The organism is Neorhizobium sp. T7_12, from assembly GCF_002968535.1.
Classification (GTDB): Bacteria; Pseudomonadota; Alphaproteobacteria; order Rhizobiales; family Rhizobiaceae; genus Neorhizobium; species Neorhizobium tomejilense.
In genome coordinates, this window is sequence record NZ_PVBK01000002.1 from 280292 (window position 1) to 392438 (window position 112147).

Annotated in this window: 110 protein-coding genes, 6 tRNA genes and 1 pseudogene (2 of these 117 cut by a window edge); 82 read left to right on the plus strand and 35 right to left on the minus strand. The window is 61.9% G+C overall.

What is annotated here, in order from left to right; translation table 11 throughout:
* The 3 genes from C5J26_RS07310 to exoR form a co-directional block, all read left to right on the plus strand.
* Positions 1-1250, plus strand: partial view of a valine--tRNA ligase gene (locus C5J26_RS07310; protein WP_105401172.1) — the end only. It extends 1582 nt beyond the left edge of the window; only the last 1250 of its 2832 coding nucleotides appear in the window; its start codon lies beyond the left edge, outside the window; it ends in the stop codon at positions 1248-1250.
* Positions 1251-1615: 365 nt separating this feature from the next.
* Positions 1616-2764, plus strand: coding sequence for an OmpP1/FadL family transporter (locus C5J26_RS07315; protein WP_105401173.1), 1149 nt, complete (start codon positions 1616-1618; stop codon positions 2762-2764).
* Positions 2765-3276: 512 nt separating this feature from the next.
* Positions 3277-4071 carry an exopolysaccharide production regulator ExoR gene (gene exoR, locus C5J26_RS07320; protein ID WP_046636889.1) on the plus strand — a complete coding sequence of 265 codons (795 nt, stop codon included), beginning with the start codon at positions 3277-3279 and terminating at the stop codon, positions 4069-4071.
* A 27-nt stretch (positions 4072-4098) separates the two neighbouring features.
* On the opposite strand, the gene xth is transcribed toward exoR, so the two are convergent.
* Both xth and erpA read right to left on the minus strand, forming a co-directional pair.
* Entirely contained in the window at positions 4099-4902 is an 804-nt protein-coding gene (gene xth / locus C5J26_RS07325; RefSeq protein ID WP_105401174.1) for an exodeoxyribonuclease III, read from the minus strand.
* A gap of 82 nt (positions 4903-4984) precedes the next feature.
* Positions 4985-5314 (minus strand): iron-sulfur cluster insertion protein ErpA, encoded by a 330-nt coding sequence (erpA, locus tag C5J26_RS07330; RefSeq protein ID WP_046636887.1) that lies wholly within the window; start codon positions 5312-5314, stop codon positions 4985-4987.
* 136 nt (positions 5315-5450) lie between these two features.
* Here erpA and C5J26_RS07335 point away from each other — a divergent pair, with 136 nt between their 5' ends.
* The 13 genes from C5J26_RS07335 to C5J26_RS07395 all read left to right on the plus strand — a co-directional run bounded on the left by C5J26_RS07335 (position 5451) and on the right by C5J26_RS07395 (position 21426).
* Entirely contained in the window at positions 5451-6668 is a 1218-nt protein-coding gene (locus tag C5J26_RS07335; protein ID WP_105401175.1) for a deoxyguanosinetriphosphate triphosphohydrolase, read from the plus strand.
* A gap of 62 nt (positions 6669-6730) precedes the next feature.
* Positions 6731-8488, plus strand: coding sequence for an arginine--tRNA ligase (gene argS / locus C5J26_RS07340; RefSeq protein WP_105401176.1), 1758 nt, complete (start codon positions 6731-6733; stop codon positions 8486-8488).
* 66 nt (positions 8489-8554) lie between these two features.
* Complete coding sequence (locus C5J26_RS33590) at positions 8555-11710, plus strand: SPOR domain-containing protein (protein WP_105401177.1); 3156 nt, start codon at positions 8555-8557, stop codon at positions 11708-11710.
* Between the two features lie 81 nt (positions 11711-11791).
* On the plus strand, positions 11792-12808 hold the full coding sequence (gene nagZ, locus C5J26_RS07350) for a beta-N-acetylhexosaminidase (RefSeq protein ID WP_105401178.1): 1017 nt from the start codon (positions 11792-11794) through the stop codon (positions 12806-12808).
* 60 nt (positions 12809-12868) lie between these two features.
* Complete coding sequence (locus C5J26_RS07355) at positions 12869-13702, plus strand: ScpA family protein (RefSeq protein ID WP_206051165.1); 834 nt, start codon at positions 12869-12871, stop codon at positions 13700-13702.
* A gap of 20 nt (positions 13703-13722) precedes the next feature.
* Positions 13723-14415: an SMC-Scp complex subunit ScpB gene (gene scpB / locus C5J26_RS07360; protein WP_245441127.1), complete on the plus strand. Its 693-nt coding sequence runs from the start codon at positions 13723-13725 to the stop codon at positions 14413-14415.
* A gap of 686 nt (positions 14416-15101) precedes the next feature.
* Positions 15102-15326, plus strand: coding sequence for a twin-arginine translocase TatA/TatE family subunit (locus tag C5J26_RS07365; RefSeq protein WP_037084545.1), 225 nt, complete (start codon positions 15102-15104; stop codon positions 15324-15326).
* A gap of 33 nt (positions 15327-15359) precedes the next feature.
* Complete coding sequence (gene tatB / locus C5J26_RS07370; protein ID WP_105401181.1) at positions 15360-16082, plus strand: Sec-independent protein translocase protein TatB; 723 nt, start codon at positions 15360-15362, stop codon at positions 16080-16082.
* A complete protein-coding gene (gene tatC / locus C5J26_RS07375) occupies positions 16079-16903 on the plus strand; it encodes a twin-arginine translocase subunit TatC (RefSeq protein WP_046608994.1) in 825 nt (274 codons plus the stop codon). The genes tatB and tatC overlap by 4 nt, the downstream gene beginning before the upstream one ends.
* 55 nt (positions 16904-16958) lie before the next feature.
* Positions 16959-18242 carry a serine--tRNA ligase gene (gene serS, locus C5J26_RS07380; protein ID WP_105401182.1) on the plus strand — a complete coding sequence of 428 codons (1284 nt, stop codon included), beginning with the start codon at positions 16959-16961 and terminating at the stop codon, positions 18240-18242.
* Positions 18242-19012 (plus strand): 5'/3'-nucleotidase SurE, encoded by a 771-nt coding sequence (gene surE / locus C5J26_RS07385; RefSeq protein WP_046636880.1) that lies wholly within the window; start codon positions 18242-18244, stop codon positions 19010-19012. The genes serS and surE overlap by 1 nt, the downstream gene beginning before the upstream one ends.
* 8 nt (positions 19013-19020) lie before the next feature.
* A complete protein-coding gene (locus C5J26_RS07390; RefSeq protein WP_371412553.1) occupies positions 19021-19659 on the plus strand; it encodes a protein-L-isoaspartate(D-aspartate) O-methyltransferase in 639 nt (212 codons plus the stop codon).
* Between the two features lie 147 nt (positions 19660-19806).
* Complete coding sequence (locus C5J26_RS07395; protein WP_105401183.1) at positions 19807-21426, plus strand: peptidoglycan DD-metalloendopeptidase family protein; 1620 nt, start codon at positions 19807-19809, stop codon at positions 21424-21426.
* A gap of 73 nt (positions 21427-21499) precedes the next feature.
* Here the strand turns inward: C5J26_RS07395 and C5J26_RS07400 are convergent, their stop codons facing one another.
* Positions 21500-22372, minus strand: a complete 873-nt coding sequence (locus C5J26_RS07400) for an ATP-binding protein (protein ID WP_105401184.1) — start codon at positions 22370-22372, stop codon at positions 21500-21502.
* 196 nt (positions 22373-22568) lie between these two features.
* Between C5J26_RS07400 and yajC the strand changes: the two genes are divergently transcribed.
* The 4 genes from yajC (at position 22569) to C5J26_RS07420 (ending at position 24852) form a co-directional block, all read left to right on the plus strand.
* The gene (gene yajC / locus C5J26_RS07405; protein ID WP_105401185.1) at positions 22569-22937 is read left to right on the plus strand and encodes a preprotein translocase subunit YajC; all 369 of its coding nucleotides are present in this window, start codon (positions 22569-22571) and stop codon (positions 22935-22937) included.
* A gap of 99 nt (positions 22938-23036) precedes the next feature.
* On the plus strand, positions 23037-23423 hold the full coding sequence (locus tag C5J26_RS07410) for an Mth938-like domain-containing protein (protein ID WP_105401186.1): 387 nt from the start codon (positions 23037-23039) through the stop codon (positions 23421-23423).
* Positions 23424-23426: 3 nt separating this feature from the next.
* Positions 23427-24281, plus strand: coding sequence for a phytoene/squalene synthase family protein (locus tag C5J26_RS07415; protein WP_105401187.1), 855 nt, complete (start codon positions 23427-23429; stop codon positions 24279-24281).
* 118 nt (positions 24282-24399) lie between these two features.
* Entirely contained in the window at positions 24400-24852 is a 453-nt protein-coding gene (locus tag C5J26_RS07420; protein ID WP_105401434.1) for a hypothetical protein, read from the plus strand.
* On the opposite strand, the gene trmFO is transcribed toward C5J26_RS07420, so the two are convergent.
* The 3 genes from trmFO to C5J26_RS07435 form a co-directional block, all read right to left on the minus strand.
* Positions 24830-26254 carry a methylenetetrahydrofolate--tRNA-(uracil(54)-C(5))-methyltransferase (FADH(2)-oxidizing) TrmFO gene (gene trmFO, locus C5J26_RS07425; protein WP_105401188.1) on the minus strand — a complete coding sequence of 475 codons (1425 nt, stop codon included), beginning with the start codon at positions 26252-26254 and terminating at the stop codon, positions 24830-24832. The genes C5J26_RS07420 and trmFO overlap by 23 nt on opposite strands.
* 148 nt (positions 26255-26402) lie before the next feature.
* A complete protein-coding gene (locus tag C5J26_RS07430) occupies positions 26403-26546 on the minus strand; it encodes a DUF1127 domain-containing protein (RefSeq protein WP_007762204.1) in 144 nt (47 codons plus the stop codon).
* Between the two features lie 251 nt (positions 26547-26797).
* The gene (locus tag C5J26_RS07435) at positions 26798-26944 is read right to left on the minus strand and encodes a DUF1127 domain-containing protein (RefSeq protein ID WP_080951229.1); all 147 of its coding nucleotides are present in this window, start codon (positions 26942-26944) and stop codon (positions 26798-26800) included.
* 727 nt (positions 26945-27671) lie between these two features.
* On the opposite strand from C5J26_RS07435, the gene C5J26_RS07440 reads away from it, so the two are divergent.
* The 4 genes from C5J26_RS07440 to C5J26_RS07455 all read left to right on the plus strand — a co-directional run bounded on the left by C5J26_RS07440 (position 27672) and on the right by C5J26_RS07455 (position 32338).
* Positions 27672-27756 (plus strand) — tRNA-Leu (locus C5J26_RS07440).
* Between the two features lie 162 nt (positions 27757-27918).
* Positions 27919-29415, plus strand: a complete 1497-nt coding sequence (tig, locus tag C5J26_RS07445) for a trigger factor (RefSeq protein WP_105401435.1) — start codon at positions 27919-27921, stop codon at positions 29413-29415.
* A gap of 82 nt (positions 29416-29497) precedes the next feature.
* Entirely contained in the window at positions 29498-31120 is a 1623-nt protein-coding gene (locus tag C5J26_RS07450) for an ABC-F family ATP-binding cassette domain-containing protein (RefSeq protein WP_105401189.1), read from the plus strand.
* Positions 31121-31447: 327 nt separating this feature from the next.
* The gene (locus tag C5J26_RS07455) at positions 31448-32338 is read left to right on the plus strand and encodes a cell wall hydrolase (RefSeq protein WP_245441116.1); all 891 of its coding nucleotides are present in this window, start codon (positions 31448-31450) and stop codon (positions 32336-32338) included.
* 10 nt (positions 32339-32348) lie between these two features.
* On the opposite strand, the gene C5J26_RS07460 is transcribed toward C5J26_RS07455, so the two are convergent.
* The 3 genes from C5J26_RS07460 to C5J26_RS07470 all read right to left on the minus strand — a co-directional run bounded on the left by C5J26_RS07460 (position 32349) and on the right by C5J26_RS07470 (position 34796).
* On the minus strand, positions 32349-32978 hold the full coding sequence (locus C5J26_RS07460; protein WP_105401190.1) for a glutathione S-transferase family protein: 630 nt from the start codon (positions 32976-32978) through the stop codon (positions 32349-32351).
* Between the two features lie 68 nt (positions 32979-33046).
* A complete protein-coding gene (locus C5J26_RS07465) occupies positions 33047-33493 on the minus strand; it encodes a GNAT family N-acetyltransferase (protein WP_105401437.1) in 447 nt (148 codons plus the stop codon).
* Between the two features lie 88 nt (positions 33494-33581).
* On the minus strand, positions 33582-34796 hold the full coding sequence (locus tag C5J26_RS07470) for an NADP-dependent isocitrate dehydrogenase (RefSeq protein ID WP_105401191.1): 1215 nt from the start codon (positions 34794-34796) through the stop codon (positions 33582-33584).
* Positions 34797-35023: 227 nt separating this feature from the next.
* Here C5J26_RS07470 and C5J26_RS07475 point away from each other — a divergent pair, with 227 nt between their 5' ends.
* The 9 genes from C5J26_RS07475 (at position 35024) to C5J26_RS07525 (ending at position 43895) form a co-directional block, all read left to right on the plus strand.
* Entirely contained in the window at positions 35024-35554 is a 531-nt protein-coding gene (locus tag C5J26_RS07475; protein ID WP_046667949.1) for a hypothetical protein, read from the plus strand.
* A gap of 130 nt (positions 35555-35684) precedes the next feature.
* Positions 35685-37676: an FUSC family protein gene (locus C5J26_RS07480; RefSeq protein ID WP_105401192.1), complete on the plus strand. Its 1992-nt coding sequence runs from the start codon at positions 35685-35687 to the stop codon at positions 37674-37676.
* Positions 37677-37737: 61 nt separating this feature from the next.
* Entirely contained in the window at positions 37738-38589 is an 852-nt protein-coding gene (locus C5J26_RS07485) for an RNA methyltransferase (protein ID WP_105401193.1), read from the plus strand.
* The gene (murI, locus tag C5J26_RS07490) at positions 38573-39370 is read left to right on the plus strand and encodes a glutamate racemase (protein WP_105401194.1); all 798 of its coding nucleotides are present in this window, start codon (positions 38573-38575) and stop codon (positions 39368-39370) included. The genes C5J26_RS07485 and murI overlap by 17 nt, the downstream gene beginning before the upstream one ends.
* Before the next feature lie 693 nt (positions 39371-40063).
* Complete coding sequence (locus C5J26_RS07505) at positions 40064-40516, plus strand: GNAT family N-acetyltransferase (RefSeq protein ID WP_105401197.1); 453 nt, start codon at positions 40064-40066, stop codon at positions 40514-40516.
* Positions 40517-40579: 63 nt separating this feature from the next.
* Positions 40580-41218 (plus strand): LysE family translocator, encoded by a 639-nt coding sequence (locus tag C5J26_RS07510; protein WP_105401198.1) that lies wholly within the window; start codon positions 40580-40582, stop codon positions 41216-41218.
* Positions 41219-41241: 23 nt separating this feature from the next.
* A complete protein-coding gene (locus C5J26_RS07515) occupies positions 41242-41613 on the plus strand; it encodes a GFA family protein (protein ID WP_105401199.1) in 372 nt (123 codons plus the stop codon).
* Between the two features lie 10 nt (positions 41614-41623).
* Positions 41624-42256: a LysE family translocator gene (locus C5J26_RS07520; protein ID WP_105401200.1), complete on the plus strand. Its 633-nt coding sequence runs from the start codon at positions 41624-41626 to the stop codon at positions 42254-42256.
* 124 nt (positions 42257-42380) lie between these two features.
* Positions 42381-43895 (plus strand): ATP-binding protein, encoded by a 1515-nt coding sequence (locus C5J26_RS07525; RefSeq protein WP_105401201.1) that lies wholly within the window; start codon positions 42381-42383, stop codon positions 43893-43895.
* Between the two features lie 4 nt (positions 43896-43899).
* Here C5J26_RS07525 and C5J26_RS32575 read toward each other — a convergent pair whose 3' ends face one another.
* Positions 43900-44145 carry a DUF982 domain-containing protein gene (locus C5J26_RS32575; protein ID WP_172745774.1) on the minus strand — a complete coding sequence of 82 codons (246 nt, stop codon included), beginning with the start codon at positions 44143-44145 and terminating at the stop codon, positions 43900-43902.
* A gap of 298 nt (positions 44146-44443) precedes the next feature.
* Here C5J26_RS32575 and rpsD point away from each other — a divergent pair, with 298 nt between their 5' ends.
* Positions 44444-45061, plus strand: a complete 618-nt coding sequence (gene rpsD, locus C5J26_RS07535) for a 30S ribosomal protein S4 (protein WP_046608973.1) — start codon at positions 44444-44446, stop codon at positions 45059-45061.
* Positions 45062-45167: 106 nt separating this feature from the next.
* Here the strand turns inward: rpsD and sthA are convergent, their stop codons facing one another.
* Positions 45168-46655 (minus strand): Si-specific NAD(P)(+) transhydrogenase, encoded by a 1488-nt coding sequence (gene sthA / locus C5J26_RS07540; protein ID WP_172745775.1) that lies wholly within the window; start codon positions 46653-46655, stop codon positions 45168-45170.
* 217 nt (positions 46656-46872) lie between these two features.
* On the opposite strand from sthA, the gene C5J26_RS07545 reads away from it, so the two are divergent.
* The 8 genes from C5J26_RS07545 to C5J26_RS07580 all read left to right on the plus strand — a co-directional run bounded on the left by C5J26_RS07545 (position 46873) and on the right by C5J26_RS07580 (position 58101).
* Entirely contained in the window at positions 46873-47613 is a 741-nt protein-coding gene (locus C5J26_RS07545) for a FadR/GntR family transcriptional regulator (RefSeq protein ID WP_046606239.1), read from the plus strand.
* A gap of 88 nt (positions 47614-47701) precedes the next feature.
* On the plus strand, positions 47702-49207 hold the full coding sequence (locus C5J26_RS07550; protein ID WP_105401438.1) for an ABC transporter substrate-binding protein: 1506 nt from the start codon (positions 47702-47704) through the stop codon (positions 49205-49207).
* An 84-nt stretch (positions 49208-49291) separates the two neighbouring features.
* Positions 49292-50239 (plus strand): ABC transporter permease, encoded by a 948-nt coding sequence (locus C5J26_RS07555; protein WP_105401203.1) that lies wholly within the window; start codon positions 49292-49294, stop codon positions 50237-50239.
* Positions 50236-51111, plus strand: coding sequence for an ABC transporter permease (locus tag C5J26_RS07560; RefSeq protein WP_046667935.1), 876 nt, complete (start codon positions 50236-50238; stop codon positions 51109-51111). Before C5J26_RS07555 ends, C5J26_RS07560 begins: the two co-directional genes overlap by 4 nt.
* A 37-nt stretch (positions 51112-51148) precedes the next feature.
* Positions 51149-52933, plus strand: coding sequence for a gamma-glutamyltransferase family protein (locus C5J26_RS07565; RefSeq protein ID WP_105401204.1), 1785 nt, complete (start codon positions 51149-51151; stop codon positions 52931-52933).
* Positions 52934-52936: 3 nt separating this feature from the next.
* The gene (locus C5J26_RS07570) at positions 52937-53701 is read left to right on the plus strand and encodes a DUF1028 domain-containing protein (RefSeq protein ID WP_105401205.1); all 765 of its coding nucleotides are present in this window, start codon (positions 52937-52939) and stop codon (positions 53699-53701) included.
* Positions 53702-53727: 26 nt separating this feature from the next.
* A complete protein-coding gene (locus C5J26_RS07575) occupies positions 53728-55539 on the plus strand; it encodes an ABC transporter ATP-binding protein (protein ID WP_105401439.1) in 1812 nt (603 codons plus the stop codon).
* A gap of 264 nt (positions 55540-55803) precedes the next feature.
* Complete coding sequence (locus tag C5J26_RS07580; RefSeq protein WP_105401206.1) at positions 55804-58101, plus strand: DNA/RNA non-specific endonuclease; 2298 nt, start codon at positions 55804-55806, stop codon at positions 58099-58101.
* A gap of 75 nt (positions 58102-58176) precedes the next feature.
* Here the strand turns inward: C5J26_RS07580 and radC are convergent, their stop codons facing one another.
* Both radC and map read right to left on the minus strand, forming a co-directional pair.
* Positions 58177-58980 carry a DNA repair protein RadC gene (gene radC / locus C5J26_RS07585; protein WP_105401207.1) on the minus strand — a complete coding sequence of 268 codons (804 nt, stop codon included), beginning with the start codon at positions 58978-58980 and terminating at the stop codon, positions 58177-58179.
* A 3-nt stretch (positions 58981-58983) separates the two neighbouring features.
* Positions 58984-59820, minus strand: coding sequence for a type I methionyl aminopeptidase (gene map, locus C5J26_RS07590; protein WP_105401208.1), 837 nt, complete (start codon positions 59818-59820; stop codon positions 58984-58986).
* Between the two features lie 176 nt (positions 59821-59996).
* On the opposite strand from map, the gene C5J26_RS07595 reads away from it, so the two are divergent.
* A complete protein-coding gene (locus C5J26_RS07595; protein WP_105401209.1) occupies positions 59997-60245 on the plus strand; it encodes a type II toxin-antitoxin system Phd/YefM family antitoxin in 249 nt (82 codons plus the stop codon).
* Positions 60235-60516, plus strand: a complete 282-nt coding sequence (locus C5J26_RS07600; RefSeq protein WP_105401210.1) for a type II toxin-antitoxin system RelE/ParE family toxin — start codon at positions 60235-60237, stop codon at positions 60514-60516. The genes C5J26_RS07595 and C5J26_RS07600 overlap by 11 nt, the downstream gene beginning before the upstream one ends.
* Here the strand turns inward: C5J26_RS07600 and sfsA are convergent.
* Positions 60492-61220, minus strand: a complete 729-nt coding sequence (gene sfsA, locus C5J26_RS07605) for a DNA/RNA nuclease SfsA (protein WP_105401211.1) — start codon at positions 61218-61220, stop codon at positions 60492-60494. The genes C5J26_RS07600 and sfsA overlap by 25 nt on opposite strands.
* Before the next feature lie 12 nt (positions 61221-61232).
* Positions 61233-63080 carry an alpha/beta hydrolase gene (locus C5J26_RS07610; RefSeq protein WP_105401212.1) on the minus strand — a complete coding sequence of 616 codons (1848 nt, stop codon included), beginning with the start codon at positions 63078-63080 and terminating at the stop codon, positions 61233-61235.
* Positions 63081-63202: 122 nt separating this feature from the next.
* Here C5J26_RS07610 and C5J26_RS07615 point away from each other — a divergent pair, with 122 nt between their 5' ends.
* The 5 genes from C5J26_RS07615 to recJ all read left to right on the plus strand — a co-directional run bounded on the left by C5J26_RS07615 (position 63203) and on the right by recJ (position 68682).
* Positions 63203-63604 (plus strand): hypothetical protein, encoded by a 402-nt coding sequence (locus C5J26_RS07615; protein WP_046667926.1) that lies wholly within the window; start codon positions 63203-63205, stop codon positions 63602-63604.
* Between the two features lie 146 nt (positions 63605-63750).
* Complete coding sequence (locus C5J26_RS07620; RefSeq protein ID WP_038542482.1) at positions 63751-64968, plus strand: LL-diaminopimelate aminotransferase; 1218 nt, start codon at positions 63751-63753, stop codon at positions 64966-64968.
* A 62-nt stretch (positions 64969-65030) separates the two neighbouring features.
* A complete protein-coding gene (locus C5J26_RS07625; RefSeq protein ID WP_105401213.1) occupies positions 65031-66353 on the plus strand; it encodes a homoserine dehydrogenase in 1323 nt (440 codons plus the stop codon).
* A gap of 129 nt (positions 66354-66482) precedes the next feature.
* The gene (locus tag C5J26_RS07630) at positions 66483-66761 is read left to right on the plus strand and encodes a hypothetical protein (protein ID WP_172745776.1); all 279 of its coding nucleotides are present in this window, start codon (positions 66483-66485) and stop codon (positions 66759-66761) included.
* Between the two features lie 88 nt (positions 66762-66849).
* Positions 66850-68682, plus strand: a complete 1833-nt coding sequence (gene recJ, locus C5J26_RS07635) for a single-stranded-DNA-specific exonuclease RecJ (protein ID WP_105401215.1) — start codon at positions 66850-66852, stop codon at positions 68680-68682.
* 50 nt (positions 68683-68732) lie between these two features.
* On the opposite strand, the gene C5J26_RS07640 is transcribed toward recJ, so the two are convergent.
* From C5J26_RS07640 to gloA, 4 genes are all read right to left on the minus strand, one after another.
* Positions 68733-68807, minus strand: a tRNA-Glu gene (locus C5J26_RS07640).
* Positions 68808-68967: 160 nt separating this feature from the next.
* Positions 68968-69042 (minus strand) — tRNA-Glu (locus C5J26_RS07645).
* A 121-nt stretch (positions 69043-69163) separates the two neighbouring features.
* Complete coding sequence (locus tag C5J26_RS07650) at positions 69164-69691, minus strand: hypothetical protein (protein ID WP_105401216.1); 528 nt, start codon at positions 69689-69691, stop codon at positions 69164-69166.
* Between the two features lie 220 nt (positions 69692-69911).
* Positions 69912-70352, minus strand: a complete 441-nt coding sequence (gene gloA / locus C5J26_RS07655) for a lactoylglutathione lyase (protein ID WP_105401217.1) — start codon at positions 70350-70352, stop codon at positions 69912-69914.
* 222 nt (positions 70353-70574) lie between these two features.
* Between gloA and C5J26_RS07660 the strand changes: the two genes are divergently transcribed.
* The 6 genes and pseudogenes from C5J26_RS07660 (at position 70575) to C5J26_RS07685 (ending at position 74277) form a co-directional block, all read left to right on the plus strand.
* Positions 70575-71153 (plus strand): cold-shock protein, encoded by a 579-nt coding sequence (locus C5J26_RS07660; RefSeq protein WP_037084473.1) that lies wholly within the window; start codon positions 70575-70577, stop codon positions 71151-71153.
* Entirely contained in the window at positions 71153-71632 is a 480-nt protein-coding gene (locus tag C5J26_RS07665) for a DUF192 domain-containing protein (RefSeq protein WP_105401218.1), read from the plus strand. Before C5J26_RS07660 ends, C5J26_RS07665 begins: the two co-directional genes overlap by 1 nt.
* A gap of 101 nt (positions 71633-71733) precedes the next feature.
* A tRNA-Pro gene (locus tag C5J26_RS07670) sits at positions 71734-71810 on the plus strand.
* A 181-nt stretch (positions 71811-71991) separates the two neighbouring features.
* Positions 71992-72210, plus strand: a pseudogene (locus C5J26_RS07675) (CBS domain-containing protein); the annotation flags it as partial.
* An 83-nt stretch (positions 72211-72293) separates the two neighbouring features.
* Positions 72294-73463, plus strand: coding sequence for a zinc-dependent alcohol dehydrogenase (locus C5J26_RS07680; protein ID WP_105401219.1), 1170 nt, complete (start codon positions 72294-72296; stop codon positions 73461-73463).
* A 13-nt stretch (positions 73464-73476) separates the two neighbouring features.
* Positions 73477-74277 (plus strand): SDR family oxidoreductase, encoded by an 801-nt coding sequence (locus tag C5J26_RS07685; protein WP_105401220.1) that lies wholly within the window; start codon positions 73477-73479, stop codon positions 74275-74277.
* 49 nt (positions 74278-74326) lie between these two features.
* On the opposite strand, the gene C5J26_RS07690 is transcribed toward C5J26_RS07685, so the two are convergent.
* From C5J26_RS07690 to C5J26_RS07700, 3 genes are all read right to left on the minus strand, one after another.
* Positions 74327-75385, minus strand: coding sequence for a Gfo/Idh/MocA family protein (locus C5J26_RS07690; protein WP_105401221.1), 1059 nt, complete (start codon positions 75383-75385; stop codon positions 74327-74329).
* A complete protein-coding gene (locus C5J26_RS07695) occupies positions 75378-76370 on the minus strand; it encodes a zinc-binding dehydrogenase (RefSeq protein ID WP_245441117.1) in 993 nt (330 codons plus the stop codon). The genes C5J26_RS07690 and C5J26_RS07695 overlap by 8 nt, the downstream gene beginning before the upstream one ends.
* A gap of 108 nt (positions 76371-76478) precedes the next feature.
* Positions 76479-77036 carry a DUF1003 domain-containing protein gene (locus C5J26_RS07700; RefSeq protein WP_245437386.1) on the minus strand — a complete coding sequence of 186 codons (558 nt, stop codon included), beginning with the start codon at positions 77034-77036 and terminating at the stop codon, positions 76479-76481.
* Between the two features lie 187 nt (positions 77037-77223).
* Between C5J26_RS07700 and C5J26_RS07705 the strand changes: the two genes are divergently transcribed.
* Genes C5J26_RS07705 through C5J26_RS07740 form a run of 8 tightly spaced genes read left to right on the plus strand, consistent with a single transcriptional unit; the run spans position 77224 to position 86654 of the window.
* Complete coding sequence (locus C5J26_RS07705) at positions 77224-78330, plus strand: NAD(P)-dependent oxidoreductase (protein ID WP_105401222.1); 1107 nt, start codon at positions 77224-77226, stop codon at positions 78328-78330.
* A complete protein-coding gene (locus tag C5J26_RS07710; protein ID WP_105401223.1) occupies positions 78327-80369 on the plus strand; it encodes an SDR family NAD(P)-dependent oxidoreductase in 2043 nt (680 codons plus the stop codon). The genes C5J26_RS07705 and C5J26_RS07710 overlap by 4 nt, the downstream gene beginning before the upstream one ends.
* Positions 80366-81484, plus strand: a complete 1119-nt coding sequence (locus C5J26_RS07715) for a glycosyltransferase family 4 protein (RefSeq protein WP_371681897.1) — start codon at positions 80366-80368, stop codon at positions 81482-81484. Before C5J26_RS07710 ends, C5J26_RS07715 begins: the two co-directional genes overlap by 4 nt.
* A 2-nt stretch (positions 81485-81486) precedes the next feature.
* Positions 81487-82617 (plus strand): glycosyltransferase, encoded by a 1131-nt coding sequence (locus C5J26_RS07720; RefSeq protein ID WP_105401224.1) that lies wholly within the window; start codon positions 81487-81489, stop codon positions 82615-82617.
* A complete protein-coding gene (locus C5J26_RS07725; RefSeq protein WP_105401225.1) occupies positions 82614-83705 on the plus strand; it encodes a glycosyltransferase in 1092 nt (363 codons plus the stop codon). Before C5J26_RS07720 ends, C5J26_RS07725 begins: the two co-directional genes overlap by 4 nt.
* A complete protein-coding gene (locus C5J26_RS07730) occupies positions 83702-84817 on the plus strand; it encodes a glycosyltransferase (protein WP_105401226.1) in 1116 nt (371 codons plus the stop codon). The genes C5J26_RS07725 and C5J26_RS07730 overlap by 4 nt, the downstream gene beginning before the upstream one ends.
* A gap of 11 nt (positions 84818-84828) precedes the next feature.
* On the plus strand, positions 84829-85872 hold the full coding sequence (locus tag C5J26_RS07735; protein WP_105401227.1) for a UDP-glucuronic acid decarboxylase family protein: 1044 nt from the start codon (positions 84829-84831) through the stop codon (positions 85870-85872).
* A 2-nt stretch (positions 85873-85874) separates the two neighbouring features.
* Positions 85875-86654 carry a TIGR04290 family methyltransferase gene (locus tag C5J26_RS07740; RefSeq protein ID WP_105401228.1) on the plus strand — a complete coding sequence of 260 codons (780 nt, stop codon included), beginning with the start codon at positions 85875-85877 and terminating at the stop codon, positions 86652-86654.
* 206 nt (positions 86655-86860) lie between these two features.
* Here C5J26_RS07740 and C5J26_RS07745 read toward each other — a convergent pair whose 3' ends face one another.
* Positions 86861-87268: an ester cyclase gene (locus C5J26_RS07745; protein ID WP_105401229.1), complete on the minus strand. Its 408-nt coding sequence runs from the start codon at positions 87266-87268 to the stop codon at positions 86861-86863.
* A gap of 645 nt (positions 87269-87913) precedes the next feature.
* Between C5J26_RS07745 and C5J26_RS07755 the strand changes: the two genes are divergently transcribed.
* The 3 genes from C5J26_RS07755 to C5J26_RS07765 all read left to right on the plus strand — a co-directional run bounded on the left by C5J26_RS07755 (position 87914) and on the right by C5J26_RS07765 (position 88472).
* Positions 87914-87995 (plus strand) — tRNA-Pro (locus tag C5J26_RS07755).
* A 51-nt stretch (positions 87996-88046) separates the two neighbouring features.
* Positions 88047-88352, plus strand: coding sequence for an ETC complex I subunit (locus tag C5J26_RS07760; RefSeq protein WP_037084467.1), 306 nt, complete (start codon positions 88047-88049; stop codon positions 88350-88352).
* Between the two features lie 43 nt (positions 88353-88395).
* A tRNA-Arg gene (locus C5J26_RS07765) sits at positions 88396-88472 on the plus strand.
* Between the two features lie 52 nt (positions 88473-88524).
* Here C5J26_RS07765 and C5J26_RS07770 read toward each other — a convergent pair.
* The gene (locus tag C5J26_RS07770; protein WP_105401231.1) at positions 88525-88827 is read right to left on the minus strand and encodes a hypothetical protein; all 303 of its coding nucleotides are present in this window, start codon (positions 88825-88827) and stop codon (positions 88525-88527) included.
* Between the two features lie 40 nt (positions 88828-88867).
* On the opposite strand from C5J26_RS07770, the gene C5J26_RS07775 reads away from it, so the two are divergent.
* Both C5J26_RS07775 and C5J26_RS07780 read left to right on the plus strand, forming a co-directional pair.
* On the plus strand, positions 88868-89281 hold the full coding sequence (locus tag C5J26_RS07775; RefSeq protein WP_245437403.1) for a putative quinol monooxygenase: 414 nt from the start codon (positions 88868-88870) through the stop codon (positions 89279-89281).
* Positions 89282-89542: 261 nt separating this feature from the next.
* Positions 89543-90199 carry a hypothetical protein gene (locus C5J26_RS07780; protein ID WP_172745777.1) on the plus strand — a complete coding sequence of 219 codons (657 nt, stop codon included), beginning with the start codon at positions 89543-89545 and terminating at the stop codon, positions 90197-90199.
* Positions 90200-90270: 71 nt separating this feature from the next.
* On the opposite strand, the gene C5J26_RS07785 is transcribed toward C5J26_RS07780, so the two are convergent.
* The 4 genes from C5J26_RS07785 to C5J26_RS07800 all read right to left on the minus strand — a co-directional run bounded on the left by C5J26_RS07785 (position 90271) and on the right by C5J26_RS07800 (position 94589).
* Positions 90271-91044 carry an amino acid ABC transporter ATP-binding protein gene (locus C5J26_RS07785; RefSeq protein WP_046637733.1) on the minus strand — a complete coding sequence of 258 codons (774 nt, stop codon included), beginning with the start codon at positions 91042-91044 and terminating at the stop codon, positions 90271-90273.
* Positions 91045-91092: 48 nt separating this feature from the next.
* On the minus strand, positions 91093-92214 hold the full coding sequence (locus C5J26_RS07790) for an amino acid ABC transporter permease (RefSeq protein WP_371681903.1): 1122 nt from the start codon (positions 92212-92214) through the stop codon (positions 91093-91095).
* A 40-nt stretch (positions 92215-92254) separates the two neighbouring features.
* Positions 92255-93448 (minus strand): amino acid ABC transporter permease, encoded by a 1194-nt coding sequence (locus C5J26_RS07795; protein ID WP_105401234.1) that lies wholly within the window; start codon positions 93446-93448, stop codon positions 92255-92257.
* Between the two features lie 115 nt (positions 93449-93563).
* A complete protein-coding gene (locus C5J26_RS07800) occupies positions 93564-94589 on the minus strand; it encodes an amino acid ABC transporter substrate-binding protein (protein ID WP_105401235.1) in 1026 nt (341 codons plus the stop codon).
* A gap of 365 nt (positions 94590-94954) precedes the next feature.
* On the opposite strand from C5J26_RS07800, the gene C5J26_RS07805 reads away from it, so the two are divergent.
* Positions 94955-96145 (plus strand): cystathionine beta-lyase, encoded by a 1191-nt coding sequence (locus C5J26_RS07805; protein ID WP_105401236.1) that lies wholly within the window; start codon positions 94955-94957, stop codon positions 96143-96145.
* Here the strand turns inward: C5J26_RS07805 and C5J26_RS07810 are convergent, their stop codons facing one another.
* Both C5J26_RS07810 and C5J26_RS07815 read right to left on the minus strand, forming a co-directional pair.
* A complete protein-coding gene (locus tag C5J26_RS07810) occupies positions 96146-97309 on the minus strand; it encodes an FAD-dependent monooxygenase (RefSeq protein ID WP_105401237.1) in 1164 nt (387 codons plus the stop codon).
* Positions 97310-97321: 12 nt separating this feature from the next.
* Positions 97322-97567 (minus strand): zinc-finger domain-containing protein, encoded by a 246-nt coding sequence (locus C5J26_RS07815; RefSeq protein WP_007758304.1) that lies wholly within the window; start codon positions 97565-97567, stop codon positions 97322-97324.
* A 172-nt stretch (positions 97568-97739) separates the two neighbouring features.
* On the opposite strand from C5J26_RS07815, the gene C5J26_RS07820 reads away from it, so the two are divergent.
* The 3 genes from C5J26_RS07820 (at position 97740) to C5J26_RS07830 (ending at position 99832) form a co-directional block, all read left to right on the plus strand.
* Positions 97740-98528, plus strand: coding sequence for an alpha/beta fold hydrolase (locus tag C5J26_RS07820; RefSeq protein ID WP_105401238.1), 789 nt, complete (start codon positions 97740-97742; stop codon positions 98526-98528).
* 116 nt (positions 98529-98644) lie between these two features.
* On the plus strand, positions 98645-99466 hold the full coding sequence (gene cysE / locus C5J26_RS07825) for a serine O-acetyltransferase (RefSeq protein WP_046637726.1): 822 nt from the start codon (positions 98645-98647) through the stop codon (positions 99464-99466).
* A gap of 162 nt (positions 99467-99628) precedes the next feature.
* Entirely contained in the window at positions 99629-99832 is a 204-nt protein-coding gene (locus tag C5J26_RS07830) for a DUF3126 family protein (RefSeq protein ID WP_037088580.1), read from the plus strand.
* Positions 99833-99841: 9 nt separating this feature from the next.
* On the opposite strand, the gene C5J26_RS32580 is transcribed toward C5J26_RS07830, so the two are convergent.
* Positions 99842-100093 carry a hypothetical protein gene (locus tag C5J26_RS32580; RefSeq protein ID WP_172745778.1) on the minus strand — a complete coding sequence of 84 codons (252 nt, stop codon included), beginning with the start codon at positions 100091-100093 and terminating at the stop codon, positions 99842-99844.
* A gap of 11 nt (positions 100094-100104) precedes the next feature.
* Between C5J26_RS32580 and C5J26_RS07835 the strand changes: the two genes are divergently transcribed.
* From C5J26_RS07835 to C5J26_RS07855, 5 genes are all read left to right on the plus strand, one after another.
* A complete protein-coding gene (locus C5J26_RS07835; protein WP_105401239.1) occupies positions 100105-100455 on the plus strand; it encodes a phasin family protein in 351 nt (116 codons plus the stop codon).
* A 256-nt stretch (positions 100456-100711) separates the two neighbouring features.
* Complete coding sequence (gene clpS, locus C5J26_RS07840; protein ID WP_007758328.1) at positions 100712-101065, plus strand: ATP-dependent Clp protease adapter ClpS; 354 nt, start codon at positions 100712-100714, stop codon at positions 101063-101065.
* A 10-nt stretch (positions 101066-101075) separates the two neighbouring features.
* Entirely contained in the window at positions 101076-103607 is a 2532-nt protein-coding gene (clpA, locus tag C5J26_RS07845; RefSeq protein ID WP_105401241.1) for an ATP-dependent Clp protease ATP-binding subunit ClpA, read from the plus strand.
* An 89-nt stretch (positions 103608-103696) separates the two neighbouring features.
* Positions 103697-104446 carry an AzlC family ABC transporter permease gene (locus C5J26_RS07850; RefSeq protein ID WP_105401443.1) on the plus strand — a complete coding sequence of 250 codons (750 nt, stop codon included), beginning with the start codon at positions 103697-103699 and terminating at the stop codon, positions 104444-104446.
* Entirely contained in the window at positions 104443-104781 is a 339-nt protein-coding gene (locus C5J26_RS07855; RefSeq protein ID WP_105401242.1) for an AzlD domain-containing protein, read from the plus strand. Before C5J26_RS07850 ends, C5J26_RS07855 begins: the two co-directional genes overlap by 4 nt.
* 3 nt (positions 104782-104784) lie before the next feature.
* Here the strand turns inward: C5J26_RS07855 and C5J26_RS07860 are convergent, their stop codons facing one another.
* The 4 genes from C5J26_RS07860 to C5J26_RS07875 are packed head-to-tail and all read right to left on the minus strand — an operon-like array spanning position 104785 to position 107670.
* Complete coding sequence (locus C5J26_RS07860; protein ID WP_105401243.1) at positions 104785-105216, minus strand: HIT family protein; 432 nt, start codon at positions 105214-105216, stop codon at positions 104785-104787.
* A 44-nt stretch (positions 105217-105260) separates the two neighbouring features.
* Positions 105261-106457 (minus strand): GNAT family N-acetyltransferase, encoded by a 1197-nt coding sequence (locus tag C5J26_RS07865; RefSeq protein ID WP_105401244.1) that lies wholly within the window; start codon positions 106455-106457, stop codon positions 105261-105263.
* 8 nt (positions 106458-106465) lie between these two features.
* On the minus strand, positions 106466-107203 hold the full coding sequence (locus C5J26_RS07870; RefSeq protein ID WP_172745779.1) for a glycerophosphodiester phosphodiesterase: 738 nt from the start codon (positions 107201-107203) through the stop codon (positions 106466-106468).
* The gene (locus C5J26_RS07875; RefSeq protein ID WP_105401245.1) at positions 107200-107670 is read right to left on the minus strand and encodes a RidA family protein; all 471 of its coding nucleotides are present in this window, start codon (positions 107668-107670) and stop codon (positions 107200-107202) included. Before C5J26_RS07875 ends, C5J26_RS07870 begins: the two co-directional genes overlap by 4 nt.
* 110 nt (positions 107671-107780) lie before the next feature.
* On the opposite strand from C5J26_RS07875, the gene C5J26_RS07880 reads away from it, so the two are divergent.
* From C5J26_RS07880 to frr, 5 genes are all read left to right on the plus strand, one after another.
* Positions 107781-108629, plus strand: coding sequence for a cell envelope integrity EipB family protein (locus C5J26_RS07880; RefSeq protein WP_105401246.1), 849 nt, complete (start codon positions 107781-107783; stop codon positions 108627-108629).
* Positions 108630-108842: 213 nt separating this feature from the next.
* Positions 108843-109616, plus strand: a complete 774-nt coding sequence (gene rpsB, locus C5J26_RS07885) for a 30S ribosomal protein S2 (protein ID WP_046637716.1) — start codon at positions 108843-108845, stop codon at positions 109614-109616.
* Positions 109617-109852: 236 nt separating this feature from the next.
* Positions 109853-110779, plus strand: a complete 927-nt coding sequence (gene tsf, locus C5J26_RS07890; RefSeq protein ID WP_046606277.1) for a translation elongation factor Ts — start codon at positions 109853-109855, stop codon at positions 110777-110779.
* Positions 110780-110893: 114 nt separating this feature from the next.
* Positions 110894-111616 (plus strand): UMP kinase, encoded by a 723-nt coding sequence (gene pyrH, locus C5J26_RS07895; protein ID WP_038542600.1) that lies wholly within the window; start codon positions 110894-110896, stop codon positions 111614-111616.
* A 45-nt stretch (positions 111617-111661) separates the two neighbouring features.
* On the plus strand, positions 111662-112147 hold the 5' portion of the coding sequence (gene frr, locus C5J26_RS07900) for a ribosome recycling factor (RefSeq protein WP_046606279.1). 72 nt of this gene lie beyond the right edge of the window; the window shows 486 of its 558 coding nt (coding positions 1-486); its start codon is at positions 111662-111664; the stop codon falls past the right edge of the window.

A 112147-nucleotide genomic window follows, 5' to 3' on the forward strand; every position in this document is an offset into this window, starting at 1 on the left:
AACAAACACCGGAACTCAAGCGGTACTACCCGACGAACGTTCTCGTCACCGGGTTCGATATCATCCCCTTCTGGGTGGTCCGCATGATGCAGATGGGCCTGCATTTCATGAAGGACGAGGACGGCAATCCGGTCGAACCCTTCCATACGATCTATATTCACGCGCTCGTTCGCGACAAGAACGGTCAGAAGATGTCGAAGTCGAAGGGCAACGTCATCGATCCGCTCGACCTGATCGACGAATACGGCGCCGACGCCCTGCGTTTCACGCTGGCGATCATGGCGGCGCAGGGGCGCGACGTGAAGCTCGATCCGGCCCGCATCGCCGGTTACCGCAATTTCGGTACCAAGCTCTGGAACGCCACCCGCTTTGCCGAGATGAACGGCGTCAAGCGCGATCCGGCCTTCCTGCCGGAGGCAACGGCGCTGACCGTCAACCGCTGGATATTGACGGAGCTTTCCGAGACCATCCGCGACGTCACGGAGGCCATCGAGACCCAGCGGTTCAACGAGGCGGCGGGTTCGCTCTACCGTTTCGTCTGGAACCAGGTCTGCGACTGGTATCTGGAACTCCTGAAGCCGATCTTCGCAAGCGAGGACGAAGGTGCCAAGGCAGAGGCCCAGGCCTGTGCGGCCTACGTGCTGGAAGAGACCTACAAGCTGCTGCATCCGTTCATGCCGTTCATGACGGAAGAGCTCTGGGCCCACACCGAAACGCGCGACGGCCTGCTTTGCCACGCCGATTGGCCGGCGCCGGAATTCGCCGACCAGGCGGCTGCGGAAGAGATCAACTGGCTGGTCGACCTCGTCACCGGTCTGCGCTCCGCCCGCGCCGAAATGAACGTGCCGCCATCGGCCGTTGCACCGCTGATCGTCGTCGGCGCCAACGAGCTGACCCAGGCGCGTCTGCGGCGTCACGAGGCGGCCGTCCGTCGCCTTGCGCGCGTGGAAACCATCGAACTTGCCGACGCAGCGCCGAAGGGTTCCGCCCAGATCGTCGTCGGCGAGGCGACCGCCTGCCTGCCGCTCGGCAACCTGATCGACCTCGTGGCCGAAAAGGCGCGCATCGAGAAGGCAGTCGGCAAGACCGAGGCCGAGATGGATCGCATCGGCAAGAAGCTGGCCAACGAGAAGTTCGTCGCCAATGCCGATCCCGAAGTGGTTGCCGCCGAGCGCGAACGCTTTGCCGAACTGGAAGTCCAGATGGCGAACCTGAAGACCGCTCTTCTGCGCATCAGCGAAGCAGGCTGACCGTTTTCATCGTGAATCAGTGGAAATAAGGGGTGCCGCGCCGGAAACGGACGCGGCATTTCCTTTTTCGCAACCGTTTGTTGGCCTTGGGTCGCATGTGTGCAACTGCTCACTTGCAGAAAGCCGCATTGTTGCCACATTGACACAGATAGCCGGCTTAAAATAATAAAATTCTAATTTTAACGATCACATTAAGGGAGAAAGAGCAATTTTGTGCCGAAATCGGCATCAAAGCCCCGGTTCCTGGTTTGCTTACGTAAATCTATAGAGCGTTTGCGCCGCGAAGCGCCGGACAGCCGAAAGTTGTCAATTGGAGCGAACCATCTAGAGTGATTTCGGTCACTTACCAGGGAGTGGGAGAATTTATGGTAAGCAAGTTTATTACGAGGAGCCTCCTAGCTCTTACCGCAGCTGGCGTGTGGCAGACGCAGGTTCACGCGGGCGGCTTCGCTTGGGGAGAGGCGAATACCGATATCCTGTACGAACGGGGCAACGCCACGGTTCAGGCCGGTGTAACCTACGTTAACCCGCGCCGCGACTTCGACACGATCAACGGGGCGAATTCCTCTGACGATCCGTTTTCGCAGGACTACGCCATTCCGAATGTCGCAGCGATGGGTCGCATCTCCGAGTCGTTGGCCTGCGCATTCACCTATACCAAACCCTATGGTGGCGATTCGAAATACGGTCCTCAAGCCAGGGCTGCTGATGCGGCCACCCCAGGCAGCCCGAATTACTATTTTGGCAAAAAATTCCACGCCAACGAGTACGGCGCCACCTGTGATGTTAGCTTCGAGATGGGCAAGGGGCGGCTCCATTTCCTCGGCGGCGGCTTCATGCAGGACTTCACCTACAAGGCCGAAGCCTTTTTCGGAACGCTGAGGCTCGAGGACGATTCTGCATTCGGCTACCGCTTTGGTATCGGCTACGATATCCCCGAGTATGCGTTGCGCGCGCAGCTTATGTATCGGTCGCAAATCGAACACAAGGCCGATGGCGATTTTACCCCGCTCGCGCTGGCTGGCTTGCTTGGCCCGGCTCCCGTAGCGGCCGATGGTCATGGAACCTTGCCGCAATCTTTAAAGCTCAGTTTGCAGAGCGGTGTCGCCCCCGGGTGGCTGGTCTACGGTTCAGCCGAATGGACGGACTGGAGTGTACTCAAGACTCTCGACTATAATATTGCAGGCCTGCCGCCGCAGCAGGACCAATACAACTGGAAGGACGGCTGGACACTTATTGGCGGCGTCGGCCATCAGTTTACCGATAAGATCGCCGGCACGCTCAATGTTCGCTGGGATAAGGGTGTGGGCAACGGAGCGGACATCATGACAGACACTTGGTCTGTCGGTGCTGGTGCAGCTATCGACTGCGGTCCGGGCCAGCTTCGTGTCGGTGGTGGTGTAAGCTATCTCACTTCGGGCAGCCAATCGACTGCCAAGGGTGCAAATTTCAATGCCACGGCAAATGGTGACTGGGCTTATGCATTGACGGCTAGCTACAACATCAAGTTCTAACGGCTGGGTTTGGGGATCGGCGCCGATGGATAGTGAGACTATCCATCGGCGCCGATTTCTTGTTGGCTAGGCCGGTTCCGGGCTCTTTATTAAAGATACAGCTCCGGATTAGTCGCGTTTCTCTTGTGACGATTTAGCAACACTTTTTCGAGACTATTGTCGGGTGCCTTGAGAGGGGCGTTTCTGTCCACTTCCCGCCACAAACGGGGAGCAGCGATAGAGGAAGAACAGGCGCGGAACGCGGGGGCGCGGCGCGTAATTGGAGTATCATGGGCGGGTTTCTTTATGAAAAGCCGGGCTTTTTGCGCTCAGGCAGGCGGATTCGGATGCCGTCCTGTCCTGCCGCAATCGCTGCGGTTATGGGTCCTAGTCTTGCCGAAAACGGCGGCTACAGTTTCATTCGTCTCTCGGGAGGAGCAGGCACGGGATATTCCCGGACAAATCTTGTTCCGGCAGCGAGCGACGCTCGGGCTGCGGCGGGTAGTCGCGCGCGGAGTGAAAGAAACTGAACCATGTCGAAGTCTGATTTTGGATCCATGAGAGTATTGCTTCTTGGAGCGTCGCTCGCCTCGATTTTGGCGGGATCGGCGGCGGCCTTCGACATCAAATCCGGCGTGACGAAGGAGTCTGGGCCGTTCGATCTCTTCAAGTTCGGCTTCAAGGCCTATAAGAACGGCCAGAAGGAAGACGCGGTCGAAGCCTATCGTTATGCCGCCGAAAAAGGCCATACCGGTTCGCGCTGGGCGCTCGCCAATATGTACGCCTATGGCGACGGCGTCGCGAAGGACGATTTCGAGGCCTTCAAGATCTATAACGAGATCGCGGCACAGGGCGTCGAACCCGGCTCGGAGGACACCGGCTTTTTCATCAACGCGCTTCTGTCGCTGGCCAACTACTATCGCCGCGGCATTCCCGGCAGCCCGGTCAGACCCGATCTTTCGCAGGCCCGCCAGCTCTATTTCCAGGCGGCCTCCACGTTCGGTGTGGCAGAAGCCCAGTTTCAGCTGGCCCGGATGATTCTGGCCGGCGAGGGCGGTACTGCCAATATCCAGCAGGCGAAGAAATGGCTGAACCAGGCCCGCAAGAGCGGCCATCCGGGCGCCATGTCGGTTTTCGGCAACGTCCTTTTCCAGGAAGGCCAGACGGTGCGGGGGCTCGCCTTCATGACGGCAGCGCTCGACAAGTGCACCGCCAAGGAATGTATCTGGATGCAGCAATTGCAGGAACAGGCATTTTCCGTCGTCGGCGAAGAGGATCGCCGCGGTGCGGTCGCCCTGTCTCAGGAGTTCGCCCGAGGCGTCGAATAACCGACGCCTCGCCGATCTCTCGGGCGATCAGCCGAAATCGAACATGCCGATGACGGGCACATGGTCCGACGGCTTTTCCCAGGCCCGGACATGTTTCTCGATCGCCGTGGATTTCAGCCTGTCTGCGGCTTCCGCCGAGAGCAGAAGATGGTCGATGCGGATGCCGTTGTTCTTCTGCCAGGCGCCGGCCTGATAATCCCAGAAGGAATAGAGCTTGGTCGCGTCGGTCGTGGCGCGTACTGCGTCGATAAGGCCGAGGTTTTCCAGACGCCGGAAGGCGGCGCGGGTCTGCGGCAGGAACAGTGCGTCCGTCGCCCACACCGCCGGATCGAAACAATCATGCGGCTCGGGAATGACGTTGTAGTCGCCGGCAAGGATTAGCGGCTCTTCGAGGAGAAGGCAGTTCTGCGCATGCAGGCGCAGCCGCTCCATCCAGGCCAGCTTGTAGGGGTACTTGACCGGGTCGTCGGCTGGATTGCCGTTCGGCAGATAGATAGAGGCTACACGGATCGCGCCGCCCGGCACCGAAAAGACCCCCTCGATATAACGCGACTGCTCGTCCACCAGTCCGTCCGGGCCTTCGCCACCCGGCAGACCGCGCATCACCTCGTCGGGCCTCGTCTTCGACAGCAGTGCGACGCCGTTGAACCCCTTCTGGCCGTGGGTCTCGACGTGATAACCGAGCGCCTCGATCTCGAGCCGCGGGAAGGTCTCATCGACGGATTTGATTTCCTGCAGGCAGACGATATCCGGAGAGGAATCGGTCAGCCACTGGCGCAGGCTGTCGATACGAGCCTTGACGCCGTTGATGTTCCAGGTGGCGATCTTCATCGGCCCTTGCCTCCATGTTCGCTTCCTCTTTTAGCGAAAGAGGAAGCGTTGGGAAGGGCGAACTGCGCGGAAAGAAGGGTTATCAGATCGAGAAGCTGGTGCCGCAGCCGCAGCTGGCGACCGCGTTGGGGTTCTTGATCTGGAAGGACTGGCCGAGCAGGTTGTCGACGAAGTCGATCTCCGAACCCGCCATGTAGACGAGCGAGAGGCTGTCGATCAGCACCTTGGCGTCGCCATTGGCGATCACCACGTCGTCGTCCGCGGGCGCTTCGGCAAGATCGAACTTGTAGGAGAAGCCCGAACAGCCGCCGCCTTCGACAGAGACGCGCAGCGCCTGCTTGCCTGTCTCGTTGCCGACGATTTCGGCGATGCGCTTGGCCGCCGCATTTGAAAGAGTTACATTGGTTTCCATATTATCCGCCTCCTGCCGGGTTCAAGGCCCGGAGAGATTCCTGTCACCGGCATTGCGCACAGCTTCACTATAGGTATGAAGACGTGAACGGCACGTCAATGGGCGGCAGGCGGCGGATGAACAAACAGGTGACGGCATGACGATCGATACCAGGGCGCTGGGTTTCGGCAGTGGCGAACGGGCGGTCTACGCCGCCAACCCCTGGGCGTCGCGCGGACGTCTGTTTCCCGAGGATGGCAGCCTGACGCGCTCGGAATTTCAGCGCGACCGCGATCGCATCGTCCACACCACGGCATTCCGGCGGCTGAAGCACAAGACGCAGGTGTTCATCAGCCCCGACGGCGACCACTACCGCACCCGGCTGACCCACACGATCGAGGTGGCGCAGATCGCCCGCGCGCTTGCCCGCGCCCTGAAGCTCGACGAGGATCTCGCCGAAGGCGTGGCGCTGGTCCACGACTTCGGCCACACGCCGTTCGGCCATACCGGCGAAGATGCGCTGGACGAGATGCTGAAGCCCTATGGCGGTTTCGACCACAACGCCCAGTCACTCCGCATCGTCACCAAGCTCGAACGCCGATATGCGGATTTCGACGGGCTCAACCTGACCTGGGAAAGCCTCGAAGGCCTCGTCAAGCACAACGGTCCGCTCCTGAGCGCCACCGGCGAGGGGACACGCGGTCCAGTGCCGCAGCCGATCCGCGACTATAGCGAACTGCACGACCTGGAGCTTGCCAGCTATGCCAGCCTGGAAGCCCAAGTCGCCGCGATCGCCGACGACATCGCCTATAACACCCACGATATCGACGACGGGCTGCGTTCCGGCCTACTGACCTTCGAGATGCTGGACGAGGTTCCGTTCCTCGCCAAGCTGATGACGGAGGTGAGGGCACGTTATCCGCATCTCGAACCGAGCCGTTTCGCCCACGAGATCATGCGCCGGCAGATCACCCACATGGTCGAGGACGTGATCGACGTGGCGCAGCGCAATCTCGGTAAGCTGGACCCGCAGAGCGCCGAAGACGTCCGTGCCGCGGGCCATGTCATCGCCACGTTCTCGCAGGAGATGGCTGAGACCGACCGCTGCATCAAGAAGCTCCTGTTCTCGCGCATCTATCGGCATCCGGACATCATGCGCATCCGCGCCGGCGCCTCCCAGATCGTCTCGGACCTGTTCGGCGCCTACATGAATGACCCGTCGCTGATGCGCAGCCACTATTGGGTCAATCATATCGCCGGGCTCGGCGAGACGGCGAGGGCGCGTCACGTGGGCGATTATCTCGCCGGGATGACCGACACGTTCGCAATCAAGGCGCATGGTGAGCTGTTTGACCAGACTCCGGATTTGCGCTAGGCACCGCCACCAATGACACTGGCCAGCAAGGGTCCTCGGGCAAGTCTCGGGGATGATTGAACATGAATCTTTTTGCCGACTTCGAAACAAGAATTAAGAACGCTTTGGAAGGCCTTGATATCATCAAGGAAAAGCGAAGCGAGATTGATTTTGGCCGTATCGCAGTCGAGCCGCCGCGGGACCAGAGCCACGGCGATGTGGCGACCAATGCCGCCATGGTTCTGGCAAAACCGCTCGGTACCAATCCGCGTGCGCTTGCCGATATCATCGCCGAAGCGCTGCGTTCCGATGCCGATGTCAGCGAAGTTTCGGTGGCCGGCCCCGGGTTCATCAACATCCGGCTTGGTGCGCCTTACTGGCAGCGCCTGCTCGCATCGATCATTGCCGAGGGTACGGATTACGGCCGCTCCAAGGTCGGTGCAGAGAAGAAGGCGAATGTCGAATACGTCTCGGCCAACCCCACCGGCCCGATGCATGTCGGCCATTGCCGCGGCGCGGTGGTGGGGGATGCGCTGGCGAACCTGATGGAGTTTGCCGGCTACGACGTGACCAAGGAATACTACATCAACGATGCCGGCAGCCAGATCGACGTTCTGGCCCGCTCGGTCTTCCTGCGTTACCGCGAGGCTCTCGGAGAGACGATCGGCGAAATCCCCTCGGGCCTTTATCCGGGCGACTATCTCGTGCCGGTCGGGCAGGCCCTGGCGGCGGAATACGGTCCCCGGCTGCACAACATGCCGGAAGACGCCTGGATGCCGATCGTCAAGGACACGGCGATCGACGCGATGATGGCGCTGATCCGCGACGATCTCGAAGCACTCAACGTCCATCACGACGTCTTCTATTCGGAGCGGGCATTGCACGCCAATGGCGCGCAAAGCATCCGCCAGGCGATCAACGACCTCACCTTCAAGGGGCACGTCTACAAGGGCACCCTGCCGCCGCCGAAGGGCCAGTTGCCGGAAGACTGGGAGGATCGCGAGCAGACGCTGTTCCGCTCCACCGAGGTGGGCGACGATATGGATCGGCCGCTGATCAAGTCGGACGGCAGCTATACTTACTTTGCGGCGGACGTTGCCTACTTCAAGGACAAGTTCGATCGTGGCTACGACGAGATGATCTATGTGCTCGGCGCCGACCATGGCGGCTACGTCAAACGCCTGGAAGCCGTCGCGCGCGCCGTCTCCGGCGGCAAGGCCAAGCTCACCGTGCTCCTTTGCCAGCTCGTCAAGCTGTACCGCAACGGCGAGCCGGTGAAGATGTCGAAGCGTTCCGGCAACTTCGTGACGCTTCGCGAAGTGGTCGACGAGGTCGGCCGCGACGCGGTACGTTTCATGATGCTCTACAGGAAGAGTTCTGAGCCGCTCGATTTCGACTTCGCCAAGGTGACGGAACAGTCGAAGGACAATCCGGTCTTCTACGTGCAGTACGCCCATGCGCGCTGCTCGTCGGTGTTCCGGCAGGCAAAGGAAGCGTTTCCGGGTCTCGATTTCGATTCGCTCGACCTCAAAGGTTCGACCAGCCTGATCAACGATCCGAACGAGATGCAGCTGGTCGCCAAACTTGCGGAATACCCCAGGATCGTTGAGGCTGCGGCTCAGGCGCAGGAGCCTCATCGGCTTGCTTTTTACCTCTATGATCTGGCAAGTTTCTTCCATGCGCATTGGAATAAGGGTAAAGAACAACCGGAATTACGCTTTGTTAACGATAAAAACCGAGAATTGAGTATTGCCAGGCTTGGGCTGGTGCATGCTGTCGCCTCTGTTTTGAAGTCAGGACTTGGGATCACGGGCACTGCGGCACCGGAAGAAATGCGGTAGATATCGCCACCATTTCCCCACATTGCACTGGCATATGCGTTGTAATGTAGGTGAGTGGACGAGGTAATGGCCGATAACAACCTTGCGCGTAGCCGGAATGATTTGCCGGACTTCTTTGCCGATGATGACCCGCTGGCTGAACTCGCCCGCATCGTAGGCTACGACGATCTCCCCGTCGCTGCCAGGCCCGGATCATCTTCCGCCGATACTTCATCGACTGCGCGGCGGGAGCCGGCGTTCAATCTCGAAGACGAGCTTCTTCAGGAGTTCGAACGTTATGACACGCCGCATCTCGACCCCATTCACGACATCGCGCTTGACGATGTCCCGCAGCATTTCGCCGCCCCGCCGGTAGAGCCTGAGGAGCTGGAGTTCGTTCCGGCCGAAGCTGCCGCGGTAGAAGTACCGCAGGCCGATAGCGCCATCAGTGAGCGCGCTGACATTTTCGGCGACGAGGAGCCTCCGTTGGCGGTTGATGTCGTTGACGCGAACGTTGCTGCGGAACCGGTATTCGAGCCGGCTGTCGAATCCGCGCGCATGGAGCCCGTTTTCGATCTGCCCGATTTTCCCGCTACAGGCTCGATGTCGCCCGCCGCGTCGGCAGAAGACCCGGCGGAGGAATTCGATCTCGCTGCGGAGCTGGAAAACTCGATCGCGGCCGAGTCCGAGGCGGCGTTCGACCCGGAAGGTACGTTAGAGCCCGAAGCGAGATTCGAGCCGGAAGTCCGGTTCGTACCTCGGGCGGCATTCGAACCCGAGACGGCCCCCGAGGCCCAGGCGGCGTTCGAGCCTGAAGCGAAATTGGAACCCGAAGCGAAGTTTGAGCAGGAGCCGAAGACGGAGAGGGGCAAGGGCGCCTACATTCCCGGGTTCCGGATGCCGCTCAGCAATTTCAGCGTAGCACGAGACGTCTCCGCGGCCTCCGCACAGGCGGCTGCAGCCGCTTCTCAAGTAACTGCACCCGCGCCGAACGAATATGCGGTCGAGCCTCCGGTCCTGAACGATATCCCGAGCCCGAAGATCGAGCCGGCACCGGCTGCCGAGCCGCCGGCTTCCGCAAAGGCCCCGGAGCCTGCGCCGATCGCCGCCGCACCGCAAAAGGATCGGTTCTCCGCGCTTGACGAACTGATCTACGACGTCCAGCGTTATACGCTGCCGACATCGAACAGCCAGCCGCTCGCGACGCCTGTGGCGAAGCCCGGGCCGGCCGTCACGCAGGCCGTCGCATCTGTCGCGCCGTCGGCGCCCTCTGTTGTCGATGCGCCGGCCGCCCAATCCCCGGTTACCAAGCCCCCGGTTGCCGAGGTCTCGTCTGTGGACGAGACGGATCCGTTCTCCGACGAGGAGTTCGAGTTGGCGCTTGATGGTCTCGAACTCGACCTTGCCGAGATCGTCGTCGAAGAAGCTCAGGCACATCCGGTTCAGGCACCGTCTCCGGCGCCAGCCCCTGTTAAAGCCGAACCCGCACCTGCTGCCGCTCCTTCCATGGCGCCGGTTGCGCCCGTCGCCGCTGCGGCGGCACCGGTCGTGGAGACGCAGGCTGTAGAAGAGCCGGAATCGATTGCCGACCTGCCGTTCGATCCAGCCCAGATTGCCGATTCGGAAGACCAGGTCGAGGCGATCGCCGAACTCGACGTACCGTCGCTACCGGCAGAAGAGCCGGAACAGCCGCCGGCCTATCGTCCCGATTACGAACTCGACATCGATGCCGAGCTTGCGACGCTTCTGGCCGCGCCCGGCAAGCCGGCCTCGGCTCCGGCACGCAAGCCGGAAATCGATATCGCGCCGAGGGGCCGGCAGGCCGCCGCTGAAGCCGCCCGTTCGCCGAACTATACGGATCTGGACGACTTCGAGCGGGCACTGGAAGAGGATTTCCGCCGCAGCCTGACGACGCCGCTGCCTGCCGCCGAGCACGAGGAACTGCATTATTCCGACGCCGACTATGTCGCGACCGTCGAGAACGCCCGCCGTTCCGCCCGCAGCTGGGCGGTGCCGCTGGTCCTTGCCGGGGTTGTGATCCTTGGAGGTTTCGGCGCCTACGCGTTCTTCGGCAGCAGCGTGTCGGGTGTCGTGTCGGGCGGCGAACCGGTCGTCATTGCCGCAGACAACGAGCCGATCAAGATTGCGCCGGAAAATCCGGGCGGCAAGACTGTCCCCAACCAGGACAAGGCGGTCTACGACCGTGTCGCCGGCGTTTCGCCGAAAGATCCGAAGCAGCGCACCCTGATCTCCTCCAACGAGGAGCCTATCGACGTCGTGCAGAAGACCCTGATGCCCGATACGCTGCCGCTCGAAGGCGAGAACGATATCGAGCCGACCGATGTCGGCGAGACGGAGGATCCACGCCTCCTGCCGCAGGATCGGACCGCGCAGAACAATACCGCTGCTGAGCAGCAGCCCGTGACCGTCATGCCGCGCAAGGTCAAGACGATGATCGTCCGCCCCGACGGCAAGCTGGTCGAGCAGGAAATCGCAGCCCCGGCGCTTGCCGCGCCGGAAACCGCCAAGCTGCCCGCCGCCGGCGCAAAGCCGGTTGAAACGGCCGCTGCTTTCCCCGAGAAGGTCCCGGCTTCCGTGCCGGCGACACCGGTCCGTACGCAACCCCAGCCGGCTAGCTCGAATGCCGGCGCTGGCGGTATCCTTCCGGTCTCGGCACCTGCCAATCCGGCCGCTCCGGCCGAACACGTCAACGTGGTGAGAACGAACCCAGTCACGCCGCCCGTCGCAGCCGCTCCCGCCCAGCCGGCCCCGGCCGCCACGGCGCCTGCTCCTGCGGCCGCACAGGCTCCGACACCTGTCGCTCCGGTTCAGGCCTCTGCGCCTGCGGCGAGGGCTCCGGTTCCGATCGCACGTCCGGCCGAGCAGCCGGTCAACGTGGTCGCTGCGGTTACCGATCAGGGCAATGTCCGTGCGCCGGCCCAGCCGGCGGCGGCAGCCGCTCCGGGTTCCGCCTCGAACCAGGTCGCTTCGCTGGGATCCGGTGACTATGTGATCCAGATCGCTTCTCTGCCGTCCCAGGCGGAAGCCCAAAAATCCTACCAGAGCCTGTCCGCCAAGTTCGGCAACGTCATCGGCGGCCGTGGCGTCGATATCAAGTCTGCCGAGATCGCCGGCAAGGGCACGTTCTACCGCGTCCGCATTCCGGCCGGCAGCAAGAACGATGCCGTGGCGCTCTGCGAACGCTACCGCGCCGCCGGAGGCACCTGCCTGGTCGGCCGGTAAGCGCCGAAAAAACGAAGAAATCGGACGGGGCGCCTGGGCGCCCCGTTTTTCGTTGGCCCTCCAATGATCTAAGATCGGACCATGAGCGAATCAAAAGCAATGATCCTGGGCTCCAGCGGCCCGACCCTCACCGCGGACGAAGTGGCGCTTTACCGGGATGAACGACCCTGGGGCTTCATCCTGTTTGCCCGCAATTGCGTCGAGCCGGCGCAGATCACCGATCTCGTCGCGTCCATGCGCGACGCTGTCGGCCGGCCGGATGCGCCGGTGCTGATCGACCAGGAGGGCGGCCGCGTCCAGCGCATCCGCCCGCCGATGATCGAGCGTTATCCCTCGGCCGCCGTGCTCGGCGAGCTTTACCGCCGCGATCGCGAAAAGGGCCTGCGGGCGACTTGGCTGATGTCGCGCCTGCATGCCTTCGGCCTGATGAAATTCGGCATCAATGTCGATTGCCTGCCGGTGCTCGACGTGCCGATCGAAGGGGCGAGCAACGTCATCGGCGATCGCGCCTATGGATTTGATCCGAAGACGGTTGCCGAAATGGGCCAGGCGGCTGCCGACGGCCTCAAGGCGGGCGGCATGCTGCCGGTGATGAAGCATATTCCGGGTCATGGCCGCGGCATGGCCGACAGTCATCACGAACTGCCGGTGGTCACCGTCTCGCGCGCAGATCTGGAAGCGCACGACTTCCTGCCCTTCGTCGCCATGAAGAACGAGCTGATGGCGATGAGCGCCCATATCGTCTTCACCGCCATCGACCCGGACGAGCCGGCGACCATTTCGCGCAAGGTGATCGACGAAATCATCCGCGGCCATATCGGCTTCGACGGGCTGCTGATGTCCGACGACACGTCGATGAACGCGCTCAAGGGCACGATCGGTGAGCGTGCGGCGAGAATCGTTGGGGGTGGCTGCGATATTGTCTTGCATTGCAACGGCGTGATGGACGAAATGAAGGCCGTCGTGAAGGAAGCGATACCGCTTGGCGGGAAAGCGTTGCGGCGTGCGAAGGCGGTGGAAGCGGCCTTCGGCCGGGGCGACGGCTTGAGCGAGGAGGCGGTCCGCGCCGAGTTCCAGGGTCTTCTCGCCGTCTCCTGACGGCTGTCGACAACAAGAGGTTGGGGAATGGCAACGACGACATCGCAGAACGCCATTCCGATGGACAAGTTGTGGCAGGATGCCGGCGCCGAACGTGCGACGGACGATCCGGCACTTGTCATCGATGTGAGCGGCTTCGAAGGTCCGCTCGACCTGCTGCTTCATCTGGCCCGCACCCAGAAGGTCGATCTCGCCCGCATCTCCGTTCTGGCACTGGTCGAGCAATATCTGTTGTTCATCGACAGCGCCCGGAGGGTCCGCATCGAGCTTGCCGCCGATTATCTCGTCATGGCCGCCTGGCTCGCCTATCTCAAGTCGAAGTTGCTCATTCCGCAGCAGGCCAAGGGTGACGACGGCCCGAGCGGCGAGGAACTCGCGGCGACGCTCGCTTTCCGCCTGAAGCGCCTTGAGGCGATGCGCGAGTCGGCGACCCGGCTGGTCAACCGCAATCGGCTCGGCCGCGACGTCTTTGCCCGCGGGGCGCCGGAACATATCCCGCATCGCGTCGAATCCGCCTATGACGCGACGCTCTACGACCTTCTCTCGGCCTATGCCAACCTGCGCCAGCGCACCGCCGTCACCCAGGTGACGATCGAGAGGCGCAAGGTCTGGTCGCTGGTCGATGCGCGCGAACTGCTGACCCGCATGCTCGGCGAGATCGTCGACTGGACGGCGCTGCAGCACTATCTCTTGCCCTATCTGCCGCCGGAGGATCGCGTCACGGCAACCGCCAGTGCCTTTGCGGCGTCGCTCGAACTGGTGCGCGAAGGCAAGCTCGAAATCCGCCAGGACGGCGCCTTCCAGCCGATCTTTATGCGCAAGGGGACCGGGCCACAGCAGCCCGCTCCGCCACAGCCCGCCCCACCACAGCCCGCCAAGGGAGGCGTTGATTGACGCCGCAAGAGGACGACGATCTGCCAATCGCTGCGGAAGAAGAGGCGGAGCTCCCATCCTTCTCGTCGGCGGAAGTCGAGCGCATCGCGGAAGCGCTGGTATTCGCCTCGGCCGAGCCGGTCTCTGAGGCGTTTCTGGCCGAACGCCTGCCGCGCGGCACCAATGTGAATGTCGTCATGCAGCAACTGGCGGAGGTCTATGCACCGCGCGGCGTCAATCTGATCCGGACCGGCGACCGCTGGGCCTTCCGCACTGCCGCCGATCTCTCCTTCGTCATCCGTAACGAAGACAACGAGACGAAGAAGCTGTCGCGGGCCGCACTCGAAGTGCTGGCCATCATTGCCTATCACCAGCCCGTCACCCGCGCCGAGATCGAGGAGATCCGCGGTGTACAGACATCCAGAGGCACGCTGGACGTGCTGATGGAAGCGGGCTGGGTCCGCTTCCGTGGCCGCCGCCGCACACCGGGACGGCCGGTGACGCTCGCCACGACGCCCGATTTCCTCGACCACTTTGGCCTGGAGGAACTGCGCGATCTTCCCGGTCTCGAAGAATTGAAGGGCGCCGGTCTGCTTTCCGGCCGCATCCCGCCGGGCTTTGCGATACCCGTCCCGCTCAATGTCGACGATCTTTCCGAGGACGAGGACCCGATCACGCAACTCGACCTCGAGGAACTTGGCCTCCTGACGCCGGGCGGAGAAGCGGAAGAGTGATTTCGCCGGAGTGGTCACGCCCTCGGGACGCGTCGGTCTGTCGCACCTCACGCTCCCCTAGCAAACATGGCGTCCCATGGCTCGCGCGGGCTCCTGGAGCAGGTCACTTTTTAACGGAAGAGCCCTTTTCCGGCCTCGTTTCTCGGCTACAGGAGATTATCCGAGCCGAACCGCCGGCGACCCTGATGAGAGTGTCGCGACGGTGATCGCAGTCAGCCACGATGCCGAGGGGGCGATGCGGGTGGCAGACCAATCGCACTTTTGAAGGATGTCCTTCAGGTGCAGGTCGATAGATCCGATGAGCGCTATCGTTCACCTTTTCATTTGCCGCCGCTCGTTTCTTCATGGAAGTCAGCTGGTTAGTCGACGCGGGTGAAAGATGGCGCGGTTGTTATGCCGCCCACGATCGTGACGGCCGGTGGCTTCGGCCGCGGTCCGACTGGACAGTGTGGTAGCGTGCTCGAAGGCGCGCAGATTGTGGCGGGACAATCCCCTCGGCGGCCTGGAATCCCAGACGTTCGCGGTTCGCACGGCCAGTCAGCCGGGCTGTGGCCGGGTCCGCGCCGACGAGTTGTCGTGCAGGGTTAAGGACGTCTCGATAAGGTGTCCACTGACGACATTTTGGTGTTTGAAAAAGCATCATAAAGAGCTTACATCGATGAAACAGTACTAATGGAGTTGGACTTATGGGTTCTTTCAGTGTGTGGCATTGGCTGATCGTTCTGGTCATCGTGCTCGTTCTCTTCGGACGCGGCAAGATTCCGGAACTGATGGGCGATTTCGCCAAGGGCATCAAGAGCTTCAAGAAGGGCATGAGCGACGAGGACGCCCCAGAGGCGAACGGCGCGACGACCACGACGAAGACCGTTGATCTCAAGGCTGAAGAGGCCAAGGAAACCACTCGATCGTAATGGCCGAGTGGCGGGTTCCAGGAGCCTCGTTGAATGTTAGATATCGGCTGGACCGAGCTTCTCGTCATTGCGATCGTGTTGATCGTCGTGGTTGGTCCGAAGGATTTGCCGCCCATGCTCAGGGCCTTTGGCAAGATGACGACCAATCTGCGCAAGATGGCCGGAGATTTCCGCTCGCAATTCGACGAGGCGCTGAAGGAGTCGGAACTCGACGACGTGCGCAAGACAATTTCGGATGCGCAGCGGTTGAACCCGACGAACGCGCTGAGGGATGCGATCAACCCGCTCCGGCAGATGGGTCAGGAAATTCGCGCCGACCTGCAGAAGGCGACGCAGATGCCGACGCCGGCCGTAGCCGAGACCGATATTGAGGCCCAGCAGGCTGTCGAGGGCACGTCGAGCATCGAGGCCGCTCCGGAGGTTCCCGCAAACTTCCCGTCGGCAGCGTCTGCATCCTCGACACCTGCACCAGTCCCGGCTCCGGCCCAGTCCGCGCCTGCCTCACCTGAGGCAGCGGCTGCGGCAACCGTCGTGGAAAAGCCGAAGCCGGTCCGCAAGACCGCCGCCAGGGCAAAACCCGTCGTCGAGACCGCCGCGGCTCCGGTTGCCCCGGCAGCTATTGTCGAAAAACCGAAACGCCCTCGCGCGGCGGCAAAACCGGCGCCTGTTGCCCAGGCTGTGGATGAGGCGATCGTCAAGGCTCCGGCCCGCAAGCGCACGCCGAAAAAGGCCGATACCCCGAAGGACGACGCATGAGCGGTGATATCGAAGACAAGCCGCAGCCGCTCATCGAGCATCTGATGGAACTGCGCACTCGGCTGATGTGGTCGATCGGCGCCTTTTTCGTCGCGTTCGTCGTCTGCTTCTTCTTCGCCAAGCAGCTCTTCAACCTGCTTGTCGTTCCTTACAAATGGGCTGTCCTCTGGGCCGGCCTCGATCTTGCCAAGTCCGAGCTGATTTACACCGCGCCGCAGGAATTCTTCTTTACCCAGGTGAAGGTGGCGATGTTCGGGGCGCTGGTGATTGCCTTCCCGGTGATCGCGTCGCAGATCTACAAGTTCGTGGCGCCTGGCCTCTACAAGAACGAGCGGGCTGCCTTCCTGCCGTTCCTGGTCGCTTCGCCGGTCCTCTTCCTGATGGGCGGCGCGCTGGTCTATTTCTTCTTCACTCCCATGGTCATGTGGTTCTTCCTCGCCATGCAGCAGGCGCCGACCGAAGGTGAAGTCGGCATTTCGCTTCTGCCGCGGGTCTCGGAATATCTGAGCCTGATCATGACGCTGGTCCTGTCCTTCGGGCTGGTGTTCCAGCTTCCGGTCGTCACCACGCTGCTCGCCCGCGTCGGCATCCTCTCCAGCGACTGGCTGCGGGAGAAGCGCAAATATGCGATCGTGCTGGCCTTCGTGGTCGCAGCCGTGCTGACCCCGCCCGATCCGATGTCCCAGATCGGTCTTGCACTGCCGACCATCCTTCTCTACGAGATTTCCATCTACGCCGCGCGACTCGTCGAGCGCAAACGTGCCGAGGACAAGCTTTCTGAGCAGGAACCTTCGGATGTTGCGGAGACGGACAAGGCCTGAAGCCTTCCGGCCTGCCTTGCGAGTCCGCGACGTTCCGCTCTAAAGGCAAGGCAAGATGCTCGATATCAAGTGGATCCGTGAAAACGAAGGGGCTTTGGATGCGGCGCTCAGCAAGCGCGGCGCAGAGCCCATGGCGGCAACCCTCCTGGCGCTGGACGACAAGCGCCGTTCCGTCATCCAGAAGCTTCAGGACATGCAGTCCCGCCGCAACGCCGCCTCCAAGGAGATCGGCATTGCACTCGGACAGAAGAATTCCGAGCTCGCCGAAAGGCTGAAGGCCGAAGTCGGGTCGATCAAGGACACGATGCCGCTTGCCGAGCAGGAAGAGCGCGAGGCCGTTGCAGCCCTCGAAGACGCCCTGTCGCGCATCCCGAACGTGCCCTTCGACGACGTACCGGTCGGCAAGGACGAACACGACAACGTGGTCAAGCATGTCGTCGGCGAAAAGCCGCGCTGGAACCATGCTGCCAAGGAGCACTACGAGATCGGCGAAGCGCTCGGAATGATGGATTTCGAACGCGCGACAAAGCTCTCCGGCTCGCGTTTCACCGTCCTCACCGGCCAACTCGCCAGGCTTGAGCGGGCCCTCGGCCAGTTCATGATCGACATGCACACGACGGAGCACGGCTACACGGAGGTCTCTTCGCCCCTGATGGTGAAGGGCGACGCCATGTACGGCACGGGCCAGTTGCCGAAGTTCGAGGAAGACCTCTTCAAGACGACGGATGGCCGCTACCTGATCCCGACGGCGGAAGTGACGCTCACCAACCTCGTTGCCGGGGAAATGCTGGAACAGGAAAAGCTGCCGTTGCGCTTCACCGCGCTGACGCCGTCCTTCCGTTCGGAAGCCGGTTCCGCCGGCCGCGATACCCGCGGCATGCTGCGCCAGCACCAGTTCTGGAAGTGCGAACTCGTGTCGATCACCGATCAGGAAAGCTCGGTCGCCGAGCACGAACGGATGACCGAATGCGCCGAGAACATGCTGAAGCGCCTCGGCCTGCATTTCCGCACCATGACGCTCTGCACCGGCGACATGGGTTTTGGCGCACGCAAGACCTATGACATCGAGGTCTGGCTGCCGGGCCAGGATACCTATCGTGAAATCTCGTCCTGCTCCGTCTGCGGCGATTTCCAGGGGCGTCGCATGAATGCGCGCTATCGAGCCAAGGACGACAAGGCGCTGAAGTTCGTTCACACGCTGAACGGCTCGGGCGTCGCGGTCGGCCGTTGCCTGATCGCGGTCATGGAAAATTACCTGAACGAGGACGGTTCGGTCACAATTCCGGACGCGCTTCTGCCGTATATGGGTGGCCTGACCAAGATCGAGCGGGCGGCCTGATGCGGATACTTCTGACCAATGACGACGGCATTCACGCCGAGGGCCTCGCCGTTCTCGAGCGTATAGCCCGGAAACTTTCGGACGACGTCTGGATCGTCGCGCCGGAAACCGACCAGAGCGGCCTTGCCCATTCGCTGACGCTCTCCGAGCCACTGAGGCTCCGCAAGGTTGGCGAGAAACATTTCGCCCTGCGCGGCACGCCGACCGATTGCGTCATCATGGGTATCCGCGAAATCCTGCCCGAAAAGCCGGACCTGGTGCTTTCGGGTGTCAACGACGGCGCCAACATGGCCGATGACGTCACCTATTCCGGCACTATCGCCGGTGCGATCGAAGGCACGCTCCAGGGCGTGCGCTCTTTCGCGCTGAGCCAGGCGGTGCGACGCGAGAACGGTCGTTATGCGCCGTGGGAAGTCGCCGAATCCTTTGCGCCGGACCTCATCCGCAAGCTGATTGACGTGGACTTGCCCGACGGCACCTTCCTCAACCTCAATTTCCCGAACTGCGAACCTGCCGACGTGCAGGGCGTCGAAGTGACGTCACAGGGAAAGCTCGATTTTGGCCTGACGATCGACGCCCGCAATGACGGCCGCGGTCTGCCTTATTACTGGCTGCGATTCGGCGAACGGAAAGGTCATTTCCGCGAGGGCACCGATATTCAGGCGCTCAAGGAAGACAAGATCTCCGTAACGCCGCTGAAACTGGACCTGACCGATCATTCGGTTCAGGATCGTGTGGCAAAGGCACTGGGATTCGGAGCTGCCGATTGAAATCGGGCATGGTCGAAAAAGAGGGTTTTGCGGCGCTCGTGCTGCGCCTCAGGTCGGAAGGCATTTCCGACCTCGATCTGCTGACCGCTGTTGAACAGACGCCGCGCTCGCAGTTCGTGCCGCTATCGCTTGCCGAGGACGCCTATTCCAGCCGTACCGTGCCGATCGACTGCGGCTCGTTCATGGAAGGCGCAGATCTCGCCGTGCGCTTGCTGCATCGCCTTCAGGTCAAGCCCGGCCATAGGGTGCTCGAAATCGGTACGGGCAGCGGTTTCACTGCTGCCGTCATAGCCCGCATTGCCGAGCGGGTGCTGACCGTCGAGCGGTATCGCACCCTGGTCACCGCCGCCCACGGCCGCATGGATGCGCTGGGGCTGCGCAATGTCGTCGTGCGCCAGGCGGACGGCGGCAACGGTATGCCGGGCGAGGGCACTTTCGACCGCATTTTCGTGACAGCCGCCTTTTCGTCGCTGCCGCGATTCTATGCCGAGCAGCTCACACATGGCGGTTCGATGGTCGCGCCGCTCACCGACGGCGAGTCCTGCATGATGGTACGCCTCACCAAGACCGGCAGCCGATTCGAGCGGGAGGATCTGTTCCCGGTGCCTTTTTTGCCGATCGTTCCGCATATCGCGGCGGCGCTCTAGGCCGTTTGTTCCATGCCGCGACGGCGTTTCGGCCGTCATGGTTATCAATTTCCCTAAAATTTTAGGACAATGCCTGCCCTTTAACGGTGCAGTAAGACTAACGCGCTTTAATGACTCTCACGATGGTGGCGTATCTGTAAGCGAGTCATGCGTATGAAGAGTTCTCCGAAATTCGGAAAATCCGTAATCAAATTTGCTGTCGCGGCACTGCTTGCCAGCGCTGCGACAGGGTGCAGTTCGGACGCGACCCGTTTCTCGGGGCTCTTTTCGAAATCCGACAACATAACGACGGCGTCCATTCCGCAGCGACAGGGTGGCGGGGCTTATGGCCGTGCACCGACCCCGCAGGCAGATCTCGGCTCCGGCCAGGCTCAGGCGCTGCCGCCGATCCCGCAGAACGACTACGGCTCGCGCAACGCAGCCATGGCTCAGCCCTATCCGGGCAATTCCGGCGGCTACACCTCTCCGGCGCGCACCGCATCCGCTCCCGTTGCCGTGCAGCGAACCGAACTCGCAGCTCCGACTGGCGCCACGGCGCAGCGTAGCGCCGCCCCGATGGGCCGCGACACGGCTCGCCAGGAGGCGCTCGCCCAGCCATTCCCGGGTCGTCAGCCGGCCGCCAACACGCTTGTCGCTCCGTCCGCTTCGACGCTGAAGGCCGACAATGTCGTCACCGGCACGACCCCGAAGCCGATGTCCGGCTGGTCCACGGTCAACGCTCCCAAGGTGACCCTGAAGCCCGGCGAAACGGTCTCGACGCTCTCCAAGCGTTACGGCGTTCCGGAAAAGGAAATCCTGAAGGCAAACGGCGGCGCCGTTGCTGCCGGCCAGTCCGTCCTTATCCCGACCTTCGGTACGGCGCAGAATTCGGCAAAGAATGCCGCCGGCACGATCGACCTCCAGAATAAGGGTCCGGCGCCTGCCCGGGAGCCCGATCAGAAACTCGCCGTCCTGCCGACCCCGGCGCGTGACAAGGCGATGGCCGAACCCGCCAAGCTGACGCCTCCGGGCGGCAAGCCGGTCGGCGGCACCTACGTGGTCAAGCCGGGCGACACGATCACCAAGATCGCCCGTGAAACCGGCACGCCGGTCGATCAGCTGAAGGCCGCCAACAACCTGACATCGGGCGGCGTCCGCATCGGCCAGACGCTGAAGGTGGCAAACGGCGCGGCCGCTCCGGCAGCCGATCCGGTCAAGACGGCATCCATTCCGCAGAAGCCGGTCGAAAAGGCCGCAGCCGCGGCCCCGAAGCCGGCTACCGCCGCTGCACCTGCCCAGGTTGCCCAGGTGTCTGTGGCACCGGCCGCAGCCAAGGCTGCCGTCGATAACGCATCGGTCGCCGACGTCGAAAAGAAGTCGGACACCGCTTCAGTGGCGCCCCAGTCTACCGGCATCGGCAAGTATCGCTGGCCTGTCAACGGCGCAGTCATCGCCGGCTACGGCCAGAACGTCGACGGCAACCGCAATGACGGCATCGACATCTCGGTTCCGGAAGGCACGCCGATCAAGGCGGCTGAAAACGGCGTTGTCATCTATGCGGGCAACGGCCTGAAGCAGCTCGGCAACACGGTTCTCGTCCGTCACGACGACGGCAAGGTCACCGTTTACGGCCATGCCGGCAGTATCAACGTCACGCGCGGGCAGAAGATCACCCGCGGCCAGACGGTCGCCGCCTCCGGCATGAGCGGCGACGCGAAACGCCCGCAGGTCCATTTCGAAGTCCGCAAGGACGCGACCCCGGTCAACCCGATTACCTTCCTTGAATAAGTAGTGCGTTTCAGGGGACGGAGAAAAGCCCGGCAGTGCCGGGCTTTTTGCGTTCTCAGTGCTTTTCCGGGTTTCAATCTCGGGAGAGTGGCTTCCTCAGCCGCCCGCCAAGATCCTGGATATATTGCCAGGCGACGCGGCCTGAACGCCCGCCGCGGGTGGTCGCCCATTCGAGCGCCTCGTGGTGCAGCGTCTGCTGGTCGAGGCCAAGCTCGAAATACTCGGCATATCCGTTGATCATCGTCAGGTAGTCGTCCTGGCTGCATTTGTGGAAGCCGAGCCACAGGCCGAACCGATCCGACAACGATACCTTTTCCTCGACCGCTTCGGACGGGTTGATCGCCGTCGACTGCTCGTTCTCCATCATATGGCGCGGCAGGAGGTGGCGGCGGTTGGATGTCGCGTAGAACAAAACGTTGTCGGGCCGGCCTTCGATGCCGCCGTCGAGCGCCGCCTTCAGCGACTTATAGGCGGTATCGTCATGATCGAAGGAGAGATCGTCGCAGAAGACGATGACGCGCTGGCCGGAAGTCTTGAGGATATCGAGCAGGGCAGGGAGCGAGGCAATATCCTCGCGGTGCACTTCGACGAGCTTCAGGGAAATCGCAGTCGCGGCGCGCACGTCCTCGTGCACTGCCTTGACCAGCGAGGACTTGCCCATGCCGCGGGCGCCCCACAGCAGCACGTTGTTGGCTGCAAAGCCTTCCGCAAACCGCAGGGTGTTTTCGTGCAGGATATCGCGCACATGGTCGACGCCCCGGATCAGCGTCAGGGCGACGCGGTTCGGACGCGGCACCGGCTGCAGGCGCTGGTTTGCCGGTACCCAGACGAAGCAGTCGGCGGCGTTCCAGTCGTTGATGGCGGGTGGAGGGCCGGCGAGCCGCTCCAGCGCATCCGCAAGCCTGCGGATCTCGGTCAGGATCAGGGTATTGATGTCGTTGCTCATGGTGTTTCTCCGGTCGCATCGGCGAGTTTTTGAGCCTTTTGGCTGCGGTAACATGCTCGTTAGTGCATCAAAAGCCTGAGAGCCGTGGATTCGGTACGCCGGCTGGCGTGTTTCTGTTGCATTCCGGCCTATCGCAACTATATTCCGGCGGCTTGAAACGGGGGCCCGGCGTCTCCGGTAATCTTAGGAGTTTTCGATGTTCATTACCGAAGCATTCGCCCAGGCCCCAGCCGCAGCACCGGGAGCCTCCGCGTTCGGCTCCGGCCTTGAGATGCTCTTCCTGTTCGCGCCGCTGATGGTGGTCTGGTATTTCTTCCTGATCCGTCCGCAGCGCGCCAATGCCAAGAAGCGCCAGGAGACGCTGTCCAACATCCGCCGCGGCGACCAGGTCGTTCTTGGCGGCGGCATAACCGGCAAGGTGACCAAGGTTGTCGACGACACCGAAGTGGAAGTCGAAATCGCCGAAGGCGTAAAGATCCGCGCCATGCGCGCCTATATCGCCGAAGTCCGCGTCAAGGGCGAGCCGGTCAAGACCGAACCTGCAAAGACCGGAACCGCTTCCTAAAGCGTCGCCGATACTGGGGGCCCTGCCTGTTGCAGGGCCTCGAACGCAAAGAACCGGATCATCTCCGGCTCGCAACCTCTTCGAGAAGGCATGTGACCCATGGCGAAAGGCATCGAAATCCGCGACGCCCATTTCCCCGGTCGCGCTCCGATCGATGCCTATGGCAATGGCGGTTTCCGTTTTGCCGACATGTCGCATCGCGGCTCGCTGCTCTGCCTTCCGTCCGGTGTTCACGGCTGGGAACTGCAGGAAGGTGAGCCGCTGACGGTCGCTTCCCTGATGAAGGTGCTCGCCGAATCAAACCAGATCGAGGTGTTGCTTGTCGGCACGGGCGCCAATCTCAAGCCCATCCCGGCTGAGGTGAAGGCGGCGCTGAAAGCCAAGGGCATCGCCTCCGATCCCATGAGTACCGGTGCTGCCGTGCGCACCTTCAACATCATGCTGGCCGAATCGCGCGCCGTCGCGGCAGCTTTGATTGCCGTCTGACAGATGGCCGATTCAGCCAGACAGAACGGCGATATCTGCCTCGCAACGCTCAGGGAGACCGATCGCGACCGTTATCTCGCCTGTCTTCTGTCGCCGGAGGACAAGCGCGGCGCACTTGCGGCGCTTTATGCCTTCAACGCCGAGATTGCCCGTGTCCGCGACGTGGTGCGTGAGCCGCTTCCGGGCGAAATTCGCCTGCAATGGTGGCGCGACCTCCTCGAAGGCAACGCTCACGGTGACAGCACCGGCAACCCGATCGTCGCCGGGCTACTTGACGCAGTCGAGACCTATCGCCTGCCGCGCCAAACGCTCGTCGACATGATCGAGGCGCGCATTTTCGATCTCTACGACGATCCGTTGACCGATCGCAACGCGCTCGAGGGTTATGCCGGCGAGACTGCTTCCGCACTCATCCAGCTCGCGAGCCTGATTCTCTCTCCCGCCGATGCGGCAAAATCTGCGGAGGCGGCAGGCCACGCGGGAGTCGCGCAGGCGATCGCCGGTTTCCTGCTGCTGATGCCGATCCATCGCCGTCGTCATCAGCTCTACCTGCCGCTCGATATTCTCTCGGCGACCGGGCTCGACCGTGATACATTTCTGCGCGGCGAGGACAGACCGCGCATTTCCGCCGCGATCGAGGCTTTTGCCGGGCTTGGATTGGAGCATCTGGCCAAGGCGAGAAAGTCGGGAGCTATCCCGGCAGCGGTCTTTCCGGCCTATCTGCCTGTGGCGCTTGCCGAACCGGTGCTGCGCCGGGCGGCGCGTGCAGATGCCTCGGTGCTCGACTCTGCCCTGCAACTGCCGCAGTGGCGGCGCCAATTGCGGCTCATGAAGGCTTCCGTCACCAGGCGCTTTTGACGGACGCCAAATTCGCGCAAGGCTCGCCGGCTAAGGAACGAAGCACAAATCCGGCGCCATCATAAGGAGAAGCGGTGTGAGCCCCGTTGTCGTCTGGTCGATCATCTTCGTACTCCTCATGGCGCTTGCCTATTACGTCACGCGAATGTCCGGCAAGGACAGGGACAAGGACGGCAACCTGCATGATACAGGGATGGCTATCCTCGAGTTCGGCCGTGCCTTTCCCAATGAGGCCATCCGCAGCCTGCATGTGACGGCCAAGGGCGACGCCATCTTCGTGCGCCTGCACGACAACAAGGCCGGCTTCATGCGCAGCCACCGCAATCACTACGCCTGCTTTCTGATCGAGCCTGGCCGAGTACGCGTGACCCCATTGCCGAACGCCAAGGGGTTCACCGTCGAGTTTCTGGACGCATCGACGCAGAACGGCACCTACCTCTTCTCGACGGAAAAGGAGGCAGCCGAAGTGGCCCTCTGGCTGCTCGACAACTATGTCAGCATTGCCGATCGCGATCTGGAGGAAAAGCCGGTGACGCCTTCCGGGGATGTCAGCCCCGACCGAGCCAACTAGCGCAATCCTGAAGCGCGCGGGCAGAGAGCAGCTGCCGCTTCATCACTGTCTTGTCCTTGCCGCGGAAACGCTTGACGCCCTCCGGCTTGACGATCGATCCCGGCTCCAGCTCCGGAAACAGCCCGAAATTGACGTTCATCGGTTGGAACGAACGCTTGCCTGGCTCGTCGTCCGAAACCAGATGTCCGCCCGTGATATGGCCGAGCAGCGAGCCTAGAGCGGTCGTTGCAGGCGGTGCCGGGAGCGTTTCGCCCTTGCGTTCGGCCGCCGCGAAACGGCCGGCGAGCAGCCCGATGGCCGCACTTTCCACATAACCTTCGCAACCGGTGATCTGGCCGGCGAATCGCAGGCCCGGCCGGCTTTTCAGCGTCAGCGATTTATCGAGCAGCACGGGCGAGTGGATGTAGGTGTTACGGTGCAGGCCGCCGAGCCGTGCGAACTCGGCATTCTGCAAGCCGGGAATCATCCGGAAAATGTCCGCCTGGGCGCCGTATTTCAGCTTCGTCTGGAAGCCGACCATGTTGTAGAGCGTGCCGAGCGCGTTGTCCTGTCGGAGCTGCACGACGGCATAGGCTTTCACCGTCGGATTATGAGCATTGGTGAGACCCATCGGCTTCATCGGCCCATGACGCAGCGTTTCGCGGCCGCGTTCGGCCATCACTTCGATCGGCAGGCAACCGTCGAAATAGGGCGTGCCTTCCCATTCCTTGAAACCGACCGAGTCGCCGGCGATCAGCGCGTCGACGAAGGCGTTGTATTGCGCCTCGTCCATCGGGCAATTGATATAGTCCTTACCGGTACCGCCGGGACCGACCTTGTCGTAGCGCGACTGGTACCAGCAGATATCCATGTCGATCGAATCACGGTGCACGATCGGCGCGATGGCGTCGAAGAAAGCGAGCTGGTCCTCGCCCGTCTCCGCCTGGATCGCGGCTGCAAGTGCCGGCGAGGTGAGGGGCCCGGTGGCGATGATCGCCAGATCCCATTCCTTCGGCGGCAGGCCCTGGACCTCCTCGCGCACGACGGTGATGAGCGGGTGGCTTTCGATCGCCTCGGTGACCGCGTCGGAAAACCCGTCGCGGTCGACGGCAAGCGCCCCGCCGGCCGGCACCTGGTGCCTGTCGGCACATGCCATGATCAGCGAACCGGCAAGCCGCATCTCCGCATGGATGACGCCGACGGCATTCGCCGTCGCATCGTCGGAGCGGAAGGAGTTCGAGCAGACGAGTTCGGCAAGCCCGTCCGTCTTGTGGGCATCGGTGCCGCGCACGCCGCGCATTTCGTGGAGAATCACCGGCACGCCGGCCGAGGCGATCTGCCAGGCGGCTTCTGAACCTGCGAGGCCGCCGCCGACGACATGGATGGCAGCAGGAGAGGTGGGGGAAGTGGAAATATTGCTCATGGCCGGCTCATTATCACGCCATTTGCCGGACCGGAATCAAAAAGGCACCCGAGAAGGTGCCTTTGATACGTCCTTGGATGTCCTCTCGGACCGCTTTATCCTCGCCGCAACGGCCTCGTGCCGTGCGGGTCCGCCTGCGAGCAGCGGATTAGCGGAAAGAGCGAGCCGCGATGTGGCGGATGTCGTAGCGGGTCAGACCGATGTCGCTGAGGGCCTGGCTCGAAAGATTTCCAAGCTCGTTCATCGTGCGGCGGTAGCTGATCCAGTTCTTGGCGATACGGATCGGGTTCATGGTTGTTTCCTCAAGATCTTTTCCTGATGCTCTGTCGTCATCAGCGATGAGGGTCTTATACATCCGCATAATAAGAATGTGCAGTGCAAAAAATGTGCGACTGCCATGCAAATGTGCAAGAGATCGCTGAAATTTGTGGCGCAGGTCGAAAATCAGGCAGGAATTTTAGGTCTTAAATTTCCATGAACAAAAAGAAAAAGCGCCTCCCGAAGGAAGCGCTTTTGGATAGTGCAGCAATGTCTGTGCGAGGCTTAGAAGCCGACGGCAGACCGGGCAACGCGGCGGATATCGGCGCGGCCGATGCCGAGGTCGTTGAGTTCGCGGTCGCTCATGCGGCCGAGCTCGTTGACGGTTTCGCGGTACTTGCGCCAGGTGGTGAGCTTCTGTGCGATGTTCATGATCTTGTCCCTTTCTAGGCCCTTGCCAGCGGCCCGTTCGGCGCTGACTTCAATCTCATGACCGGTAATATATGCTGCGCTGCAAAAAGTAACAGCGCCTATTCGGAATGCCACCTATGCATCCGGCGCATTACGAGATCGTTTACCATGCAGGAATGCTGAAATTTTGCGCTGGTTTTAGGCAGGTCGCATGCTGCAGGACAAAAAATAACGCCCACCGGGGGAGGAGGTCCGGTGGGCGTCATTTGTAACGACTGGCGATTTGGGAGGAGGAGGATCGCCAGTCCCATCAAGCCCGCGCTGGGAGGAGGAGTGCGCGGCTCGAATTCCTGTCACGGGAGACTTCCCGAGGGCATCTGCATCGTTCAGGCGGGCGCCAAACCGTCCAAACCAGAGAGACCGAAACCTTCAATCAATCTCTGTATTTGCATATTATGAGATTGCAGCGAAATTGTGCAGTGCAATATCCGTATGGATGGCATGCGGTTATTGCATGGCTCACATCGCCGTTGATTCCAATGTACACATTAGAATTTAATAAAAAGTTAAATATCCCGATAATCGCCGGTTCGACCGGGCGCGGCGGGCGCAAGTTCGCCTATCCACCGCGGTTTCTCGGAGCTGCCAAAAAAGCGTCATTTTCCCTTTGCGTGCGCCGAAACGGGTGATATAGAGACGCGCGCTCCGGAAGGCCTTGTGCGACGAGGATTTTCGACGCGGCTGGGGCGCGGGTATGGTGAAATTGGTAGACACGCCAGATTTAGGTTCTGGTGCCGCAAGGCGTGGGAGTTCAAGTCTCTCTACCCGCACCAGAACCGCCCCGCATCAAAACCGCCAGGAGTGCGGTCCGAGCCGGTTCTGGCTAAAGGATCGGCGCTCCTTGAAGCCGCGGCCGGTCTCTCAAAGTTCCGGCGATGTGCTCATTGAAACCAACGGCTGTCTGAGCACCGCCGCCACGATATGAAGGTATGAAAATGCAGGTTACCGAAACGCTCGCTGAAGGGCTGAAGCGCGAAATCAAGGTCGTTATCCCCAAGCGGGATATGGAAGCGCAGCTGAACGTGCGCCTCGCCGACGCCAAGGATAAGGTCCGCATCAACGGTTTCCGTCCGGGCAAGGTGCCGATCGCCCATCTGAAGAAGATGTACGGCAAGTCGATCATGGCGGATCTCGTCAACGAGATCGTTCGTGAGCGTCCGACCGAAATTCTCACCGACCGCGGCGAGAAGTCGGCGACCCAGCCGTCGGTCGCCATGACCGAGGATGAGAACGAAGCGGAAAAGATCCTCAACGCCGAGGTCGATTTCGAATTCACGCTCTCCTACGAAGTCATCCCGGAGATCGAACTGCAGCCGACCGACGGCCTTTCCGTCATTCGCGAAGTCGTCGAAGTCACCGAAGACGAAGTCAACGAGCAGATCGAGAAGATCGCCGAGAGCGCCCGCACCTTCGAGACCAAGAAGGGCAAGGCTGCCGATGGCGACCGCGTCACCATGAACTATCTCGGCAAGGTCGACGGCGTTGCCTTCGACGGCGGCACCGCCGAAGATGCCGAACTGGTTCTCGGCTCCGGCCGCTTCATCCCGGGCTTCGAAGACCAGCTCGTCGGCGTCAAGGCCGGTGAAGACAAGACCATCACCGTGACCTTCCCAGCCGAATATCCGGCCGCGAACCTTGCCGGCAAGGAAGCCACCTTCGACGTCACCGTCAAGGAAGTCGCAGCTCCGGCCGCTCTTGAGATCAACGACGAACTCGCCTCCAAGCTCGGCATCGAATCCGTCGATCGCCTGAAGGAGATCGTCCGCGGCCAGATCGAAAGCCAGTACGGCAACGTCACCCGCCAGAAGGTCAAGCGTCAGATCCTCGACCAGCTCGACGGCATGTACCAGTTCGACACCCCGCAGGGCCTCGTCGACGCCGAGTTCGACAACATCTGGCGCCAGATCAACACCGACCTGCAGCAGTCCGGCAAGACCTTCGAAGACGAAGAGACGACCGAGGAAGACGCACGCGTCGAGTATCGCAAGCTTGCCGAACGTCGCGTTCGTCTCGGTCTCGTTCTCTCCGAAATCGGCGAACAGGCCGGCGTCGAAGTGACCGAGGAAGAAATGCAGCGTGCCCTTTATGCGCAGCTCCAGCAGTTCCCGGGCCAGCAGAAGGAAATCCTTGATTTCTTCCGCAACACCCCCGGCGCCTCCGCCTCGCTCCGTGCGCCGATCTTCGAAGAGAAGGTCGTCGATAAGCTGCTCTCCGAGATCAAGGTCACCGACAAGGTCGTGACCAAGGAAGAGCTGATGGCTGAAGACGAAGAAGGCTCGGAAGGCACTGAAAAGCCGGCCAAGAAGAAGGCCGCTCCGAAGAAGGCTGCAAAGGCTGAGGCTGCTGACGAAGCCGCCGAAAGCGAAGAAGCTGCCGCTCCGAAGAAGAAGGCTGCTCCGAAGAAGAAGGCCGCTGAAGACAGCGCCGAATAACCTTCGCATTGATTGGATAGAAAAGCCGGGTCGGCGACGACCCGGCTTTTTGTTGTGATGAAACCTCCCGAGTCCGCCGCCCATGATCCGTATCGAAAACATCAGCAAATCGAACAGTCACCGCATCCTCTTCATTGAGGCTTCCGCGGCGCTGAACCGTGGCGAGAAGATCGGCCTCGTCGGCCCGAACGGCGCCGGCAAGACGACGCTCTTCCGGATGGTCACAGGTTCGGAGACGCCAGACGAGGGGCAGGTCAGCGTCGAGAAGAACGTCACGATCGGTTATTTCAACCAGGATGTCGGCGAAATGGCCGGCCGCAGCGCCGTCACCGAGGTGATGGATGGTGCCGGTCCGGTGAGCGTCGTCGCCGCCGAACTGCACGAACTCGAATCGGCGATGGTCGATCCGGACCGGCTCGACGAGATGGACCAGATCATCGAACGTTACGGCGAGGTACAGGCGCGTTACGAGGAACTCGACGGCTACGGCCTCGAAGGTCGCGCCCGCGAGGTTCTCGCGGGCTTGAGCTTCACCCAGGAGATGATGGACGGCGATGTCGGCAAGCTGTCCGGCGGTTGGAAGATGCGCGTGGCGCTCGCCCGCATCCTGCTGATGCGTCCGGACGTCATGCTGCTCGATGAACCGAGCAACCATCTGGACCTCGAAAGCTTGATCTGGCTGGAACAGTTTCTCAAAGGGTATGACGGCGCACTGCTGATGACCTCGCACGACCGCGAGTTCATGAACCGGATCGTCACCAAGATCATCGAGATCGACGGCGGGTCGCTCACCACCTATTCCGGCGACTACGGTTTCTACGAGCAGCAGCGGGCCCAGAACGAAAAGCAGCAGCAGGCCCAGTTCGAGCGCCAGCAGGCGATGCTCGCCAAGGAGATCAAGTTCATCGAGCGCTTCAAGGCCCGCGCATCCCACGCGGCCCAGGTGCAGAGCCGGGTGAAGAAGCTCGACAAGATCGAGCGCGTCGAGCCGCCAAAACGCCGGCAAGTGGTCGCCTTTGAATTCCAGCCCGCGCCGCGTTCCGGCGAAGACGTGGTCAACATCAGGAATGTCGCCAAGCGATACGGCAGCCGCTCGATCTACGAAGGTCTCGACTTCATGGTGAAGCGGCGCGAGCGCTGGTGCATCATGGGCATCAACGGCGCCGGCAAGTCGACGCTGCTGAAGCTGGTAACGGGCTCGACCGAGCCGGATGAGGGTAGCGTCTCGGTCGGCGCCAGCGTCAAGATGGGTTATTTCGCCCAGCACGCCATGGATCTCCTCGACGGCGACCTGACCGTCTTCGAATGGCTGGAAGAACAGTTTCCACGCGCGGGGCAGGGGTCGCTGCGGGCACTTTCCGGCTGCTTCGGCTTTTCAGGAGACGATGTCGAGAAGAAATGCCGGGTGTTATCCGGCGGAGAGAAGGCGCGCCTGGTGATGGCGGCCATGCTGTTCGACCCGCCGAATTTCCTCGTCCTCGACGAGCCGACCAACCACCTGGACCTCGACACCAAGGAAATGCTGATCAAGGCGTTGTCGGAATACGAAGGCACCATGCTGTTCGTCAGCCACGACCGGCATTTCCTCGCCGAACTGTCGAATCGCGTGCTCGAACTGACGCCAGATGGCATCCACCGTTATGACGGCGGTTATACGGAATATGTGGAGCGCACCGGTTACGAGGCGCCGGGGCTGCGAAGCTAAGGATCAAGGCAGGAGCGAAGCGGCGTCGGCCTCCATCGTTTCCGGCCGCCGGACGCTGTGGCTTCTTCGTAAGCTGTCCGCCGGATATCCGCCGTGAACTGCAGGGCGGGAAGTCAACTTTCCGTTAGGAAGACCGTCGTAAGACGTCGTTCCGGCACGCGCGGAAAGACCTCGGTTCGAGGGGCTTACCGTCGGGCCGACCTGCAGCCGGAACGATTTTCTGCACAGTTTTGATTGTCTCATATGCCGTTTGATCTGAATCAGTTTTTAAGGTATCCCTTTTCGCGCCGTAGCGATTTCTGGAATTATACCGCAGGGGGGATATTCATGACGGCGAGCGATAAGGCCTTTCTCCGACCGGCAATCGGTCTGGTTGGAATGATGTTCCTGTCGGCATGCACGTCGGCGCAGACGACAGCGTCGATCTCTCCCACCACCACGACGGTTAAGCCGGCGCCGGTCTCGAAGAAACAGGTCTACCATTACACGCCGGCCGATCGCGACTGCATGAAGCGGGCAATGTATTTCGAGTCCCAGCGATCGAGCCGCGAAGGGCTGATGGCAGTCGGCACCGTGATCATGAACCGGCTGACCTCCGACGCCTATCCGTCCACCATTTGCGGCATCGTCGCCCAGGAGCGGCAATTCGCACCGGGCGTGATGACCCGGGCGATGAATGAGGCGACGGTTCCGGAACTCGATGCCGCCGTCGATGCGATCATTCGCGGCGAGCGGAACCCGGAAGTCAAGGACGCCATGTTCTTCCACACGGCCGGCTTACGTTTCCCCTATCAGAACATGCATTATGTCACGGTCGCCGGCGGCAATGCGTTCTACGAAAAGCGCGGCAGGGACGGGGATCTGCAGACGCCACCGCCGAAGCCCGTCGATGAATACGTGCTCGCCCTGGTGCAGAGCAATCCCGACCCGTTCAGCCTGATCCAGGCGAAGGAATTCGACGTTGCGTCGATCCCGGCGACGGGCACGGATCCGATGGTGGCGACGAATGTCCCGGTTCCGATCGAGCGGCCGGATCCCCTGGCGGTCCGTTCCGCCAGCATCCAGCCGGCCGGCACTCAGCCTGTAAAGCCTTCAGTCGCGCCGGTTATCCTTGCCAGCTCCATGAGCAATGAGTGGATGCTGCGTTTCGACACCGGCAACGCGAAGCCGATACCGACACCGTCGCCCAAACGATCGCCGGCCGGTGTCGATCGCTGATCCCTGAAGCCTATCCTGCCTTCTGCAGCTCGGCAGCCGCGGCATTGTCCTTGTTGTTGGCCCGCTGATAAGCCTCGCGTAGCGCGAGCCGGCCGAAGTACTGTTCGAATGCGGCGCGTTTTTCGATCGTGCCGAACTGCAAGCCGTAACCGAGCTGCGAGCCGACATAGACATCCGCGGCGCTGAACGTGTCGCCGGCGATATAGGCGTTCGCCCGGACAGCCGCTTCCAGTGTATCCATGACGTCCTGATAGGTGCCGTAACCCACCATCCGCTCGCGTTCCTTCGGCACTTCGAAGCCGAGCACGCGGTTGCTGACGGCTGCTTCCAGCGGACCGGCCGCAAAGAACATCCAGCGGTAATAATCGGCGCGCTTGGCAGGGGCGGGGGCAAGACCCGCCTGCGGAAAGACATCCGCCAGATAGGCGCAGATCGCCGCGCATTCGGTGACGATGGTCTTGCCGTGCACGATGCTCGGCACCTTGCCCATCGGGTTGACGCTTTTGTAGTTGTCGCCCTTCATCGTTGTGCCGAAATGCAGGATTTCGGTACGATAGGGGACGCCGACCTCCTCCAGCATCCAGCGGGCAATCCGCCCGCGTGACATCGGGTTCGTGTAAAGCACAAGTTCATCTGACATGTGGTCCTCCCGGCAGTGATGTCTATGTTTTGGAGCAGCTTGCTTTTCAATCAAGGCGCCAGGGCGAATTAGAGCGCCTTCCGGTACTGGATGAAGCCGGAGTTTTGGGCGATGCGGTCGTAGAGCCGCCGTGCGGCGGCATTGCTCTCCTGCGTCAGCCAATAAAGCCGCCCGGCGCCGTTTGCGCGCGCCAGATCTGCCACCGCTTCAATCAGCGCTGCGCCGGTTCCGCGGCCGCGCAGGGTATTCTTGACATAGAGGTCCTGCAGATAACACGTCGATTCGGGCAGCCAGCAGGATCGGTGGAAGATGACATGCGCGATGGCGATCATCTTGCCGGTCTCGTCGAATGCGCCGAGGGCATGCATCGGCTCGGCGGGATCGTGAAATCGGCTCCAGGTGACATCGTACATCTCCTTCGGCAGCACGGTCTCGTAGAAGCGCAGATAGGCTTCCCAGAGCGGCTCCCAGGCGGTGCGGTCGGCTGGCTCGAGCGGACGGATGATCGCAGGTATCGTCTTGGCGGTCATGGCGAAACTCCCTCACAAAAGAAAACGGCGGGGATTGCTCCCCGCCGTCGAATGATTAGCCGATTTTCCGGACTTAGGAAGCCATGGCCACCTTGAGATTTTCGTCCACCTTGTCGAGGAAGGCGGTGGTCGAGAGCCACGGCTGATCCGGACCGATGAGCAGTGCCAGGTCCTTGGTCATGTAGCCGGCTTCGACGGTGTCGACGCAGACCTTTTCGAGCGTCGAAGCGAACTTGGCGAGGTCGGCATTGTCGTCGAGCTTGGCGCGATGTGCGAGGCCACGGGTCCAGGCGAAGATCGAGGCGATCGAGTTCGTCGAGGTTTCCTGGCCCTTCTGGTGCTGGCGGTAGTGACGGGTGACGGTGCCGTGGGCGGCTTCCGCTTCGACGGTGCGGCCATCGGGCGAAAGCAGAACCGAGGTCATCAGGCCGAGCGAGCCAAAGCCCTGGGCAACGATGTCGGACTGAACGTCGCCGTCGTAGTTCTTGCAGGCCCAGACGTAGCCGCCGGACCACTTGAGCGCTGCTGCGACCATGTCGTCGATCAGGCGGTGTTCGTAGGTGATCTTCAGCGCGTCGAACTGTTCCTTGAATTCGGCGTTGAAGATTTCTTCGAAGATATCCTTGAAGCGGCCGTCATAGGCCTTGAGGATGGTGTTCTTGGTCGACAGGTAGACCGGCCACTTGCGCATCAGGCCGTAGTTCAGCGAAGCGCGGGCGAAATCGCGGATCGATTCGTCGAGGTTGTACATGGCCATGGCCACGCCGGCGTCCGGTGCCTTGAACACTTCCTTCTCGATCACCTGGCCGTCTTCGCCGACGAACTTGATCGACAGCGTGCCCTTGCCCGGGAACTTGAAGTCGGTTGCCTTGTACTGGTCGCCGAAGGCGTGGCGACCGACGACGATCGGCTTGGTCCAGCCCGGAACCAGGCGCGGCACGTTCTTGCAGATGATCGGCTCGCGGAATATGACGCCGCCGAGAATGTTGCGGATCGTGCCGTTCGGGCTCTTCCACATTTCCTTGAGGTTGAATTCCTTGACGCGGGCTTCATCCGGCGTGATCGTCGCGCACTTGATGCCGACGCCGTGCTTCTTGATGGCGTTGGCGGCGTCGATGGTCACCTGGTCGTTGGTGGCGTCGCGGTTCTCGACCGAGAGGTCGTAATATTCGATGTCGAGATCGAGATAGGGAAGGACCAGCTTGTCCTTGATGAGCTGCCAGATGATGCGGGTCATCTCGTCGCCGTCGAGATCGACGACCGGGTTGGCTACCTTGATCTTTTGCATGGAATTCCTCTTGGACGTAGAAGGGACCTCAAGGTCCCGACGGGTGGACACCAGTGGGTGCGCTATAACATCGCCGGGCTGGAACGCAAAGGCATTGAGGCCATCATATGCGGCTTTTCATGCGAGAAAACGCGGCGCGTCCGGACCTGCGAACGATTGCCCTTGCCAAACCATAATGCCTGATTAATGTCCGGCCAAATCGCTCTCCAACAGCCGGATTTGATCTTATGCGGACCTTGCCGCTTGCCCTTGCCTTTTCATTGATCTCGACCCTCACTGCGGCGGCTGATGTGACCGATCCCGTGAAAGAGGTGATGAAGATCACCGAGGACAACTGGAATACCGTCGACAGCGAATGGAAATACATCTTCGATGCCGGTCCGTTGTCGCGCCTGTTCAGCAAGAAATTCCAGGGCGCCTATGCGGAAGCCGCCAAGCACCCGGCCTACGACACGGAAAATAACCAGCCGGGCGATCCGTTCGGCTACGACGTGATAACCTCGTCGCAGGACGGCTGTCCGTTGAAGGACATCAAGACGACCTCGGCACCGGGCGCCAACGGCATGACCGATGTTACCGTAACCTTCAAGATGTGGACCTGCGTCGATGAGGCGGCGGTGAAGGACAGCGTCAACGAACTGCATTTCGACATCATCCAGGAAGCCGGCAAGCCGGTCATCGACGACATCCACCGCGTCGCTGACGGCGAGCGGGATTCGGTGATCGAAGAGATGCAGTCGATCGCCAAGGGCGAGTAACACTGCGGTGATCGGGCGCGTGTCGCTCTTCGATCGTGGCCTTGAGACCCATGCACGGTCTCGCCAAACCTTGCCCAGGCGATATAGTCGGCGGCCAGGAGCGGGTATCGGCACCCGCCTGAGGTAGTGGATGAGGTTTGCCGCGAAGATCCGAGACTGGCTGCTCGCCAACGACCCGGCGCTGTCGCGCCTGCGCATGGCCGGACGCGTGACCCTGACCGTCATCGCCGCGGTGGCCTGCCTTGCGCTCATCCACATCGCCGGCCTGGCGTTGCCGACGATCGCCTACGGACTTGCGATCATCCTGTCCATCGAAGGCGGCGTTGCTGTCCGCGACCGGCTGCCGTCCGACCAGTTGAAGACGCGGCTGATCGGCGGCGTGGTCAGCCTCGTCTGCGTCGGGCTGGCTGCGGTGCTCGAAGACTATCGCTACATTTCCGATCCGATGTTCCTGGTCGTCATTGCTGGCGCTACCGTCGGGCGCGTCTACGGACCGCGCGGATTTGCAGTCGGCATGTTCGCGTTTACGTCCTATTTCATGGGCGCCTACCTCAAGCCGAGCCTTTCCGACCTTCCGCTGGGGGCCATCGGTCCGGTGATTGCGGTCGTTACCGGCCATCTGGTCCGCACCTATCTCCTGCCTGACGACTGGCGGCGCGATCTTCTGCAGTCGTTGGTGGCGATCCAGGGCAGGGTGGGCGATATCCTGATGAAGCTCGCGGTTCTGTCGAGCGGCGGGATCGTCTCGGATAGCGATCGGCGCGAATTGCGGCAGCTCGAGGAGCGGTTGAAGGACGTCGTGCTGATGGCCGAAGGTTTCCTTCCACGCACGGCAGACGGCACGATCGATCCGGAAGACGAACCGCTCACGTCCCTCACGATGAAGATTTTCGACGTGCATCTCGCTGCGGAAAGCGTGATCGTCCTCTCCTTCGAGGCGCTGCCACCCTTCATGCTCGTCCATGCGCTGATCGAGGGCGACCAGGACATGGCCGAAAAGATCGTCGCCAGCCCGGCGGTCGCGGGCGGCGACCGGGTGGCGGAAAGCGCGGCCGCCCTGATCTGGCTGCAGAAGGTCAGGATGGCCTTGACGGAAGCCATCGAGGACGGGCGACGCGACCGTTTCCGGGCCATCGAGGATGCCGCTGCCGCGCCGGGGTCGGCAAAAATCGATTTCTCGCTCAGGAACCCGGTGATGCGATCCGCGGTGCAGATCACGACCGCATCGAGCCTGGCGATGGTTTTCGGCCTGATGTTGTCGCGCGACCGCTGGTTCTGGGCGGTGCTGACTGCCTTCCTGATCTTCACGAACACCAAGTCGCGCGGCGATGCGGCGATCAGGGCCCTTCAGCGCTCGATCGGCACGCTGCTCGGCATTGCATCCGGGCTGGTGCTGGCAACGCTGATCGGCGGTTATCCGCTGGTTTCCGTGCCGATCGCGGTGCTCTGCATCTTCCTCGGCTTCTACTGCCTGCAGATTTCCTATGCGGCGATGACCTTCTTCATCTCGATCGTGCTCTGCCTGGTCTATGGCCTGACCGGGGTGCTGACCCTCGACCTCCTGCAGCTCAGGATCGAGGAAACGCTGATCGGCGCGATTGCGGGAACCATCGTCGCCTTCCTCGTTTTCCCGGCATCGACCCGCTCGACCCTCGATCTCGCGCTGGGGCGCTGGTTCGATGGCCTGCGCGAACTTCTTTCCGCGGTCAGGGAGGGCCGGAGCGGTTTCGAGATCATCGCACTCTCTCACAAGCTCGATGCCGCCTATCGCGAGGTCACGCTCGCCGCGCGCCCGCTTGGCACCAGCTGGTCGGTCGTCAGCCGTCCGGGCCAGGTTCGCCAGACGCTCGGCATCTTCCTCGGCGCTACCTACTGGGCGCGGATCTTCGCCCGCAATGCGGTCCGGGCGGGAGAGAAGCCGGAAGGTGAGGTACTGGCGGCGCTGGAGGATGTATTGAACACTATCGGAGCGCTTTCGGCCCGCGGTTCGGAATGTTTCGTGGTAAAGCGCAAGCCGAGCCGAGCCGCCAGCCGCCATCTGCCGATCTTCAAGCACGGCAGTCGGGTTGGCGTCGAAATGATAGGCACGATGCTGGGCAGGCTTTATCCCGCAACGGCATGAGGCTTGCCGATTTCCTCAGGCACCGGTATTCCGGCCGTCGGATTTGGATACGGAAACAGAAATGTCAGGCACGAACAGCGAGCGCGAACTCATAGCCGAAGGACCGGCGGTCATCCTGGTCGAGCCGCAGCTCGGCGAGAATATCGGCATGGTGGCGCGCGCAATGGCCAATTTCGGCCTCGCGGAACTGCGCCTGGTCAAGCCGCGCGACGGTTGGCCGAGCGAAAAGGCTCGCTCCGCCGCCTCCAAGGCCGACCACGTCATCGACGGCACGAAGGTGTTCGAGACGCTCGAAGAGGCGATCGCTGACCTCAATTTCGTCTACGCGACGACGGCGCGCGAGCGTTACGGCTTCAAGCCGGTACGCTCGCCTGTGACCGCGGCCGAGACCCTGCGCACCAGGTTCAAGGCGGGCGAGAAGACCGGCATTCTCTTCGGCCGCGAACGCTGGGGCCTCACCAACGAGGAAGTTGCGCTCGCCGACGAGATCGTCACCTTTCCCGTCAACCCCGCCTTCGCTTCGCTGAACATCGCCCAGGCCGTGCTTCTGATGTCCTATGAATGGATGAAATCGGGCATGGACGATCTCACCGAGACCGTCTTCCTGCCGATCGAGCAGCGTCCTTCCACCAAGGAACAGGTCATTGGCCTGTTCGAGCACCTGGAAGAGGCATTGGACGCCCGCAATTATTTCCATCCGCCCGCGAAAAAGCCAAGAATGATCGACAACCTCCGCGCTGTCATCTCGCGGCGGGGTTTTACGGAGCAGGAGATCAGCGTGTTCCGGGGCGTCATCAACTCGCTCGACCGTTTTCCCCGCGGATGGTCGAAAAAGGACGGGCCGAAGCCTGAAAAGGCCGATCTGCCCAAAGGGGCATCTGGGGGGAAGACGGGGAATGACGCAGACGAATGAATCGAAACCCGTTCTGATGTTCGATTCGGGCATCGGCGGGCTGACGGTGCTGCGCGAGGCGCGCGTGCTGATCCCGGAACGCGGCTTCATCTATGTCGCCGACGATGCCGGTTTCCCCTACGGCGATTGGGAGGAGCCAGCCTTGCGCGAGAGGGTGATCGCGCTCTTTGCAAAACTCCTCGATGAATACGATCCCGAAGTCTGCGTCATTTCCTGCAATACCGCTTTCACCCTGGTCGGTGCGGATCTGCGCGAAACCTTTCCGAAGATGACCTTCGTCGGCACCGTTCCGGCGATCAAGCCGGCTGCCGAACGCACCCGCTCCGGCCTGGTCTCCGTTCTCGCGACCCCCGGCACGGTCAAGCGCGCCTATACCCGCGACCTTATCCAGTCTTTTGCCACCCAGTGTCATGTGCGTCTCGTCGGTTCGCAGAACCTCGCCCGCATGGCGGAGGCCTATATCCGCGGCGAGACGATTTCCGACGAGGCGGTGCTGGCCGAGATCGCGCCGTGTTTCGTCGAGAAGGACGGCCGAAAAACCGATATCGTCGTACTCGCCTGCACCCATTACCCCTTCATGGCCAATGTGTTCCGCAGACTTGCCCCCTGGCCGGTGGATTGGCTCGACCCCGCCGAGGCGATCGCCAGGCAGGCACGTCGAAAAGTGCCGCTGGTCGAGGGCGCCGAACACCCCGACAATTACGATTTCGCCGTCTTCACCTCCGGCAATCCCGACTTCGCCACCCGCCGCCTGATGCAGGGTTTCGGTCTCAGGGCCTGAGCACCATCGAGCAATGTGGCTTATTTGCCACGCTTTTTTCGCGATGACTGCAATTCGCGATTGTGCGCTTGCTCATCGGGCGATCTCGTGTATTGTTTATCCATTCCGCAAATCGAACACAGGAGGCGTGAAATGAAGTCCATTACCATGTATATGCGCCTTTCTGGCGGAACGGCTATTATGGCCTCGGTGTCTCGCACATCGATGCTGGCCGGCATGTGCTTCCAGGCTGTATAAGGCTGGATTTCCGCCGTTTTGGCACTTTTCCCATTGATCTGACGTGACCGGCTGACGACGCGTTTACCGCGTTTCCTCGTCCGCATCCGCACGTCTTTCTTCATCTTAGAGGACCTGGTCGCGACATGCGCCGGGACGAAAAATCATGCGTGAATCACAATTTATGGTTGCTGACACCCTTTCGGCTGCGGTTCATGAACTCTGCCGCGAACATGGCGTCTGGAAGACGGCCGGTGCACTGCTCCTGGCAGCCTGGAGACGTCGTCAAGAAGAGAACCAAATCTCTGATCTTTCCAATCGGATGCGCCGTGATGTCGGTTTCCCCGAACTCGAGGACGACCGCGGAAATGTCCGGTTCATCCCTTGGGACCTCCGGCTGTGAAAAGACTGAGATGGGTCCCCGGCGGGCTTGCCGCCGGGGCCTCACATGAAGGTCCTATGTCTGGAGTTGAAACAATGACGGCCGTTTTCCGCAAACTTTGCCGTGACGATATGGCGGAGGCTGCGAGCGTTCACTGTACGTCCTCCAAAGAACGGCTGCCGTGGCTCGCTCAGCTTCACACGCCGGAGGAGGATCGTGGATACTGGAGAGGGCATCTCTTCGCGACCTGCGACATCTGGGGCGCCGAAAGGGACGGCACCTTGCTCGGCGTCATCGCCTTTCGCAAGGATTGGGTCGACCAGCTCTATATCCTGCCGAGCGTGCAGGGGCAGGGGATCGGTTCCCGGCTCCTGGACATCGCCAAAGGAGCCCATCCGCAGCTTTTTCTCTGGACCTTCCAGCGCAATACCGCAGCCCGCCGTTTCTATGAGACGCATGGTTTCGTCGCAACCGAGGAGACTGATGGCTCAGGCAATGAGGAGAAAGAGCCGGATGCCCTCTATCGCTGGCGCATGACGACTGAATAAACACCGCTTGCAAACTGAAAAATTCGGTGGCTTGCTCCCTCTATTCCATGGAGGAGAATCCGCATGTCGCTTGAACACTGGCTCGCTTTCGTCGCCGCATCTTCGGTTCTCCTGGCCATTCCGGGGCCGACGATCCTGCTCGTCATTTCCTATGCACTGAGCCATGGCCGCAAGGTGGCATCTGCCACCGTCGCCGGCACGGCGCTGGGTGACTTCACGGCGATGACCGCGTCCATGCTCGGGTTGGGCGCATTGCTTGCGACCTCTGCAGCCCTCTTCACTGTGTTGAAATGGGTGGGCGCCGCCTATCTCATCTATCTCGGCATCAAGCTCTGGCGCGCGCCGGTTTCCGAGCGGGCCGCCGATCTCGGCGAGGCCGAGGTGACATCCGTAAAACCCTTCAAGATTTTCCTGCACACCTATGTGGTCACCGCACTGAACCCGAAGAGCATCGTCTTCTTCGTGGCCTTCCTGCCGCAGTTCCTGGACCTCAGCCAGCCGCTGTTCTTCCAGATGGTGGTCTTCGAAGTGACCTTCCTGGTGCTCGCGACCCTGAACGCCACGCTCTACGGCCTGCTGGCCTCGATGGCGCGCAACACGATCCGCAAGCCGAAGGTCCAGCGGATCGTCAACCGCACCGGCGGTTCGTTGATGATCGGTGCCGGCCTGTTGTCGGTCGGCTTCAAGCGCGCAGCCGCCTGAGCTTCGTCAAGGAGGAACAGCTGATGATCACCGGGCGTTGCCATTGCGGCGAGACCGTTTTCGAGATCAAGGGTGAACTGCCGCAGGCACTCACCCGCTGCACCTGCACTTACTGCTCAAGGCGCGGCGCGCTCCATGCCTATTACGAGCCGACGCAGGTGAAGGTCACGGCCAATGCCGCGACCGACAAGGTCTATCGATGGAATTCCAAGATGGTGGCGCATCATTTCTGCGGTACATGCGGCTGCACCACCTATAGCGACAGCCCGGATTTCCAGATGGACGGCACCTGGGACGGCAAGACCCGGCGTATCGCCGTGAATGCACGATTGTTCGACGATTTCGATGCCGAGGAATGGCCTCACACGGTCATCGACGGCCGGCATCTCTGGTAGGAGAAGAGCGATGAGTGACGTAACCCTGCTTGCTTTCGCGATCGTCGCGTTCATCGGCATCGCCACGCCTGGGCCGACGGTGCTGCTGGCGCTCACCAACGGCTCGCGTTACGGCCTTCGCCGCGCCCTGCCGGGCATGGCGGGCGCGATGATCTCCGACTTCGTATTGATCGGCGCAGTAGCGCTCGGCCTCGGCGCATTGCTGGCGGCCTCCGAATTCTGGTTCTCGGTCGTCAAGTGGCTGGGTGCCGGTTATCTTGCATTTCTCGGCCTGATGCTCCTGCGCTCGAAAGGCTCGCTTGACGTAACGGCAGGCGATGCTGCGGCCGGTTCGGGTTCCGCAACGTCAATCTTCCTGAAGAGCTTCCTCGTCGCGGTGACCAATCCCAAGGGATACCTGTTCTTTTCGGCTTTCCTGCCGCAATTTATCGTGCCGGATGCGCCACAGTTTCAGCAATATGCGATCCTGGCACTCGTCTTCGCGCTGATCGACATGGCCGTCATGTTCGGTTATGCGCTGCTCGGCTCGCGGGCTGTGCATCTTCTGAAGAAGAAGGGCGCGCTCTGGCTCGACAGGCTCTGCGGCGGGGCGCTTCTGGCGCTTGCTGGCTCGCTGGCATTCTATCGTCGCGCGGCATCCTGAGCGGTTTCGCAAAGGCCTGTGCATTTTCGATCTTGCCCGGCGAAACGAATCCCGATCTCTGTTAGAGTTCCGGAGTCGCGGCTCTAACGGTCACCGCGAAGAGACAGCATACGAGGTAAGTGCATTGCAGGTCGGCATCGATATGGGAATTGTGTCCGGGGGAGATCCGGCCAAACTCGATATCGAGGAGCTTCTGGCGACCCGTCTGCTCGTGCAGGGAAATTCCGGCTCCGGCAAGTCGCATCTCCTGCGCCGCCTGCTGGAACAATCGGCACCCTGGGTACAGCAGGTGGTGATCGATCCGGAAGGCGATTTCGTCACGCTGTCTGAAAAATTCGGCCATGTGGTGGTCGATGGCGAGCGGAGCGAGGCCGAGCTTGCCGGCATCGCCAACCGTATCCGCAAGAATCGCGTCTCCTGCGTCCTGACGCTCGAAGGCCTCGATCTCGAAGAGCAGATGCGCGCCGCCGCCGCCTTCCTGAACGGCATGTTCGATGCCGACCGCGAATACTGGTATCCGGTCCTGGTCGTGGTCGACGAAGCGCAGATGTTCGCGCCGTCGGTCGGCGGCGACGTGTCGGAAGACGCCAGAAAGCTTTCGCTCGGCGCCATGACCAACCTGATGTGCCGTGGCCGAAAGCGCGGCCTTGCCGGCGTCATCGCGACCCAGCGGCTGGCAAAGCTCGCCAAGAACGTCGCCGCGGAAGCCTCGAACTTCCTGATGGGCCGCACCTTCCTCGATATCGACATGGCCCGCGCCGCCGACCTGCTCGGCATGGACCGCCGCCAGGCGGAAATGTTCCGTGACTTGAAGCGCGGCAATTTCGTCGCTCTCGGCCCGGCTCTGTCGCGCCGGCCGTTGCCGATCGTCATCGGTACGGTCGAGACGTCGGCGCGCTCTTCGAGCCCGAAGCTGATGCCGCTGCCGGATGCACCGCAGGATGTCGAGGACCTGATCTTCACGCCGGATCCGGAAGAATTCACCCGGCCGATGGTCCGCCGTGCCCCGCCGGCGCCGCGACCGACGACGGATATCCTAGCCGAACTGTCCCGCTCGACACCCGCCGCCGTGGCTGTGCCGCAGGAGCCGCGCGTCGCCCAGCCGGAATTGTCCGCCGAAGAGCGCGAAGAACGGCTGTCCGCCGTGCTGTCGGAAATTCTCGACGATCCGCAATCCGCCTACCGGACGGATTCCGTCCTATATCAGGATTTTCTGGTGCGCGCCCGGATGCGGCGCCTGCCGGGTCCGCCGCTCTCGCTCAGTGAATTCCGCCGCCGCACGGCGATCGCCCGCTCGGGTGTCGACGAGGAAACCGCTTCCAGCGAGGCCTGGGGAACGGCGCTGTCGCTGTCATCCGGTGTTTCGGATGACCTGCAGGGCGTTTTCCTGCTGATGGCGAAGGCGGCGATATCAGGCGAACCATGCCCGTCGGATGCGCGGATCGCCCGGGCCTACGGCACCCACTCGGCGCGGCGCGCCCGTCGCCTTCTCGGTTATTTCGAGGAGCAGGGCCTGATCGTCGTGCATGCGGACTTTTCGGGCAAGCGCATCGTCGCCTTCCCGGATCTCCAAGCTGAAACCGCGCCGGGCAGCGCCGATGCGCCGGATGAGGGCGAGGCGAGGGCCGCTGCCGAATAAGCCGTCAGTGGATGTGAAAATGCGCTTCCACCGCCGCGGCGATAAAGGCGCGCCGTGCTTCCGAAGGCCTCGACTTGCCCTTCAACGCTTCGTCGCAAACCTGTTCCGCCAGATGATGCTGACTGCCGTGATAGGTCGGCCAGAAGCGGTCGAGGACTGTTTTCGCCTCGCGTACCGTCTTGACGGTGCGGACCATACCGGTTTCGGGATTTTCGATCCTGATCGGGCTGCTCCAGAGTTTCGATTTCATGACACGACACCTCCTTCCCTTAAGATGGAACGAACCCCCTGTTCCGTCAAAAAAGCCTGCAGACAGCCTTGCCGAAAGGTTAAGAGACCGGTGCAGTTGACATTCCTGTGACATCCGCCTAAACACCGCGCCAACGCCGGGCCGAAAGACCCGGTGTTTCACTGACATGTCCCGTGGTTTTCTCCGGACGCTTTCGTGAGAGACCTGTCAGAGCTCTTAAATCAGGGCTCAGAGGAGGGCGTGTTTCCTTGATCCGGCTTGGCAACAAGTCGGTGTAACCGTTTGATAAGGAAATACGATGAGCAAGCGCGAATCGTCCAAATACAAGATCGACCGCCGTATGGGCGAAAACATCTGGGGTCGTCCGAAGTCCCCGGTGAACCGCCGTGAATACGGCCCGGGCCAGCACGGCCAGCGCCGCAAGGGCAAGCTTTCCGACTTCGGCGTGCAGCTGCGCGCCAAGCAGAAGCTCAAGGGCTACTACGGCGACCTGCGCGAAAAGCAGTTCCGCTCCATCTATGACGAAGCCAACCGCCGCAAGGGCGACACTTCGGAGAACCTGATCGGCCTGCTCGAATCGCGCCTCGACGCGATCGTCTACCGCGCCAAGTTCGTTCCCACGGTCTTTGCTGCCCGCCAGTTCGTCAACCATGGCCACGTCACCGTCAACGGCGTTCGCGTCAACATCGGTTCCTACCGTTGCAAGGCCGGCGACGTCATCGAAGTCCGCCAAAAGTCGAAGCAGCTCGTCACGGTTCTCGAAGCCGTTTCGCTCGCTGAACGCGACGTTCCGGACTATATCGAAGCCGACCACAACAAGATGGTTGCCACCTTCGCCCGCGTTCCGGGCCTGAGCGACGTTCCTTACGCCGTCATCATGGAACCGCAGCTGGTCGTCGAATTCTACTCGCGTTGATGAATTGCCCTTCGGGGCGGTTCTGCGACACAAAAGAAAAGCCGCCTTTCGGGGCGGCTTTTTTCGTTTGATCGGACAGTTTGGCGAGTTGGCGAGAATTACCGCCTCACTTGGAGGCGGCTTTTTTCTTCTCGCTGGCAGGTTCCGTGGTGGTCGCGGTCGTGTCCGTGGACTGGGAGGTTGCGACCGGCGCTTCCTTCGGGCCTTCGCCCATGCGGTTCCAGGCGTCGAGGCCGGCGATCTTGTAGGCTTCGGCAAGCGTTGGGTAGTTGAACGTGTTCTCGACGAAATATTCGACAGTGCCTTTCAGGTTCAGGACCGCCTGGCCGATGTGGACAAGTTCGGTCGCACCTTCGCCGACAATATGGACGCCGAGCAGGCGGCGGGTCTTCAGCGAGAAGATCAACTTCAGGAGGCCGGTATCGAGGCCCATGATGTGGCCGCGCGAGGTCTCGCGGAAGCGGGCGATGCCGCATTCGTAGGGAATGCCGCGCTCCTTCATTTCCTCTTCGGTGAGGCCGCAGGTGGAGATTTCCGGCACGGCATAGATGCCATAGGGGAAATATTTCTGCGGTTCCTTGGCGATCGCGCCGACGGCGACACGCGCCGCGACGCGCCCCTGTTCCATCGAGGTTGAAGCGAGGCTCGGAAACCCGACGACGTCGCCGGCGGCGTAGATGTTGGGAACGGAGGTCTCGAAGGTTTCGGGATTGACCTTGAGGCGACCGCGGCTGTCGGCTTCAAGTCCGGCTGCGGCGAGGTTCAGCGTATCGGTGGCGCCCATGCGGCCGGCGGCGAACAGCACCATGTCGGTAATGATCTGGCGGCCGCTGTCAACGTGCACCAGAACCTTGCCGTCCGGCAGGCGCTCCACCTTGTCCGCCTTCTGGCCGAGCAGCAGTTTCATGTTGCGGTCGCGCAGCTGGTAGGTGAAGTCTTCGACGATTTCCTTGTCGATGAAGTCGAGCATGGTCGGCTTTGGGTCGATAACGGTCACGGCAGCATCCAGCGCACTGAAGATCGTCGCATATTCGATGCCGATAACGCCGGCGCCGATGACCACCATCGAACGGGGGAGCTGCTCGATTTCGAGCAGCTCGTCGCTGTCGAGAACCGTCTTGCCGTCGAACGGCATGTAGTCGGGGCGGAAAGGCTTGGTGCCGACCGCGAGCAGGATCGACTTGCCCATGACGTGCATGACGTCGCCGTCGTCCTTGGCGATTGCCATCGTGTCGGGCGTGACGAAAGTCGCCTTGCCACGGATGCTCTGGACGCGGTTGCGGGCGAACTGGTGTTCCAGCACTTCGACCTCATGGTCGAGCGTGATCAGCAGGCGGCGACGCAGGTCCTCCGCGCTGATCTCCTGCTTGACCCTGTAGGCCTTGCCGTAGAAGCCGCGCTCGCGCCAGCCGGACAGGTTGAGCGCTGTTTCGCGCAGCGTCTTCGAGGGGATCGTGCCGGTATGGACCGATACGCCACCGACCCTTTTGCCCTGTTCGACGACCAGAACCTTCTTGTCGAGCTTGGCAGCCTGGATGGCCGCGCGGCGACCGGCCGGTCCGCTGCCGACGACGATGAGGTCGTATTGGTTCATGGGATGCTCCGCTCCGAATCTGACGGCCGCCGCGATGCGGCAGCACTCACGAATCCCTTTGTAGCCACCTATTCTAAAGTTTTGATTGCGGCTCGTCCAAGCCTTGATTTCAATCTGTATGCATCAATTTTGTGCACTGCAAGAATTGCTGAAAAATTAACTTGACGGAGGTCCGGAAATGCCGTCCATTCGGACCAATCAGAAATTGGTGCGATAAATGGTACAGGATAAAGCCGGCGAGGCTCATGACAATTCGAGCTATGCGCTGGATCGCCTGAGGGAGCTTTTAAGGGCGGGAGAATTCGGTTCTGAGGGCCGCCTGCCGACCGAACGCGCTTTGACCGATATGCTCGGCATCAGCCGGCGCGCGGTGCGACGTGCACTCGAGGTGCTCGAATCCGAAGGCCTCATCTGGCGTCGCCAGGGCTCAGGCACGTTTATCGGCGAAAGGCCGAGCGAGTGGAGCAACCATGTGGGCGCGATCGTCGCCGGCACGGATTTCATGGAGATCATGGAAGTCCGTCTGAGGATCGAACCGCAGCTCGCCCAGCTCGCGGCCATGCGCGCCAAGCCGGCGGATATCGCCAAGATGTACGAGATCGCCTCGAAGATCATCGAGAGCAGTGATGCCGACGCCCGCGAACTGTGGGATGGAACGCTGCACCGGCTGATCGCCCAGAGCGCCGGCAATCAGCTTTTCCTGTCGATCTTCGACGTCATCAATCGCGTCCGCCAGGACGAGGCATGGCGGGCGATCCGCGAGCGCGCCCGCTCCAGCGGCAATGCGGTCAACATCTCGTTTGCCCAGCACAAGACCATCATTGAGGCGATCGCCGCCCGTGATCCGGTGCAGGCGGGGGAGGCGATGCGCGAACATCTGCTGATGCTTCAGGAGAGGCTCATCCGCGCGACGTCCCTTGGCTCCGTGGAACAGGGATCGCTCAGCGAAGCAAGTTGAATGGCCGCCACGCGGCCCACCACAGAAGCCGGAAACCGGCCAAGACTAAAAACAGGAACCTAAAAACAAGAGAGGAATGTTCATCATGATGCGACTTACCAAGCTTACGACGGCGCTGCTGGCCGGCGCGCTTTTCGCCTTTCCGGCGCTTGCGGTCGATTTGCGCATCGGCCTGCAGGACGATGCCGACGTTCTCGATCCTGCCCAGTCTCGCACCTTCGTCGGACGTATCGTCTATACCGCCATGTGCGACAAGCTGGTCGACGTTTCGCCCGACCTGAAGATCGTCCCGCAGCTCGCCACCGAGTGGAAATGGTCCGCCGACGGCAAGGAGCTGACGATGAAGATCCGCGAGGGCGTCAAGTTCCACGACGACACCCCGCTCGATGCCGCCGCCGTGGTTGCCACGATCGAACGCAACATGACCCTGCCGGAATCGCGCCGCAAGAGCGAGTTGACCTCCGTCGCCAAGGTCGAGGCGACCGGGCCGCTGGAAGTCAAGTTCACCCTGAAGTCCCCGGACGTGACGCTGCTTGCCCAGCTCTCCGACCGCGCCGGCATGATCGTGTCGCCGACCGCGGCCAAGGCGCTCGGCGCCAATTTCGGCTCCAAGCCGGTCTGCGCCGGTCCGTTCAAGTTCGTCGAGCGCGTCCAGCAGGACCGCATCGTGCTCGAAAAGTTCAAGGATTACTGGGCCAAGGACAAGATCTTCGTCGACAAGGTCACCTACCTGCCGATCCCGGATACCACCGTACGCCTCGCCAACCTGCGTTCCGGCGACCTTGACTTCATCGAGCGCCTGGCGCCGACCGACGTCGCAGCCGTCAAGGGTGACTCGAGCCTGAAGTTCGACGCGACCGTCAACATCGGTTACATGGCTCTTTACGCCAATGTCGGCAACGGTCCGCGCGCCGACAACCCGTTCGGCAAGGACAAGCGCCTGCGCCAGGCCTTCTCGCTGGCGATCGACCGCGACGCCATGAACCAGATCGTCTACGAAGGCACCGCCGTCGGCGGCAATCAGCCGTTCCCGCCGAACAGCCCGTGGTTCAACAAGGCAATCCCGGTTCCGGCCCGCGACGTCGCCAAGGCCAAGGCTCTCATCAAGGCCGCCGGTTTCGATCGTGTCCCGGTCGAGCTGCAGATCCCGAACAACCCGGTCGCCCAGCAGATGATGCAGATCCTGCAGTCGATGGTTGCCGAAGCCGGTTTCGACGTCAGCCTGAAGTCGACCGAGTTCGCCACCCTGCTCGAAGAGCAGACCCGCGGCAACTTTCAGCTCAGCCGCTCCGACTGGTCCGGCCGGGTCGATCCTGATGGCAATATCCATCAGTTCATCAGCTGCAAAGGCGGCATCAACGACGTGAAATACTGCAACCCGGACGTCGACAAGCTGCTCAACGAAGCACGCGCCTCGACCGACGACGCGGTCCGCAAGCAGAAATATGACGCAGCTTCCGTGATCCTCAACGAAGACATGCCGGTCATCTATCTCGGCCATCAGTCTTGGATCTGGGCTTACAAGAAGAACATTACCGGCTTCGTGGCCAGTCCGGACGGCATGATCCGCCTGCAAGGCGTCAAGAAGGGCTAAGCCTCCTATGCCGCACGGGAGTAGACCCGTGCGGCACTTTTCCGCATCGCTTCGTAACAATGTTGCTCAACGGGGGACGGCGTCATGCCTGTCTACATCGGAAAGCGTCTGCTGGTCGCCATCCCGACCTTGCTGATCATCTCCATCTTTGTCTTTTCATTGCAGAAACTGCTGCCCGGCGATCCCATTCTGGCGATGGCCGGTGAGGAGCGTGACCCGGCGGTCATCGAATTCCTGCGCGACAAATACCGGCTGAACGATCCGGTCGTGGTGCAATATTTCTATTGGCTCGGCGGCGTGCTGACCGGCGACTTCGGCATCTCGCTGCGCACCAACCAGCCTGTCCTGGAACTGATCCTCCAGAAGCTGCCGGTGACGATCCAGCTCGCCGTGATGGCGATGTTCTTCGCGATGCTGATCGGCATACCGATCGGTATCCTGGCGGCGGTCAAGAAGAACACGTTCATCGATTATATCGCCAATGTGCTGGCGCTGACCGGCCTGTCGATCCCGAATTTCTGGCTTGGTATCATGCTTATCCTGCTGATCTCGGTGCAGCTCGGCTGGCTGCCGGCCTCGGGCTTTGAGTCGATCTTCGTCGATCCCGTCCGGTCCCTGCAGACCATGGTCATGCCGGCCTTCGTACTCGGAAATGCGCTGGCGGCGACGCTGATGCGCCATACCCGCTCGGCGATGATCGGCGTGCTCAGCGCCGACTATATCCGCACCGCCCGCGCCAAGGGGCTTTCTCCGCGGGAAGTCATTCTGAGCCACAGTTTCCGCAACGCGCTTCTGCCGGTCGTGACGCTGTCGGCGCTGCTGTTCGGGGAACTGCTCGCCGGTGCGGTGCTGACCGAGCAGATCTTCACCATCCCGGGCTTCGGCAAGCTCATCGTGGATGCCGTCTTCAACCGCGACTATGCGGTGGTGCAGGGCGTCGTGCTGTGCACGGCAGTCGGCTTCATCCTGATGAATCTCATCGCCGACGTTCTTTACGTCCTGCTCAATCCGCGTCTGAGGGCCACCCTATGACCACGATCGACCAAGCGCCGCCGGTTGCGGCAGCCAAGCGCGACAGGAGCCGCGCCTGGCGCAAGATGAAGAAGAACAGGAGCGCGCTCGTCGGCGCCGTCATCGTCCTGTTCTTCGCAATCCTGGCAGTCAGCGCCCCGATCCTGCCGATCATCGATCCCGTCGCAACGAGCTGGACGGCTATCCGTAAGGCACCTTCGGCCATGTACTGGCTCGGCACCGACGATCTTGGCCGGGACATTCTTTCACGGATGATCTGGGGCGCCCAGGCATCGCTGATGGCCGGGGTGTTCTCGGTCGCCATTGCGGTCGGCATCGGCGTGCCCTTCGGCCTGATCTCGGGTTATTTTGGTGGCTGGGTGGATATGGTGATCTCACGGATCACAGAGGCTCTGCTCGCCATGCCTTTCCTGATCATGGCGATCGCGCTGGCGGCATTTTTGGGTCCGAGCCTGATGAATGCGATGATCGCCATCGGTCTATCCGCCATGCCGATCTTCGTGAGGCTGACCCGCGGCCAGGTCCTGGCGGTCAAGACGGAGGACTATGTCGAAGGCGCACGCGCCGTTGGCCTGAACCACTTCGAAATCATGACCCGCTATATCCTGCCCAACGTTTTCGCCCCGATCATCGTCCAGGCGACGCTGACGATCGCAACCGCGATCATCGCCGAGGCGAGCCTTTCCTTCCTCGGCCTCGGCCAGCAGCCGCCGGCCCCCTCATGGGGCTCGATGCTGAACGTCGCCAAGAACTTCCTGAGCCAGGCGCCCTGGATGGCGATGTGGCCGGGCGCGGCGATCTTCCTCGTCGTCATCGGCTTCAATCTCCTCGGCGATGGCCTGCGCGATGCGCTGGATCCCCGCGAGGCATGACGGCCGCGCCAAGCATGATTTGAAAGGACCAACACCCATGACTGAGTTCACCACACGGCCGGAAATCCTCGGCACGTTCGGGGTCGTCACCTCAACCCACTGGATCGCCTCGGCCGTCGGCATGGCGATCCTCGAAAAGGGCGGCAATGCCTTCGATGCGGCGGTCGCGACCGGCTTCGTGCTGCAGATCGTCGAGCCGCATCTCTGCGGCCCGGGCGGCGACATGCCGGCCATCTTCTATTCGAAGAAGAAGGACAAGGTCGAAGTAATCTGCGCCCAGGGACCTGCACCGGCCGGCGCGACGATCGAGCACTACACGTCGGAAGGCCTGAAGCTGATCCCCGGCGACGGGCTGCTGGCGACCGTCATCCCCGGCGCCTTCGACGGCTGGATGCTGATGCTGCGCGACTACGGCACGATGAGCGTGCGCGACGTGCTCGAGCCGGCGATCTATTACGCAGAGCATGGCCACCCGATGCTTGCCCGCGTTTCCGCCACCATCAAGGGGCTTGCTAGCTTCTTCGAGACCGAGTGGCCGACATCCTACGCGACCTGGCTTCCGGGCGGCGTGGCTCCCGAAGCGCAGAGCAATTTCAAAAATCCGGTGCTTGCCGAGACCTGGAAGCGCCTCATCGCCGAGGCTGAAGCCAAGACCGGCCGCGAAAACCAGATCGAGGCGGCCCGCGACGCCTTTTACCGCGGCTTCGTGGCCGAGGCGATCGACCGTTATGTCTCGACGGCCGAAATCATGGATGCGAGCGGCGCCCGCCACAAGGGTGTGCTGACCGCCGACGACATGGCCAACTGGCAGGCGACCGTCGAGGCGCCGCAGACCTACGACTATCACGACTGGACCGTTGCCAAGACGCCGGCCTGGGGGCAGGGGCCGGTGCTTCTGCAGTCTCTGGCGCTGCTGAAGGGCTTTGACCTCTCGGCGATGGATCCGGCCGGTCCGGATTTCGTGCATGTCGTCATCGAGGCCATGAAGCTCGCCTTCGCCGATCGCGAGGTCTATTACGGCGATCCGGATTTCGCCCAGATCCCGACAGAATACCTGCTCTCGGAAGGCTACAATGCCGAGCGCCGCAAGCTGATCGGCAGCCAGGCCTCGCTGGAACTGCGGCCAGGCCGCGTGCCCGGTTACGACCACCAGTTCGACCTCACCATGGGCATGCTGGCGGAAGTGAGCGGCAAGGGCGCGGTTTACGAGCCGACCATGTCGCATCTCACCGAAAAGCGCGGCGATACGGTCCATATCGATGTCATCGACCGCTGGGGCAACATGGTCTCGACCACGCCCTCGGGCGGCTGGCTGCAATCCTCGCCGATCGTGCCCGGCCTCGGTTTCGCCCTGAACTCCCGCGCCCAGATGTTCTGGCTGAAGCCCGGCCTGCCGACCTCGCTGGAACCGGGAAAGCGCCCGCGCACGACGCTCACCCCGTCGCTGGCCCTGCATCAGGGCCGTCCGACCTTGGTGTTCGGCACGCCCGGCGGCGATCAGCAGGATCAATGGCAGCTGCCCTTCTTCCTGCGTTACGTCCACCACAAGCCGAACCTGCAGGCGGCGATCGACATGCCGCTGTTCCACACCACGCATTTCCCCGGCTCCTTCTATCCGCGCACCAGCCAGCCGGGGAACATCATGGTGGAAAGCAACATCGGTGCCGACGTGCTCGCCGAGCTGCGCAGTCGTGGCCACCAGATCACGGTTGCCGATCCCTGGAGCGTCGGCCGCCTGACCGCAGCCCGCCGCGACGCCGACGGTTTGCTGCGGGCCGCGGCAACGCCGCGCCTGATGCAGGCCTATGCGGTCGGGAGATAAGCCATGACCTGGTCGATCGTCGCACGCGATCCGGAGACGGGTCACTTCGGAATTTCGGTTGCCAGCCGCTTCTTCGCGGTCGGCGCCGCAGTGCCCCACATCAAGGGCAGGGTAGGCGCCGTCGCCACCCAGGCCTTCGTCAGCCCGCTCTACGGCACGGACGGATTGAAACTGCTGGAGGAGGGCAAGAGCCCGCAGGAGATCATCGAGGTGCTGACGGCGCGCGACGACGGCCGCCGCCAGCGCCAGTTCCACCTGATCGACGCCAACGGCCGCAACGCCGCCTATACCGGCGAAATCTGCGTCGACTGGGCAGGCCATCTGGTCGATGACAACGTCTCCGTTGCCGGCAACATGCTGGCCGGGCCGCAGGTGATCGCCGAGACGCTGCGGGTCTATAAGCAAAAGGCGGACGAAGGCGCGCCGCTCGCCGAGCGCCTGCTTGCGGCCATGGATGCAGGCGAGGCCGCCGGCGGTGACAAGCGCGGCAAGCAGTCTGCCGCCATGGTTCTCTATCGCGACCAGGATTACCCCTGGCTGCGCATCAATGCCGACGATCACGCCGATCCGCTCGGCGAACTGCGCCGGCTCTATGCGGTAGCGCAGGAGCGTTTCCTGCATGTGGCCGAAACCATGCCGACCCGCGAAAACCCGCACGGCATGATCGACCGACGGGTCATCGACCAGAAGATCGCCGAGCTGGAAGCCGCCCGCGAAGCGGAAGGCCGCGCCTCGGCCTCCTTTGCCACTCCCTGGAAGCCCCAATGACGGAAGCCCCCAAGACGGAAGCCCCAATGACCGAGACACCTGTTCTTTCCGTCAGGAACCTGACGACATCCTTCCTCGTCGACGGCGAATGGAAAAGCGTCGTCCGCGACGTCTCCTTCGATGTGCATCCGGGTGAGACGGTCGCGATCGTCGGCGAAAGCGGCTCCGGCAAGAGCGTCACCTCGCTGTCGATCATGCGGCTGCTTGCGGCCAACACGAGCAAGATCGAGGGCAGCATCCTGCTCTCCGGCCGGGATCTCCTGTCGATCTCCGAAAAGGAGATGCGGGGTGCGCGCGGCAACGACGCCTCGATGATCTTCCAGGAGCCGATGACCTCGCTCAACCCGATCTTCACGATCGGGCGGCAGATCTCGGAAGTGCTGACGCGCCACAAGGGACTGTCGAAATCGCAGGCGCGCGCCGAAACAGTGCGGCTGCTCGAAAAGGTCCGCATCCCGAACGCCGGCGCCCGGTTCGACGACTACCCGCACCAGTTCTCCGGCGGCATGCGCCAGCGCGTCATGATCGCCATGGCCTTGGCCTCGAAACCCAGGCTGTTGATCGCCGACGAACCGACGACCGCGCTCGATGTCACCATCCAGGGACAGATTCTCGACCTGATCAAGGTATTGCAGGAAGAGGAGGGCATGTCGGTGCTCTTCATTACCCATGACATGGGTGTCGTCGCCGAGATCGCCGACCGCACCATCGTCATGTATCGCGGCGAGGCGGTCGAAAGCGGTCCGACCGAGGAGATCTTCCATCGCGGCAAGCACCCGTATACGCGGGCGCTTCTCTCCGCCGTGCCGCGGCTCGGCTCGATGCAGGACCGCAAATGGCCGACCCGTTTCCCGGTCGTCGACATCGCTACCGGCGAGACTGCCGAGCCCAAGGAAGTCGCCGGCACGGTCGATACCCGAAAAACCCCGGTACTGGCCGTCAAGAACCTCGTCACCCGCTTCGCCGTCCGCTCCGGCCTCTTTGCGACGCAGACGGGTTCCGTCCACGCGGTCGAGAACATTTCCTTCGATCTCTTCCAGGGAGAGACCTTGTCACTGGTCGGTGAATCCGGCTGTGGCAAGTCGACGACTGGCCGCTCGATCATGCGGCTGATCGAGCCCACCAGCGGCGACGTGGCGCTCGATGGCTACGATGTCCTGCGCCTCGACCAGACGGGCCTGCGCGACATGCGCAAGACCATCCAGATGATCTTCCAGGATCCGTTCTCGTCGCTCAATCCGCGCATGACCGTCGGCGCCGCAATCTCCGAGCCCTTCGTCAAGCACAAGCTCGGCAACGCCAAGGAGGCCAAGGAAAAGACCGCCGACCTGCTCCGCAAGGTCGGCCTGTCGCCCGACATGGCAGGCCGTTATCCGCATGAATTTTCCGGCGGCCAGCGCCAGCGCATCGCCATTGCCCGCGCCCTGTCGCTCGATCCGAAGGTGATCGTCGCCGACGAAAGCGTCTCGGCGCTTGACGTGTCGATCAAGGCTCAGGTCTGCAACCTGCTCCTCGACCTGCAGCAGAGCCTCAACCTCGCCTTCCTGTTCATCAGCCACGACATGGCGGTCGTCGAGCGGGTCAGCCACCGGGTGGCGGTCATGTATCTCGGCGAGATCGTCGAGATCGGCCCGCGCGCCGCGGTCTTCGACAATCCGCAGCATCCTTATACGAAAAAGCTGATGGCAGCCGTTCCGGTGCCGGACCCGGCCCGCCGCGGCATCCGCCGGGGCATTTCCAACGACGAGTTGAAGAGCCCGGTTCGTCCGATGGGTTTCCAGCCGCCGGCGCGCCAGTACCGCGAGGTTTCCGAAGGCCATCTGGTGCAGGTGGCTTGACCAGTGGATCGGGCAAAGTCTCTGTCGTAAAACCCGTATAAACTTCTAGCGTGATTTTTTTGAAGTCGCATGTATGGGTTGATGAATTGTTCTCGACTGCCGGTTGCTTTTCTGCTTGATTACGTCACTAGGGCGCCGATTTTTCGCGCCGGGGGTGAAGGATATGTCGGTTTGAGCTCTCGCGATCGACGGGAGCGCTATCGCAAATCTGTAATGATGGAGTTTTAGGCTTAGCTGGTATTCCTGGGGGGAGATTTGGCAGCGATGTCGCTTCATTTGCAGCAGGCGGTCAGCAAAGCTGAATCGCGGGCGCGTAACCTCGGCGAAGATCTGGGAACTCTGTCCGCCCGCCTGAGGGCGAAATCACCAGATGCGGTTGCGACCGATGCCGAAAAAGCCCAACGGCAAAACTTTCTGGGTGCGCTTTACGGCTCACCTGAGGACGCCGAACGCGTCTTTGAACGCATCATCGGCGGCAATGAACTGCAGGACGCCAACTATCTTGTGCGTGGCGCGATCGCGGCGCGCGCCGTGTTGCGCATCGTGCTTCGCGGGCCGAGCGGCGCGCTGGTGGGTTATGGTACCGGCTTTCTGATCGGCGACGGCGTGCTCCTGACCAATCACCATGTCCTCGATAGTCCGCAAGCGGCGCGGTACTCTGAAGCCGAGGCTTTTTTCGAGCGTTCTGCCATGGGTTACGACCTTACGCCCTGGCGCTTTACGCTGCAGCCCGAGACCTTGTTCTATACCTCCGAAGCGCTTGATTTTAGTTTGGTCGCGGTGGCCGATCGCGACCGTACGGGCAGGTTCGAGCGTGTCGCGCTGGGCTGGTTGCCACTGCTCGGCGAAGCGGGCAAGGCTCTCGAGGGCGAATGGCTGACGATCATCCAGCATCCCGAGGGCAAACGTAAGCAGATTTGCGTTCGTGAAAACCAGCTCCTCAAACGCGACACCGATGTGCTGTGGTATTCCACAGACACGCTCGGCGGCGCATCCGGATCGCCGACGTTCAATAATGATTGGCTGGTGGTCGCGCTGCATCATTGCGGCATCCCCGAGAAGCGTAACGGCAAATGGCAGACGATCGACGGCCGTGACTATGACCCGCGCACGGACAGGGAAGACCGTATCAAATGGATCGCCAATGAAGGCATCCGTGCGTCCCGCATCATTGAAACCTTACGCGCCGACAGCAAGATCGCCGCGCACCGCCTTGTCGCTCCGATCGTGGCGACCGAGGTTCAGGATATCGACGTACGGTTGCCGGTTCGCTTTGCCGCCGGCCAGCCGCTGCCCAACCTGCTCATCTCGGAAACGCCGGGTGCTGCGGCGGTGAAGCCACCGGACGGTCCGGCCGCTTCGCCGGCGCCAGGCCGCAACTCTTCGCCTGGCGCGGTCACCGCGCTTTCCACTCGTCCGAACCAGCCGCAGCCCCGGGAGTCCCGCATGGCACAGCATATTACGCTCAATCTGCTCGTCGGTGACGACGGCAGCGTTTCCCTGCTTCAAGGCGGCGTCGCGGAATCGGCGCTGGTCGCGCTGGAACGTGCATCGACGCGGCCCAAGAAGAACGTGATCGAGGCGCCCGTCGATCCGCAACGAGACTGGGCGACGGCGACGGGTTACGATCCCGATTTCCTAGGCCCGGGCAAGTTGAGTGTCCATCTGCCGAAAGTGATGCAGGCCGACCTGATCGCGCCGCTGCAGGACGCCTATGGTCAAACATTCACGGTGGCGCAGCGTAAAGCTGGCGTGCTCAACTATGACGGCTACAGCGTGGTGATGAACAAGGAGCGGCGCTTCGCCTTCTTCTCCGCCGCCAACGTGAGCTACAATATGCGTCCGGGCATCAGCGGCCGCAGCGATAACTGGCTCTACGACGATCGTATCAGCCGCGCCCATCAGGTGGACAACAGCTTTTATCGCAACGACAAATTCGATCGTGGCCACCTCACGCGTCGCGAGGACATGGAATGGGGAAGCGACCCCGTCTCCGCCGTGCGCCGCGCCAACGGCACATGCACCTGGACCAATTGCTCTCCGCAGCACGAGATCTTCAATCAGGACAAGAGCCCCGATCCGGCCGTGCACCTGTGGCAGGGGCTGGAGCGCTATGTGCTTGAGGAACGTGTCAAACCGGGAGAGTTCAACGCGCAGGTGATCACCGGCCCGGTATTCGGAGCAGCCGATCCCGTCTATCGCGACATCCCGTATCCGCTCGAATTCTGGAAGGTCGTGGTGGCTGTCGCCGAAAGCGGCGCGCTTTTCGCTACCGGTTACTTGCTGAGCCAGAAGGCGGTGATCGATGAATTCGGACTGGAAGCGGCGCCTGCCGAGCCGTTCGGTGCATATGCGACCTATCAGCGGACGATTGCGACAATCGAGGATCTGACGGGATTGCAATTCACCTTTGGCAGCAACCAATCGCTGTGCGATGTCGATCCGCTCGCCACCCCTCGCGGCCGTACCCAGGGCGGGCGTCGGCGTGTCCGCACGACCGAAAGCTTCGGCGCGGCGGGCGATGATTCGCTGAAGGGATTTGAGGATATCGTGCTGTTCTAAAACGGTTCCGCTTGTCCTCGAAAAACGCAGCCGCTCGCTCTGTGTTTTCGTGAAATGCGGACCGGCATCGAACCGTTAGATCAGCCTCAACCCCTTCAGGCTGACATGCCCGTCCTTGCCGATGATGATGTGGTCGTGCACCGTGATGCCGAGAGGTTTTGCGGTGTCGACGATCGTTTTCGTCATGTCGATATCGGCACGGGAAGGTGTCGGATCGCCGCTCGGGTGGTTGTGGACGAGGATGATCGCGGTCGCCGACAGTTCGAGCGCCCGGCGCACGACTTCGCGCGGATAGACAGGCGTATGGTCGACGGTACCGTGGCCCTGCACCTCGTCGGCGATCAGCGCATTCCGCTTGTCGAGGAAGAGGATGCGGAACTGTTCGCGTGGCTCGTAGGCCATGATCGCATGGCAATAATCGATGACCGAAGACCAGGAGGACAGGACCTGCTTGCCGCGCAGCTCGCTTTTCAGCATCCGGTGACCGACGGTCGCGACGAGCTTCAGGTCGAGCGCCACCGCCTCGCCGACGCCCTTGACCTCCTGCAGCAATCCGAGCGGCGCCCCCATTACGCCGGCAAGCGTTCCGAACCGGGCGATCAGTGCCTTGGCAAGCGGTTTCGTATCGCGGCGCGGGATCGACCGGAACAGCAGGAGTTCGAGGATTTCATAGTCGGCAAGTCCGGTATCGCCATGTTCGCGATACTTGGTTTTGAGGCGCTCGCGGTGACCATGGTAATGCGCGCCCGGCTCGTCGTCGTCCATCGAGGCCGGTTTCTTGATGGCTTTCGGCTTGGTCAGCTGCTCGGCGAAAAAGCCGCGCTCGTCCTCGATGAAGGACCTTTGTTCGTCCGGTGGAGGAGCGGAGCGGCTGGCCATCCCTTACCTCGAAAGCGGTGGCAGGCCGGGTCGGTCGAAACCTCCAGGCGACAAGGTGAAGATCTCGCAGCCGGTGGCGGTGACGCCGATCGCATGTTCGTATTGCGCTGACAGCGACCGGTCGCGGGTCACCGCGGTCCAGCCATCGGAAAGCACCTTCACATGCGGCTTGCCGAGATTGATCATCGGCTCGATGGTAAAGATCATGCCTTCCTTCATCTCCGGACCCTCGTCGGCGCGGCCGTAATGGAGGATGTTCGGCGAGTCGTGGAAAAGCCGGCCGACCCCATGGCCGCAGAAATCGCGCACCACGGAGCAGCGTTCGGCTTCCGCATAGGTCTGGATTGCCTCGCCGATTGCGCCGGTGCGGGCGCCAGGACGCACCGCCTCGATGCCGCGCATCAGGCATTCGTAGGTGACTTCGAGCAGGCGCTCGGAGGCGCGCTTGATCCCGCCCACCGGGTACATGCGGCTCGAATCCCCGTGCCAGCCGTCGAGGATATAGGTGACGTCGATATTGACGATATCGCCTTCCCGCAAAGGCTTGTCATCCGGAATGCCGTGGCAGACGACGTGATTGATCGAGGTGCAGGAGGATTTTGTGTATCCGCGATAGTTCAGCGTCGCCGGCAGCGCCCCGTGGTCCATGCCGAACTCGAAGACGAAGCGGTCTATCGCGTTGGTGGTGACGCCGGGCTGCACGATCGTTGCAAGCTCGTCGAGGCAGCGCGCGGTCAGCAGGCAGGCCTTGCGCATGCCGGCAAAGTCCTCCGCACCATAGAGGCGGATCGCACCCGTATTCTTCAGGGGGGCGGAAACCGCCTCGATATAGTTCACCATGGTTCTTCTCTCGCAATCTCTCCGTTCATAAAGCAGCCGGGCCCGGTTCGTCCATGGCGATCGGAGATTTCAGCGCTTTTCTTCCCGACAATCCGAACGGGATGATCTGAAGAGAGCCTTTTAAAGTGCTTCTTATAGGTCTATATAAGGTGCGAATTGGAGCACCTGGAGTCACCATGGTCAGCGTCGTCCTCGCCGAAGTCACCGCCAGCGTTTCCGAGCTGAAGCGCAACCCCATGGGTACCGTCGCAGCAGGAGAGGGAGCTCCTGTCGCCATCCTCAATCGCAACGAGCCCGCCTTCTATTGCGTGCCTGCAAAGGCCTACGAAGCGATGATGGACCGGTTGGAAGACCTTGAGCTCAACGCACTGGCCGACAGCCGCGCAGGCGAGACTGTTATCAAGGTAACGCTGGATGAGCTATGAGCTCGCGTTTCTGGATGTTGCACTGAAGGAATGGCGCAAGCTCGACTCGAACATCCGTGAGCAGTTCAAGAAGAAGTTGACCGAGCGTCTCGAAAATCCGCGCGTCGCTGCCGCCCAGCTTCATGGATCCAAAAACCGTTACAAGATTAAGCTGCGCGCCATCGGCTATCGCCTCGTTTATGAGGTCAGAGATACGCAACTGGTCGTATTGGTAGTCGCCGTCGGCCGGCGAGATCGAGACGCGGTCTACAAGGCAGCCGAAAAGCGATAGCCGAGATCCTCGACCGGGATCAGCCCCGCAGGCGTTATTTCCTCCGGTGAAACGCGGCAATGCACTGCATAGGCCTCGACGCCGCGGGACTTGGCGCGCTCGAAGGCGAGCGCATAGAATGGGTCGAGATCTCCGCAGATACGGAAACGCGAGCAGTCGTGCCGCTGGATGAGGTAGATCATCACCGCCCGGTGACCGGCCTCCGCCATGTCGCCCAACTCTTCCAGATGTTTGGCGCCGCGTTTGGTGACGGTATCGGGAAATTCCGCCAGCCCCCGCTCACGGCAGAAATGGACGTTCTTGACCTCCACATACGCATTTGGAAGGCCGTCGCCGATCAGCAGGAAGTCGATGCGCGAATTGCGGCCGTAGCGCTGTTCGCGCAGGATCGTCTGGTAGCCGGCAAGGCTCGGGATCAGCCCTGTACGGATAGCCTCTTCCGTCAGCCGGTTCGGCAGGCCGGTATTGATGCCGACGCGCTCGCCGTCCACCTCGACCATCTCGAACATGTGCCGGTATTTGCGGGTGGGGCTGTCATGCAGCGACACCCAGATCTTCGAGCCCGGTGTCGTCAGCCCTCGCATCGAACCGGTGTTGGGGCAGGAGCCGGTAAACGGCGTGCCGTCCTCCAGCACGGCGTCGAACAGGAAACGCTTGTAGCGTTGCAGGAGGGTCGCAGGCACCAGCGGCGGATCGAAACGCATCTGTGATAAGGATCAGACGCGCTCGAGCACGTAGGTGCCGGGCGCATCGGCAATCGCATTGAGCGCCTTGCCGCCGGGCTTGCGGGCCGGCACGCGCTCGTCGTCCTTTGCCTCGGCCCATGCATGCCAGTGCGGCCACCAGGATCCCTTGTTTTCCTCGGCACCCGTCAGCCAGTCTTCGTACTGGCCTTCGGCCTTGCCGCCTGTCCAGTACTGGTACTTCTGCTTGTCGGGCGGGTTGACGACGCCGGCGATGTGGCCCGAACCGGTCAGCACGAAATCCACGGGACCGCCGAACAGCGAGGAGCCGAGAAAGACCGATTTTGGCGGCGCGATATGGTCCTCCCGGGTGGCGAGATTGTAGACCGGGATCTTGACGTCCTTCAGCGAGATCGTCTTTCCCGCGAGCTTCATTTCGCCCTTGCTCAGATTGTTGTCGAGATAGCAGTTGCGCAGGTAATAGGCGTGGTTGGCGGCCGCCATGCGCGTGCTGTCGGAATTCCAGTAGAGCAGGTCGAAGGGCATCGGTTCCTTACCCTTCAGGTAGTTGCTGACCACATAGGGCCAGATCAGTTCCGAGGCGCGCAGCATGTTGAATGCGGTGGCCATCTTCGACCCGTCGAGATAGCCGATCGTGTTCATATGCTTTTCGATTGCGGCGATCTGTTCTTCGTCGACGAAGACCTTGAGATCGCCCGCATGGGTGAAATCCACCTGGGTGGTGAGGAAGGTCACCGATGCGATGCGGCTGTTCTTCTTCTGCGCGTGATAGGCAAGCGTTGCCGCGAGCAGCGTTCCGCCGACGCAATAACCGATCGCGTTGACCTGCTTTTCGCCGGTAGCCTTCTCGACCGTGGTCAGCGCGAAGTCGATCCCCTCGCGCATGTAGGATTCCCAGTCCTTCTTCGCGTGGCGTTCATCCGGATTGACCCAGGAGATCACGAAGACCGTATGGCCCTGGTCGACGCACCACTTGATGAAGCTTTTCTGCGGGTTGAGGTCGAGAATGTAGAACTTGTTGATCCACGGTGGGCAGATGAGGAGAGGGCGCTTGAGCACCGTTTCCGTCGACGGCTCGTACTGGATGACTTCGCACACCTCGCTCTGGGCGATCACCTTGCCCGGCGTCAGCGCCATGTTGTGGCCGATCGCGAACTTGGTCGCGTCGGTGTGGCGCAGCCTCAGGTCGCCGCGCCCGGCGGCGATATCCTCAGCGAACATCTTCATGCCGGCCACCAGGTTGGCGCCATTGCTGGCGACCGTCTCGCGATACACCTCCGGATTGGTGAGAGCGAAATTGGCCGGTGAAAGGGCTGCCGTCACCTGCTTCACGTAGAAGGCGGCTTTGTGCCGGGTGTGCTCGTCGAGCCCTTCGGCTTCGTTGACCAGTTTGTCGGCCCAGGAGGCGGTGACGAGATAGAGCTGCCGGAGGAGGGCGAAGAACGGGTTCTTTGCCCAGTCGTCGTCGGCAAAACGTTTGTCCTTCGGCAAGGTGTCCGCCGCGGGCTCGACCGGCTGGCCGGTGAATTGCCCGAGCGTGCGCGTCCAGATGCCGATATAGCTGGAAAACAGCAGGGTCTGGGCTTCGAGCGTCCGCTTCGGATCCGAAATCCAGTATTCGGTGACCTTGGAGAGGGTCTTCACGAGGTCGGTCATCGGGTCTGCGACCGAATCGCCGATCTCGCCGCGTTCGCGCGGGCCGAGCCATTCCGATGCCGCTTTGCCGAGATTTTCGAGCGCCCGGGCGACGTTCATGGCGAGCGCCTGCGGGTCCTTGACCACATAGGCCTCGACCGATTTGGGGTCGAATCCCGGAAATTCCTGTCCGGTCTGCCCTTTATCGTCGGTCTTTTCCGCCACGTGCGGCCTCCCCACAGTTTGTTAGTTGTTTTCGTTTGTACATTGTGCCTGAAAGCGAATACAAGTGCCAGCGATCGGCGCCTTCAGGTGCATTGGCCGATGACGGAAACTGGGTTACGGAAATGGAAAAACTGAGGCATCGGATCGGCAGCTTACCGCTTTTCATCGGTCTTGGCGCGCTCTCTCTGCTGGCCGGCTGCAACAGCAACACCTTTGCTCTGGATGACGGTATTCCGAACACCGCACCGCCGGCCGTGGTCGTCCAGACCAAGACCGCGCCGCCGCCAGGCCCTGTCACCAGGCAAAACACCGGCGTCTATCCGACCTTCGATCCGACGCTGCGCGCTGCGGCCGAGCAGATCGAGGACGAGGATTACAACAAGACCGAGCCGCGCCTTGCGTCGCTCGCCCGCCTGCGCAGGTCGGGCTCGATCTCGGAAGCCGAATATCAGCGCCGGGTGGCCGAATACCGCAAGCTCGCCGCCGAGCATGGCAAGGACGCATTGGCCAATATCTCCAGGTAGTCCCGGCAAACCAAGTCATCCGGGGCAACTCGATATCGGCAAATAGCACTTGCCTTTCGGCGCTTTTGGTCGCAAAGCAAAAAATCGCCAATCATGCGACACCGGCGCGTCGCGTCTGACGCTGCGCGCCCTCCACGGGGAGAAAGATGGAAGAGTTTCATAAAGTCCGACGCCTGCCGCCATACGTCTTCGAACAGGTCAACCGTTTGAAGGCCAGCGCGCGAGCGGGTGGCGCGGACATTATCGATCTCGGCATGGGCAATCCCGACCTTCCAACCCCGAAGGCGATCGTCGACAAGCTGTGCGAAGTGGTCCAGGACCCGCGCACCCATCGTTATTCGTCGTCCAAGGGTATTCCCGGCCTGCGCCGCGCCCAGGCTGCCTATTACGCCCGCCGGTTCGGCGTGAAGCTCAATCCCGATACCCAGGTCGTCGCGACGCTCGGCTCCAAGGAAGGCTTTGCCAACATGGCGCAGGCGATCACCGCGCCCGGCGACGTCATCCTCTGCCCCAACCCGACCTATCCGATCCATGCCTTCGGCTTCCTGATGGCCGGCGGGGTGATCCGTTCCATGTCGGTCGAGCCGGACGACAGCTTCTTTCCGCCGCTCGAACGCGCGGTGAAGCATTCGATCCCAAAACCCTTGGCGCTGATCCTCAACTATCCGTCCAACCCGACGGCGCATGTCGCTTCGCTGGATTTCTACAAGGAAGTGGTGAGCTTCGCCAAGAAGCACGACATCATCGTGCTGTCGGATCTTGCCTATTCGGAAATCTATTTCGACGGCGAACCGCCACCGTCGGTGTTGCAGGTACCCGGCGCGATGGATATCGCCGTCGAGTTCACCTCGATGTCGAAGACCTTCTCCATGCCCGGCTGGCGCATCGGCTTTGCGGTCGGCAACGAGCGGCTGATCTCGGCGCTGACCCGCGTCAAGTCGTATCTCGACTATGGCGCCTTCACGCCGATCCAGGTTGCCGCGACCCATGCCCTCAACGGCGACGGTTCCGACATCGCGGAAGTCCGCAACGTCTACAAGCGCCGCCGCGACGTGATGGTCGACAGCTTCGGCAAGGCCGGTTTCGAAGTGCCTCCGCCGGCAGCCACCATGTTCGCCTGGGCGAAGATCCCGGAAAAGTTCCGCCACCTCGGCAGCCTCGAATTCTCGAAGCTCCTCGTCGAGAAGGCGGACGTCGCGGTTGCCCCTGGCATCGGTTTCGGCGAGATGGGCGACGATTATGTTCGTCTGGCGCTGGTCGAGAACGAGCACCGCATCCGTCAGGCGGCCCGCAATATCAAGAAGTTCCTGTCGACGGCCGACGAGACGATGCACAACGTCATCTCGCTCAACACGCGCCGCTGATCGAAACAGCATTTCCGGCGGCCCCGACGGGCCGCCACCTCCAGGCAATCAGGAAGAATAGCATGGCAGACGCCCTCAAAGTCGGCATTGCGGGTCTCGGCACTGTGGGTGCCTCGCTCGTCCGGATCATCCAGACCCGCGCGAATGAATTGGCAACGACGTGCGGCCGTGCGATCGAGATCACGGCGGTCACGGCACGCGACAGGTCGCGCGACCGCGGCATCGATATTTCCGGCATCACCTGGTTCGACACGCCGGAAAAAATGGCCAACGAGGCCGATATCGACGTCTTCGTCGAACTGATGGGCGGCGCCTCGGGTGCTGCTGCCGATTCCGTTAAGGCAGCGCTGACGCGTGGTCTCCATGTGGTGACAGCCAACAAGGCGCTGCTTGCCGCCTCCGGCGTCGAGCTTGCCAAGATCGCCGAAGAAAAGAGCGTTCTTCTCAATTTCGAAGCGGCCGTCGCCGGCGGCATCCCGGTCATCAAGGCGCTTCGTGAATCCCTGACCGGCAACACGGTCTCGCGCGTCTACGGCATCATGAACGGCACCTGCAACTACATCCTGACCCGGATGGAGAAGGAAGGCCTGTCGTTTGCCGATTGCCTCAAGGAGGCCCAGCGGCTCGGTTATGCGGAGGCCGATCCGGCCTTCGACATCGAGGGCAACGACACTGCCCACAAGCTTGCAATCCTGACGACGCTCGCCTTCGGCACGCAGATCGCCGCCGACGAGATCTATCTCGAGGGCATCAGCAATATCTCGATCGAGGACATCCATGCGGCCGCCGATCTCGGCTACCGGATCAAGCTGCTTGGCGTCGCGCAGTTGACCGACAGCGGTATCGAGCAGCGCGTCCATCCGACCATGGTGCCGCACGACTCGGTCATCGCCCAGGTCGACGGCGTCACCAATGCGGTGGCGATCGAATCCGATATCCTTGGTGAACTGCTGATGGTCGGTCCCGGCGCCGGCGGCAACGCGACCGCTTCCGCCGTTCTCGGCGATATCGCCGACATTGCCAAGAGCAGCCCGGGCGCTCAGCGTGTTCCGGTCCTGGGCACACCGGCCGCGTCGCTGGCGCCCTACAAGCGCGCCCGCATGCAGAGCCATGAGGGCGGTTATTTTATCCGCCTGACGGTCGCCGACCGCACTGGCGTCTTTGCCAGTATCGCTGCCCGTATGGCGGAGAACGGCATCTCGCTGGAATCGATCATGCAGCGGGCCAAGCCGGACGCCGCGACGGACACGCCGAAGACGATCATTCTCGTCACCCATGCGACGATGGAGGATTCGATCCGCAAGGCGGTCGATGCGATCAAGGCGGAAAGCTATCTCGTCGGTGAGCCCCAGGTGATTCGTATCGAACGGCCCAAGGCTTTTTAAAAACACGTCGCTTCGAGAAGCCGGCGCTGCCGTTTCCTGTGGGTAACGCCGGAACCTTTCCAGAACTTCTGTGAAAAGCAAGACCGCAAAGGCTCACTGGCTAGCCGCTCCGGGGCCTCCGGACGTAGATTGTCGCTGGCAATCACTGTCGAGGAGGCTTGCGCGATCGCCATGAAGATGCGGGCCGTGAATACGCGGAAAATGAGCACGCGGAACAAGGGATACCGGCTGCAACTCAGCGGCGTCCGCCCCGAGCCACATGGCTCTCCGACCATGCGTTTGGCCCATGCCAATGATCAGCCGCGTGGTGATGGTCTTGAAGGGCGGCGGGGTTTTGTTTTCCTGCTTGTGTTCTTCGCAGTCGCGGCGACCGTCAGCGGCTCGGCATTCGTCTGGTCGATGCTGTGAGCGGCCGGTTACCGAAAGATCGCGAGATCCGACCGGCAATCCCGTCAAAGCGATTCCTCTTGCTCTCGCGATACGCTAAAAGCGCTCCATGACCAGAATTTTCTCCGCGCTTTCGTCGACAGTGGAAACGGTTGATCCCGTCCCGCGCGCATTCCTCGGCGTCGAACGCTCCGCGGGCGATCAGCGGTGGGTGTCGCGTCTCGATCAGGCAGCCCAGAACCGGGCGCTGGCGATTGCCCAGATCCACGGGATTCCCGATCTCGTCGCCCGCGTTCTTGCCGGTCGCGGCGTTACGCTCGACGATGCCCCCGCCTTCCTCGATCCGACCATCCGGTCGCTGATGCCGGATCCCTATACGCTCACCGATTGCGAAAAGGCGGTGCTGCGGCTCGCTGACGCGATCGCCAGGCAGGAGAAGGTGGCGATCTTCGGCGATTACGACGTCGACGGCGCATCCTCTTCGGCATTGCTCTACCGGTTTCTCCGCCACTTCGGCGTCGAGGCGGAAATCTATATTCCGGACCGCATCTTCGAGGGTTACGGCCCCAATCCGACGGCGATCCGCCAGCTGATCGCCAACGGCGCCCGCCTCATCGTCACCGTCGACTGCGGCTCCACCAGCCATGATGCGCTTGCCGCGGCGCGCGACGAGGGCTGCGACGTCGTGGTCATCGATCACCACCAGCTCGGCCACGAACTGCCGCCGTGCCTGGCGCTCGTCAATCCTAATCGCGAGGACGATCTTTCGGGCCAGGGCCATCTCTGCGCCGCCGGCGTCGTGTTCCTGGTTCTGGTCGCCGCCGCGCGCCACATGCGGCAGATCGGCGATCCGCGCTCCGGATCGCTCGACCTGCTCGCCTGGCTCGACATCGTCGCGCTGGCGACCGTCTGCGACGTGGTGCCGCTGAAGGGTCTCAATCGCGCTTACGTGGTCAAGGGCTTGCTTGCCGCCCGCCATATGGGCAATGCCGGGCTTTCGGCGCTGTTCCGCAAGGCAGGCCTTGGCGGCCCGGTCACGCCCTATCATTTCGGCTTCCTGATCGGCCCGCGCATCAATGCCGGCGGACGGATCGGCGATGCGGCACTCGGCAGCCGTCTGCTCACGCTCGAGGATTCGATCGAGGCCGAAGTGATCGCCGCCCGGCTGGACGAACTCAACCGCGAGCGGCAGGCCATGGAAGCCGCCATGCTCGCCGAGGCGGAAGCAGAAGTGCTTGCCGAATACGGGAACGGCGAGGGGGCCAACGTCATCGTCACGGCGCGCGACAAGTGGCATCCCGGCATCGTCGGGCTGATCGCGGCGCGGCTGAAGGAGAAATTCAAACGGCCGGCTTTCGCGATCGCGTTTGATCCGTCCGGCAGGGGAACCGGGTCTGGCCGCTCGATCAACGGTTTCGACATGGGCCGCATGGTCCGCGCCGCCGTGGATACCGGCCTGCTCGTCAAGGGCGGCGGCCACGCCATGGCGGCGGGGTTGACGGTCGAGCGCAGCAATCTCGGCCGCCTGCGGGCCTTCTTCGAGGAAATGGCGGGCGAGGGCGTGCCGGCGCTGGTCGCTAATCACACGCTGAAGATCGATGGCGCGCTTTCCGCCTCCGGTGCGACGCTCGAACTTTTCGACCAGCTCGAACAGGCCGGCCCCTATGGTTCCGGCCATTCGCAGCCGGTGTTTGCGATCCCTGCCCACCGGCTGAAGGATGCCCGCCTGGTCGGGACCGCTCATATCAAGGTGACGCTGGAGGCGGCCGACGGCTCGCGGCTCGAGGGGATCGCCTTCCGCGCCGCCGAAACGCCGCTCGGCAACATGCTGCTCAATTCCCGGGGCGCGCAAATCCACGCCGCCGGCTGCCTCAGCGCCGACCAATGGCAAGGCACCCGCCGGATGCAGCTCCGCCTGCTCGACGCGGTGAGGGCGCCGTAAGGAGGCGGGTCAATTTTCGGGATAGGATCCGCTTTTGCGGAGAGTGGAAGTGGCACGCCCTAGGGGAGTCGAACCCCTCTTCCCAGAATGAAAATCTGGTGTCCTAACCGATAGACGAAGGGCGCGTGCGCTTCGTGGTGGCGCCCTTATAGTCAGGGTGTTTGTATCCCGCAAGCGCAAAATTACATTTTCAAGCGCTTGCGAACGCAAAAAATCGCGCGGCCGCAAGATGGCGTGCGAAAGCTGGATACGGAAATAAAAACAAAAGCTTGGGGGAAAACGAAGTGGCACGCCCTAGGGGAGTCGAACCCCTCTTCCCAGAATGAAAATCTGGTGTCCTAACCGATAGACGAAGGGCGCCTGCTCTTCGTGGCGCTCTTATAGAGAGGGGATTTCTTTCCTGCAAGCGCCAAAGCCATCTTTTTTACAAAAAAATGACGGCTTTTCCGGCGCCGGCGGTTTGAATGAAAATGGCGTCAAATCAGCAGCTTAAAGGAGTGCCCTGAGCGTCGGTCCCGCAGGCTGCGGCGGGCGTGGTCGGCGGCGTGCTGTAGACGCTGGCGGTGGTGGCATTGAAATTCCGCCGCGGCAGATTGGCCGGAACCGGGCCGTTGCCGGATGGGGCGGCCGCAGCCATCGGCGGGTTCGCCGAAAAAATCGTACCGCTGTCGGCGCGCACCCCGGTCGATTGCGTCGCAAGGCCCGCGATCGAGGCCTGCTGTGGCTGTGCAGGTGCCGGCGGGAACGTGTTTTCCGCGGTGGGAACGGCGGCCGGCGCGGTTGCCGCCGGTGCCTGGGCTGCCTGCGCTTCTGCCTTGGGGATGGCCGGATCGGCACGGCGGTTCGAAGCTGTGATGCCGCCCTTGGCAAGGATGCCCTTGGCAAGGATGCCCTTGGCGCTTGCTGCCACCGTGGTGCGCGGCGCCGGCGTCGTGGCGTCAGCCGTCTTTTTTGTGGTGGTGCAACCACTGAGCGTCAGCGTGGAAAGGCAGACGATTGCCAGCGTCATGCGGACGTTCGAACAAAGGAAAGGCGTTTTTGGCAAGGCATGCCCCGTCGGCTCGTATCGCGGGCGTCATGCCGCGAATCATCGTGCCCGAGCATCTCGCGGAAGACCGCCATGGACAAGCCGGTCGGGGCAGGCGAGGTCAGCCTGGGGCAAGGTTGGGCCAAGGTGGGGGAAAGAACGCGGCGGTTGAGTAAAAAGGAAGCCGCCGCGTTGAAAAATCCTACCAGCTGCCGATATTCGGAGCTGAAGCCCAGGGTTCGGCGACGGGCAGGTTGTCGCCTTTCTGGAGGAGTTCGATCGAAATGCCGTCCGGCGAACGGACAAAGGCCATCCGGCCTTCGCGCGGCGGACGGTTGATAGTGATGCCGTTGTCCGAAAGGTGCTGGCAGAAATCGTAGATGTTATCGACCTCATAGGCGAGGTGACCAAAATTGCGTCCGCCGGTATAATCCTCGGTGTCCCAATTGTAGGTCAGTTCGACGCAGGGGGCGAGAACGTCCCTGGCGTCGCTGAGATCGTCGGGGGCTGCGAGGAAGACCAGCGTGAAGCGGCCCTTCTCGTTGTCGATGCGCCGAACTTCCTTGAGGCCGAAAACGGTGGTGTAGAAATGAAGTGAGGCGTCCAGGTCTTTCACCCGGACCATGGTATGAAGATAACGCATTATGGTGTCTCCCTCCGATAAATCCAGTCGCCAACAAACCCCGTGCGGGTCCGTGCTGGATATGGCGCAGACGCCAGCCTGGAGCAAGCCACTCTAGATAGAGATGAAGGTGGATAAAGCCAAGGCAGGGACTTGCGCTAGATGGTTAGCAGGATGTTAATCTATCCTCTAAGAATCAGTTGATCGTCACGTCGTAACGCGTAATCGAGGGGCCGACAGGATATGGCAGACAGAATGTCATCGAAAGACGTTGGCAGTTTCGAAGAGCTTCCGGGCGAGCCGGTCGAGCTGATCGAAATCACCGGCGTCGTCAAATGGTTCGATGTGGCCAAGGGGTTCGGCTTCATCGTTCCCGACAACGGCATGCAGGATGTGCTTCTGCACGTGACCTGCCTTCGTCGAGACGGATACCAGACCATTCTGGAAGGCACGCGCATCGTCGCGATGATCCAGAAGCGGGATCGCGGCTACCAGGCGTTCCGCATCCTGTCCATGGATCAGTCCACCGCCGTCCACCCCTCGGATCTTCCGCCGGTGCGCACCCACGTGCAGGTGACCGCGACCAGTGGCCTGGAACGGGCTCTGGTGAAGTGGTTCAACCGCACCAAGGGTTTCGGCTTCCTGACGCGCGGCGAGGGGACGGAAGATATCTTCGTGCACATGGAAACGCTGCGCCGCTTCGGCCTCACCGAGCTGCGTCCGGGCCAGGTTGTGCTGGTGCGCTTCGGACCGGGTGACAAGGGCCTGATGGCGGCGGAAATCCACCCCGACAATCCCAATCCTGTGAGCCGGTCGCACTGATGCGTTTCTCGTTTCCATCGTTTCTGAAAAGCGCCCTTGCGGCGCTTTTTCTCATCTTGGCCGGCAGCGCGGTTGCGCAGGACGTGACCTTTCCGCGCGAGGAGCTTTCGATCAGGACTGCGGCCGGCCAGACCTACAAGTTTTCCGTCGAGCTCGCTTTCACCGATGCCCAGCGCGAGCGGGGGCTGATGTATCGCAAGGTAATGCCGCCGGATGCCGGCATGCTCTTCGATTTCGGCACGCCGCGGCCGGTCTCGATGTGGATGGAGAACACTATCCTTTCCCTCGACATGCTGTTCATCCAGGGCGACGGCACGATCTCCCACATCCGCGAGAACGCCGTGCCCTATTCACGCGACGTCATCGATTCGCGCGGACCGGTGAAATTTGTGCTGGAGCTCAATGCCGGCCGCTCGAAGTCGCTTGGGCTCAAGGTGGGCGACAAGGTGATCAGCAAACGCATCGGCAATCAGTGGTGATCCTGTGGTTATCCTCGGCTTGTTTGCTTTAGCGTAACCGCGGTTCCATTTTGCTGTTGCGGCACAGGGGGGAACCGTGTATCTCGCAACCACCGTAGGAACGGAGTGTAGCGCAGCCTGGTAGCGCATCTGGTTTGGGACCAGAGGGTCGGGAGTTCGAATCTCTCCACTCCGACCATTCGAAAGCCCTGCGGGGCAAGGCTTGCAAGCAAAGCCTAAAACAATCCCTAGAACTTGCCGCCACCGATACAGTTACCGCCACCTCCTGGACCGTGGTGGCATGAAAACGCCCTCCGAAGAGGGTTCTTCATTCTTGCTCCTTAGCCACGACCCATCGTTGCCTGCTCCGTAGTGTGGTGCTGATGACGCGCGACGTCAAATACTGCTTCGAAGACGAGGATGTCGACGACGTGGCCCGCAACATGGGCAAGGTTCAGGTCCGCCGTCTTCCTGTCGTCAATCGCGACAAACGGCTGACGGGCGTCATTTCGCTCGGGGATGCCGCCCTTGCGGACGCCGCAGCCGCGGGAGCCGGATTGAAGAAGGTTTCCCGCTCGGGCGGCGCTCACGCGCACTGACGAAAGGACGCACCATCCGGTGTCGTGCATCGGAACTAAACCGGCAGCCGCAGGTTCGGGACGCTCAATCAGGAGGACGTCTCATGAAAGCTCTCACCTGGCACGGCAAGCACGACATCCGCTGCGAACGTGTTCCGGATCCGGAAATTCAGGATGGCAGGGATGCCATCATCAAGGTCACCGCCTGCGCCATCTGCGGCTCCGACCTGCACCTCTTCGACGGCGTAATGCCGGAAATGCACAGCGGCGACATCATGGGCCACGAGACGATGGGTGAAGTCGTCGAGGTCGGCCGGGACAACGCCAAGCTGAAAGTCGGGGATCGGGTCGTGGTTCCCTTCACGATCTCCTGTGGCGAATGCTTCTTCTGCCAGCGCGGCTTTTATTCCGGCTGTGAACGCTCCAATCCCGACCGCAGCAAGGTGACCAAGCTGTGGGGCAATTCCCCGGCCGGGCTGTTCGGTTACTCGCATCTGCTTGGCGGCTATAGCGGCGGTCAAGCCGAGTACCTACGTGTTCCCTATGCCGATGTCGGACCGATCAAAGTCCCGGAAGGGCTGAGCGACGAACAGGTCCTGTTTCTCTCCGACATCTTCCCGACTGGTTACATGGCCGCGGACTTCTGCAACATCCAGCCGGGCGACACCATCGCCATCTGGGGCTGCGGCCCGGTAGGCCAGATGGCAATCCGCTCCGCCTTCCTGCTCGGCGCCGAGAGGGTCATCGCCGTCGACACCGTGCCGGAGCGGCTGGCGCTCGCAGCCTCCGCCGGCGCGCTCACTCTCGATTTCCTCGACGAGGACATCTACGACCGGATCATGGAATTGACCCGTGGTCGCGGCGCGGATGCCTGCATTGATGCGGTCGGCACCGAAGCGGATGCCTCGGCGAGCTGGGACTCACGCATCGACCGGATCAAGGTCGCGACCTTCATGGGCACCGACCGGCCGCACGTGCTGCGCCAGGCGATCCATTGCTGCCGTAATTTCGGAACCGTGTCGATCGTCGGCGTTTATGGCGGCTTCCTTGACAAGATCCCCATGGGATCCGCGATCAACCGCGGCCTGACCTTCAAAATGGCTCAGACGCCGGTGCAGCGCTACCTGCCGATCCTCATGGAGCGCATCCAGAAGGGAGAGATCGATCCGTCCTTCGTCATCACCCATCGAGCTGCTCTGGAGGACGGGCCGGAGCTCTACAAGACCTTCCGCGACAAGCAGGACGGCTGCATCAAAGTCGTCATGAAACCCTGAAAAGGAGAGAAACATGAATCCCGTGGAAACAGGCAGGGGCCTTGCGGTCGTCACCGGCGCATCGACCGGCATCGGTTACGAACTGGCGAAATGCGCGGCACAGGATGGTTACGACCTCGTCATCGCCGCCGATGAGCCGCAGATCCAGGACGCAGGGGTAAAGCTCAGGGAGTTCGGCGGCAAGGTCGAGGCGATGCAGGCGGATCTTGCCACGCCGGATGGCGTAAGGCGATTCGTGGCGGGTATTACCGCGCTCGGACGGCCGGTCGACCTGCTGATGGCCAATGCGGGCAGGGGCCTGGGCAACGGTTTTCTCGACGAAGACATTCGCGAAGTACAGCGCGTCGTCGATACCAATATCAGCGGCACGATCGCGCTGGTCCATGACATCGGCAACCGCATGCGGGCGCGTGGCCAGGGCCGCATTCTCTTCACCGGTTCGATCGCCGGCTTCGTGCCGGGAACCTTCCAGGCTGCCTATAACGGCACCAAAGCCTTCATCAATTCCTTCTCCTTCGCGTTACGTGAGGAACTGAAGGATACCGGCATCACGGTGACCTGCCTGATGCCCGGTGCGACGGACACCGAGTTCTTCGAACGCGCCGACCTCCTGGACACCCAGGTCGGTCAGTCCAAAAAGGACGATCCGGCTGTCGTGGCAAAGATCGGTTACGATGCGATGATGGATGGCGAAGGCGATGTCGTTTCGGGCTGGAAGAACAAGCTGATGTCGGCGGCCGCCAATGTCACGCCGGCCGGCATGCTCGCCAAGCAGCACCGCAAGATGGCCGAACCCGGCTCAGCCAACAACTGATCAGATCATTCGAGGCGGGCCTTCCGGCCCGCCTTTGCCAACTCTCCCGCTATGCGATCGGCGCCTTGTAACCGGCCTCGCGAGAAGAGCCGTAGATCCGGTCGATCACCTTGCCCACATCGACAATCCTCTCGCATGTGGGATCATACCGTTCTCCCGCAGCCAATCGCCTGGCCCAATCGGCTGCGGCGCGTCCGCCCCAGTCGTCCGGAGGCTCGATCAGGGTTTCGCGCGATGTGCCGTAAAAACGTTCGAGAGTGAAATCGTAGAACGACCCATCGACATTGCGCATCGACATCCCCCCGTTCGTGCCGTAGAAACTTGCCTCGATGATAGCCTCGCGGCCGGCCTGCAATCGCCATGAGCAGGCAAGGCGGACCGCCATTCCATCGCCAAGCGTCAGGTTCGCGACGGCGTAGTCCTCGACCTGATGATCATCCGCGATGATCGGCCGACCGCCGGCCATCAGGTGACCGGAAACGGATGTCACGGCCGGAAAATCCAGGGACCATAGCGCCATGTCGACAAGATGGACCCCGAGATCTATCAGGCATCCGCCTCCCGACTTGGCCTTGTCGTAGAACCACGGCTTGTCGGGTCCATAGGCATTGTGGAACACGAGGTCGGCTGCAAATATCTTGCCCAGTTCTTCTGCCCGGATGATCTCGCGGATACGGTTCACGCCGGCGGTATGCCGGTAGGAAAAATCGACTTCCAGCAGCCTGTCGGACGCCTTTGCCGCCTCCAAGACCGCTGCCACTTCTTCTGCCGAGCGTCCGAGCGGTTTCTGGCAGAAGACCGAGACGCCCGCCCGCAGCGCGGCGATCGACTGTTCCGCATGCTGGGCGCTGGGGGTTGCGATAACGACGCCATCCAGATCGTGAGCGAGGAGCCCATCGAGATCGTCTGCCATTGCGGCACCGGGCGCGATCTTTTTCGCCTCCGCCGCCATGTCCAAGGAAGGGTCGGCGATCGCGACGGCCTCGGCAATTCCAGTATCGAGGATGGCCTGCATGCGGTGCCGGCCGATCCAGCCCACCCCGAGGAACCCGAGCCTTACAGGCCTGGAGGAAAGGGACATTGTTTTTTCGGAAATCATTTCATTCATCGTAGAGCACCAATGCCTTGAGAAAACTTCCCGGACGGTCGCGGGTATCGTTGAGCGCCTGGTCGAGCTGGTCCAGGCGGTAGGTGTGCGTGTAAAGCGCCGAGGGATCGAGCCGGCCGGTCGCGACGGCTTCGACCGCCTCGCGAATGCCTTCGATGTACATGGCGGGATCGCGCTCATGGGAATTGACGACATCCAGCCCTCGCCAGTTCCAGAGCTGCATGTTGACCTGACGCGGACCGTCCTGGTGATAACCGGCGATGATCAGCCTGCCGCGCTCCATCGTCAGCTCGCCGGCAAGATCGAGCGGCCACTGCTTGCCGACTGCCTCGATGACCCGATCGCAGAACCGACCGTCGGTGAGCCGGCGGACTTCCTCGATGATGCGCCAATGGTCGTCCATGACGATAATCTCGGCTGCGCCCATCCGCCGGGCGACCTCCAGCGAAAACGGCCGCCGCGAAATGGCGATCACCCGCGCGCCGGCATTCGACGAGAGCCGGGTCAGCAGAGCCCCAAGGAAGCCGATGCCGATAATCGCCACCGTCTGGCCGGGCTCTATTCCGCTGCGGCGGAGGATGTTCATGGCGCAGCCGAGCGGCTCGCCGGGGAAGGGTTTTCCCTCCAGCGCTGGCGGCAGAGGAACGACCATATCCTCGTCGGCCACGTCATGCGTGGCATAGGCATGATAGGAAAGGGCGGCAACGCGGTCGCCGATCTTGACGTTGCGGACGCCAGGGCCCACCGCATCGACATGCCCCCAGCCTTCGTGTCCCAGGCCACCCGGTTCGGTCGGGAAAGTCATCCAGTCGGGGCCCGCCCACGGGCCGAGGTTGGATGCGCAGACGCCGCATCCTTCGAGCCTGATCCTGACCTGATGGGGGCGGGGCTCGGGTAAAGGCCGCGCCTCCACGGCAATCCTGCCCGGGCCGGTCATAATGGCGGCCTTCATCTCCTTCAGCCGCGGCATCGTCGTGCTATCCATGCCAGATTCTCCTCTTCGGAACGCGTGACACGGCGGGTGGAACTTGAAACCCGCGGCAGAGTTCCGGAAGAAGTTGAAGAAGATGAAGTCATAGAAGATGAAGCTGCATCAGCGGTCAGCTTGCCGCTCGATCTCTTCCATGACCACTTCCGGCGGTACGTTCCGTTTCATCTCCTCGATTTCATGCTGTTCGACCTCGGTTTCGATGCCGAGTCTGTCGGCGATTGCCGACACCATGGCGATCAGCTTCGTCGTCTCATGTTCGTTGAGAAGCGATATCTGGAGGCTGAGGTCCGCGCGTTTATCGTCCTCGAGCGCCATGCGGTTCTGGCTGATCAGCACGAAGGTCGAAATGAAGATGGCCTCCACCGAAGCCACCATCGCCAGGATGACAAGCGAAGGGTCGAAGGCGGGCATCACCGGCAGCCATCCGACGTTGACGAGGATCCAGAGACCGAAAACCAGCGCATGAAGGTAGACGAAGGGCATGCTGCCGGCAAAGTTGGTCATCGATTGCGCAATGCGCTCCTGCCGCGACATCGTCTTCTGGTCTGCGGCCCGGCGCTGGATCAGCGCGTTGATATTGCGGTCGAGAACGGCGGAGACCGCCTGGCCCTTCCGGGTGACATCGGTGGCCCGGGTCTTTTCTTTTTCCTGATCGGTCACATCTCTATCCCGTCATGGCGCGTCCATTTTTCTCCTAACCGGAGACTCCGCGCGCGGTTCCGGCCGCTGGGGATGATGTCATTGATGAAGTCATAGATGACAAAGATGTCATTGATGAAGGAACTTTTGTTCCCGACTGCTGTTCGGCGACCATCGAAATCCATGTTCCATACATTTAGGACATCCGATGGCAACGATTCTTGTAACTGGTGGTTGCGGCTTTATCGGCCGTCATGTGACTGAAGAACTTCTGGAAAATGGCTACGACGTACGCATTCTCGATGCGCTGATCGATCAGGTTCACGGCGACGCGGAAGCGTCCGTGCCCGATGCGGCGGAAGTCTTCCGCGGCGACGTCAGAGACAAGTCGGCAGTGGAAAAGGTGCTCGAGGGCGTCGACGGCGTCATCCACCTTGCGGCCGAGGTCGGGGTCGGCCAGTCGATGTACGAGATCGCCCGTTATGTCGGTGGAAACGACCTCGGCACGGCGGTCCTTCTCGAAGCCATGATCGGCAGGCCCATCAGGCGGATCGTGGTGGCCTCGTCGATGAGCGTCTATGGCGAGGGGCGTTACCGGACAGCCGATGGAGACCAGCTTGGCTTCATCCGGCGGAAGCCTGAGCGGATCAGGATCGGTCAGTGGGATCCTTTGTCTCCCGATGGAAGGGCTCTGATACCGATTGCCACCGACGAGGAAAAGCCGGTCGATCTCGCCTCGATCTATGCGCTGACGAAATATGCGCAGGAAAAGCAGGTGCTTATTTTCGGCGAGGCCTATGGGGTCGAGGCGGTGGCACTGCGGCTGTTCAACGTCTTCGGCGCCGGGCAAGCGCTTTCCAACCCCTATACCGGCGTGCTCGCCAACTTCGCGTCCCGGCTCGCGAACGGCCAGCCGCCGATGATTTTCGAGGACGGCCAGCAGCGCCGCGATTTCGTCCATGTGCGCGATGTCGCCCGGGCCTTCAGGCTGGCACTCGAAAAGCCGAACGCCCCCGGCCATGTCATCAACATCGGCAGCGGTCAGGCCTACACGATCGCGGAGGTGGCAACCCTGCTCGCGGAGGCCATGGGCGTTCCTGACATCGCCCCTGATATCATGAGCAAGGCCCGTTCCGGCGATATCCGCAACTGCTTTGCCGATATCTCCAAGGCCCGCGAACTCCTGGGCTTCGAGCCCGGATATCGGCTGGAGAACTCGCTGGCGCCGTTCGCCGAATGGGTCCGCAGCACGGGCGCCGTCGATCGCGGTGCCGAAATGAAGCGGCAACTCGAAGAGCGGGGGCTGGTATCATGAACCCAACCGTCCCGTTCCCCGCAGACCCTGTCCGTCGCAAGTCCTATGGTTTCGTCGAGTGGTTCCGCCCGGGCGAGTTCGATCGGACCGAGCAGTTGCTGCCGAACATCCTCGCAAGCGGTGCCGGCTATCTGCGCACCCATCTCTCTTGGGCGGAATATCTTGCACCCGGTGGCGAAGAGTGGTTCGACTGGCTGATCCCGCGCCTCGGCAGCCAGATCGATCTTCTGCCCTGCATCCACTACACGCCGCCTTCGATGTCGCGGACCGGCCGGTCCTCCGGCGCGCCGCGCGATCTCAAATCCTATGCGGATTTCGTCGATCACGTGCTGACCCGCTACGGCAAACATTTCAGTCACATCGAACTGTGGAACGAGCCCAACAACCTGCTGGACTGGGATTGGCGCGACGACGGCGACTTCCTGCTGTTCTGCGAAATGGTGGGCGGGGCTGCCTATTGGGCAAAGCATCGGGGCTGGAAGCCGGTGCTTGGTGGCCCGTGCCCGTTCGATCCCTATTGGCTGAACCTGATGGGCGAACGGGGTGTTTTGAATGTCGTGGACGCCGTCGGTTTCCATGGTTTTCCAGGCACCTGGGACAGCGAGACCGGTACCTGGGGCGGCTGGGACATGCATCTCGGCGAGATGCGCAAAATCCTCGACCGCTATAATGCAAATGCCGAAGTCTGGATCACCGAAACGGGTTACTCCACCTGGCGCAGCGACGAGATGGAGCAGGCCCGGCGTTTCGTAAAGGCGCTCTCCGTGCCCGCCGATCGCATGTATTGGTATTCGTGGTGCGATGTGCCGCCGGACGTGCCGGTGCAGGAGGGGCTGTGGTTCGATCCGCGGCATTATCATCTCGGCGCCGTCACCCATGATTATCAGCCGAAACTGCTTGCCCGACTGCTGATGGAAGGCGGTGTTTCTCGTCTCGAGGACGTGACGCAACTCGCGGCTCCGAACCTTTCGGCCGGGGCGGCGCCTGTCGTGGTCACCGGAGGCAGCGGCTTCATCGGTTCCAACCTCGCCGACAGCTTCCTGCAGGAGGGCGAGGATGTGGTGATCCTCGACAATCTCAGCCGGCCCGGCGTCGATCAGAACCTTGCCTGGCTGACCGAGCGCCACGGCAAGCGGGTCCACCCTGTGCTTGCGGACGTGCGGGACCTGCGCAGCATCGAGGCGGCCTTCAGCGACGCCAAGGCGGTCTTTCATTTCGCCGCGCAGACTGCGGTCACCACGAGCCTTGCGCATCCGATCGACGATTTCGAGGCGAATGCGCGGGGCACGATCAACGTGCTGGAAGCCGTGCGAAAGGCCGGAAGGAACGCCCCGGTGATCTTCGCCAGCACCAACAAGGTCTATGGAGCTCTTGAAGATCTGAAAATGCTGGAGGTGGAGGACCGCTACATTCCGGCGCACGAAGACGTGCGGTCACACGGCATCGGCGAGGACAGGCCGCTGGATTTCTGCACGCCCTATGGCTGCTCGAAAGGCGTTGCCGACCAATACGTGCTCGACTACGCCAAATCCTATTCGATTCCGACCGCCGTTCTGCGCATGAGCTGCATCTACGGGCCGCGACAGTTCGGAACCGAGGATCAAGGCTGGGTGGCGCATTTCCTGATCCGCGCCCTGTCGGGCGAGCCGATCTCCATCTATGGCAATGGCAAGCAGGTGCGCGACATCCTGCATGTCGATGATGCCGTCCAGGCCTACCGGGCGGTGCTTTCCAACATCGCTGAGGTCAAGGGCGAAGTCTTCAATCTCGGCGGCGGGCCGCTGAACGCCGTCAGCATTCTGGCCGTCCTCGAAGAGATCGAGAAGCTTGCCGGGCATCCGCTGGAAACCGGCTTCGGCGACTGGCGCGCCGGCGACCAGTATTATTTCGTCGCAGACACGCGAAAGCTGGAACGCCAGCTCGGCTGGCAGGCACGGGTGCGCTGGCAGAGCGGCCTGCGGCACCTTGGCGAATGGCTGGCTGACAACCGCTTCGGTGGCCGCTCGCGTCCTCGGCAGAAGCAGAAGGTGCGGGCATGAGGGGGCGTGACAATCCTGTCGGCAGCCGTCGGCTGCTGATGACGCTCGACGCCGTCGGCGGCGTCTGGCGATACGCGCTCGATCTCGCTTCGGGTCTGCGATCGGACGCGGTCGACGTCGTCTTCGCCGGTCTGGGACCTAAACCATCGGTCGAGCAGGCACGCGAGGCGGAGGCAATCGGAAAGCTGGTCTGGCTCGACGCCCCCCTCGACTGGATGGCCGAAGACGAGGCGGAGCTGACGCCTGTTCCGAACCTCATCGCCAACCTTGCGGAGCGGGAAGGCATTGACCTCGTCCATCTCAATCTCCCATCCCAGGCGGCGGGATTGGCGATCGAGATACCGGTGGTGGTAGTGTCCCATTCCTGCGTCGTCACCTGGTTTGCCGCCGTTCGCGGCCATGCGGTGCCCGATGACTGGCAATGGCAGTTTCGCCTCAACCGGCAAGGGTTCGATCGTGCGGACGTGGTGCTTTCGCCGAGCGGCAGCCATGCGGTGTCATTGCAAAAGGCTTACGGGCCGATTTCCGGGCTGCAGGTCGTCAGGAATGCAAGCCTGGTCGAGCATCCGCGAGGCCCGAAAGAGGATTTCGTCTTTGCTGCCGGCCGCTGGTGGGACGACGGAAAGAACGGCGCTGTGCTGGATGCCGCAGCCAAGCACGTCGACTGGCCGGTGGTCATAGCGGGCGCGAACCGCGGGCCGAACGGGCAATATCTGCCGCTCGAAAATGTCCAATGGCGGGACGAGCTTTCCCACGACGAAACCATGATGCTGATGGGTCGCGCCGCAATCGTCGCATCGCCTTCCGTCTATGAACCGTTCGGACTGGCGGCATTGGAAGCGGCCCGCAGCCGAAGCGCCTTGGTGCTGGCCGATATCCCGACCTATCGGGAGCTCTGGGATCGCGCGGCGCTGTTTGCCGATCCTCACGACCCGCCGGCATTCGCCTGGGCTATCAACCGCCTTTCGCGGGATAGGCGGTTGCGAGAAGAACTGGCCGAAGCAGCACTTTCCCGGGCTCGTCACTACACGCCGGAGGCGCAGGTCGCGGCGGTCATGCAGATTTATGACCGGCTCCTGCCGGCGAACCACCACGCGCGCACCGCAGCGGAGTGATCATGAAGTTCATTTTTTACACCCATTCCCTGATTTCCGACTGGAATCACGGAAACGCCCATTTTCTCCGAGGCGTCATGCGCGACCTGATCCGCCGCGGCCATGAGGCGCTTGCGCTGGAGCCGCAGGATTCCTGGAGCCGTGCCAACCTCCTGAAGGAGCAGGGCTCTGTCGCGGTCCAGACATTCCAGGAGACATTTCCTGAACTCACGTCGCAGATCTATGACGGCGATTTCGACCACGAGGCCGCGATCGCCGACGCCGATGTGGTCGTTGTCCACGAATGGACCGAGCCGGAGCTTGTGGAGCGGATCGGAAGGATCCGGCGCAACGGCGGCAGGTTCACGCTGATCTTCCACGATACGCATCACCGGGCCGTTTCGGCCGAAAGCGATATCGCCGGTCTGAAGTTAGCCGACTACGACGCGGTTTTGGCTTTTGGCGAGACGTTGCGGCAGCGTTATCTCAAGGCGGGCTGGGGCAGGGCCGTCTTCACCTGGCATGAGGCTGCGGACGACACGCTGTTCCATCCGCGGCCGGAAATCGCCAGGACGGGCGATCTCATCTGGATCGGCAATTGGGGCGACGACGAACGGTCCGCCGAGATCATGGAATTTCTGGTTCGCCCCGTCAAGGCGCTGAAACTCGACGCGACGGTGCGCGGAGTGCGGTATCCGGAGCAGGCGCTGGAAGCGCTCAGCCAGGCCGGGATCGCCTATGGCGGCTGGATTGCCAATGCCGAGGCACCGCTCGCTTTCGCACGGCATAAAGCGACCGTCCATATTCCGCGACGGCCCTATGTCGAAAACCTGCCGGGCATTCCGACGATCCGTGTCTTCGAGGCGCTTGCCTGCGGCATCCCCCTGATTTCCGCCCCCTGGAACGACGCCGAAAATCTCTTTCGCCCGGAGACCGATTACCTCGTCGCCCGCAATGGCGAGCAGATGACGCGCCTGATGCGCGATGTCCTGTCCGATCCGGATCTGTCGGAATCCCTGACCGCCTCCGGCCTGGCAACCATCCGCGCCCGCCACACCTGCCGCCACCGGGTCGATGAACTGCTCTTCATCCTGAGCCAATGCGGCACCGAACGGGTTACCGGCAAACTGGCAGCAAGGGAGGCCGCCGAATGAAGATCGCCTTTTACGGATCGAGCCTCGTCTCCGCTTACTGGAACGGTGCTGCCACCTATTACCGCGGCCTCCTGCGGGCCTTGGCGCAAAAAGGCTACGACATCACCTTCTACGAACCGGACGTCTACGACCGCCAGAAGAACCGCGATATCGACCCGCCGGACTGGTGCAGGGTCGTCGTCTACGACGGCACCGTCGACGCGTTGAAGGCCGTCGCGGTGAGGGCGGCGGAGGCCGATATCGTCGTCAAGGCGAGCGGGGTTGGTTTTGAAGACGACCTCCTGCTCGAAGAGGTCCTTCGCAACGCCCGGCCGACGGCGCTGAAAATCTTCTGGGACGTGGACGCGCCGGCGACGCTTGCCGAACTGCGGGCCGCGCCCGGGCATCCGCTTCGCCAGGCTCTCGGCAAGATCGACCTCGTCCTGACCTATGGCGGCGGCGACCCCGTCGTGAACGCCTATCGTGCCCTCGGGGCGGCCAACTGCATTCCGGTCTACAATGCGCTCGATCCTGAAACTCATCATCCGGTACCGGCACAGCCGCGTTTCAACGCCGATCTCGGTTTTCTTGGCAATCGTCTGCCGGACCGCGAGGCGCGCGTCGAACAGTTCTTTTTGGAACCTGCCGCACGATTGCCCCGGCAGACGTTTCTGCTCGGCGGTTCCGGCTGGCAAGACAAGCCGATGAGCGGCAACGTGCGCTCCATCGGCCACGTCTCCACCCGCGATCACAACGCCTTCAACGCGACGCCGAAGACCGTCCTGAACATTTCCCGCTCCAGCATGGCGGAAAACGGCTTTTCTCCGGCGACGCGGGTGTTCGAGGCGGCCGGTGCCGAAGCGTGCCTGATCACCGATTATTGGGAAGGCATCGACCTTTTTCTCAAGCCCGACGAGGAGGTTCTGGTCGCCCGCGACGGTCAGGACGTGGCGGAGATCCTGTCCGGCCTGACGCCGGAGAGGGCAAAGGCAATCGGAAAGAGGGCGTTGGCCCGGGTGCTTTCCGAACACACTTACACCCACCGCGCAGACGAGGTGGATGCGATCCTCCGCGCCCAAGCCGGCGCTCGCATGGAGGCTGCGGAATGACAAAGCAGCTCGACATCGTTTTCCTCGGACTGTCGCTGTCGTCCTCGTGGGGCAACGGCCATGCCACGACCTTCCGGGCGCTGATCCGGGGGCTGAAGGCTGCGGGGCACCGCGTGTTGTTCCTGGAGCGCGATGTTCCCTGGTATGCGAACCAGCGCGACCTGGCCGAACCCGATTTCTGCGAACTCGCCTACTATTCCGACGTCGGCGAGATGATCGAGGCCTATGCCGGCCGCATCCAGCGCGCCGACGCCGTCGTCATCGGCTCCTATGTGCCGGAGGGCGTGAGCGTCATCGATGCGGTGGCGGACCTTCAGCCGAGACGTTTGTGCTTCTACGATATCGACACGCCGGTGACGCTTGCCAAGCTCGAAAGGGTGGACGAGGAATATCTGGCTCTCCGGCAGATCCCGCTCTTCGACACCTATTTTTCCTTCTCGGGCGGCGAGGTCCTGACGCGGCTGGAGCGGCGTTTCGAAGCAAAGAAAGCGGAGGCCCTTTATTGTTCGGTCGATGCGGGCCGGTACCTAAATACCGGTGAAACTTTCCGGTGGGATCTTGGTTATCTCGGCACATTCAGTGCCGACCGCCAGCCGACGCTCGAAAGGCTGCTGATCGAACCGGCAAGGCGGTTGCCGCACTTACGCTTCGTGGTGGCCGGCCCGCAATATCCCGAGGACATCGACTGGCCTGCCAACGTGCAGCGCATCGAGCATCTGCCGCCGAGCGAGCATGCCGGCTTCTACAGCCGGCAGCGATTTACCCTGAACGTCACGCGGGCCGACATGATCGCAGCCGGTTGGTCGCCAAGCGTTCGCCTGTTCGAAGCCGCCGCCTGTGGCACGCCGATCATCAGCGACTTCTGGCGCGGCCTCGACGAGCTTCTCCCCGATGGAGAGGCCCTCGTTGTCGCAAGGCAGCCGGAGGACGTGGTGAAGGCGCTGACCGAGATCGGCGAGGACGCTCGCAGATCTCTGGCGGAGGCCGCCAAGGCTCGTGTCCTGAAAGACCATACCGGCCTTGCCCGCGCCCGCCAACTCGCCGCCGCCCTCGAAGACCTACCCGAACAATCCGCCCGCACCGAACCGATGATCCAATCCCTGTCAGCCTAAGGAGTGCCTCAATGCTTCAAAGAACCCGAAACGGAAAAAGCAGAACCGTTCTTGTTGCCGGAGGGGCCGGCTTCGTGGGCTCGCATCTTTGCGATGCCCTGCTTGCCCGCGGTCATCGGGTGATTTGCGTGGACAGCTATATTACCGGTTCCAAGGACAATGTCCGTCCGCTGCTGAACCATCCGGAATTCCGGCTGATCGAGGCGGATATCTGCGAGTTCGACCGCATCGACGAGCCGCTGGACCAAGTCTACAACCTCGCCTGCGCCGCGTCTCCGCCGCAATATCAGGCCGATCCCGTCCACACGATGATGACCTGCGTCACCGGCACCGGCAATCTCCTGTCGCTTGCCGAGCAGCACGGCGCCAGCTTCCTGCAGGCCTCGACGAGCGAGGTCTATGGCGACCCGGCCGAGCATCCGCAGCGCGAGGACTACCGCGGCAACGTCAACTGCATCGGCCCGCGCGCCTGCTACGACGAAGGCAAGCGCGCGGCGGAGTCCCTCTGCTTCGACATGCTGCGGAGCGGACGGGTGGATGCCCGGGTGGCGCGCATCTTCAACACCTACGGCCCGCGCATGCAGCCGAATGACGGCCGGATTATCTCCAATCTTCTGGTCCAGGCGATTTCCGGCAAGCCGCTGACGATCTATGGCACCGGCGAACAGACGCGCTCCTTCTGCTTCGTCAGCGATCTCGTCGCCGGCCTGATGGCGCTGATGGATGTCGATCCCAATCCGCAAGGGCCTGTCAACCTCGGCAATCCCGGCGAGTTCACCATCAACGAACTCGCCGCCCTGGTGCTCGCCATGGTGCCGACGGTTTCGAAAATGGTCCGCAAGCCGCTTCCGCAGGACGATCCCCAGCGGCGCCGGCCGGATATTTCGCGGGCGCGGGAACTGCTCGGCTGGGAGCCGAAGGTGCCGCTGCGGGAAGGCCTGCGGCACACCGCGGACTGGTTCATCGCGACGGTCGGGAACGATGCGGAGAGGAAGCCGCGCCGCAGTACCGTCCGGAGCCCGGCGGTTTCCCCCGAAATGGGCATGAGGGTCTGACCATGGATGCTGGAAGAGGGAGAACCCACGAGGACCTGCAACGGCGGATCGCGGAGCTCGGGCCCTGGTTCCACAATATGGAGATCGGTGGCGTACAGACGGCGCCGGATCATTTCCTCGGCGATTATCCGGCCTTCAAGTGGCGCGGTTTCCAGCATGTCATTCCCGAAGACCTCGAAGGCCGCAGCGTCCTCGATATCGGCTGCAATGCCGGCTTCTATTCCCTGGAGATGAAGCGGCGGCGTGCCGGGCGTGTCGTCGGCATCGATTCCGATCCGCGCTATCTCGCCCAGGCGCGGTTTGCCGCGGAACAATCCGGCCTCGACATCGAGTTCAGGCAGATGTCGGTCTATGACGTCGGCCAGTTCCGCGAAAAGTTCGACCTCGTGATCTTCATGGGCGTGCTTTATCATCTGCGCCATCCGCTGCTGGCTCTCGACCTTCTCCACGAGCACGTGGTTGGCGACCGGATGCTCTTCCAATGCCTGCAGCGCGGCGACGAGCGGGCTCCCGATCTTCAGGAGAATTACGAGTTTTCCGAATGGGCGGTCTTCGACCAGCCGGATTACCCGAAACTCTTCTTCGTCGAAGAACGTTACGCCGCGGATCCGACCAACTGGTTCATCCCCAACAAGGCGGCGATGGATGCGATGCTGCGCAGCTCCGGCTTTACGATCGAGGCCAATCCCGAACGGGAGGTCTATCTCTGCCGGCGCGGCGAGCGGCACTACATGGTTGAACCGCCGCCCCGGATTTCTGCCGCAGATCCCGGACCGCTCTGAAATTGACCGCGATGGGGTCGATGGAGTAGGGAAAGCCGAAGCGGCATCCCTGCACGTGCAGGTTGGCGATAGCGTCGATGGTCTTCGCCGTCACGCCGATGACCGGCTGGACGACAACGAAAGCACGTTGGTCGCAGACATCAAGCCACCGTCAGCTGTAAACCCAGATTGTTGGTTCTTCGAAGCGCGACGGCCGCCCGCCATTGTCAGCCGGCGATTTGCAGTTCAACCACCGACTTGTCGAGGATCGACCAGACCTTCACAATCTTCGAACCCTCGAACTCATAGGTGACGTGCTCCGCGAACGAGATCGTGCGGCCGTTGACGGGCAAGCCGAGGAATACTCCTCGTGGTGAACATCTGAATTCCAGGCGGGCCGCGATCATCGGCGGCTCGCAGACCACGAGCGACGCGCTAAAATATAGGTCGGGAATGTCCTCATAATCCTTGATCAGCATCTCGCAATAGCCTTTCAGTCCGAAAGCGCGGCCATTGTGTACGGCGTCGTCGCGGACGAACTCTCCAAGTTCGCTCCATGCCTGCCGATTGAGGCATTCCAGATAACGGAGGTAGGTCTCCCGCAAAGCCGCCGGGCCAGTGTCCTCATTAGTCATTTTGCTTCGCCTTCCAATCCTCGAACCAGCCTGGATACGGAGTGTTCTTCGCCAAGTGCCGATTGAAGTCCGGAGCGCCGTCCGACCACCACACGGAGCCACGATCGCGCAGAGCTGCCTTTGCCTGTTCAACCCGCATTCTGACGACGTTGCCGCCGTACCACAACCGGCCGCCGGCGCGTGTTGTTACGCAAACGGTGACCGTTGCGTACTGGAAAATCTCTCCGGCTCCGTCGCTAATCAATTCTCGAATTCGCAGTTCGAGATGCGATCCACTGTTAGCTGGAGGAAAACGCGTGAGCGCAGCATCGTCAGGATTTTCCCATATGTTAAGCTTCGCGGTCCTGCTCACCACGGTAAGCCTGCTTGGGGTCGGTATCGCACTATACAAGTACGTGATCCCAGGTGAATACTCACCGTCAAAAAGACCTTCAGCGGCAAACCCCGAGTGGGATCGGTGACAAGGCGTGACCGCCAGCTCGCCGAGGCGGACGCTGCTTGACTTGCGGGGGGAGTCGGGGCATTGAAGGACAACCGTTTCGGTCGGCGTTTTGAGAGCGGATTTACCGCCACCGAGCCGCCACCGAAACAACGGAAATACACGGGAACGAACGGGGATCAACCGACGTTTCCGGAACGTTGGAATGGAGTGTAGCGTCACCTGGAGCGTACTGGTCACTGGTTTGGGACCAGAGGGTCGGGAGTTCGAATCTCTCCACTCCGACCACGCTTTTAGGTGAGGCTCCTTATCCGTTCCATTCCATGGAGCGTTACAGGAATGGCCGCCAAGATCTATCGTCCCGCAAAGACCGCCATGCAGTCCGGCAAGGCCAAGACCCATCTCTGGGTGCTGGAATTCGACCAGGAACAGCCGCGCCGCATCGATCCGATCCTTGGCTACACATCCTCCGGCGACATGAAGCAGCAGGTTCGGCTGACGTTCGAAAGCCAGGAACAGGCGGAAGCCTATGCCAAGCGCGAAGGCATCGAATACCGCGTCATCCAGCCGAAGGATCCGAACCGCCAGATCGTTTCCTACACCGACAATTTCCGCTTCAGCCGCACCCAGCCCTGGACGCATTGATTTTTGAGCCGCTCGGGCTTTCCCGGGCGCCGCTGCCGAGATCGGCCCCTTAGCTCAACTGGATAGAGCAGCTGCCTTCTAAGCAGCAGGTCGCAGGTTCGAGTCCTGCAGGGGTCGCCAAGCTTGATCTGTCCGACCTGGATGCCCGGACCCTTCCAGCTGATCCGCGCGACTACCTAACGCGGTAGACGGACATGGCCACCGGGTATGCATAGACGCCCCGGTAGAAGAACCCTTTGCGATACAAACAACCCCGCAGCCGCACCGCAGGCAGGCTGGCCTCAGCGATCGCTCCGGCCTCTGCCAGACCAGCTTCGGGGAGGCATCGCGCCAGCGCCCTGTTGTAGGCCTGCATGAGCTGAGGGCTGCTTTCCACAGGCACGGCTCCGTAGAGCCGCAAATCCGACCGGGCTTCGGCCGCCATCGGTATGCAGGCCAGGCCAAGTGCCACGCCCAATGCGAGCTTAAGGTTCATCTGTTCGCTCTCCGCTTGATAGGATGCCGCCTTGAACGCGATGCCATGCGATTTGTTCCTGAGCTGTGTGTGTGCCTATACTCCAAGCCGCCGTATCTCCGACCCGTCGCCGGTCGGCGCGGCTCTGCCTTGGGAGGGGAAGATGAAATGCATCATCGGATTTTTCACAACCAAGCCCGGCAAGCGCGAGCAATATCTCGAGGCGGCGCGTGATCATCTGGAGAAAAGCCGGCTCGACCCCGATTGCCTTTACATCGAACTGGTCCCGATGCCGGATCATCCCGACAAGCTCCTGCTCACGGAGGCTTTTACCAGCGAGGAAGCACATCGCCGACATGAGGATACCGATCATATGCGAGCGCTTTGGGCCGTAGGGCCGATGCTTCTGTCCCACGTCGTCATCGACAATGTCATATCGGCGTCGGTGGAACACATAGACGAGCGTTTTGAATAACACCTGAAACCGCCCGCCGTCGCCGCCGAAGTGGCTGGGGCCACGAAACCCCATTCTTGCCGCATTGAGGATTCGGAATTGCCGCATTGTTTCGTATGATGGGCGTTGTCGGTTCCGTGGCGTCACGCGAGCGGAAGACAGATCGGCGATTGAGCGGCCATGGCCCTCGGAAAACGCCTCCAACACATTGAAATGGTTTTCATTCGGGCAGCTCGAACTGCCCGGACCCTTTGCTTGTTTTGAGCTTCGAGTGGGATTCATATGAAAAGGATATCGTCCGCTGGCGCTGTTTTGGCGCTTGCGTGTTTTTTGACGGCCGGTCCGGGGTTTGCGGAAGACACCCCACTGATCTGGAACCCGATCCGCAGTTCCGACACCAGCTACGCCGTCAAGCTCGGCCTCAAGCTGCCGACCCGGCTCGAAACCGAGGCCGGCGTGTCGATGGGCGTCGATACGTCCACGAGCGGAACTCCGCTGGATACGCCCATCAAGTTCTGGAGCAATTTCACGGCGGAAAAGATCCAGACGCCGGCCTATCAGTTGAACCGCGGCGTCGGTGTCGATCTCGACGGCAATACCGGCAGCGCCGGGATCACCATGAATTATTACGAAAAGGAAATCGCCACGCCGACGATCGATATCGAGAGGCGCAGCAGCTACGGCCTGCGGTATGACGGCGCCTCGGGAGAATGGCTCGGCCTTGATGCGAGCCAGTCGGTTCGCCTGTCGCATAGCCCAAGCAGCACGGCGCTGGTCGGGCGGGCAAGCGGCAGCGACGGGTTTCGCACGCTCGGAGCAGGCGTCGCCGTCGAGAAGATGCTCGGCCGGTACATGACGGTCACCGGCGCGCTCGACCGCACCTCGGATGCGCCCGAACCGGTCACCAGCGTCAATGCTCGTTATTCCTTCCGCTGGTGAAACGAACCGCTGGTGAAACGAAAATGGGGCGCCGAAGCGCCCCATGATTGCGTGCCCATCCCGTAAAGCTGTCAGTGCAGGATCTGGCTCAGGAAGAGCCTCGTGCGCTCGTGCTGCGGGTTGTCGAAGAATTCCGCCGGCGAGTTCTGTTCGACGATCTGGCCCTGGTCCATGAAGATCACCCGGTGTGCGACCTGGCGGGCAAAGCCCATTTCATGGGTGACGCACAGCATGGTCATGCCTTCTTCCGCAAGACTCACCATCGTATCCAGCACTTCCTTGACCATTTCCGGGTCGAGCGCCGAGGTGGGCTCGTCGAACAGCATGATCTTCGGTTTCATGCATAGCGAGCGGGCGATCGCGACGCGCTGCTGCTGGCCGCCGGAGAGCTGGCCCGGATATTTGTGGGCCTGTTCCGGGATCTTGACGCGGGCGAGATAATGCATGGCGATCTCTTCCGCCTGCTTCTTCGGCATCTTGCGGACCCAGATCGGCGCGAGCGTGCAGTTTTCCAGGATCGTCAGGTGCGGGAAGAGGTTGAAGTGCTGGAATACCATGCCGACTTCTCGGCGCACTTCGTCGATCTTCTTCAGGTCGTTGGTAAGCTCGATGCCGTCGACGATGATGTTGCCGGCCTGGTGTTCCTCAAGACGATTGATGCAGCGGATCATCGTCGACTTGCCGGAGCCGGACGGGCCGGCGATGACGATGCGTTCGCCCTTCATCACCTTCAGATTGATGTCGCGCAGCACGTGGAAATCGCCGTACCACTTGTTCATGCCGATGATTTCGACGGCAACGTCGGTAGCCGAGACGGTCATTTTTTTGGGTTGGGCGTCTGCCATTTATATCCCCTTAGTTTTCGTTTGTGGCTAGGCACAGCTTCAGGTCGGCTATCGCTTCAGGTTGGTGTCGAGGTGCCGTTCCATGAAGGCGGAGTAGCGCGACATGCCGAAGCAGAACAGCCAGAAGATGAAGCCTGCGAAGATGAGGCCCGTGATCGGAGTGACGGGGCTGATCCAGGTCGTGTCGGTGAAGTTCAGCTGTACGATCCCGAGAAGGTCGAACATGCCGATGATCGACACCAGCGACGTGTCCTTGAAAAGACCGATGAAGGTGTTGACGATGCCCGGGATGACCAGTTTCAGCGCCTGCGGCATGATGATCAGCCGGATCTTCTGCCAGTAGCTGAGGCCGAGCGAATCTGCGCCTTCGAACTGTCCTTTCGGAATGGCCTGCAGGCCGCCGCGAACGACTTCTGCCATATAAGCGGAGGCGAAGATCGCCACGCCTACCAGCGCGCGTAGGAAGTTGTCGATCGTCCAGCCGGTCGGCAGGAAGAGCGGCAGCATCACGTTCGCCATGAACAGCACCGTGATCAGCGGCACGCCGCGGATGACCTCGATGAAGGTGACGCAGATGACCCGGATCACCGGCATCGTCGAGCGTCGTCCGAGCGCCAGCAGAATGCCGACGGGGAGGGAGACGGCGATGCCGACGAAGGAGAGGATCAGCGTCACCATCAGGCCGCCCCAGAGCGGGGTTTCGACCTTCTGGAGCCCGAACACGCCGCCATGCAGCAGGAAGAATGAGACGATCGGCAGGCCGACGAAGAGCAGCAGCGCGTTCAGGCCCTTGCGAGGCAGCTTCGGCATCAGGACCGGCACGAGAAGGGCGATGAACAGGATCGCCACCAGCATCGGCCGCCAGCGCTCGTCGATCGGATAACGCCCGAACATGAATTGCTGGAAGCGGTCGCCGACAAACGCCCAACAGGCGCCGCTCCAGCCGTTCGGCTTGATGCCGCCCTGCACGGCGGTGGTGCAGAACGAGCGGTCGGTCCCGAACCACGCCGCCTGGACGAACAGCCAGTTGATCATGCCCGGCAGGATCCAGACCAGGAGGGCAACCGCAAGAATCGTCAGCGCGGCGTCTTTCGGTGTGGCCAGAAGGTTGATGCGGATCCAGCCCGAGGCGCTCCTGGTGCTGAGCGGAGCGGGCGCGGGGGCGATCATCTCCGGGCGGACATAGGCAAGGTTTTTCGTGTTCATGATCTTACCTCTCCACCAGGGCCATTTTGGCGTTGAACCAGTTCATGAACAGCGAGGTCGTGATACTGATGCTGAGATAAACGACGAGCCAGATCGACACCACTTCGATTGCCTGTCCGGTCTGGTTCATCGTCGTGCCGCCGGTGGCGACCAATTCCGGAAACCCGACGGCAATGCCGAGCGACGAGTTTTTCGTGAGGTTGAGATATTGGCTGGTGAGCGGCGGGATGATGACGCGCATCGCCTGCGGCACGACGACGAGGCGGGTCGTGGTGGCGGGCTGCAATCCGAGTGCTGCCGCCGCTTCGCTTTGCCCCTTGGCGACGGCCCGGATGCCGGCGCGGATCGTCTCGGCGATGAACGAGGCCGTATAGAAGGACAAAGCCAGATAGAGGGCCACGAATTCCGGCGCGATCACGGATCCGCCCGACAGGTTGAAGCGGCCGGCGATCGGAAAATCGAACGTCAGCGGAGCGCCGACGGCAAGGAAGGTGAGGACCGGTAGGCCGACGATCAGCCCGATGGCCGTCCAGATCGTGTGGAACTGCTGGCCGGTCCGCATCTGCCGTTGTTTTGCCCAGCGCGCCACGATGAACGTCGCAACGATGGCAACCAGCAACGCAAGGGGGATTACCCATGCGGTATCGCCCCAGACGGGTCTCGGGAAGGCGAGGCCGCGGTTGTTGAGCACCATGCCGAGCGGCAGTTTGAGCGAGTCCCGAACCTGCGGCAGTGACGAAAGCACGCCCTTGTACCAGAAGAAGATGATCAGCAGCACCGGAATGTTGCGGAAGACTTCCACATAGACGGTGCAGAGCTTCGCGATCAGCCAGTTCTTCGAAAGACGGCCGATACCGATGATGAAGCCGATGGCCGTGGCGGTGATGATGCCGAAGAACGCCACCAGGATCGTATTGAGGAAGCCGACGAGGATGGCGCGCCCGTAGGTCGAATCGCTTGAATAGTCGATCAGCGAGGCGCCGATGTCGAAACCGGCGCGGCCTTTCAGGAACTGGTACCCGGAAGCTGTACCTGAACGCGCAAGGTTGGCGACGGTGTTGTCGAAAATCGACCAGCCGATGCCGACGACGATAACGAGCGTGAGGACCTGGAAAAAAATACCCCGGATCTTGGGGTCGTAAACGTAGGATCTGAGAGTTCGCGCTTCGGAAGGCGCAATTGCAGCGTGATCTGTCATGCTGGCCTTTTCCCCTGTGACCTCATTTTTGAGGTCTTTTTCTTTTTATGCGTTTTTCTTTTATGCCGGGGGATAAGGCGGCAGCGGCCGCCTTATCCGGTCTTGGTCTGGCCGATTAACGAACCGGCGGAGCGTATTGCAGGCCGCCCTTGGTCCAGAGCGCGTTCAGGCCACGCTGGATCTTGAGGGGGGTGTTCTGGCCGATGTTGCGCTCGAACACTTCGCCGTAATTGCCGACGGCCTTGATGATGTTGTAGGCCCAGTCGTTGGTCAGGCCGAGGTCGGTACCGATCTTGGTATCCTTCTCGATGCCGAGGAAGCGGCGGACGTCCGGGTTGGTGGAGGACTTGCGGATGTCGTCGACATTGGCCTTGGTGATGCCGAATTCTTCAGCCTGCACCAGTGCGTAATGCGTCCAGGAAACGATGTCGAACCACTGGTCGTCGCCTTGGCGAACGGCCGGGCCGAGCGGCTCCTTGGAGATGATTTCCGGCAGAATGATATGCTCATCCGGGTTCGAAAGCGACAGGCGCAGCGAATAGAGGCCGGACTGGTCGGTCGTGTAAACGTCGCAACGGCCTTCCTGGTAGGCCTGGTTCACTTCCGGCAGCTTTTCGTAGACGACCGGCTTGTATTCAAGCTTGTTGGCCTTGAAGTAGTCGGCGAGGTTGAGCTCGGTGGTGGTGCCGGACTGAACGCAGACGGCAGCGCCGGAAAGCTCCAGAGCCGACTTCACGTTGAGGCTCTTCGGTACCATGAAGCCCTGACCGTCGTAATAGTTCACGGTACGGAAGTTGAAGCCGAGAGCGGTATCGCGGTTGATCGTCCAGGTCGTGTTGCGGAAGAGGACATCGCCTTCGCCCGACTGCAGTGCCGTGAAGCGGGTCTGCGAGGTGGTCGGGGTGTATTTGGTCTTCGTTGCGTCATTAAAAAGGGCAGCAGCAAGGGCTTTGCAGTAGTCAACGTCGAAGCCGGACCAGTTGCCCGATGCGTCCGGTGCGGCAAAGCCGGCGAGACCGGTGTTGACGACGCACTGAACGAAACCCTTGGACTTGACGGTATCAAGCGTGGCGGCCGATGCCGCCGATGCGAAGCCAAGGACCGCTGCGCCAATCGCGGCTGACAGAAGCGTCTTTTTCATTTTCCCAACCTTTATCTGTGGTTTTCTGTGACTTGATGGAACCGGGCCGCTCCCCTGTCTTATCGAATACGGCCGGCCGCCCGCGAACCCTCCCGGTGCAGGCGCCGCTATCTCATTCGCAAAACAACGCAGGGTCAAGTGTCGCCTTTTCGAATTGCGTCTGAAATGAGGTAAATTCGTTAACCCGGCTCAGAAAACGCTCATTTACTTAAAGTTTGGGCAGCGCGTGATCAAAAGAGGTGCGTTTTCCGTGATGTGGCAGGCGACCTGATGTCTCTGCTTCAGGCTCCTTTCGCGGGGTTGACCGGGCCTTGCTCCGGCGGCAAAACTTTGCGCCTCAATTGCCAACGAAAGCTCTCCCCGACATGAAAAAGACGAACGAGTCCCTGTTCACCGGCGCTGGCCCCAACACGCGTCTCGCCCATATGGGCAACGACCCGTCCGACTACCACGGTTTCGTCAATCCGCCAGTCGTTCACGCTTCGACCGTGTTGTTTCCCGACGCGGCAACGATGGAGAAGCGGGCCCAGAAATACACATACGGAACCCGCAGCACGCCGACGACCGATGCGCTCTGCGCGGCACTCGACGAATTGGAAGGCTCGGCCGGGACCATCCTCGTTCCCTCGGGACTGGCGGCGATTTCGGTGCCGTTTCTCGCCTATCTCTCGGCCGGCGACCATGCGCTGATCGTCGATTCCGTCTACGCGCCATGCCGTCATTTCTGCAACACGATGCTGACGCGCCTCGGCGTCGCGGTCGAGTATTACGATCCGGAAATCGGCGCCGGTATCGAAGCTCTGATTAAGCCGAACACCAGATTGATCCATACCGAGGCGCCGGGTTCCAACACTATGGAAATGCAGGATATCCGAGCGATCGCTGAGGTGGCCCACCGGCACGATTGCGTCGTCACGATGGACAATACCTGGGCGACGCCGCTTTATTTCCGGCCGCTCGATTTCGGCGCCGACGTGTCGATCCATGCGACGACGAAATATCCGTCCGGCCACTCGGACATCATCATGGGTTCGGTATCGGCCAATGCCAAGCATTGGCCGAAGCTCGAGGACGCCCGCATTGCGCTCGGCATCTGCGGCTCACCGGATGATTCCTACCAAATCCTGCGCGGCCTGCGTACCATGGGCGTGCGTCTCGAACATCATCAGAAGAGCGCGCTCGATATCGCCACATGGCTGGAGGGCCGCGACGACGTCGCACGCGTCCTGCACCCGGCGCTGCCGAGCTTCCCCGGCCACGCGATCTGGAAGCGCGATTTCAAGGGCGCCAGCGGCGTCTTCTCCTTCGTGCTGAAGGCGCAGGGCGAGAAGGCGAAAGCCAAGGCGCATGCTTTCCTGGATGCGCTCTCCTTCTTCGGCCTCGGTTACTCCTGGGGCGGTTACGAGAGCCTCGCGGTGCCGGTCAACCTGTCGGACCGCACCATCCGCAAGGCGCCGCCGGAAGGCCCGGTCATTCGCCTGCAGATCGGCCTCGAAGACGTGGTCGACCTCAAGAAGGACCTGGCAATCGGCTTCGCGGCCGCGGCCGAGATCTGATCACCGCGCCTTGAAGCCGTAAAGCCAGTCGAAATCCGCCGCAAGCGATTGCGGCGGACGCAGCGACAGGACGATATCGCGGCCGAGCCGGATCGGGCCGCGGGCGTGATAGGCGAAGCGGTTGAACAGGCCGCGGGCGCGCACCTTGGCGATCCGCCCCATGCGTTCGCTTTCGAAATCCGTCAGCGCCTGCGCAAGGGGCAGGGGACCGGTTACCCGGTTTGCCAGCACGAACGCGTCCTCAATCGCCATCGATGCGCCCTGGGCCGCAAACGGCATCATCGCATGCGCCGCATCGCCGATCAGCACCATGTCGCGACCGTTGTGCCAGCGCCCGGCACTCACCTCGTAAAGCGGCCAGAAGGTCGGCTGTTCGGCCCTTTCGATCAGTTGAACGATGCGCCGGTCCCAGCGATGGAACTGGCCGAGCAGCATGCGCCGCTGCGCGTCGCCGGCTTGCGCATCCCACGTCTTGCCGGGGCTGATGCCGGAGGCGATTGCGACGATATTGAACCCGTCGATCTCCTTGAGCGGGTAGGCAACCGCATGGGTCGAGGGTCCGAGAAAGGCGGTGACTTGGCCCGCGTCCAGCCAGTCGGGTCTGGCGCTGCCGGGAATCGTGAAGCGCCAGGCGACATTGCGCGAAAAATCGGGCTCCGGACTGTCCGGTATGCCGGCGCGCAGATTGGACCAGACGCCGTCGGCGCCGACGATCAGGGGATAGGTTTTGCCGGTGATCTCGGCCAGCGTCCCGTGCGGATCCTTGCGGACAGGAGTATCCAGGTGGATGCCACAGAGCGGGTTCTGTTCGACCGCGGCAAGCAATGTCTGTTGAAGCGTGGCGCGATGCAGGACCCCATAGGGCGCACCCCAGCGCTCGCGGGCAAAACGCCCGGCCGGCACATGCGCAAGCGGTCTGAGCGACGTTCCCGAAACCAGCGCAATCCGCTCCGGCTCGGTCCAGACGGCTTCGAGCGCGGGCAGGACGCCGAGTCCGGAGAGTACGTGCGAAGCGTTCGGCGATATCTGCAGGCCGGCGCCGACCTCGATCAGGGCGGCCGCCTCCTCGAAAATGTCGCAGGCTATGCCGTGGCGGGCGAAGGCGAGTGCGGCCGTCAGTCCGGCCATGCCGGCACCGATGATCGCTACTCTTTCGATGGACATATCAGATGCCGATCAGGCGGCCTTGACGTGGAAGACGCAGCCTGGCGGGTCGGTCTGTTCGGCCTTCAGCGACGGATTGTAGCGGTAGAGGGTCGAGCAGTAGGAGCAGACCTTCTCGTTGTCGTCGCCCATGTCGATGAAAATGTGCGGATGGTCGAAGGGAACCGAAGCGCCAGTGCACATGAATTCCTTGACGCCGATCTGGATCAAGCGATGCCCGCCGTCGTTCTGGAAGTGGGGAATGCTGTGCCCGGCCATGATGGTCTCCGATACTTGAATGCGGCGTGTCTGATTTGCGCCGGACATTAGCCGCCCGCTTGGCGATTGTGTAGTGGGAAAACCGCCGCAGGCGCGTCGATTTCGTGTCGGGCACGGGTTCAAACGCCGCGGTTCATCCCTTATGTTCCCGGCGTCAATGAGGACTGCCCCAATGAATCTCAACGCGCCTGCCTTCTCCACGTTTTCCCACGAGGGTCTCGATCTTGCCTATTTCGACGAAGGCGATCCGTCGGGCGATCCGGTGCTGCTCATCCATGGGTTTGCCTCGAGCGCGCTGGTCAACTGGGTGCATCCGGGCTGGCTGAAGACGCTGGGCGACGCGGGTTACAGGGTGATTGCCATGGACAATCGCGGGCATGGGGCAAGCGACAAGCCGCTCGATCCGGAAGCCTATCGGCCATGGGTGATGGCCGAGGATTCGATGGCGCTCCTCGATCACTTGAGGATCCCGGAAGCGCATGTCTTCGGTTATTCGATGGGCGCACGCATCTCGGTCTTTTCCGCACTCGCCCATCCGCATCGGGTACGTTCCCTGGTTCTGGGAGGCCTTGGAATCGGCATGACCGACGGGGTAGGGGATTGGGACCCGATCGCAGACGCCGTGCTCGCCCCCTCGCTCGAGGACGTCAGCCATGCCCGCGGCCGCATGTTCCGCGCCTTTGCCGACCAGACGAAGAGCGACAGGGAGGCTCTGGCCGCCTGTATCCGTGGTTCGCGGGATCTGGTGACCCGCGCGGACATGGGGCGGATCGACGCGCCGACCCTGATCGGGGTCGGAACCACGGACGACATCGCCGGTTCCGCGCAGGAGCTGGCCGCCTTGATGCCGCACGCGATTGCCCTCGATATTCCCGGCCGCGACCACATGCTCGCGGTTGGCGACCGGGTGTTCAAGAAGGCGGTTGTCGACTTCTACGCGGAACTCTCCGCAAGGCCGTAGGTTTCTTCATTCTAACGATCAACGGAATGCGATTTTGCGCCCATTGGTCTCGGCGTAAACTTATTCTATATACTGGCCTTGGAAAGCTCTGCCATACGGCAAACGAGGAGACGGCGATGGCCGCAAGAACTGAAATCCGCCAGGAGCAGGTCGCAACGATGGATCCCATCTGGGATACGTTGCGCCAGGAGGCGCGCGCGGCAACCGAGCAGGACCCGCTGCTCGCTGCATTTCTGTATTCTGCCGTGCTCAACCATCGCTCGCTCGAGGAATGCGTCGTGCACCGCATCTGCGAGCGCCTCGCCCATGCGGATATTCCGGATGTCCTTTTGCGCCAGACCTTCATGGAAATGCTGGCCGACTGGCCGGAATGGGGCGCGATCATGCGCGTCGACATTCAGGCCGTCTACGACCGCGATCCTGCCTGCCTGCGTTTCATGGAGCCGGTCCTCTATTTCAAGGGGTTCCACGCAATCCAGGCGCACCGGCTGGCGCATTGGCTGTTCAACCGCGGCCGCCGCGATTTTGCGCTCTATCTGCAGAGCCGCTCCTCGTCCGTCTTCCAGACGGACATCAACCCGGCAGCCCGCATCGGCAAGGGCATCTTCCTCGACCACGCCACCGGCCTCGTGGTCGGCGAGACGGCCGTCATCGGCGACAATGTCTCGATCCTGCATGGGGTGACGCTCGGCGGCACCGGCAAGGAAGGCGCCGATCGCCATCCGAAGATCGCCAACGGCGTCCTCATCGGTGCCGGCGCCAAGATCCTCGGCAATATCGAGGTCGGGTCGTGCTCGCGCGTCGCCGCGGGCTCGGTGGTCCTGAAGGCCGTACCGCCGAAGTCCACCGTCGCCGGCGTGCCGGCAAAGGTGGTCGGGAGCGCCGGGTGTTCGGAACCGTCGCGCCTGATGGACCAGCTTCTCGGAGCCGACGACTGATTCGTCTGCGTTTGCCCGCCGCTTGCCGATGTTTGGGGTTCGCTGAACATCGGCGCCATGGAACATCGCAAAAGAGCGACAAAGGCTACTTCTGGCGGCTTTACTTTCGCCTTTGTCCCATGCCAAAAGCGCCGCAACCGAGAACCGCTGACGGAGAGAAACGTGAAACCGGACGAAATCAAAAAGCTCGACGCCTATTTCAAGCGCGTGATCAATCCGCAGGCGATCGTCAAGGCGCGTCCGCGCAAGGACGACTCGGCCGAAGTCTACCTCGGCGACGAGTTTCTTGGCGTCGTCTATATCGATGACGAGGATGGCGACCGCTCTTACAATTTTTCCATGGCGATCCTGGAGGTCGATCTCTGATCGTTCCGGTCACGCGACTTCAAGGCGGGCTGACAGGCCCGCTTTTTGATTCGTGCGGAGCGACCGCCGGGAAAGAAATGGCTGCGACGTTTTTGCACGGCTGGCTGCGATCCGCTGATATATCTTCGCAAAATCAGAAGCCTGAATCCATCTATGCATTTGCATGAATCCTGTTGCAACCAAAAGTAATTTTGCGGCGCACAAATCAGCCTTGACTTTTATCGGCACGCCGCTTTCTATCAGCGCATCCGAATAGAACAAAGGGACCGGCGATGTTCAATTTCGATGAGGCCAGCAAGAAGAGCAAGGAAGCGATGGACGGAATGCTGAAGAGCTATTCCGAGATCGCCAAGGGTTATCAGGCGATCGCCACCGAAGCGACCGACTATTCCAAGAAGTCCTTCCAGGACATGACGGGTTTCGTGGAGGCGCTCGCTTCCACCCGCAGCGTCGAAGCGGCGTTCGAACTCCAGACCAATTATGTGAAGTCGGCTTACGAGAGCTTCATTGCCGAGTCGACCAAGATTACCGACATGTATGCCGATCTCGCCAAGACGGCCTACAAGCCCTACGAAGCGCCGGTCGCCAAGTCGACCGCCGTGGTGACCGCAAACGCCGCGTAGCGCGCATAGCGGCCCCTCCAAGCGACGCCTTCACGATAGAAGGCCGGCGGCGTTCAGCGCTGCCGGCCTTTTTGATTCATGCCAATGCGGAAATACCCGACTTTCGGCATGTTCCATCATCTCTTTAGCGTAATAGTGATTGCGTGGCCGCAAAGGGGGCTTAAAATCCGCGTTCAATGAACTAAGTTAGGAAGACTAAAGTCCGGCCGTTCGGCCATTCGGACGAACCCGCCGGATGACTGGGGAATGAATGAAGATGATCGCACTGCCGATCTTGATGCAAGCTGAAAAGGGTGGCGACGGAGACAACGCAAATCGCGGTACCTCGGTCATCACGCGCACGAAGCCGAAAACAAAGAAGCCCAACCTCTACCGCGTACTGCTGCTGAATGACGATTATACGCCGATGGAGTTCGTCATCCACATTCTGGAGCGTTTCTTTCAGAAGGACAGGGAGGCGGCGACGCGTATCATGCTCCACGTGCACAATCACGGCGTGGGGGAATGCGGAATATTTACATATGAAGTAGCGGAAACCAAAGTGTCCCAGGTCATGGACTTCGCCCGGCAACACCAGCATCCGCTGCAATGTGTCATGGAAAAGAAGTGAGGAACCCGACGTGCCAACATTTTCGCCTAGTCTAGAAAAGGCGCTGCATCAGGCACTGACCTTTGCCAATGAGCGGCATCACGAATATGCCACGCTCGAGCACCTGCTTTTGGCGTTGATCGACGATGCCGACGCAGCCGCGGTCATGGGCGCTTGTAACGTCAATTTGGAAACGCTGCGCAAGACCGTCACCGACTATGTCGATAATGAACTTGCCAACCTGATCACCGGTTATGACGAGGATTCCAAGCCGACCTCCGGCTTCCAGCGCGTCATCCAGCGCGCCGTCATCCACGTCCAGTCCTCGGGCCGCGAGGAAGTGACCGGCGCCAACGTTCTCGTCGCGATCTTCGCGGAACGGGAAAGCCATGCGGCCTTTTTCCTGCAGGAGCAGGAAATGACCCGCTACGACGCGGTCAACTACATTTCTCACGGCATCGGCAAGCGCGCGGGCACCTCCCAGACCCGCACGCCGCGCGGCGCCGAGGACAGCGAGCCGGAAGCCAAGCCCTCCGCCCGCGACCAGGAGGAAGGTTCCGCCAAGAAACCGCAGGATGCCCTCAAGGCCTATTGCGTCAACCTGAACGAAAAGGCCCGCGATGGCCGGATCGACCCGCTGATCGGCCGCCATGCCGAAGTCAACCGCACGATCCAGATCCTGTGCCGCCGTTCCAAGAACAACCCGCTCTACGTGGGTGATCCGGGCGTCGGCAAGACGGCGATCGCCGAAGGCCTCGCCAAGCGGATCATCGAAGGCAAGGTGCCGGAGGCGCTCGCCGACGCCACCATCTTCTCGCTCGACATGGGCACGCTCTTGGCTGGCACCCGTTATCGCGGCGATTTCGAGGAACGCCTGAAGCAGGTCGTCAAGGAACTCGAAGAGTATCCGGGTGCGGTTCTGTTCATCGATGAAATCCACACCGTCATCGGCGCCGGGGCCACCTCCGGCGGCGCGATGGATGCCTCGAACCTGTTGAAGCCGGCTCTGTCTTCGGGCTCGATCCGCTGCATCGGTTCGACCACCTATAAGGAATACCGCCAGTTCTTCGAAAAGGACCGGGCTCTGGTTCGCCGCTTCCAGAAGATCGACGTCAACGAGCCGTCGATCGAGGATGCGATCGAGATCATGAAGGGCCTGAAGCCTTATTTCGAGGACTATCACAAGCTGCGTTACACCAACGAGGCGATCAAGTCGGCCGTCGAACTGTCGGCCCGCTACATCTCCGACCGCAAGCTTCCGGACAAGGCGATCGACGTGATCGACGAGACCGGTGCGGCCCAGATGCTGCTGCCGGCCTCCAAGCGCCGCAAGCTGATCACCGAGAAGGAGATCGAAGCGACGATCGCCACCATGGCGCGGATTCCGGCAAAGACCGTCTCCAAGGATGACGAGATGGTTCTCGCCAACCTGGAAAAGGAACTGCGTTCGGTCGTCTACGGCCAGGATGCGGCGATCGAGGCCCTGTCGACGGCGATCAAGCTCGCCCGTGCCGGCCTGCGCGAGCCGAACAAGCCGATCGGTTCCTACGTCTTCTCCGGCCCGACAGGCGTCGGCAAGACGGAAGTCGCCAAGCAGCTTGCCGCCTCGCTCGGCGTCGAGATGCTGCGCTTCGACATGTCGGAATATATGGAACGCCACACGGTCTCGCGGCTGCTCGGCGCACCTCCCGGTTATGTCGGCTTTGACCAGGGCGGTCTACTGACCGACGGCGTCGATCAGCATCCGCACTCGGTGGTCCTGCTCGACGAAATCGAGAAGGCGCATCCGGATATCTACAATATCCTGCTGCAGGTCATGGACCACGGTTCGCTGACCGACCACAACGGCAAGAAGATCGACTTCCGCAACGTCATCCTGATCATGACGACCAATGCGGGCGCGTCGGAAATGGCCAAGGCCGCCATCGGCTTCGGTTCGTCCAAGCGCACCGGCGAGGACGAAGAGGCGATCAACCGCCTGTTCACGCCGGAATTCCGCAACCGTCTCGATGCGATCATCCCGTTCGCACCGCTGCCGACCGAGGTCATCCATCAGGTCGTGCAGAAGTTCGTCATGCAGCTCGAGACGCAGCTTTCGGAACGCAACGTCACCTTCGACCTGCATCAGGATGCGATCGCCTGGCTGGCGGAAAAGGGTTACGACGAGAAGATGGGTGCCCGCCCGCTCTCGCGCGTCATCCAGGAATACATCAAGAAACCGCTCGCCAACGAGATTCTGTTCGGCAAGCTGCGCAAGGGCGGCGTGGTTCGTGTTACCGTCGGCAAGGGCGAGGATGGCAAGGACAAGCTCATCCTCGACTCGATTTCCGAAGCAACGCCCGTGAAGCCGAAGCCGGAGGCCGAGGTGAAAGAGGCCGCCGAGGAAGCCGAGGCCAAGGTCACCAAGCCCAAGGCGCCGAAGAAGTCGGCGTCGAAGGACAAGGACGGCGGCTCGGCCCGGGCTCGCGCCATGGTCGACGCGGATGTGATCGCTTCTGAAGATGCGCCGAAGACGCCGCCGCGCAAGAGCACCACGGTGCCGCGCGTGCCGAAGAGCAAATAACAGTTTCGCATGAAACTCCTGCGATGCCGGGCTTGTCCCGGCATCGTCGTTTTGATGACGAGCCTTTTCCCATATCCGCCGGAATGCCGATGTCTCCAGACAGTGACGACCGCAACGCCCTATCCTGGTTCTTTACCGGCATGCGGGGCCTGCTTTCGCTTCCGGCCCTCATTCTCCTGACCTCGATCGTCGGTTTCAGCGCCTTTGCGCTCGAATCGGGGCTGACGCGCGCCGAGGCGGTCTTCATGTCGCTGGCGATCTGGGCGCTTCCGGCGCAGGTCATCCTGGTCGGCAGCATGGCGGGCGGCGCCAACATCGCAGCCTGTTTCCTCGCAGTCACGCTCTCCTCGATCCGCATGATGCCGATGGTCGCCTCGGTCGTCCCGGAAATGCGAACGCGGCGCACGCCGATCTGGCTGCTGCTGATCCTCTCGCATTTCATCGCCATCACGTCCTGGGTGTTCGCGATCACCACGCTGCGCAACGTGCCGCGCGAATACCGGGCGATCTATTTCGCCGGTTTCGGGGTGACTTTGACCTTGACGGGCACCCTTGTCGTCGGGGTCTTCTACGACATCGTTTCGGGCTTTCCGCCGGTCGTCGCGGGCATACTCTTCTTCCTGACGCCGGTCTATTTCAACGCTTCCATCTGGGTGAGCGCGCACCAGCCGGTGGTCAAGATCGCCTTCGTGATGGGGATGATCCTCGGCCCGACGCTGGCGCTGGTGACCCCGCAATTCGACGTGCTTTGCGCCGGCGTCGGTGGCGGAACGGTGGCCTATCTGATCGACAGGGCGCGCCGGAAGAGAAAGCGCGTCGGGCAGGAGGCCAGGCGATGATTGCCGAATACTGGACCTTCATCGTCATCGCGGTCGCCGGTTTCCTGGCGACCGATATCTGGCGCTGGCTTGGGGTTTTCACCGGCAACCGGCTGAACGAGGATTCCGAGGCGCTGTATTGGGTGAGGGCGGTGGCGACCTCGCTCGTCATGGCCGTCACCGCGAAGCTGATCGTCTTCCCGAACGGCACGCTCGCCGGCACACCGCTCTGGTTGAGGGTCGGGGCCGCCGGCATCGGCTTTGCCGTGTTCCTGGTGACCGGCCGCAAGGTCGGCATCGGTGTGGCGGTGCCCATGGCGCTTCTGGTCGCCGGTCTCTGGTGGATCGGGTTCTAGAGGTCAGTTGCCCAGTTCGCCGATGATCTTCTCGGCATTCGCCGCCAGCACGTCATTATTCTCCATCTGGCCCGAATGGGGTTTCAACGGCTGTCCTTCGTAACGCGGGACGACGTGGAAATGCAGATGGTAAACCGTCTGTCCGGCGGCGGGTTCGTTGAACTGGATGACCGTGATGCCGTCCGCTTCGAAAGCCTCTTTGGCGGCCCTGGCGAGCTTCTGTACCACCGGGATCACCTTTGAAAGCACGGCAGGATCGGCATCGAGGATGTTGCGCGATGGGGCTTTCGGGACCACCAAAAGGTGACCGGGCGATTGCGGCATGACATCCATGAAGGCAAGGGTATCGTCGTCCTCGTAGACCCGGTGGCACGGGATCTCGCCGCGCAGGATTTTTCCGAAGATGTTGTTGCTGTCGTAAGCCTGTCCGCTCATCGTGATGTCCTCTCCTTAGTTTTGTCGGCCCGGTCTTCCGAGCACTAGTCCTGTTCCTGCTGGCGCTCGCCCTTGCGGAAAGGGCTGTGCTCGGCGAGATATTCCGTCATCTGCTCCACGTCTTCCCGTTCGTGCTCCAGATAGTCGGCGATCGCGCGCCTCAGTCCCGCATGGGCGATATAGTGCATCGAATGGGTGGTGACAGGCAGGTAACCGCGCGCCAGCTTGTGTTCCCCTTGCGCGCCCGCTTCGACCCGCTTCAGGCCCTTGGTAAGCGCAAAATCGATCGCCTGGTGGTAGCAGACTTCGAAATGCAGGAAGGGATGGTCCTCGATACAGCCCCAGTGCCGGCCGTAAAGCGCGTCCCCGCCGATGAAGTTGATCGCGCCGGCGACGTATTTGCCCTCGCGCTTGGCCATCACCAGCAGGATGTCCTCGGGCATGCGCTCGCCGATCAGCGAGTAGAACGTCCGGGTGAGATAGGGACGGCCCCATTTGCGGCCGCCGGTATCCATGTAGAAGGTGAAGAACTGGTCCCAGATGTCCTCTGTAAGGTCCTTGCCGGTCAGCCAGTCGATCGTAATGCCGTTTTCCAGGGCTGAACGCCGTTCCTTCTTCAGCGCCTTGCGCTTACGGGACGCGAGCGTTTCGAGGAACGCGTCGTGGTTCGCATAGCCCTCGTTGATGAAATGGAACTGCTTGTCGGTGCGGTGCAGGTAGTCGGCCTCCTCGAAGGCTGCGACCTGGTCTTCCGCCACGAAGGTCACGTGCGCGGACGAGATGCCGAGCTGGCGTGTCACCTCCTGGAGACCTGCGGCGAGCGTCAGCTCCGTCGACCCCCTGTCGTAACCGTCGCGGACGAGCAGGCGCGGTCCGCTCGCCGGCGTGAACGGCACGGTGCATTGCAGTTTCGGATAATAACGCCCGCCGGCGCGCTCGAAAGCGTCGGCCCAGCCGTGGTCGAAGACATATTCGCCCTGGCTGTGGCTTTTCAGATAACCGGGAACCGCGCCGATCAGCGTGCCCTTGTCGTCTTCGAGAAGCAGATGGTGGCCGAGCCAGCCGGTCTTGGCGGTGGCCGAGCCCGATTCCTCCAGCGCCGAGAGAAAGGCGTGCGACAGGAACGGATTGTAGGGCACGTCCGAAGAGGACGACTTGGAGGTGCCCGAAAGGCGCGACCAGCTTGCCGGGCTGATCGCGCAGAAGGAGTTTTCGATGCGGATGGTAAGATTACCGGTCATACTCTGCTTTACAGGGAGGGGGAGGTTGCCTCCCGCGGATCAAAACCTTCGAAGGTCATCTGGTCCGCATATTTATAGGTATGTTCGCGGCCGTTTGCATCCCTCACGGTCCAGGTAATGACCGGAATTCCAGTCGCTCTCTGTGCTGAGACGAACGTGTTCGGCAGGTGGGGGTAGTGGTAGGAAATGAAGTCGAGTCCCAGTTGCATGGCCTCGTCATGTTCGAAAAATTCCTCCGGCTTGTCACCCATGGCCGTCAGGCCGAGCGGGTAGGGCGAACCGGCCGTCTTCAGGTCGCGCAGGATGTGATAGTCGAAGCTCATCAGCGCCACCTTGCCCTGATAACCTTCGAGAACTTCGAGCACCGCCTCGGCGAACCCGTCGTCCTCGCCGTCGCCTTCGCGTCCCTTGATCTCAATGACGAGGGGCACCTTGCCGGCGACGAGCGCGAGCATCTGCTTCAGGGTCGGGACTTTATCCTTAGTGCCGCCGACCGCGAGCATGCCGAGTTCGGCCGAGGTCTTTTCGCGGATATCGCCCTTGATGCCGCAGAGCCGCTCGAGGTCGTGATCGTGAAAGACCACCGGAACGCTGTCGGCGGCAAGCTGCACGTCGCATTCGATCGCAAAGCCGGCTTCCGCCGCGCGAGAAAAGGCAGACAGGGTGTTTTCCCAGACCTGGTGGTTCATGTCGTGAAAGCCGCGATGGGCGACCGGAAGGTCCTTGATCCAGGATGCGGAGGTCATGCTTCGATCTCGATGATGGCGTCGATTTCGACGGAGGCGTTGAGGGGCAGGCAGGCCATGCCGACGGCGGCGCGGGCATGTTTGCCGGCGTCGCCGAGCACGTTGGCGATCAGGTTGGAGGCGCCGTTGATGACGAGGTGCTGCTCGACGAAGTCAGGTGTCGAAGCGACGAAGCCGTTGAGCTTCAAAACGCGGCGGATCCTGCCGAGATCGCCCCCGAGTGCAGCCTTCGCCTGGGCGAGGATGTTGATGGCGCAGAGTTCCGCTGCCCGTTGCGCGGCCGGCAAATCCACATCGCGGCCGACAAGGCCGGTTACCGCGACCTTGCCCCCTTCGATCGGCAACTGGCCGGAAAGATAAAGAGTATTGCCGCTGATCGTATATGGCACGTAATTGGCGGCGGGTGCGGCCGCGACGGGGAGTTCGATCCCCAGTTCCTGCAGGCGGCCTTCGATGGCTTCGGTCATTTTCGACTCCCGTTTTGTTGTAAATTCTTCAAAAATCCTGCATCAAGGCCTTAGCTTGGTCAGATGGCGTTCTTATAACATCACCAACTGAGTCCAACAGGAGAATGTGAATGTTGCGAATGAGCCTCGGGGTGATCCTTGCCGGCGGTCTGAGCCTTGTGGCTGCCACCTCCGCGGACGCGAATACCGACGCTGCTGCCCGGCTGCTCGTCCCGCATCGCGCCATTTACGACCTGAAGCTCAAGAATGCCTCCGAACGTTCTGGCATCGAAGGCATGTTCGGCCGCATGGTCTATGAGTTCACCGGCTCGGCCTGCACCGGTTTTTCCACCAATTTCCGGCTGGTGACCAAGATCAATACGGGCGAGGAGACCCGCCTTAGCGATCAGCAGACGACGACCTTCGAGGACATGGCCGCAAACCAGTTCCATTTCGAGACCAAGTCCTTCACCGACGAACAGCTCGACAAGCAGCTGAGCGGCGACGCGTCGATCGCCGACAAGGGCATCAAGGTGGAAATCACCCAGCCCGACGGCCGTGAGATCCAATTGCCGTCCAGCGATTTTCCGACCAGCCATATGCTCGACGTCATCGCGAATGCCAAGCAGGGCAAGAGCCTCTTCGAGGCGCGGGTCTTCGACGGCTCGGAAAATGGCGACCAGGCGCTGCTGACCACGACGGTGATCGGCAAGTCGCAGACCGCGCAGAAGGACGATGTCGATGCCGACAAGGCGGGCGAGTTTGCACAGTCTTCCTTCTGGCCGGTGACGATCGCCTATTTCAACGAGAATGCGGTCGGCGACCCGACCCCGGTCTACAACATGTCGTTCAAGCTCTACGAAAACGGCATCACCCGCGATCTCACCATGGACTACGGCGACTTCGTGCTGTCCGGCAGCCTCGCCAAGCTGGAGCTCCTGAAGCCCCAGCAGGACCCGTGCCCGGCGCCGGCGAAATAGCCGCCGCCGCTGACTGCCGGTCACTCGCCGGCACGCCGAGCTAATTTCCGGCAAAGCTCTTGCTTTTGCGGCAAATCGAATGTATGGCCAGCCGCATTCCACACGTAAGGCATGGGATCGTCCGGGAGAAATCCGGACCGTTCCGCCCGGTGGCATTCTCGAAGAGGGTGCTGTTCGCCTTGCGGAGGTTCAACCGGAAAAGGATAACAAGGCATGGCATTGCCCGATTTCTCTATGCGCCAGCTTCTCGAAGCAGGCGTCCACTTCGGCCACCAGACTCACCGCTGGAACCCGAAGATGAAGCCGTATATCTTCGGCGACCGTAACAACATCCACATCATCGATCTGGCCCAGACCGTTCCGATGCTGTCGCGCGCCCTTCAGGTCGTGTCCGACACCGTCGCCCGTGGCGGCCGCGTTCTGTTCGTCGGCACCAAGCGCCAGGCGTCCGAACTGATCGCCGACTCGGCCAAGCGTTCGGCCCAGTACTACGTCAACTCCCGCTGGCTCGGCGGCATGATGACCAACTGGAAGACCATTTCGAACTCGATCCAGCGCCTGCGCAAGCTCGACGAAATCCTGAACTCGGAAGCTTCCGGCTACTCCAAGAAGGAACGCCTGAACCTCGAGCGCGAACGCGAAAAGCTGGACAAGGCTCTCGGCGGTATCCGCGACATGGGCGGCACTCCGGACCTGATGTTCATCATCGACACCAACAAGGAAAAGATCGCTATCGACGAAGCCAAGCGCCTGGGCATCCCGGTCGTGGCCATCATCGATTCGAACTGCGATCCGGACCTCATCGACTACCCGATCCCGGGCAATGACGACGCCTCGCGCGCCATCGCTCTCTACACCGACCTGATCGCCCGCGCTGCCATCGACGGCATCGCGCGCCAGCAGGGCGCTTCGGGTCGTGATGTCGGCGCCTCTGCCGAAGCTCCGATCGAGCCGGCTCTCGAAGGCGAAGCAGAAGCAGAAGCTTAAAGGCCGGATGGAGCGGCTTGGTCCGCTCCTCCTTTCTGAAATTCGATCGAGGCCAGAGATACCGATCCCTGGCCTTGGTCGTTTCAAGGCGAGCCGCCACCGCTTGGTCGTCGAGGCGATCGCTTTCGTGATGTCTTCATCACGCTGTCACACTTCCGGGTACATTCGTCCCAAAACTTTTGAGTCCGCCGACGTTTTTCCGGCGAGAAGCACTTGAACCGACAAGAGGCAAAACAATGGCTGAAATCACCGCTGCACTGGTAAAGGAACTGCGCGAAAAGTCCGGCGCAGGCATGATGGACTGCAAGAAGGCGCTGACCGAAACGAACGGCGACATCGAAGCGGCGATCGACTGGCTGCGCGCCAAGGGCATCTCCAAGGCCGACAAGAAGTCCGGCCGCACCGCAGCCGAAGGCCTTATCGGCATCGCCAGCGCCGGCCACAGGGCCGTCGTCATCGAACTCAACTCGGAAACCGACTTCGTTGCCCGCAACGATGCCTTCCAGGACCTCGTCCGCGGCATCGCCAGCGTCGCGCTGACGACCGACGGCTCCGTCGAGGCGATCTCGGCTGCCACCTATCCCGCTTCCGGCAAGCCGGTTGCCGACACGATCAAGGACGCGATCGCCACGATCGGCGAGAACATGACGCTGCGTCGCTCCGCCCTGCTGCAGGTCGAGCACGGCGTCGTCGCGACCTACGTCCATAACGCTGCCGGCGACGGCATCGGCAAGCTCGGCGTCCTGGTCGCCCTGAAGTCGGTCGGCGACAAGGAAGTCCTGACCTCGCTCGGCCGTCAGGTTGCCATGCACATCGCTGCCACCAACCCGCTTGCCATCCGCGCCGAAGAAGTCGACGCGACTGTCGCCGAGCGCGAGCGCAACGTGTTCATCGAGCAGTCGCGCGCTTCCGGCAAGCCGGAAGCGATCATCGAAAAGATGGTCGACGGCCGCATGCGCAAGTTCTTCGAGGAAGTTGCCCTTCTGTCGCAGGCCTTCGTCATCAACCCGGACGTGACCGTCGGCCAGGCCGTCAAGGATGCTGAAAAGCTCGCTGGCGCTTCGATCGAAGTCACCGGCATGGCCCGTCTTCTGCTCGGCGAAGGCGTCGAAAAGGAAGAATCGGATTTCGCCGCTGAAGTAGCAGCGGTCGCCAAAGGCTGATATTCGTTAGCTAAAGCTGTCGAAAGCGCAAGGGCACCGGTGACAAGCCGGTGCCCTTCGTGTATCCGCAACCCGTTTGACCCTCCGCATGCAATTCGATTTCAAGGAGCCTCCATGTCGCCTCAGCCCCTCTACAAGCGTGTCTTGCTCAAGGCCTCCGGTGAAGCTCTGATGGGCAGCCAGGGTTTCGGCATCGATGTTGCGGTTGCCGATCGGGTCGCCTCCGATATTGCCGAAGCGCGCGCCATGGGCGTCGATGTCGGCGTGGTTGTCGGCGGCGGCAACATCTTTCGCGGCGTCGCCGTGGCTTCCAAGGGCGGCGACCGGGTGACCGGCGACCACATGGGGATGCTCGGCACCGTGATCAACGCGCTGGCGCTTGCCACGTCGCTGCGCAAGCTGAACGTCGACACGGTGGTCCTGTCGGCGATCTCGATGCCGGAGATCTGCGAGAGCTTCTCGCAGCGCCAGGCGCTGCATCACATGGCGCAGGGCAGGGTGGTGATCTTCGCCGGCGGCACCGGCAATCCGTTCTTCACGACCGATTCGGCGGCAGCGCTACGCGCGGCTGAAATCGGCGCGGAAGCGATCTTCAAGGGCACCCAGGTGGACGGCATCTATTCGGCCGACCCCAAGAAGGACCCGACGGCGACCCGGTTCGAGACGCTGACGCATGGCGAAGTGCTCGAAAAGGGTCTGGCGGTGATGGACGTGGCGGCCGTGGCGCTCGCCCGCGAAAACTCCATCCCGATCATTGTTTTTTCGATCCATGAGAAGGGCGGCTTCGCCCAAATCTTGACCGGCGGCGGCCGCAAGACCATCGTAGCGGACAATTGAGGCGCGGCATCGCGGGCCGCCCAGACAACATACGGGAGTAGACGGATGAGTGGAATCGACCTCAACGACATCAAGCGCCGCATGGAAGGCGCGATCAACGCGTTCAAAAGCGATATCGCGTCGCTGCGCACCGGCCGCGCCTCGGCCAATATCCTCGATCCGGTGATGGTCGAAGCCTATGGTTCGCGCGTGCCGCTCAACCAGGTGGCCAACATCACCGTGCCGGAAGCGCGTATGCTGGGCGTATCCATCTGGGACAAGTCGATGGTCAACGCCGTCGACAGGGCGATCCGCGAATCACATCTCGGCCTCAATCCGATCGTCGATGGCCAGAACCTGCGCATTCCGCTTCCCGAGCTCAACGAGGAGCGCCGCAAGTCGCTGGTCAAGGTTGCGCATGATTATGCGGAAAAGGCGAAGGTTGCTGTCCGTCACGTCCGCCGCGATGGCATGGACGGCCTGAAAAAGGCCGAAAAGGACGGCGACATCGGCCAGGACGAGAGCCGCTCGCAGTCGGAAAAAGTGCAGAAG

Bases quoted from the DNA above. Each gene is read 5' to 3' on its own strand.
- tatC (WP_046608994.1), top strand. From the start codon at position 16,079: ATGAGCGGTGATATCGAAGACAAGCCGCAGCCGCTCATCGAGCATCTG.
- C5J26_RS07435 (WP_080951229.1), bottom strand. From the start codon at position 26,944: ATGAACATCGCACAGAAGCTCACCACCTGGCGCAAGTACCGCGAAACC.
- C5J26_RS07620 (WP_038542482.1), top strand. From the start codon at position 63,751: ATGGAAGAGTTTCATAAAGTCCGACGCCTGCCGCCATACGTCTTCGAA.
- serS (WP_105401182.1), top strand. From the start codon at position 16,959: ATGCTCGATATCAAGTGGATCCGTGAAAACGAAGGGGCTTTGGATGCG.
- C5J26_RS07695 (WP_245441117.1), bottom strand. From the start codon at position 76,370: ATGGATAGCACGACGATGCCGCGGCTGAAGGAGATGAAGGCCGCCATT.
- C5J26_RS07600 (WP_105401210.1), top strand. From the start codon at position 60,235: ATGAGCTATGAGCTCGCGTTTCTGGATGTTGCACTGAAGGAATGGCGC.
- yajC (WP_105401185.1), top strand. From the start codon at position 22,569: ATGTTCATTACCGAAGCATTCGCCCAGGCCCCAGCCGCAGCACCGGGA.
- C5J26_RS07775 (WP_245437403.1), top strand. From the start codon at position 88,868: ATGCCATGCGATTTGTTCCTGAGCTGTGTGTGTGCCTATACTCCAAGC.
- C5J26_RS07730 (WP_105401226.1), top strand. From the start codon at position 83,702: ATGACAAAGCAGCTCGACATCGTTTTCCTCGGACTGTCGCTGTCGTCC.
- C5J26_RS07395 (WP_105401183.1), top strand. From the start codon at position 19,807: ATGCGTATGAAGAGTTCTCCGAAATTCGGAAAATCCGTAATCAAATTT.
- C5J26_RS07400 (WP_105401184.1), bottom strand. From the start codon at position 22,372: ATGAGCAACGACATCAATACCCTGATCCTGACCGAGATCCGCAGGCTT.
- C5J26_RS07650 (WP_105401216.1), bottom strand. From the start codon at position 69,691: ATGACGCTGGCAATCGTCTGCCTTTCCACGCTGACGCTCAGTGGTTGC.
- C5J26_RS07735 (WP_105401227.1), top strand. From the start codon at position 84,829: ATGCTTCAAAGAACCCGAAACGGAAAAAGCAGAACCGTTCTTGTTGCC.
- C5J26_RS07580 (WP_105401206.1), top strand. From the start codon at position 55,804: ATGTCGCTTCATTTGCAGCAGGCGGTCAGCAAAGCTGAATCGCGGGCG.
- rpsD (WP_046608973.1), top strand. From the start codon at position 44,444: ATGAGCAAGCGCGAATCGTCCAAATACAAGATCGACCGCCGTATGGGC.
- C5J26_RS07740 (WP_105401228.1), top strand. From the start codon at position 85,875: ATGGATGCTGGAAGAGGGAGAACCCACGAGGACCTGCAACGGCGGATC.
- C5J26_RS07715 (WP_371681897.1), top strand. From the start codon at position 80,366: ATGAGGGGGCGTGACAATCCTGTCGGCAGCCGTCGGCTGCTGATGACG.
- surE (WP_046636880.1), top strand. From the start codon at position 18,242: ATGCGGATACTTCTGACCAATGACGACGGCATTCACGCCGAGGGCCTC.
- C5J26_RS07850 (WP_105401443.1), top strand. From the start codon at position 103,697: ATGTCTCCAGACAGTGACGACCGCAACGCCCTATCCTGGTTCTTTACC.
- C5J26_RS07660 (WP_037084473.1), top strand. From the start codon at position 70,575: ATGGCAGACAGAATGTCATCGAAAGACGTTGGCAGTTTCGAAGAGCTT.
- C5J26_RS07505 (WP_105401197.1), top strand. From the start codon at position 40,064: ATGACGGCCGTTTTCCGCAAACTTTGCCGTGACGATATGGCGGAGGCT.
- C5J26_RS07685 (WP_105401220.1), top strand. From the start codon at position 73,477: ATGAATCCCGTGGAAACAGGCAGGGGCCTTGCGGTCGTCACCGGCGCA.
- C5J26_RS07335 (WP_105401175.1), top strand. From the start codon at position 5,451: ATGACGATCGATACCAGGGCGCTGGGTTTCGGCAGTGGCGAACGGGCG.
- C5J26_RS07485 (WP_105401193.1), top strand. From the start codon at position 37,738: ATGTCAGGCACGAACAGCGAGCGCGAACTCATAGCCGAAGGACCGGCG.
- C5J26_RS07860 (WP_105401243.1), bottom strand. From the start codon at position 105,216: ATGAGCGGACAGGCTTACGACAGCAACAACATCTTCGGAAAAATCCTG.
- C5J26_RS07550 (WP_105401438.1), top strand. From the start codon at position 47,702: ATGCGACTTACCAAGCTTACGACGGCGCTGCTGGCCGGCGCGCTTTTC.
- C5J26_RS07725 (WP_105401225.1), top strand. From the start codon at position 82,614: ATGAAGATCGCCTTTTACGGATCGAGCCTCGTCTCCGCTTACTGGAAC.
- clpS (WP_007758328.1), top strand. From the start codon at position 100,712: ATGATCGCACTGCCGATCTTGATGCAAGCTGAAAAGGGTGGCGACGGA.
- nagZ (WP_105401178.1), top strand. From the start codon at position 11,792: ATGAGCGAATCAAAAGCAATGATCCTGGGCTCCAGCGGCCCGACCCTC.
- C5J26_RS07570 (WP_105401205.1), top strand. From the start codon at position 52,937: ATGACCTGGTCGATCGTCGCACGCGATCCGGAGACGGGTCACTTCGGA.
- C5J26_RS07365 (WP_037084545.1), top strand. From the start codon at position 15,102: ATGGGTTCTTTCAGTGTGTGGCATTGGCTGATCGTTCTGGTCATCGTG.
- tatB (WP_105401181.1), top strand. From the start codon at position 15,360: ATGTTAGATATCGGCTGGACCGAGCTTCTCGTCATTGCGATCGTGTTG.
- C5J26_RS07460 (WP_105401190.1), bottom strand. From the start codon at position 32,978: ATGTCAGATGAACTTGTGCTTTACACGAACCCGATGTCACGCGGGCGG.
- C5J26_RS07595 (WP_105401209.1), top strand. From the start codon at position 59,997: ATGGTCAGCGTCGTCCTCGCCGAAGTCACCGCCAGCGTTTCCGAGCTG.
- C5J26_RS07480 (WP_105401192.1), top strand. From the start codon at position 35,685: ATGAGGTTTGCCGCGAAGATCCGAGACTGGCTGCTCGCCAACGACCCG.
- rpsB (WP_046637716.1), top strand. From the start codon at position 108,843: ATGGCATTGCCCGATTTCTCTATGCGCCAGCTTCTCGAAGCAGGCGTC.
- C5J26_RS07745 (WP_105401229.1), bottom strand. From the start codon at position 87,268: ATGACTAATGAGGACACTGGCCCGGCGGCTTTGCGGGAGACCTACCTC.
- C5J26_RS07815 (WP_007758304.1), bottom strand. From the start codon at position 97,567: ATGGCCGGGCACAGCATTCCCCACTTCCAGAACGACGGCGGGCATCGC.
- C5J26_RS07820 (WP_105401238.1), top strand. From the start codon at position 97,740: ATGAATCTCAACGCGCCTGCCTTCTCCACGTTTTCCCACGAGGGTCTC.
- C5J26_RS07790 (WP_371681903.1), bottom strand. From the start codon at position 92,214: ATGATCGCCCCCGCGCCCGCTCCGCTCAGCACCAGGAGCGCCTCGGGC.
- C5J26_RS07355 (WP_206051165.1), top strand. From the start codon at position 12,869: ATGGACAAGTTGTGGCAGGATGCCGGCGCCGAACGTGCGACGGACGAT.
- C5J26_RS07690 (WP_105401221.1), bottom strand. From the start codon at position 75,385: ATGAATGAAATGATTTCCGAAAAAACAATGTCCCTTTCCTCCAGGCCT.
- map (WP_105401208.1), bottom strand. From the start codon at position 59,820: ATGGTGAACTATATCGAGGCGGTTTCCGCCCCCCTGAAGAATACGGGT.
- C5J26_RS07510 (WP_105401198.1), top strand. From the start codon at position 40,580: ATGTCGCTTGAACACTGGCTCGCTTTCGTCGCCGCATCTTCGGTTCTC.
- C5J26_RS07545 (WP_046606239.1), top strand. From the start codon at position 46,873: ATGGTACAGGATAAAGCCGGCGAGGCTCATGACAATTCGAGCTATGCG.
- C5J26_RS07625 (WP_105401213.1), top strand. From the start codon at position 65,031: ATGGCAGACGCCCTCAAAGTCGGCATTGCGGGTCTCGGCACTGTGGGT.
- C5J26_RS07795 (WP_105401234.1), bottom strand. From the start codon at position 93,448: ATGACAGATCACGCTGCAATTGCGCCTTCCGAAGCGCGAACTCTCAGA.
- radC (WP_105401207.1), bottom strand. From the start codon at position 58,980: ATGGCCAGCCGCTCCGCTCCTCCACCGGACGAACAAAGGTCCTTCATC.
- C5J26_RS07760 (WP_037084467.1), top strand. From the start codon at position 88,047: ATGGCCGCCAAGATCTATCGTCCCGCAAAGACCGCCATGCAGTCCGGC.
- C5J26_RS32575 (WP_172745774.1), bottom strand. From the start codon at position 44,145: ATGAAATCGAAACTCTGGAGCAGCCCGATCAGGATCGAAAATCCCGAA.
- C5J26_RS07315 (WP_105401173.1), top strand. From the start codon at position 1,616: ATGGTAAGCAAGTTTATTACGAGGAGCCTCCTAGCTCTTACCGCAGCT.
- C5J26_RS07470 (WP_105401191.1), bottom strand. From the start codon at position 34,796: ATGCAAAAGATCAAGGTAGCCAACCCGGTCGTCGATCTCGACGGCGAC.
- C5J26_RS07565 (WP_105401204.1), top strand. From the start codon at position 51,149: ATGACTGAGTTCACCACACGGCCGGAAATCCTCGGCACGTTCGGGGTC.
- tig (WP_105401435.1), top strand. From the start codon at position 27,919: ATGCAGGTTACCGAAACGCTCGCTGAAGGGCTGAAGCGCGAAATCAAG.
- C5J26_RS07475 (WP_046667949.1), top strand. From the start codon at position 35,024: ATGCGGACCTTGCCGCTTGCCCTTGCCTTTTCATTGATCTCGACCCTC.
- C5J26_RS07390 (WP_371412553.1), top strand. From the start codon at position 19,021: ATGGTCGAAAAAGAGGGTTTTGCGGCGCTCGTGCTGCGCCTCAGGTCG.
- C5J26_RS07515 (WP_105401199.1), top strand. From the start codon at position 41,242: ATGATCACCGGGCGTTGCCATTGCGGCGAGACCGTTTTCGAGATCAAG.
- C5J26_RS07810 (WP_105401237.1), bottom strand. From the start codon at position 97,309: ATGTCCATCGAAAGAGTAGCGATCATCGGTGCCGGCATGGCCGGACTG.
- C5J26_RS07705 (WP_105401222.1), top strand. From the start codon at position 77,224: ATGGCAACGATTCTTGTAACTGGTGGTTGCGGCTTTATCGGCCGTCAT.
- exoR (WP_046636889.1), top strand. From the start codon at position 3,277: ATGTCGAAGTCTGATTTTGGATCCATGAGAGTATTGCTTCTTGGAGCG.
- C5J26_RS07780 (WP_172745777.1), top strand. From the start codon at position 89,543: ATGAAAAGGATATCGTCCGCTGGCGCTGTTTTGGCGCTTGCGTGTTTT.
- C5J26_RS07560 (WP_046667935.1), top strand. From the start codon at position 50,236: ATGACCACGATCGACCAAGCGCCGCCGGTTGCGGCAGCCAAGCGCGAC.
- C5J26_RS07880 (WP_105401246.1), top strand. From the start codon at position 107,781: ATGTTGCGAATGAGCCTCGGGGTGATCCTTGCCGGCGGTCTGAGCCTT.
- C5J26_RS07710 (WP_105401223.1), top strand. From the start codon at position 78,327: ATGAACCCAACCGTCCCGTTCCCCGCAGACCCTGTCCGTCGCAAGTCC.
- C5J26_RS07785 (WP_046637733.1), bottom strand. From the start codon at position 91,044: ATGGCAGACGCCCAACCCAAAAAAATGACCGTCTCGGCTACCGACGTT.
- C5J26_RS07680 (WP_105401219.1), top strand. From the start codon at position 72,294: ATGAAAGCTCTCACCTGGCACGGCAAGCACGACATCCGCTGCGAACGT.
- sfsA (WP_105401211.1), bottom strand. From the start codon at position 61,220: ATGCGTTTCGATCCGCCGCTGGTGCCTGCGACCCTCCTGCAACGCTAC.
- erpA (WP_046636887.1), bottom strand. From the start codon at position 5,314: ATGGAAACCAATGTAACTCTTTCAAATGCGGCGGCCAAGCGCATCGCC.
- trmFO (WP_105401188.1), bottom strand. From the start codon at position 26,254: ATGAGCAATATTTCCACTTCCCCCACCTCTCCTGCTGCCATCCATGTC.
- tsf (WP_046606277.1), top strand. From the start codon at position 109,853: ATGGCTGAAATCACCGCTGCACTGGTAAAGGAACTGCGCGAAAAGTCC.
- murI (WP_105401194.1), top strand. From the start codon at position 38,573: ATGACGCAGACGAATGAATCGAAACCCGTTCTGATGTTCGATTCGGGC.
- C5J26_RS07800 (WP_105401235.1), bottom strand. From the start codon at position 94,589: ATGAAAAAGACGCTTCTGTCAGCCGCGATTGGCGCAGCGGTCCTTGGC.
- cysE (WP_046637726.1), top strand. From the start codon at position 98,645: ATGGCCGCAAGAACTGAAATCCGCCAGGAGCAGGTCGCAACGATGGAT.
- C5J26_RS07770 (WP_105401231.1), bottom strand. From the start codon at position 88,827: ATGAACCTTAAGCTCGCATTGGGCGTGGCACTTGGCCTGGCCTGCATA.
- C5J26_RS07835 (WP_105401239.1), top strand. From the start codon at position 100,105: ATGTTCAATTTCGATGAGGCCAGCAAGAAGAGCAAGGAAGCGATGGAC.
- C5J26_RS07410 (WP_105401186.1), top strand. From the start codon at position 23,037: ATGGCGAAAGGCATCGAAATCCGCGACGCCCATTTCCCCGGTCGCGCT.
- C5J26_RS07805 (WP_105401236.1), top strand. From the start codon at position 94,955: ATGAAAAAGACGAACGAGTCCCTGTTCACCGGCGCTGGCCCCAACACG.
- xth (WP_105401174.1), bottom strand. From the start codon at position 4,902: ATGAAGATCGCCACCTGGAACATCAACGGCGTCAAGGCTCGTATCGAC.
- C5J26_RS07665 (WP_105401218.1), top strand. From the start codon at position 71,153: ATGCGTTTCTCGTTTCCATCGTTTCTGAAAAGCGCCCTTGCGGCGCTT.
- sthA (WP_172745775.1), bottom strand. From the start codon at position 46,655: ATGAACCAATACGACCTCATCGTCGTCGGCAGCGGACCGGCCGGTCGC.
- C5J26_RS07865 (WP_105401244.1), bottom strand. From the start codon at position 106,457: ATGACCGGTAATCTTACCATCCGCATCGAAAACTCCTTCTGCGCGATC.
- C5J26_RS07575 (WP_105401439.1), top strand. From the start codon at position 53,728: ATGACCGAGACACCTGTTCTTTCCGTCAGGAACCTGACGACATCCTTC.
- C5J26_RS33590 (WP_105401177.1), top strand. From the start codon at position 8,555: ATGGCCGATAACAACCTTGCGCGTAGCCGGAATGATTTGCCGGACTTC.
- recJ (WP_105401215.1), top strand. From the start codon at position 66,850: ATGACCAGAATTTTCTCCGCGCTTTCGTCGACAGTGGAAACGGTTGAT.
- C5J26_RS07875 (WP_105401245.1), bottom strand. From the start codon at position 107,670: ATGACCGAAGCCATCGAAGGCCGCCTGCAGGAACTGGGGATCGAACTC.
- C5J26_RS07555 (WP_105401203.1), top strand. From the start codon at position 49,292: ATGCCTGTCTACATCGGAAAGCGTCTGCTGGTCGCCATCCCGACCTTG.
- C5J26_RS07855 (WP_105401242.1), top strand. From the start codon at position 104,443: ATGATTGCCGAATACTGGACCTTCATCGTCATCGCGGTCGCCGGTTTC.
- argS (WP_105401176.1), top strand. From the start codon at position 6,731: ATGAATCTTTTTGCCGACTTCGAAACAAGAATTAAGAACGCTTTGGAA.
- C5J26_RS07455 (WP_245441116.1), top strand. From the start codon at position 31,448: ATGACGGCGAGCGATAAGGCCTTTCTCCGACCGGCAATCGGTCTGGTT.
- C5J26_RS07870 (WP_172745779.1), bottom strand. From the start codon at position 107,203: ATGACCTCCGCATCCTGGATCAAGGACCTTCCGGTCGCCCATCGCGGC.
- C5J26_RS07615 (WP_046667926.1), top strand. From the start codon at position 63,203: ATGGAAAAACTGAGGCATCGGATCGGCAGCTTACCGCTTTTCATCGGT.
- pyrH (WP_038542600.1), top strand. From the start codon at position 110,894: ATGTCGCCTCAGCCCCTCTACAAGCGTGTCTTGCTCAAGGCCTCCGGT.
- C5J26_RS07415 (WP_105401187.1), top strand. From the start codon at position 23,427: ATGGCCGATTCAGCCAGACAGAACGGCGATATCTGCCTCGCAACGCTC.
- C5J26_RS07720 (WP_105401224.1), top strand. From the start codon at position 81,487: ATGAAGTTCATTTTTTACACCCATTCCCTGATTTCCGACTGGAATCAC.
- gloA (WP_105401217.1), bottom strand. From the start codon at position 70,352: ATGCGTTATCTTCATACCATGGTCCGGGTGAAAGACCTGGACGCCTCA.
- C5J26_RS07520 (WP_105401200.1), top strand. From the start codon at position 41,624: ATGAGTGACGTAACCCTGCTTGCTTTCGCGATCGTCGCGTTCATCGGC.
- C5J26_RS07420 (WP_105401434.1), top strand. From the start codon at position 24,400: ATGGCGCTTGCCTATTACGTCACGCGAATGTCCGGCAAGGACAGGGAC.
- C5J26_RS07450 (WP_105401189.1), top strand. From the start codon at position 29,498: ATGATCCGTATCGAAAACATCAGCAAATCGAACAGTCACCGCATCCTC.
- C5J26_RS07430 (WP_007762204.1), bottom strand. From the start codon at position 26,546: ATGAACCCGATCCGTATCGCCAAGAACTGGATCAGCTACCGCCGCACG.